We start from the raw sequence: 93,969 nt of genomic DNA, 5'->3' as shown, positions 1-93,969 counted from the left end.
GTCAGGGGCGGAGAGGGCGAAGAAGCCTACGGCTCAGCCACATCCGACCGGTCGGATACGCCCATTGGGGCGCCCCCGCCCCCCCCCCCCCCCCCCCCCGCGCCCCCCCACCGGGGCCCCCGGGGCCGCGCCCCCCCCCCCCCCCCGACGGGTCGTCAGGCCGTCAGTCCGTCAGGCGATGCGCCGTGGCGCGTCGGTGACCGGGCGGTAGTCCACCGCGGGGAAGTAGTCCTCGGCGGTTCCTTCGCGGTGGGTGTCCCAGGTGGCGCAGTGCAGGGAGCCGCCGTATTCGAAGACGTCGCGGAACGGGATGGGGAACACCTCGAAGCCGAGCCGGTCGAGGAGGTCCTGCAGGGGCTTCTCCTGTTCCTCGCACACCACCTTGGTCGGCGAGATGCTCAGCACGTTCATCGACAGCCACTTCGACGACTGGCAGTACCGGGGCATCTCGTCGTTGCCCGAGGTCGGCTCGGGCGCGTCGACCAACTGCCAGTCGTTGCGCAGGAACAGCTGCTCCTCGCCGTGGCGCAGCGGCCGGTCGGGGTTGGTGAGCACCAGGCCCGGGCGCAGCGGGACGAAGGTGCAGTCGATGTGGGAGGGGAAGAAGTCCAGCGGGAAGTGGACCGGGTGGACCCGGAACCCGCGTGGTTCCAGGTGCCGTTTGAGCCAGCGGATGCCGGGCCGGTTGGTGGTCATCGACTCCTGTACGACGATGTCGCGGCCGAACCGGCTGATGTCGGCGGCGTCGAAGACGACCTCGTCCTGGGTGACGCAGAACTCCGCGGCGTGCATCTCGCGGTGCCGCTTCTCCAGCGGCCAGTCCCAGAACTCCTCGCGGTACATCGCGTCGGCCATCGACGGCTTCGGCGCCGTCGTCCACACCATGGCGGGGTCGGCGTTCCAGTACGCGTAGACGAGGTCGCGGTACGCCTGGTACTCGAAGTACCGGGCGCGGCGCGACATCGGGGCTTCCAGGATCTCGTTGCCGAGCGTGATCATCACGTCGCGCGGACAGACCACGCAGTACTGGTTTTCCACCTCGAACGCTGGTGTGCGCAGGGATTGCGCGAGGTCGGGTGCTTGGGGGCGGTGGACGGTGACGCCTTGCGACTCGAGCAGCGAGACCAGGCCGTCCAGCTGTTCGTTGGCGCGGTCGATCATCTCTGCTGGCTTGGGTCCGGTGGGAAAGGGTGCCGGGGAGCCGTCGGCGGTGCGCACCTGCGGCCGGTGTCCGGGCTCGCTCGGCTCGAAGCAGGCGTGGTCGGCGACGCCGACGACGATCTCCTTCAACGGGTCCCATTCATTCCAGGAGTTGACCAGGTTGGTCGGTCGGCTCATGGACGTACGCCTCATTTCTTCTGCCGTGCTCACTTCTTCTGCCGTGCTCACTTGTCGGGGTGCGGGGGCGGGTTCAGGGGGAACGAGGTCAGGTCCGGTGCGCCCAGGTGGGCGGCGAGGGCCGCGCAGGCCGGGCCTGCCCGGTGGTGCGGGGCGGCCGGTGTGATCGCGGTCAGTGACGCGGCGCCGTGGCGCAGCCGGTAGTCGATGAGTGATCCGCCGGCGGCCAGCGACCGGCGACCGGTGCTGCCGAACACCCGGGCGGCGCGGCGCACCGGGACGGCGAGTGAGTACGACGGTGCCGCCGCCACCGCTCGGCGCACCGTCCGCTCCAGTGCGGCACTGGTGAGGTCGTCGAGGCCGGGCAGGTCTTCTTGTACCGCGCGGTTGTACAGATAGAGCGGGAAGTCCGGCAGCGCGGCCCGCAGGCCGAGGCCGGAGGCGTGGCGGGGGTTGAGTTCGGTGGCCCGGAAGCCGTCCGGTGTGAGCAGCCCGTCGACGCTGAAGAGCCCCCGGTAGCCGATGGAGCGGGCCAGTTGCGTGCCGGCGCGGCGGGCCGCGTCGCGGATGTCGTGCTCCGCCTCCTCCCCCGGGCGCCAGTGGGTGGAGGAGCCGCAGAAGAGCAGCCGGCCGCTCGCCGGGGCACCGAGGGTGACGATTTCTATCGGCGAGAACACGGCCACCCCGTCGGGCAGGGCCAGGCCCAGGACGCTGCAGGGGACCCCGTCGGCGAAGCGGGCGATGCGGGCGCGGTCGGTGCGCCCGGCGAGGTCCCGCGCCACCGCGGGGAATCGGTCGAGGTCGGGCACCCAGCGCAGGCCCCGTGCGTCGCCCACGTGGCCGCGGGTGGCATCGGCGGCGACCACCACGCCCGCGGAACCGCTGAGCTCCGCCAAGTCGGCCGGGCCGCGCAGCAGTTCATCGGCGCCGACCACGCGGTGGGGCGGCGCGGCCACCCCGGCCTCCGCCCACAGCCGGTCGATGGTGGTCTTGTCCTCGACGGCGGCCCACTGCGGGCGTCGCCACCCGTGCACGGCGCGGCCGCAGAACTCCTCGACTCCGGTACGGGGTGTGCCGAGGACCACCCACTGCCGCCCCGGGTCGAGGTCGTCCAGCCAGGCGGCCACATCGGCGGACGGTCTGTGCAGCCATGCCTCGAACTCGGGCGCGGTGAAGTGCCGTCCGGCGTCGCTGCAGTGCCAGCTCCGCTCGATCTGCGCCGCACCGGGGGCCGGTCCGGTGCGCGCGACGACGGCACCGATCCGCGCACCGCACGCGCGTAGTTCGTCGACGAACGCGGTGGCCCGGCGGTCGAACTCGTCGAGCAGCAGCAGCGCGTGGCGCCCGGTCCAGAACTGGCGCAGGGCGCGCAGGACGACGGCGGTGATGTGCTCGGCGGCCTGGCCGTGTGCGAGCTTGTCCTGTTCTGCTGTCATGGTCGTGTCCGTCCCTTCCGGCCGGCCGGGGCGCGGCTGTACGACGTCGGTTTCTGTGGGGCATGTGCGGTCCGGGCGAGCCTGAGGTAGACGGCGGCGCCGCCGAGCAGCGCGGCCGCCATCGCGATCCACGGCGCGCTGCCCGAGACCGAGAACAGCAGCGTGTGGATGCCGGGGCCGAGTGCTCCCGACAGCCCCCAGGCGAGCTGGTAGAAGGCGCTGTAGCGGCCGGCGTCCGTGGGCGTGGCGTACGACAGGACGACCGTCATGGCGACCGCGCCGAAGATCGCCTCGCCCAGGCTGAACACCAGGACGAGGAGGCCGATGAGCGCCGTGGCCCCGGCCGGGCCCAGGGGGCCGAGGGTCGCGAGGCCGCCCAGGGCCACCGCGACGAGCACCGCCGCGAGGGCCATCAGCCGCATCGCGTGCCGGTCCCGGCCCAGGCGCAGCGCCAGCGGCTGGAAGGCCGGGATGGCCACGCAGGACAGGACGTAGACCACGGGTGGCAGCCACAGCGGCAGGTCAAGGGAGCGGAGGTAGACCGGCAGGATCGAGTCGAAGGCGACGCTGGACAGCGTGAGGGTGAGCGTGGCGCCGGTGAAGACGACGAACGGGCGGTTGGCCAGGACGCCACGGTAGGAGACGGCTCGCCGGCCCGGCTCCGGGGCGGCCACCGGCCGCGCGTTCCGGCCGACGCGGTGGAACAGCAGCCCGGCGACCGCGAAACTGCCCGCGTTGACCAGGGGGATGGAGTTCCACAGAGGCGCGCCTGCGCTCTCCTCGAGCCAGGCGCCGAGGGCCACCGTCAGCGCGCCCAGGCCGAGGCCGACGTTGCGGAGGCTGTTGAGCAGGGCGAACAGCGAGCGCCGCGCCTGCTCCCCGGAGGTGACGCTCTCGACCAGGCCGCCGTGGGCCGCCCAGTAGAGGCGGTCGCCGAAGCTCACCGCGAAGGCGATGACGGCGACGGTGGCCGGGCGGTCCGCGAACAGATAGCACGGGAAGGCCACGGCCCGGATCGCGCAGCTGAGGGTGGCGGCCCGGAAGGGGCCCATGCGGTCGGTGAGCACGCCCACGGCGAGGCCGCCGAGGACCAGTGCCGTCAGCGCGCCGGTGCTGAGGGCGGCGCCTGCCGCGGTCAGCGCCAGGCCCTGCCCGTACGTGAAGTACAGCAGGGAGAAGGTGATCCAGACCCCGCTGCCCAGCGCGTCCACGACCATGGCCGTCATGAAGCGGCCGCCGTGCGCCATGGCCCGGGTCATCGGGACGCGGCCCGGTCGGTGCGGGCCGGGCTCACCCGTCGTCCCAACGGGCCCCGGACGCCCACCAGTTGTCGACCGCGCGCAGGGTGTCCTCGACATCCCCGGCGTCCGGGAGGCGGTAGACGAGTTCCGCGACGCGGTCCGAACTGGACGTCGGGCCCTCGGAGTACGAGCCGACGGCGCCGTGGGCGGTGAAGCGGACCGTGCCCGACAGGGGGCAGGAGGACGGCAGCCGCACCAGCGTGCCGCGCCGCGGCGGGAACCAGCCCCAGCCGTGGCGCGGCCGCTCCCCTTCGACAGCCGCGGGCGTGGGCAGTCCGGCCTGGCCGCGCAGGTGCGCGGCGTACAGGTTGATGCCCGTCGACAGCTCGAACGCCTCGACGATGCCGCAGCCTCCGGGACGGCAGGCGATCTCGCAGAGCACGACGTCGTCGTCCGGCGTGTGGAAGAACTCGGCGTGCAGCGCGGTCACTTCCTCGACCGCGGGCAGGGCGGCCACCACCGCGGCGGTCGCGTCGAGCAGTCGCACGGCCAGCGGGTCGTCGTCCGCCAGCATGGCGCTGATGTTCGGCGCACCGTGCGTCGCCGTGTCCAGGTTTCCGTACAGATAGCGGGACGCCGCCCCGAACAGCACCCTGCCCCCGGCCATCAGCCCGTCCACGTGGCACACGGTTCCGTCGACGAACCGCTCGGCCAGCAGGCCACCGGCTCCTCCGAGCTCCAGTCGCTCGGCCTCGCGCCGGTCGCGCAGCAGGCGGACCCCCACCGATGCCACCCCGTCGTGCGGCTTGACCACGACGGGAAGCCCGTGGGTGTCCATGAACGACAGGACGTCGGCCGTGTCGCGCACCGGGGCCATCGGCGGAACCGCGACTCCGTGCCCCGCGGCCAGGCGTTTCATCACGTGCTTGTCGCGGTAGGCCACGGCGCTCGCGACGGACTGGCCGGGCAGGCCGTGCCGAGCGCGCGCCCGTGCCGCGCGCACCACGTCGAACTCTGCGGTGCTGAGCAGCCGTTCGACGTCGTGGCGTGCGCACAGCGCGTCGATGAGTCGGTCGACCTCGCCCGATTCATAGACGAGGTCGTCCACGACCTCGATGCGGTGGAACCTCCGGGCCAGCCGGTCGGGGATCGGTTCCGCCAGCGCGGATCTCGCGGTGACCAGGACCAGGGACTCGCCGGGCAGCCAGTCGGGCAGGTCCGGCAGGATGGACCTGCGGTTGAGCAGCAGCAACGCCATGTCTGACCTTTCGGGAACTCGACCATCACCACGTCACCGCTGGACGATCAGCTGCCTCAGCGCGGTCGTGGCGTAGCAGCCGGCGGGCAGCTGGAAGCCGACCTCCACCGCGTGCCGGCCGGGGAACGCGTCGTCCGGGCCGTGGTCGCCGACGGTCAGCTGCGCCTGCACGACCGTCGGCCGCACGGTGGGGAGTTCGACGGGGCCGCCGCGGTAGGCGTAGCGCATGTACGGCAGTTCGTGGCGGGCGGCGAGGAGGGCGGCCACGCCCGCGGCCGTGGTGGGAAACCGGTAGGGCAGGCCGTCCACGCGGACGTCGTCGGTGTCGGTGGGGCAGGTGGTGGCGATCAGTTCGCGCACCCTCGCGTTCCAGCCGTACGAGGAGTGCGCGGCCAGGTAGAAGGCCACGGCCCGTGGGTCGAGCCCGGCGAAGAAGTCCTGGTCGGCCCCGGCCCACCGGCGGGCCGCCGCGCTCTCGGGTGCGTTGAGCCCCGCCAGCTCCATGCGGGCGCGGGCCCAGTCCTGGTTCAGGAGCGCGGCGCCGACCAGGTGGGTGCGCTTGGGTCCGCCGGGGACGCCGAAGCGCTGTGTGTCGTAGTAGTTGACGAAGAGCAGGTTGATCCGGCGCCGGTCGCCGATCCGTGCGGCGGTGGCCTCGTCCAGATTGCGCAGCACCACCCGGAAGCCGTTGCCGTTGAGCCGGCCGACCGTCAACGGCTCGGTGCCGTACCCGTAGTGGCTCAGCCGCAGCAGCCGTCCGGCATCCACCGTCTCCAGGAACTCCGCCGTCAGCAGCTCGTGTGCGGCGTGCCGTGCCGTCAGGGGAAGGGACAGGAGCTGCTCGGTCACCCCGTCCTCGTCCTTGAGCCCGGCGTACCCGATGTCCTGGCTGGGCACGCCGAGCCGTTCGGCGATCAGCCGGACCGTCTCCATCGTGGTGTAGCCCCGCTTGTGCAGCAGGACGTAGTGCTGATCGGCGCCCGCCTGGTCGGTCAGCGGGACGAGCACGTTCTCGCGTACGCGAAAGTCCTCCGGGCGGTGCTTGAGAACGAAGGTGTCGGTCATGGTGTGCTCCGCTTCGCCGTCGGTGCGGTCCGGTGGTCGTCGTGGCCCTGGTCCGGCCAGGCGGCGGCGCGTTCGCCGATCATGATCGAGACGAGGTTGGTGTTCACGCGCACCGGCACCGGGATGACCGAGGCGTCGGCCACGCGCAGCTGCTCGGTTCCGTGGACGCGGCACTGGGGGTCCACCACCGCGTACCGGTCGTCCGCCGGGCCGATTCTGGCCGTGCCCATGGGGTGGTGTGCCGTGCGTGCGGCGCGCCGGACGAAGGCGGTCAACTCGGCTGGTGAGCGCGCCGTTCGGGCGTCCATGTCGATGATGTCCTTGGTCAGCGCGGTGAAGGCGGGCTGCTGGAGCAGTTCCCAGCACAGGGCGACGCCGTCCCGCTGGCGGCGCACGTCCGCTGCGTGGCTGCCGTAGTCGATGCGGATGCGCGGGGGTACGGCGGGATCGCGGGACACCGCAGCGACGCTTCCCCGGCCCTGCGGCGCCATGAGGTTGGAGGTCAGCATGAAGGCCCGGCCGTCGGGCACACGCGAGGCCAAGTGCGGTGCGTATACGTCGAGTTCGACGTGGTTGAGGGCATAGAGCTGCAGGTCGTCGGCGATGTCGGAGTCCGGTGCGGTGTGGCGCAGGACGACTTGCGCACAGGGGTCGGCCGGGTCGCACAGCCCGGGGCGCGGGATGACGCCGATCGCGACCTGGGAGTGGTCCGCGAGGTTGGCGCCGACGCCGGGCAGGTCGGCCACCACGTCGACACCGAGCTCGCGCAGCAGTGCGGCCGGGCCGACTCCGGAGCGGTGCAGGAGGGCGGGCGTTCCGTAGGCGCCCGCGCACAGGGTGACACGGGCGCCGCGCAGTTCGGTGGCATGGCTGCCCGTACCGACCACGACCCCGGTCGCCCTGGTGCCCTCGAAGAGGACCCGGTCCACCAGGGTGTCCGGGAGGACGATGAGGTTCGGGCGGTCGCGCACCGGATCGAGGTAGGCGGCCGCGGTGGAGATCCGCCGCCCGCCGCGCGCGAGGTTCAGCGGCAGCGGGCCCACGCCGGTGGCGCCGGGCGCGTTGTGGTCCCCCACCAGGGGGTGCCCGGCGGCGGTCGCGGTGTCGACCAGGGCCGCCGACAGGGGCGTGTAGTCGGCCCGGGCGGGCCGCCGTATGCGCAGCGGTCCGTCGGTGCCGTGGTGGTCGCCGGTGAAGTCCTCGTCGGTTTCGAGGCGGACGAAGAAGGGCCGTACGTCGTTCCAGGACCAGCCGGTGGCTCCCGCCCGCTCCCACCGGGCGAAGTCGTCCGGTTCGGGGCGCAGGGCCAGGCAGGTGTTCACCGCGGAGGATCCGCCGACGACCTTGCCGCGTGGCAGCGGCAGGTGCGTGCCGTCGTCGCGCACGGCGGTCAGCGACCAGTCGTGGTCGACCATGGAAGGGGTGTTGCCGTTGCGCAGGTCCTCGGGGAGCCGGGTCCGGTCGAGGTAGTCGGGTCCCGCCTCGATCAGCAGGACGCGCCGCGCGGGGTCGGCGGAGAGGCGGGCCGCGAGTACGGTCCCCGCGGAGCCCGCGCCGACCACGATGTCGTCGAACTCACAGCGCATGGTTGCTCCTCTGTCTCCTCTGCTGTTTCTGCTGCGGTGGGCACCGGTCGGGCGAGGTGGGCCCGTCGGACGGGGTGGAGCCGTCTGGCCGGGTGGACCCGTCGAGCGTCCTGGCCAGGTCGATCAGCCAGCGGGACAGGTCCGCGGGGCGGGTGAAGCGCAGCAGGTGCAGCCGCTCCTCGGGGTCTTCGGCGGTCAGCCTCCGCAGCTCGGTCCGGGTCGTGTGCCGGGCCGTCCAGCCGTGGCGGAGGATGTGGTCGGGGTCGGTGAACACCGAGCGCAACGGCGGCTCCTGGTTGCCGCTCCACAGCACTTCGCGGTGCATCGAGCGCAGCAGGGTCCGCAGAGCCAGGCTGGTCAGGGTGATGCGGGCCGGGTAGTCCAGCCACAGCAGCAGGTCGGCTCGGCGGGCGAGCAGGGAGTTGACCTCCGGGTAGTGCCACTCGGTGATCCAGCGGCGCCGCTCGGTGGCGCGTGCGACGTCGGCGGCGAACTCCGGGCTCACCTCCCAGCCGGGCCGGTAGTAGAGCGCGTCCAGTTCGATGCGGGGCAGCCCGAGCAGCGTGCCGAGCTTGCCCGCGACGGTGGTCTTGCCGGCGCCGCTGCCGCCCGCGACCAGGACCCGGTCCGGTCTGCGCGCCAGGGCCGCCGCCGGGTTCAGTACGTGCACCATCACCGCCGACGCCCCTCTCCCCACTGCCGTTGCCTGAACCGCCGCAGCGGCTCCAGCCATGATCGCCAGAATCGGGATGAAGGGGACCCTCACACCTGTACGGGTGCACATCGGGCCCCCGTCGCTGCAGGATCACCGTCATGTCGCCTACCAACACTCAGCACAGCGGCGTCGCCGCCACGGTCGATGACGGGCAGGTCCGCGAGCGCGACCGGCGCTTCGTGTGGCACCCGTGGTCCCCGGTCGGAGAGTCGGGGGCGGACCGCCCGATCCTGGTCTCCGGGGACGGGTACCGGGTGCGGGACACGACGGGCCGGGAGTATCTCGACGCGGTGGCGTCGGCGATGAACTCCAGCTGCGGTTACGCCCACCCGGCCCTCATCGCCGCCGCCGAGCGGCAGCTGTCGCTGCTGCCGAACTTCGATCTGAGCGCGGGCTCGCACGTGCCGGCCGGGCAGATCGCCGAGCGGCTCGCCGCGCTGCTGCCCGACGGTCTCGACCGGACCCTGCTCCTCAACAGCGGCTCCGAGGCGACCGAGGCCGCGGTGCGGATCGCGCACGACCACTGGCGCAACGTGGGGCGGCCGCGCAGCCGGATCGTCACCTTCGCCGCCGGGTACCACGGCAGCACGCTGGTCGCCCAGCACCTGTCGGGGCTGCCCACCAACGCGATCTACGGTGCCGAGCCGTTCCCGGTGACCAGGGTGGATCTGCCGGTGGCGGCGGGCGAGGTGCGCGCACCTCGGTCCCTGCCGCTGCTGCTCGAGGCGTTCGAGCGGGCCGTGCTCGACGGTCCGCCGCCCGCGGCGGTGTTCGTGGAGTCGCTGCTCAATGTGGGCGGCGGAGTGGTGCTGCCCGAGGGGTTCCTGCGGGGGCTGCGGGAGTTGTGCGACCGGAGCGGGGCGCTGCTCGTCCTGGACGAGGTGTTCTGCGGGTTCGGCCGGACGGGCCGGATGTTCGGCTTCGAGCACGACGGCGTCACCCCGGACCTGGTCACCATGAGCAAGGGGCTGAGCGGCGGCTATGTGCCCCTCGCCGCCCTGAGCACCACCGAGGCCGTCTACCAGTCCTTCGTGGCCGACCCGCTGCTCGGCGGTCTGCGGTACGGCCACACGACCGGCGGGCACGCGGTGGCCTGCGCGGTCGCGGTCGCCGTACTCGACGTCATCGAGGAGCAGCAGCTGGTCGCGGCGAGCGCGAGCCTCGGCCGGGAGCTCCTGGCCGGGCTGCTTCCGCTGCTCGACCACCCCGAGGTCAGTGACGTGCGGGGCCTGGGGCTGGTCGCCACGGTCGAATGCCACCGCAGCGAGTTCGCCGCGGAACTGGTCGCCGCGGCCCGCCGACGGGGCGTTCTGCTGCGCGCACAGGGCCGGTCGGCGATGGCGATTCCTCCCCTGGTCATCGATCAGGGGGGCATCGTCGAGCTGGCCCTGACGATAGGTCAGGCGCTGGCGGACTGCTGAGCCGGCGTCGGCGCGGGAGGAGCGCCAGATGGTGCTCGTCGACCAGGCCGGAGCGCAGGGCCATCGCCACGATCGCCTCGCGTTTCCAGTAGGAGCGCTTCCCGTTGCCGCCCGCCCAGGTGCCGACCCGCAGCTTCTGCGTCGCCAGGTAGTTGATGTGGTGGTTCACCGCGGCACGGCTCATCACGGGCTCGCCGTCCCGGATCCGGGCGATGACGTCGGCGAGGGTGGGGACGGCGCCCGGCGGACAGCCGCGCAGCTGGGGTTCGCACAGGGCGACGAGGACGCGGAAGTACGCGGCTCCCTCGTCGAGTTGGGGCCAGCTGGTCCCGGACCGCGAAGCCGCATCCGCGGCGAGGTAGCGGGGCTCGGGTCCGAAGATGTCGACCAGGCCGGCTCCGCGCGCCACGGGCAGCACCAGCCGCGCCAGCTCGAAGGGGATGGGAAGGTCCCGTCGGCGCGGGGCCACCTTCACGAACTCACCGCCGCCTTCCATGTTCTCCACGAAGCAGGTGTCCTCGGCGTGCAGATTGGTCAGGCACCAGTGGTCCGCGTGGGCGGTGATCAGTGCGGTCGCGCCCTGCGGGAGAGCGGCGGCGGGAGCGAAACCTAAGGAGTCGGTTTCCCGGTCGTACGCAAGGGCGGTCGTGTCCCCCACTGTGAGCGCGCATCGATTGCGGCCCACGGGGACAGCGGGATCCTCGGCACGCCACCCGGCGAACACAAGCGTCACGGACTCCGCCGTGGAGCGCGCACGGTCCGAAGAATGCTGCAGGGAGTAGGAATTCACTGGCTCGCCGACCAACTTCTCTCTGGATCACGAAGATTCACCCCCCCGTATCTCTATAGAAGAACATCACGGCCCGGCCTTCCAGGGAATTCACGAGAGACCAAGGACACATTCATGTCGCTTTCCATGTCACTGAACGCCGAGTTGCAGCCGGTCACCACGCGGGGCGCCCAAGTCGTGTCGGTGATCGAGGAGCAGCACGACTTCCTGGCCGAGCGGGCCGGGGCCACGGATCAGGAGGGCCGGTTCGCCCGGGACAGCGTCGATGCCCTGGTCACCGCGGGGGTGTTCGCGGCGCCGGTGCCCGTGGACCTGGGCGGCTCCGGGGTCGAGCGGCTGCACGACCTCACGGTGATCACCGCACGGCTCGCCCGCGCGGACGCCTCGGTCGCGGTCGCCCACTACATGCACACAGCGCTGGCCTGGTACTTCGCCCGCATCGTGCGGTTCGGCGCCGATGGCGAGCCCGGTTATCTGCCCCGGCAGGAGTGGCTCAGGGCCATCGGCCGCCGTCGCATGCTGCTGTGCTCCGCGGTCGCCGAGAGAGGGGCCGACTACTGGAACCTCACGACCACTGCGTCCCCCTCGTACAACGGGTGGCTGGTCAGCGGCCGCAAGGTCCTCGCCTCGCTGTCCCCCGCCGCGACGCACTTCTACTGCCGGCTCCGCGCCCAGCGCGGCGAAGGGCGCCACCTGGCCAGCGCGATGATTCCCGCCGACGCTCCGGGCGTGCACGTCGAGGACAACTGGCAGGGGCTCGGCCTGCGCGGATCCGGCAGCGGAGACGTCGTGTTCAGGGAGTGCGCCATCCCCGACGAGGCACTGCTGGTGCGCGGCCCCTGGGGTGCACGGGACCCGGGCATGCTGGAAGGCCGCGCCGTCAGCGGCCTGGGCCTCAACGGGGTGTATCTGGGCCTGGCCGAAGCCGCCCGTGACCACGCGCTGCGGTGCTTGGCCGAGCCCAACTCGGGCCGGACCCGAGCGCGTTCGGCGGGCGCCAGAAGCGCCCTGGCCGAGATGGAGATCGCGCTGACGGCCGCCCGGGGCACACTCGGCACGGCGCTGCGGGACTTCGACTCCTGCCTGCAGCGGAACAGGCCGCAGTCGATCACCGACGAGACGGGCCGCGGCATGATGAAGGCGTGCCAGAGCGTGAGCCTGGTCGTCGAGCGCGCGGCCGTCCAGGTCGTGGATCTGGCCATGCGCCTGACCGGAGGCGCCAGTTATCACGCACGGCATCCGCTGGCCCGCGCCTACCGCGATGTGCGGGCGGCGGCCTTCATGCCTCCCTATTCGCCGCCGGAGGAGGCGCTGGACTTCATCGCCGACACGGCGCTGGAGGAGAACTAGCCGGATGGCCGTTGCAATCAACCAGTGACGCGTTTTCCGTACGGGTATTGGCATGCACCATCGAGCACGCATCCGTTGATGCACTCAATTCCCTTGACTGGCACGCGAATTCCATAGGGAGAACAAAGTGAACGTCCGCACAAAAATCCTGGCCACAACAACAGGACTCATCGCCGTTGCGGCCACCGTCTCGGCCGTCGCACCCACCAGCGCGGCACCCGCCCCCACGGCGTCCCGGACCGGAGGCAGGGCACAGGTCGAACAGGTGCCGTTGACGGACACCGCCGGCAGGCGCACCGACGAGCTGTCGGCGCAGACGCAACGGAAGAGAGCGTCGCCCACGACGCAGACGTTCTCCACGGAGCAGCTGACCGGCAAGAGCTTCTCCACGCTCGGCCTGAGCTGGAAGAAGGACTCCTCCATGGCGCCGGGCACGACGGCCGGCGCGCGCTTCCACAAGAACGGCAAGTGGGGCACCTGGCAGGACGTGCCCCTTGAGTTGGGGGAGTCGGTGAACGAGGCCGCGCAGCGAGCGGGGGCACCGAGCTTCTACTCCGGCGACGCGGACGGCGTCCAGCTCAGGGTCACCACGCCCGGCGGCGCTCTGCCGAAGGACCTCCGCCTGGCCCTGGTCGACCCCAAGAACTCCTCGGTCGACCCCAAGACCCCCTCACCCGCAGCGAAGTCCGCCCCCGGCCAGCATCCCCCGCGGCCCGGCCGGCCGGTCGTCAACTCCCGCGCCGACTGGGGTGCGGACGAGTCCATAGCCGACCCGGGCTACAAGCTGCAGCCGTCCCTCAAGGCGGCACTCACCCACCACACGGTCACGGGGAACAACTCCTACACCCGCGCCCAGGTCCCCCAGATCATCAACGGCATCTACGTCAACCTCATTGAGAACCAAGGGTACGGAGACTTCCCGTACCACTTCGTGGTGGACCGCTTCGGTGGCATCTGGGAGGGCCGCAAGGGGTCGGCCGAGATGCGGCCGGGCAGCGACATCCCCGGCATCCTCGGCGGCCACGCCCAGGGGTTCAACACCAACACCTTCGGGGTGGCCGCCCTCGGCAACTTCGAGCCCGACAACAGCGAGGGCGGCGAGAACACCGGCCCCCACCCCAAGCCGAGCAAGGCCCTGCGCAACAGCCTCGCCGACCTCCTCGCGTGGAAGCTCGGCCAGTACGGCCTCGACCCCAAGGGCGACGTGGACCTCACCTCCGCGGGCGGCGGCGGCACCAACCCCCACCCGCCGGGCACCGTCGTCCCCGTGGATGTCATCACGAGCCACCGCGACGTCAACGTGACGGCGTGCCCCGGCCAGAAGCTGTACGACTACCTGCCGAAGCTGCGCAAGGACGTCGCCAAGCGGATGCGCTAGAAGGGAGTTCCGTGTTCACGCCTCAAACCACGTCGAGGGCCCAGGATCCGCACACGCAGCGGACGAAGATGCTGCTCCGTCAGAAGAACGGGGACCTGACGGGTATACGCGAGCTGGAGCCCCGACACGATGCAGTCGAGCTGAAGGAGGAGATCACCAAGGCCAAGTGCTTCGAAGCCGGGGTCAGCCTTGCCATTCTCGACAACCCGGGCCAGGTGGGCAGAGCCTTCGACAAGAAGGCGGAACCGCTGAAGGGGGTACTGGAGGCGGTGTATCGGAGCCCCTTGGGAGAACAGACCGTACATTTCCAGGGGAAGCCCCGGTCGCTCCGGGAGGTGTTCGACTCGACGCTGCTCGATCCGCTCTCCCCCACCTCGGACCAGATCGGCCGCTGGCCGGCCCCGCAAAAGGCCGATCAGTTCAAGCAGCAGGCGGACAAGTCGTTCCTGCGGACGGAGGTGCTCGACTGGGTGCTCACCGAGCTGGGCAGGCCGTCGGTGACAGGCAGCGATGCCGTGAACGCGCCCGGATACCGGTACTCCGATCTGCTGACCAAGGTACGTGCCGTCAGCGCCTTCGGGACAACCATGTGGCAGCTCCTCAGCGACAAGGACACGGCCCGGGAGAACCTGCCCCGCGTGGCTGAATTACTGAGTGCGGTGAACTCCCGTGTCGGTACCGTCGATTCGCTGCGGAAGCGGTTCGGCGAGTTCCAGAGGAGGACGCGGAATCACACCTTCGACAATCCACTGCTGCGGGCCCGGCGGGAGCGGATCCCGGAACTTCCTGACCATCAGGAGCTCAAGGGCTGGACGTACGAGAGTGCCGCCCTGTACGGCCTCGGGTTCGGGCAGGTGATCCAGCCCGGTGGCGTGCAGGACGAGGGATCCCGGGCCGCGCTGGAGAAGGCTCTTGTCGAGTCCGGTGGCGTGAACGGCATCAGACGACAGGGCGCCCCGATCGGCGATCCGGGCCGTCTCATGGTGCTCTCTGACGATGAATTCGCCGAAATGCCTGACGCGTTCAAGAAGTGCGGCCTGCAACAGTCCCTGAAAGAACATCGATTCGATCACGGCACCGGAGTGAATCGCTGGGAACCCTATGGAGTGTTCGCAGCGGAGAGCGCCGACCAGGGTTTTCCCTCGGCCGGTGCCCAGTCGGGCGGCACCTGCGACATCCTGCTGGCGGCCGGTCTCCTGAGTGCGGACAGTCTGTACGGCCGCCGCGAAACTGTCCTGCCACTGACGCTCGGTATCGTCGCTTTCATGAATTCCGGGGCCTATCACACTGCTGTCGAGATATTTCGGAACGGCAGGGCGATGGCGAGGGGAGTCCCGGCCTATGTCCCGCACGTCGACCGTAGGCACAGGGGTCTGTACGACGACATCATGGCCGCCCTGCGGGAATTCGGAGCCCGTGCGGCATATGACCGGGCAGCTGCCTACAAGAGGGCCTTCGACGCCGCATCGTCAAAGAGCAGCGTACGCCCGGACGATGTGACGACCTACTTCCATCTCTCCGATCGTCAGCAGCGGGACCTCGACTTCTGGGCAACCGGAGCATGAGCCGCGGAGGGCTTTCGCGGTGACGCCTTCCGCTGGGACGACGGAGACGTTCGCCACGCCCGTCCCAGCGGAAGGCACGTGTCCGGGTCAGCCGCCCACGGCGTCGTCGAGGGCCCCGTCGGGCACCGACTGCTTGGTGGACGCGGTGGAGCACTGCGGGACATTCGCGTCGTCCGCGACCTTCGTGTAGATGCCGGCGATCCAGCCGGGTACTTCCGGACGGCCGTCGGACCGCGAGGTGTCGAGCTTGTACCAGGTGCGCGACTTCTCGCCGTCGCGGACGATCTCCTTGCCGTCATCGATCTTGCACTTGAGCACGACCTTGGTCTGGGACACCATCTGCCCAAGGTTTTCGGCCTCATCGTAGGGAGTCGAGCGAACGATGAGCGGCGCGGCATTGGTATCGACCGCGCCGATCACCGGAGAGGTGGTCGGGGCCTCGGGCGCCGCCACCGCGGGTCCCGTACTGAAAAGCATGGCGCCCAGAGCCACCGCGGCGGCTCCGCCGACCACGACGGTGAAACGGGAACGGCGAGACTTCTTGTCAGACATGGGGAGTTCCTTATTGCTGGCGCGAAAAGGTCGCGCTGGATGGGAATTTCAGATGCAGCCCCGGCCGAGACCAAGGGCCTGACACTCATCACTTCCACAGTGTCACCCCCAAGATGTTTCATAATTTGAACTCGGTCCAGTCCTCGATGGTTGACAGTTCCGTATTCCCAGGGGCACGTTCCACTCCGTGAAACACCCGATGGACCCTGCCGCACTTCTGCGCCTAAATTCCCTTTCTGTGCACAGCCGTTCATCGGTTGGGCGTCGTTGAGACATCACCCACCTCACCGTCGAATGACACATGTGATGCCCCTGCAGCGGCCCCTTCCGAGCGGCGCGGAGCCTCGCGCGCTTCGTGCCGGAGCTCTCGTGGAGCTGGGACGGCAGCCCTCGTCGGCTTCGACGCCGTGTCCGCGTCGGCTGCCGTCGGCGGGGGTTTCGCGAAGGGGGAGCACTGCCCGGCTGCCCCGCGGGTGCGGTGGAGGTCCTGGGGCACGGGACTTCCACCGCATCACCGACCATGACGGCCACGGCCGTCGGCTCAGCCGTGAGCGAGGGGGCGCAGTTGCCGGGAGATGTCGGCGGCCGCGCGCCGGACCTGGCGGGCGGTGGCCAGCGGCTGCGGTCGGCGGATGGCACTGATCACCGTGATGGCGGCCATCGCGTGGTCCAGCGGATCCAGGATCGGGGCGGAGACGGCAATCGTCGACTGATGGTCCGTCAGGATCACGTAAGGAAGCCCCGGTTCGCTCAGCACCCGGGCCGCCGCGCTGTCGCACAGCGAGCGGTGTTTGTCGCGCGAGACGGCGGCAGCGGTCGGCCGCGGCGCGCAGACGCTGTCGAGGTGCGTCACGTTCACACCGTCCGGCATGGACAGCTGGGCGCTGCCGCGCGTCGCCTCGTGCAGACTTTCCAGATACGGCAGAACGATCCTGCGCAGGTGCCGTTGCAACGGGGCACGGGAGCCGAGCGTGAACAGCAAGTGGCCCAGCCTCAGCCCCTGTCGGCCGCGTTCCAGATAGCCGCGGTCCACAAGTTCCGCGATGAGCCGGTGCACGGTGGGCTTCGGCAGCCCCGTGCGTCGGGCGAGCTCCGAGAGCGTCACTTCGCTCTCGCCCGACCGAAATGCGTTCAGCACGGCCAAGCCCCGCGAGAGCTTCGAGCGGCTCGCGCCGCCGCTGTCCGGCCTCGGCGTCCTCGGCGTTGCGCGGGCGTCCACGTCAGCGGTCCGCGTGCCGCAGGTCCGCGGGGGTGTGCCCCACCGCCCGGTCGCGGTCGTCGAGGATGCGGCCGACGCGTTTGACGGAGCGCAGGATCAGCTTGCGGTCGCGGATGACCAGGCGGTAGTGCCCTTGCGTGATGTGCTTCTCGAACTGCTGCAGATGCTCCAGGGAGCTCACCCAGACCACGAAGCCCAGGTTGCTGGGGCCCACCGGGGAGAACACGGCCCGCACTTCGAGCCGGCGCATGAGCAGACCCGCGATGTACTCCAGCTGCCCCACCGCGGCGTCCGCGTAGAAGACCGCGTGCACGGGAGTCGCCGTGGCCGAGCGGGCCACCTCGGTGCGCAGCGTCAACTGGCCATTGCCCAGCAGGCGTTCGAGACGGCGCCGGGTCGTCGACTCGTTCATGCCGGTGACTTCGGAGAGCCGCGCGATGGAGGCTCGGCCGTCCCGGCCCAGCTCCAGCGCCATCTCCCAGTCGGCGTCGGTCAGTTCGGTCCACGGCGCCGACTCTCCCTTGGGGAAGGTGCGGCGGATCAGGCCCTGCTGCGAGCTGTCCAGCGCCCCGAGCCGCCATCGGCTGGCGTTGGTGAAGGTCCGTACGGCCATGTGCGTGCGGACCGCCCGGACGTGCCGGAGACGCTGGAATCGCCCCAGCGCGTAGGCCGCCAAGGCTTCGTAGGAGCGCGCGGCCACAATGACCAACAGATCCGCGGTTCCACTGGCCACATCGACGGTGTAGGCGCAGGGGTCCGAGCAGAGCTCCTGGGCGACCTCTTCCGCCTTGCCGTACTCACAGTCGATCTCGATCATTCCGAACCGGGTCTCGGGTTCCCTCGGCGGATGACACGTGACCCAGGCGATCCCCTCCTCCTCCAGCCGGCGCCACCGGCGCGCGGCCGTCGTGGCGCCGATGGAGAGGGCCTTGCCCACCCCGGACCAGCTCCCACGGGGCGCCAGCTGCAGCGCATGAAGGATCTTCAGGTCGATCTCATCAGAGATGCCTGAATCAGCCAGTTCCTCGCTCATAGCCTCATAAATTACGCAACTGTCCGCCTCTATGAAGTCACCCAGCACGAAGGGGCCCTCCGAACGGTCGCACGGGGATGGTGCCGTCGCGCCTCTTCCCGCCCTATGCGGCAGCGCGGGCCGCGTCGACGAAGGCGGCGATCAGAGCCGGGTCCTTGACGCCCCGGGCCCGCTCCACCCCGCTGGAGACGTCCACTCCCCACGGCTCGGTGCAGCGGACGGCCTCTCTCACGTTCTCCGGGGTGAGTCCGCCGGCCAGGAGCCAGCGCCCCTCGGGCGGAGTGAAGTCGGGGGCCGCCCAGTCCCAGGCCCGTCCGGTGCCGGGCGCGGGGGCGTCGAGCAGCAGCAGGTCCTCGTCGAGCTCGCCGCGGCGTGCGCGGCGCCCCTGCGCGGCGACGGCACGGATGAGCGTGCGGTGCGGCTGCGCCAGGGCCGTGTAGTACTCGCTGCCTTCGTCACCGTGGAGCTGGACGCCCCGGACGCCACTGGCCTCCGTCAGGGCGCGCACCTCGGCCAGCGGCTGCCGCCGGAAGACGCCCACGGTCAGGACGTGCTCGGGAACCGCCCGCGCCAGGTCCCGTGCGGTGGCGGCGTCGACGCGGCGAGGGCTCTCGGCGAACACGAAGCCGATCGCGTCGGCTCCGGCCCGGACCGCGGCCGCCACGTCGGCTTCCGTCCGCAGTCCGCAGATCTTGATGAACAGGGCCGCGCTCATGAGGCGCTCGGTCCCTCGCTCGGCCCCTCGCCCGCGCCCTTGTCCCGACCGTCTCGTCCGCCCTTGCCCGCCGCGACCAGGGCGCTGACCGCTGTGCCCGCGTCCGAGCCGGTGACCACGGCTTCGCCCACCAGCACCGCGTCCGCGCCCGCTTGCGCGTATGCGATCACGTCGCGTGCGTCGCGCACTCCGGACTCGGCCACCTTCAGGGCCGTGCCGGGCAGCAGGGGCGCCACGCGGGCGAAGGTGTCGCGGTCGACCTCGAGCGTCTTGAGGTTGCGGGCGTTCACCCCGATCAGCCCCGCGCCGAGGGCAGCAGCCCGTGCGGCCTCCTCCTCGTCGTGGACCTCCACGAGGGCCGTCATGCCGAGTTCCGTGACGAGTGCGTGGAGGGCGGTGAGCCGGGCGTCGTCCAGCGCCGCCACGATCAGCAGGACCAGGTCGGCGCCGCATGCCCGGGCCTCCCACACCTGGTACTCGGAGACGATGAAGTCCTTGCGCAGTACGGGCACGTGCACGGCGTCGCGCACGGCGGACAGGTCGTCCAGCGAACCGAGGAACCGCCGTTCCTCCGTGAGCACGCTGATCGCCGCCGCTCCGCCGCGTGCGTACTGGGCGGCGAGGTTCGCGGGCGCGGGAATGTCGGCGAGCCGCCCCTTCGACGGGCTGGCGCGCTTCACCTCGCAGATCACGGCCACGTCGGGGCCCGCCCACTCGGTGCGGACGTCGCGGGGCGCGGGGCGTCTGTCGGCGCTCTCCCGCACCGCGGCGAGCGGTGTGGCCGCCTGCCGCCGCCGGCAGTCCTCCGTAGCCCCGGCCACCAGGTCATCGAGCCATGTCACCGACTACCACCCCAACTAGGAATATGAGACCTACACCCATGCGACGGCCGGTCCATCGAGAACAGCAGGAACCGCGCACGCGACAGTCATTCTGAAAACTTCTTCGTACTTCGAAAGATCGCCTCGGCCCTCGTGCTGCGGCTCTCCATCGACGGAATATCCAAGCCGACCGAGGGTGACATCCTTCTTGCTCCGACCCATCACCCAGGGCGCGTAGCAGTGCTTCGTTTTTGTGTAGTGCACCCGGACGGACACCTCGAGCGGCACCTCATAGTGATGCACGCCCGGACCGTAACGAACGGTGCCTGAATTCTGATAGCTGGATTCGTTTCCGGACACGGCACCCTTCTTCGCGGACCAAGTGGCGTTGGGGGCGACATTGCTGGGGTTGGGAATCGGATTGATTCCATAGGCGCCCGACAGGCCGAGCGACAGGCCCTGCTCGCTGCTGCGCCCCTGGGACCGGCTCCCGGAATCGCAGTACGCGGCTTCGACGGAACCCTCCGGATCGGTGACACGGCGCTTGCCGGGAACAGGGCGCAGCGCGTACGCCAGGTATCCGGAATAGTTCCAGAACGCACTGCTCCCCTTGAGCCGGATCTGCTCCTCGTCACCCACGCAGAGAGTTCCTGCCTTCGCCATGACGTCGTGCTTGATCAAGGAAGCGATGTCCCCCGGGGCGAGCTCCCCCTTCAATCCGTCGGGGATCGCGTCGTATACCGCGGCCCCCATGCCGGGCGAGAATTTGACTTCCGTCACCTTCGACCTCGACGGAAGTACGCTCTCTCCGGTTCCCGCCCCGGAGACGGCTTGAAGAACCGCCCCGGTGCGCGTTCGGCGGTGCTTTTCCCGCAGTCGGTTCGTGGCCCATTCCTTGAGCCCTCTCGCCCGTTCACGCTGCGGGGCCGCGGGCCCCTGCGCCGAAGCGGTCGACGTTCTCCGCGCCGGAGCCTGCGGGCCCGCCGCCGGTTGCTGTGGCCTCGAAGCCAGGACGGGAGTAGTCATGCGCCCACCTCTTCGCATCCGCAGTGTGTCAACGACTGTCTCCTCCACCGGAGTTGGAGGAGGCGGAGGTGCTCCAGACACTGGTGCCGGGCCGGGCCGACGGCTCGGGGACACAAGGCGTCGGCCCGGCCCGGACCCGGGCGCAGGAACCTCACAGATGGCCCCTGCGCCGTGCTGGACGGCCCGGCACCTGCCGACACCAGGCCGCACACGAACGGTAGGAGCCGCGCCGCGGCCCGCGGTCGAGCCGGAAGTGGACTCCGGCCGCCATAGGTGCACTCCCCCACCTGCCGTAGGTGCACTCCGCCTGCCACTTCCGGCTCGTCCCCGCCCTGCGGCACCCTCGCGGCGGCGCGGGAGGGGCGCAGGATCCTGTGCCTCGCGCGGGGCCGATTGACGGAATCGCGCGTATCGCCGCCCACTCCGCACGTGATCCTGCACAGACACCAGCCGACATAGCGGGACAACGCAGGATCATTTGACGGGACCCGGGGATCCGGTGCCCGAACCAATTCCGGGACATCCCGAGCGGCGGAGAATGAGGCTTCTTGCACTGAAGACGCTATCGGGCCGACGTCACGCCGTCGGTGCGCTGAAGCATGCACAGCGGGCCCGCCTGGTCGACGTCGCCACGTGCGTCCTCGCCTGCGGGGTGTCCCTGCTGGCCCTGGACAACGCGCACTCCAGCGGGCTGACCCCCGCCTACTGGAGCTCGGTCCTGGTGACGGCCATGGCGTCCACCGTGCTCCTCATCCGCCGGACATCGCCGCACCTGGCCGTGGCTGTGGCGCTGCTGAGCACCCTCGCCTCCGACGACCTGACGCTTCTCCTCTTCGCCTCGTACGCCCTGGGGGCGTACGGCGGGCGGTTCCGCTGGGCCGCGATCGTGGTCGCGGGTCTGTTCTACGTCGCCACGCGCGCGTGGGTGGGCACCGTGCTGACGGATCTGTCGTCGGTGGCGTACTACACCGTGACCGAGGTCTGGTTCCCCGCGGCGGTGGGCGATCTGATGCGCAGGCGGCGCCAGGTCACGGGGCTGCTGCGCCAACGCCTCGTGGCGGTCGAGCGCGCCGTCGACCAGGCGGCCGACCTGGCCGTGCTGGAAGAGCGCACGAGGCTGGCCTTCGACATTCACGACAGCCTCGGCTATCACGCCACGGTGCTCACCCTCCAGGCGTCCGCGCTGCGCACCTGCCCGGACCTTCCCCCAGAGGCGGAACATCGGGTGACCACCATGGAGGAGGCCGCGCGTGGAGTCGTGCGGGACCTCCGCGAGACGCTCGACGTCCTGCGCGGCGATGCCGATCACGCACGGAAGGAGGGCCCGGCGTATGCGCAGTTCGCGGCGGCTCTCGTGGCGAATCTGAACGCCGCCGGTGTCGACGTCTCCTTCCATCAGAGCGGCCGGGCCCGGCCACTTCCCCACAGCGTCGACGAGGCGCTGCGCCACTGCGGCCGGGAGTCGCTGACCAACGCGGTGAAGCACGGGGGCGGCGCACCCATCAGTCTCCAGCTGCGTTTCCTCACGGACGAGGTGGAGCTGGAAGTCCTCAACCGGGTCAGCACCGCCGCGTCGGCGGCCCGGGACGCGGGCGGCATCGGGCTCACCAGCTTGCGGACCCGGGCGGCCGACGTGGGCGGACGGCTGGAGACGGGCGTCACTTCGGAGGGCACCTTTCGGGTGTGCGTGGCCGTGCCCGTCCCCGCGCAGCCGCCGCCCCCGTGACGGTCTCGACACCACGTACGCCCTTCAGTCCTCCGGCAGGGGCATGCGCGCGCTCAGCAGGAATCCGCCCGCGGCCGTGGAGCACGACTCGAAGCGGCCGCCGAGCAGGTGTACGCGGGTGCGCAGATTCCGCAGCCCGGCTCCGGTGCCTCCCAGCGCGGGGCCCGCATCGGTACGCGGCCCGTTGCGCACGGAGATGTCGACCCACTCCTGATCGAACGTCAGGGTGATGTCGATGTCCGCCCCGGGCGCGTGCTTGACGGCGTTGGTGAGACCTTCCTGGCCGATGCGGTAGAGGGTCGACTGGATCTGCTGCGGCAGCGGAACGGGCGTGCCCTCGACCGAGCAGGCGGCCTGCACTCCGATCGCCCGCATGTTCCGCACCAACGATTCGAGGAACACCTGATATCCCACGTCCACCAGGCGGGCGGGCGGCGACAGTTCGCCCGGGGCCTTGCGCAGGATGTCGAGGATCTCCCGCAGCTCCGCCATGACGGCCCGGGCGGCCTCCTCGATCACCTCGGCGCCCTCCCGCACCTTGTCGGGCCGCTCGGCGTGCACCTTGACCGCGGCGGCCTGCAGGGAGACGACAGCCACCTGATGGCCGACGCCGTCGTGCATGTCGAAGGCGAGCCTCGTCCGTTCTTCGAGCACCGCGTAGCGCGTCGCCTGGTCCACGCCGCCCCGCACCCTGCGCATCTGCCGGCGGAACAGGGAGTTGAGCCGCTCCTGTCTGCGCAGCACCTGGGCCGCCGCGGCGATCAGCACGACGTGGACGCCCAGTTGGTGGAGGACGGTGGTGGAGACGAGGGGCTGACCGAGCAGCGGCCGCGTCAGGACGTACGCCAGCGCGAGAGCTGTCACCGAGACCAGCCGCGCCCGGCCCCCGAAGCGCACCAGGGCCCAGGTGCTGAAGATCAACGGGGTGGGGTCGTCGGTCACGAGCGTGGCCGCGACGCCGGTGACCGCGGCCAGCTCCGGGATCCGTCGGCGCAAGAGGAGAGTCGCCGCGTACGCCGTGGCCATGGCCACGGACCCGGCCGGGCCGGAGACGATCCCGGTGCGGTACCGGGTGGAGACCGCCAGCAGTGTGAGCGCCAGCGCCACCGAGGCCGTCGCCAGATCCCACAGCCGTGCGTCGGCCGCACGCGGCCGGATGCGGCGGGGCGGCCATGCCCGATCGAGTCCCCAGCGGCGGAGCGTGGCGTCGAGCAGGGGGTGGGAGCACACAGTCAGGCACAACTTCCTTGGGTCCTTGGCGTGCCTTCAGTATTCAAACCAGTCCGGTGCCCCACGACCGCGTTCCGGCTGCGAACACCATCGCAAGTTGATGGGAAGCGCGCAGAAGTTGACACCACCGGCGACGGCACCCGCACCTGGTCTCCGCGGCCGCTCGCCCCTCTCTCCGATACGGGGCGTCGGGCGACCCGCATTGTCATCTTCAGGATCTCCGGGTCGACCATCGGCGGCCCCCGGGCACGGCGCACACGCATAGCAAGGACCTGGGCCCGGGAGGCCGGGCCAGCCGTCCTCGACTCCGGCCGCGTCCACGCCGTCGAAGGTGGAGGCCGGTGCCGTGCCGTCGACCGTATCCGCGAAGAAGGACTCCGCTCCGTCGGGCAGCCCCTCTCCCGAAGGCGATCTCGCCATCACGGGGAGTTCCGTGGCGCTCTACGCGGGGCTCGGCGTGACACTCCTGACCGTGGGCGCGCTCGCGGTCGTGCGGGGAGTGCGGCGGCGCGGACTGTCGGGCTGAACGCCCAGTTCTGGTCGGCTCGTCGAACTGTCAACTTTCGGCGCGCATACTCGCTCAACGCCGACACCTTCGCGCTCACCAACTCCGGATGATCGAGCTCCAGTTGAAAATCCGCAGGAGGGGGTTCGCGGGTGGCCGCGACGCAGTTGACACGTACACACCGCATACTGCTCGGCCTGGTCGTCGCGGGCACGGTGGTCATCGCGGCGATCGGCTTCGCCGGTTCGTACACGGCGGTACGCGAACTCGCCGAGCGGAAGGGCTTCGGGGACTTCTCCCTGGTCTTCCCCCTCGGCATCGACGCCGGCATCTGCGTCCTGCTCGCCCTGGACCTCCTGCTGACCTGGCTGCACATCCCCTTCCCGCTGCTGCGTCAGACAGCCTGGCTGCTGACCGCCGCCACCGTCGCCTTCAACGGCGCCGCCGCCTGGCCCGATCCCCTCGGCGTCGGCATGCACGCCGTCATCCCCGTCCTGTTCGTCGTCGCCGTCGAGGCCGCGCGCCACGCCGTGGGCCGCATCGCCGACATCACCGCCGACAAGCACATGGAGGGCGTGCGCCTGGCCCGCTGGCTGCTCTCGCCTTTTCCCACCTTCCGGCTCTGGCGGCGCATGAAGCTGTGGGAGCTGCGCTCGTACGAGCAGGTCGTCAAGCTCGAACAGGAGCGGCTCATCTACCAGGCCCGCCTGCGGTCCCGCTACGGCCGCGGCTGGCGGCGCCGGGCGCCCGTCGAGGCGCTGATGCCTCTGCGCCTGGCCCGGTACGGGGTCCCGCTGGCCGAGACCGCCCCCGCCGGGCTCGCCGCCGCGGGAGTTGATCCGGTGCTGCTGCCCTCCGCCCCCAAGCCCGAGGCGACGGGGGCTCACGCTCAGCCGCCGGAACCGACCACCGAGACGGTGCCGGAGATCGAAACGGAAGAACCTGACGTCCACGTCGATCCGGAGCCAACTCCGGCCTCCGCCAGGCGAGAAGAACCGGCGAGCACCGTGGAGTCGGACGACCAGCCGAGTCCTCGTCCCGAGCCGTTTCCCGGCATCGAGGCCCACAAGTTGCCCGCGTCGCCCCCGCTGCCGCCCGAGGTCTCCAGTGAATCCCCTTCGGGACACGGCGAGTTGGCCAGTCGTGAGCTGACCACGGCGGATCGCTACTACCTGGGGTGGGACGCCTTCGTCGTACGGCACGGCCGGGAGCCGCACGCCGACGAGCTCGCCGACTTCCTGGGTGACCGGCCGGGCAGCGCGCCCGCCGGGTCAGGGGTGCTGCACCGCCACCTTCGGGACTTCCAGCTCTACCGGGTCTGGGCGCGGTTGTACGAGGAGGGGGGCGAGGAACCGGCGCCCGCGGCCGTCGTGCGGGAGGCGTCCCGGAGCGGGGTCGGCAGGCGGCACGGCACGCCGGTCACGGTCGCGGCGGTCCATCAGCATCTCGCCGAGTTCCGGCGGCGACACCGCCTGCTCGGCACTGCGGACGCACAGCCGACCGCGCGCTGAACCGCTCGGCCCGGACCGGTGCCCGGACCACCGTCAGCGGATCAGGGTCACTTGCGCGGTGGGCGCGGACGCTCGGCGCCGACCAGGCCCGCCTCGTACGCGAGGATCGCCGCCTGGGTGCGGTTGTCCAGGCCGAGGCGGGCGAGCATGCGCGAGGCGTACGTCTTGACGCTGGCCAGGGAGAGGTGGAGCGCCTCGGCGATCTTCTGGTTGGTGTAGCCGGCGCCGATGAGGGTGAGGACCTCGCGTTCGCTGTCCGTGAGGGAATCGATCTTCTCCCGCAGCCCGTTGGAGCCGACCGGCATACGGGCGTGCGCCCGGCTCACCAGCTTCGTCATGATCTCGGGGGACATGACGGTGCCGCCCGCCGCGACCGTGCGGACCGCGGCGACGAGCTCTTCCGTCCGCAGGTCCTTGAGGAGGAACCCCGCCGCGCCCGCTTGGAGCGCCTCGATCACGAGGTCGTCGGTGTTGAAGGTGGTGAGCACCAGGACGCGTGGGACTTCTTCGAGGCGCATGAGCTGGAGGGTGGCCTCGACTCCGCCGATGTGGGGCATGTGGAGGTCCATGATGACCACTTGGGGCCGGTGTTCGCGGGTGGCGCTGACGGCCTCCGCCCCGTCGGCGGCCTCTGCGACCACGACGATCTCGTCGTCGGCCTCGAGGACCGACCGCAGACCTGAGCGGATGAGGCTCTGGTCATCAACAATCAGAACGCGGATTGCCACTGCTGCTTCCTCACTGCGACAGGTGCCCGGATATGCGGCGCAGGCACGAGGAAACAATAGGCCATGTCTCTGTCCGGCCCCTGTCCGGGAAATCGGCCGGCCCGGCCGATGACAGGATCCGGGCCGGGCCGACAGCGACACGAGAGGCCCTCGGGGGAAAGGGATGACTGGGTTCAGCAGTGGAACTCATCTTCAGTCGCCTCTGTGCCGATTCTCATTCTGCCCCGGCAGGCAGCGCCCCGGGCCCGTCAAAGGTTGACTCAGTGGGCGCCGAAAGTCGATGGAAGTGCAATTCCCCGGGCTGCTTACTGGGCCTTTCTGATAGCCAGGGGGCGACACCACATCGATGAATTGAAGGAAGCACCATCTCTCATGGGCCACAGCCAGCGGGACGCACCGGAATTCAGCACCCATCGACGGCGCTCCCCGCTGCGACGGCCGCCGGTCCTCGCCGCGCTGGGAGCGGTCGCCATCCCCTGCGTCGTCGTCGCCGGCATCCAGGGGATCGAACGCTCCAAGAGCCACGCCGCGCCACCCTCGCGGGACGGCTTGCCCGCCTCGTGGGCTCCCTCGGACGGGACGGGGCGGCCGACGGGCGGAAGCGGCGGGCCGAGCGCGTCCCCCTCGGGCGGTGCGACGTCCGACAGCGCCGGGGCCACCAAGGGGGCGGGACGCGGCAAGAGTTCCCGGCCGAGCTCGGACGGGGCGCGCGGCGACGCTCGGGACCCTGCGCGGGACCGGGCCTCGCACCGGGCCGGGGCCTCGGGTGACACCGGACGTGCGCCCGCCCCGCCCTCCTCGCGCGGGCCTGCCCGGCCGACTCCCTCGCACCCGGCCCCGTCCGCCTCCTCGTCCTCGCCCGCCTCCGCGTCACCGACGCTGAAGCGGGGCGACCGGGGAGCCGCGGTGGAAGCCATGCAGCGGCAGCTCTACTCGATCGGCTTCTACCACGGCCACCGGTACGGGGAGTTCGACGCCGACACGGAGAAGTCCGTGCGGAGATTCCAGAGTTGGGACGCGGTGGCGGACCAGGTCGCGTCCGATGTTCCGGGAACGTACGGGCCCGCCACCAAGGCGGCGCTCGACCGCTGGGCCTCTTGAGCGGACGCGCGAGGACGTCGGCGACATTCCAGCGTCCCAGTCGGCCGCACCGCTCGTAAGCGGGAGAAAGTAGACGGCGGACGACGGAAGTTGATGCGCCCGAGATTTAGAACAATCCTTGGTGGACATTCCGGCGAAGTCCCTGGATTCATTTGACAGGTCCAAAACGGACTGACGATGATCCGACCAGATCAGCCGCACACCCTCACGGGTCGCCAACATGCCTTGTGCAGAGCCGATATGACGCCGTGACACATAGCGCGAGCGCGCTGCCTGATCGCCCTCTCAGTCGCACTTCAGAAAAGGACAGCTGGATGCCGAACTACTTGTCTCCGGGCGTGTTCATGGAGGAGGTGGCGGGCGGCTCCCGTCCGGTGGACGGCGTGGGCACCGCGATCGCCGCCTTCGTCGGCTTCGCCGAACAGGGCCCGCTCAACGAGCCCGTCCGGATCACGAATTGGAGCCAGTACGTCAAGACGTTCGGTGAGTTCGGCGACGGCTCCTACCTCGGGCATTCCGTCTACGGGTTCTTCGCGAACGGCGGCGGCACCTGTTATGTCGTCCGCGTCGGCGGTCAGTCCACGGCCACCGCCGGAACCGGGACTGCGGCCGTCAATGCCGCCGGTCCTCTGGAGCTCGGCGGCTTCCGTGTCGCGGCGCTCCCCGCCGCGGCCGGACGGGACGTCTCGCTCGACGTCCGGCGCAAGGCCCCCGACACCGACTCCTCCGGCAAGCCGCGCCGCCCGGCGGGTGAGAAGCCCAAGACAGGCGGCAAGGACGGCGACTCCGGTGCCTCCGGTGCCTCCGGTGCCTCCGACACATACACCCTCACGGTGAAGGTGGACGGCGCCCCGGTGGAGACCTTCGAGGTGAGCGGGGACAAGTCATCGCCGCAGTACGTGGTCACGCAGGTCAAGGAGCGTTCCCAGTACGTCCTGTTCGAGGAGCCCCCGGCCACGGCGACGAGCACCGCGCTCGCCCTGCCGGAGAAGACCTCGCTCTCCCTGACGCAGCAGGCGGCCCAGGCGGCCGACAACGCCGGTGCCACGGATGCGACGGACGCGACAGACGCGACGGGTGCCAAGGACGTGGTCGGCGGATACGTCGGCGACGTCAGCCGACGCTCCGGTCTGTCCGGCCTGGAGGCGATCGACGACGTGACGATGGTCGTCGCTCCCGACCTGATGGCCGCCTATCAGCGCGGCGCGCTCGACCGCGAGCAGGTCAAGGCCATCCAGATGGCGATGGTCAACCACTGCGAGAACATGGCCAACCGCATGGCCATCCTCGACCCGCTGCCGGACATGACGCCCACCGACGTCTATGAGTGGCGGCAGAACGAGGCCGGCTTCGACTCGAAGTTCGCGGCCCTGTACTACCCCTGGATCAGGGTCGCCGACCCCACCAGCGGCAAGGGGTTCCTGATGCCGCCCTCGGGGCACGTCGCGGGACTGTGGGCCCGCAGCGACGAGGCGCGCGGGGTCCACAAGGCCCCGGCGAACGAGGTCCTGCGCGGCGTGCTCGACCTGGGCATGCAGGTGACCAAGGGCGAGCAGGAACAGCTCAACCCCGCGGGCATCAACTGCATCCGCAGCTTCCCGGGCCGGGGCATCCGGGTGTGGGGCGCCCGCACCCTCTCCAGCGACGCCGCCTGGCGCTACCTGAACGTGCGCCGGCTCTTCAACTACCTGGAGGAGTCCATCTACCAGGGCTCCCAGTGGGTCGTCTTCGAGCCGAACGACGAGCGGCTGTGGGCCACGATCCGGCGCAACGTCTCCGCTTTCCTGATCGGCGAGTGGCGTCAGGGCGCGCTGTTCGGCAGCACGCCGGAGGAGGCGTTCTACGTCAAGTGCGACGCGGAGACCAACCCGCCGGACGTCATCGAGTCCGGCCAGGTCGTCTGCGAGGTCGGCGTCGCTCCGGTGAAGCCCGCGGAGTTCGTCGTCTTCCGGCTCTCGCAGGAGTCGCTGTCCGGCGCCTCGGGCGGCGGCGCCTAGCCCGACGAGACCGTCTGACCGTTCCACTTCCCCTTCGGAATAAGGAGATTCGATGCCGGACCAGGCAGATCAGTTCATCGTTCACACCTTCGGCCTCCAGATCGACGGTGTGCAGGTCGAACTGCTGAAGACCATCAGCGGGATCAGCCTCGAGCAAGAGGCCGTGACCACCCATCACACGACCAAGGACGGCAAGCAGGTCATCCTGAAGCAGCCGGGGAAGAAGACCGTTCCCAGCATCACGATCACGCGCGGCATGGACAAGAGCAAGGCGCTCACCGACTGGATCAAGATCATCCAGGACGAGGGCGACGTCCCCAAAGCGCGGAAGAACGTGACCATCGAGATGAAGGACAACAAGGGCACGACCATGCGGCGTGTGACGTTGGAACGCGCCTGGGTGAGCAAGTGGGTCAGTGCTGACCTCAACGCGGATCAGAGCAGCGCGATGGACGAGACCGTCACCATCGAGTGCGAGAACCTGAAGGTCGAGGACTGATGCGGCGGGGGCGTGTGACCGAGGGCCCCGCCGCCACCGCGGCACCCCCGCCCGCACCGGTCCCCGCGCCCTCGCCCGCCGCGGGGGCCGCAGGATCACCGACCGAACCTGCGGCCCTCCGTACGGAGTTCCCCTTCACGCTGCCGCGCGGCTACGTCGACTCCCGGGGGACGGTGCACCGCGAGGGCGTGATGCGGCTCGCGACCGCGCGCGACGAACTCGTCCCGCTCACCGACACACGGGTCCGCGACAACCCCGCGTATCTGTCCGTGGTGCTCATCAGCAGGCTGATCACCCGGCTCGGCGGCCTGACGGACGTGCACGTGGGAATCGTGGAGGAGATGTTCGCGGCGGACCTCGGCTACCTCCAGAGGTTCTACGAGAAGATCAACACGGATGGCTCCTCCCTCGCCGCCACGGTGTGCCCCGAGTGCGGTCACGGCTTCGACATCGACCTCGGGAGCCGCCTGGGGGAATGACGACGTACGCGGCCGACGACCTCCACTCCGAGATCGCGTACCTCGCCCATCACCTCCACTGGCCACTCCATGAGCTCCTCGATCTGGAGCATGTGCGGCGCGGTCGATTCCTGCGCCACGCCAAGGACTTCGACCACCGATCACGGGACAGGAACTAGGACCATGCTGCGCTGGATACGCGGGAAGTGCAGGCGCCGTCGCACTGCTTCCGCCACGCGGGAAGCGGGGCCGGAGGTGGTGCGCCGCACCGCCGTCGTACTGCCGCGCCCCCTGCGCCTGTGCTGCGGCGGCCTGCGCCCGGTGACCGAACCGGGGCGCATGCGGCCCCGGTTGGCGGCCTGGCGGGATCACCGGCTGACCGGTGCCCCGGCCACCGCCGTCGCGCCTGACGCTCCGCTGATCCTCGGCCCGTCGGCGCGGCCGATGGGAGCAGCAGCCGGGGCTTCCCCGCGCCGCAACGTCGGGCCGCTGTGCTGGCCGGTCGACGGGGACGCGGCGGCGCGGCGCGGGCCGCTCGTCGAGGAAGGGGGATGAGCCGTGCCTGAGAGCTCCACGCAGACCACAGCCGCGCACCGGTTCTCGTTGACCATCGACGGGAAGCGGTTCGAGTTCTTCACGCGGTGCACCGGGCTCGCCCTGTCGGTGGACCTGGACGAGTTCGTCGAAGGCGGCATCAGCGACTCCGTCGTCCAACTGCCCCGCCACATCACGTACTCGCCGCTGGTGCTGGCCAGGCCCGTCACCCGGCTGACCATGGAGACGTGCCGCTGGGTCCAGGAGTCGGTACGCCGTCCCACGCGGCGGACCGCGCGGATCGCCTGCCTGAACGCCGCGGACGCCGAGGTCGCCCGGTGGGACCTGCTGAATGTCATGCCCGTGGCGTGGCGCGGTCCCGCGCTCGACGCCGAGGGCACACACCTGGCCATGGAGGAGATCGAACTCGTCCATGAGGGCTTCCTCCCTCTCGCCTGAGCCACCCCGAGAGCCTGAAAGGAGGCGGCGTGCCGAACGACTGCCACGACAAGATGGTCAAGGCCGTCTTGATGATCTACGCGCCGCCCAGTGCGGGCGGCGCCGACCCCGGCCCCTTCCTGGAAGAGATCTCCTTCCAGTTCAACCCGGCCGAGATCGCCCTCGTCAAGGAGGTCTCGTGGGCCCGCCACCCTGCACGCTCGGCGGAGCAGGCGGGCATCCCCGAGTTCATCGGCAGCCGCCCGCGCGTCCTGACGATGACCGTGATGCTCGACGAGAAGGACCAGCAGGGGCAGTCGGTGGACCGGCGCGTGAAGCGGCTGATGGAGCACTGCGTGCCGACCGAGGGCAGCCGGGGCAACGAGCTGCCGTCGCCGCCCTGGGTCAGGTTCCGCTGGGGCACCTTCGAGTCGGTGTCCTTCCTCGCCTTCCTCAGCAGGGTCAAGGCGACGTACACCCGGTTCTCGCCCCAGGGCGACCCGCTGCGGGCGCTCTGCGACGTCACGCTGGAGGAGGTCGGCACGGCGGTCAAGGGGCAGAACCCGACGTCGGGTTCGCCCGCCTCACGGGACTCGTACACCTTCGTCCAGGGCGACTCCCTGCAGTCCGTCGCCACGCGCCAGAGCGGCCGCCCCGGGGACTGGCGCGCCATCGCGGCGCTCAACGGGATCGACGACCCGTCGAGGGTCCGCCCCGGCCACGAGCTGCTGCTGCCCAGCAGTACGGGCCAGTGACCCACCGGCTCCGCACCTGCCCCCCCCACCTACACACCGCCGACAACTCACCCAAGGAGACCGGGACATGACGATGACTCACACATCGTCGCTCATCGTGTGGGCCGACGGGAGCAGGCTGTCCGCACCTCACAGCGCGGCCCTGGCGTGGGCGACCGTCGAGGAGAGCGGGCACGCCTCCGCCTGCGTGGAGATCGGGTTCCGTGATCCGTCCCGGGCCTCTCTGCTCGCCTCGACGGGGATCGAACTGGGCAGCGCCCTGCGGCTGGAGGCCGTCACGCCCGAGGGCAGCCACGACCTCTTCGAGGGCGAGGTCACCGGCTGCGAGGCGCGGGCGGCCGACGACGAGGGCCTCTTCACCGTGATCCGCGCGGAGGACGGCGCCCATCGGCTGAAGCGGGGCCGCAGGACCGTCGCCTACCACCAGAAGTCGGCGGACCAGATCGCCCGGAAGCTCGCCGAGGGGGCGGGGCTGCGGACCGGGCAGATCGACGCCACCTCGGTGGTGTACGAGTTCCTCACCCAACCGGCCGTCTCCGACTGGGAGTTCCTCCGGCATCTGGCGCGCGAGAACGGCCGTGACCTCTTCGTCCGGTCGGGCGCGCTGCACTTCGCGGAGCCCGCCAAGGCGTCGGACGCCCCGGCCAAGGGCTCGCCCGCGCGGCAGAGCCCCTTCGCCCTCGAGTACGGGCAGAACGTGGTGGAGGTGTCGTCGGTGGCGACGCTGCGCGAGCAGGTGACGGGCGTGTCGGTGCGGGGCTGGGACCCCGAGCAGAAGGAGCCGGTCGCCGCGCACCGCTCCCCCGCCGCGCCGCCCACCCGCGACGTGAACTGGACAGCCGGACCGGGCGTCGTACGCGGAGAGCCCCTGCTGCTCGCGGGGCTGCCGCGCCCGACCCAGAACGAGGTCGAGCGGGTGGCCGAGGCCATGGCGCAGGAGGTCGCGGCCGGACTCACCGAACTCCGCGTCGTGGTCCGGGGAGAGCCCCGGCTTCGACTGCGCTCCGCCGTCTCCCTGACGGGACTCGGCACGCGCTTCGAGGGCCGCTACGCCGTCACCGCGGTGCGCCACACCTACCGCGCGGATTCCGGCTACCGCACGGAGCTGACCGTGCGCGAGGGCGCCGACCGCGCGGTCGCCGGGCGCGTCGGCGACGGCGAGGCGGGGCTTCGCCGCTTCTACGGGCTCGTGCCGGGCCGGGTCGTCAACATCAAGGACCCCCGTAACCAGGGCAGGGTCAAGGTGGAGCTGCCGTGGCTGTCGGAGTCGTACGAGAGCAACTGGGCCCGCACCGTCCAGCTCGGCGGCGGCCGCCGGCACGGAGTCGTCCTGCCCGAGCTGAGGGACGAGGTCCTCGTGGGCTTCGAGCAGGGCTGCCTGGACCGCCCGTACATACTGGGCGGGCTCTTCAACGGCGTCGACAAGCCCGAACCCCGGCAGAGCGGCCTGGAGTTGTACGACGGGACGAAGGGCACCGTCAACCGGCGCTCGTTCGCGTCCAGGGAGGGGCACCGACTCGAACTCCTCGACGCGGGCGCCCACGGCATGGGCGCGGTCCTGGTCAGCGGCGACGACAAGCTGCAGATCAAGCTCGACCAGCACGACACGCTCATCACCGTGCACAGCAAGGGGACCGTGGAGATCTCCGCCGCCTGGGGCATCACGATCGATGCCGGTGACGGGCCGCTGGAGCTCAAGGGCCAGGACATCACCCTGTCCGGGAAGAACGTCGACATCGCCGCGAGCGTCGACGCCAAGGTGTCCGGCGGACAGGCCGTCGCGGTCAAGGGCGGCATGCAGGCGAACCTCACCGCGGCCCTCGTGAAGATCAACTGATGCGCCCCGGACCCCCGGACCCACGGACCGACGCCCCTAACGAAGCCCTGCCCGACCACAAAGTCCCCGCCCGACCACAAGGAGACAACGACCGTGCCTGCCGCCGTGCGCATCGGTGACGCCACCTCCCACGTGCCCAACCCGACCCCCGCGCCCGTCCCCGCGGGCACGGGCGCGGTGACCGGGCCGCCGTTCGCGGCGACGGTCCTCATCGGCGGTCAACCCGCCGCCGTGGGCGGCGCGTTGGCGGCCTGCGCGTTTCCGGGGCACATACCGCCGCTGCCGCCCATGCCGCTGATCTCCGTGCCCAGGCCGGGCAAGACCGTGCTGATCGCCGGACAGCCCGCCGCCGTGATGGGCGACAAACTGCCCTGCGGCGCCGCGGTGGTCGGCGGCTGCCCCACCGTCACGATCGGCGGCTGAGCATGTCCGAGCACTTCGTCGGCCGGGGCTGGGCGTTCCCGATGGGCGTCAGCGCGTCCGGCGGCATCGCGATGGCGGAGGGGCGCTTCGACGTCGAGCAGTCCATCCGGCTCATCCTGAGCACGGAGCCGGGCGAGCGGCCCATGCGCCCGGAGTTCGGCTGCGCCGTCCGCGACAAGGTCTTCGGCTCCTTCGACGCGTCCACGAGCGGCGCGATCGCCCACGAGGTGCGGCGTGCCCTGGAGCGCTGGGAGCCGCGCATCGTCGTCGACGACGTGGATGTCTCCCAGGACGGCGAGCAGCAGGAAGTCCTGCTCATCCACATCGACTACCACCTGGCGCGCACGAACAGCCGCCGCAATCTGGTCTGTCCGTTCTATGTGATCCCCGCCCGTGAGGGCGGCCCCGACTGGGGCGGGAGCTCCCGGAATGAAGCCGATGTCACTGCCTAGTCCCGATCTCGACGACCGCCGTTTCCAGGACCTCGTCGACGACGCCAAGCGGTTCATCCAGCGACGCTGCCCGGAGTGGACCGACCACAACGTCTCCGACCCCGGTGTCGCCCTGGTCGAGGCATTCGCGCAGATGGTGGACCAGCTCTCGTACCGCCTGAACCGGGTGCCCGACAAGATCCATCTGGAGTTCCTCGACCTCCTCGGGGTGCAGCTGATGGCCCCTCAGGCGGCGCGCGGCGAGCTGACGTTCTGGCTGTCCGCACCGCAGGCGGCGACCGTGACCGTCCCGGTCGGCGCGGAGGTCGCCACTCCCCGTGCCGGGAACGCCGATGCCTGTGTGTTCACCGTCGAGCAGGCGCTGGACATCCCGCCCGCCTCGTTCCGGCAGCTCGGCACCGCGACGGCGGGGCAGGCACCGGCCCTGATCACCGAACGCTTCCTCGCCGGGGAGCCGGTGGTCTGCTTCGCGCAGCCGCCCGCCGTGGACGACAGCCTGCTCGTCGGCCTGTCGCAGGCCGTGCCCCGCTGCGCGGTGGCCCTGCGCATCGACTGCTCGCTGGACGGCGTGGGCGTCGATCCGCGTCGCCCGCCCCGGGTCTGGGAGGCGTGGTGCGGGGAGTCGTGGGTGGCCTGTGAGATCGCCGATGACGGCACGGGCGGGCTGAACCGCCCGGGAGAGGTGGTGCTGCACGTCCCGGCGGGGCACACGGCCTCGCTGATCGGTCGCCGCCGGGCGGGCTGGCTGCGCTGCCGCGTGGTCGACTCCGCCCCGGGCCAGCCCGCCTACTCCGCCTCCCCCCGGGTCAGCGCCCTGGAGGCTTACACGATCGGCGGCACCACCGGCGCGGTGCACGGCGAGCCGGTCGCCCACGACGAACTCGGCATCTCGGACGGCACTCCCGGCCAGTCGTTCACGGTTCAGCACACCCCCACCGTCGGCTCCCTGCGCTCGGTCGTCGTCGAGACCCGGGCGGGCGGCGCGCAGACCTGGGACGCGGTCGCGACGTTCGCGGACTCCGGCCCCGACGACCGCCACGTGACGGTCGACGAGGTCTCGGGCACCGTCCGGTTCGGTCCCGCCGTGCGCCAACCAGGCGGTGGGGTACGCCAGTTCGGCGCCGTGCCGACCGTCGGCGCCCGCATCACCGCCGGCACCTACCGGCGGGGCGGCGGCCGCGAGGGCAACGTGGCGGCACACACCCTCACCGTCCTGCGCACCCCGATCTCGCTGGTCGCGAGCGTGGAGAACCGGGCGGGCGCGGTCGGCGGCGTGGACGCAGAGACGCTCGACAACGTACGCCTGCGAGCCGGGCACTGGCTGCGCACCCAGGACCGGGCGGTGACGGCGCGGGACTACGAGGCGATCGCGGCCGCCGCCTGCCGCGAGGCGGGCCGGATCGAATGCGTCGCCGACCCCTCGGGGCCGGACGGCCCCGGTCTGGTGCGCGTATTGCTCGTGCCGCGCGTGCGGGACGTCCGTGAGGAGGACAGCTGGCGTGAACTGGTGCCCACCCAAAGGATGTTGGAGTCGGCGGCGCGTGCCGTCGAGGCCGCCCGCCCGCTGGGCGTACGCGTGTCCGTCAGCGGGCCCGCCTACCAGGGCGTCACGGTCGTCGCCGGGGTGGAGGCGGTCAAGGGCGCGGACCGGCAGCAGGTGGAGGAGCGCGTGCTGCGCGCCCTGTACGAGTGCCTGAGCCCGCTGCCCGCGGCGGACGGCACCCGGCCGGGCTGGCCGCTGGGGCGCGCCCTGCGCCTGAGCGATCTGTACACCGTGGCCGCGGGCTGTCAGGGCGTCGAGTCGGTGAGCAAGCTCCAGATGTATCCGGCGGACCTGAGCACGGGTGAACGACAGGCGCCCACCGAACGCCTCCACGTCGGCCCGGCCACGCTGTTCCTCTCCTACCGCCACCAGGTCGCCGTCAAGAAGGCCCGCTAGGGGGACCCATGGACGTCCAGCACACGCACCCGCTGGTGCCCGGGAGCCGCTCGCTGCGGGCGCTCCTGCCCGAGAGCTACCGGCAGGGGGACTTCGCCGACCGGTTCATCGCCGGGTTCGACGACACCCTCGCACCGCTGATCACCGCGCTCGACTGCCTGGACGCCCATCTCGGCGCCCGGACCGCGCCGGACGACTTCGTGACGTGGATGCTCCGCTGGAGCGGCACCGAACTGCCGGCCTGCGTCGGCACGATCGGACGCCGCAACGCGCTGCTCCTCGGCCGCCGTCTGCACGGCCTGCGGGGCACCCGCCCCGGTCTGGAGCTGCTCGTACGAGAGGTGCTCGGCGGCAGGCTCGAGGTGGCCGAGACGGGCACCACGCACTGCTCGCCCGGCCCCGAGGAACACCCCGCGCCCGAGGGCGGCGCGTGGGTGCGCGTCCGTGTCCTGCTCCCCTACGGCACCGCAGCCCGCGCCGGGGTGGCCGAGGACGTCGAGGACCTGGTCCGCGAGTGGATTCCGGTCCACGTCAACGCGTCCGTCGCCGTGCTCGACGACAGAGATCCGCTGTCGCCGACACCATCCGGAAGCGGGCGGTAGATGGCCTCGAACGATTACGGGGGTCACGGCGGTTCCGGGGGCGCCGGGGGTCCTGGGGGGCCTGGGGGTCCTGGGGGTCCTGGGCAGAACGGCTTGGGAGGGCGGGGGATCTGTGCCACTTGTGGCACCCCTGCCTATCGCGGGGAGATGTTCTGCGTGTCCTGCGGCGGCTATCAGGGGTGGGACGTCACGGGCGGGCAGACGGTGCTGCGTCCCGGCACGGAGGGACCCGTTCCGGGCTCGGATCCCCGGACCCCTGCCTCACCCTCCCCACCGCCCACGCCGCCCACGCCGCCCGGACAGGAACAGTACGCGCGGGGCAACTCCGCCATGCCTGGCTGGACTTGGGCCCCGGAGGCGGCCGGGCCCGGACACCCATCGGCGTCCGCCGAGCCCCTGGTCATCAGGGGCGAAGTCCTGGCCGGGCAGCCGATGCCAGAGCCGGGACCGGACCCGGTGCCGACCCCGGGGCCACAGCCCGTACCGGCTGAGCCGGAGACAATGTACGCCGACGTGCCCCGGCTGCTGCTGTGCCCCCACTGCCACAGCGGCAACCCCGAGACGCGCGCGTACTGCCATCCCTGCGGAGCCCTGTTGCGCCCCGCCCCCGTCGCGGCGGAACCCCCCGAGCAGACGTTCCGCGAGCGGCTGCGCGCCAAGTACTGCGAGCGGCCCGAGGTATGGCACTGGGACCGGCGCTGGCTGACGGTCATGGCCGCCGTGCCGCTGTTCTTCACGGCGGGCATCGGGGCGGGCGCGGGCGTGGTCGCCGCCGGCGAGGCTCTGCCCGGGATCAAGGACCGGTTCGCGGGGCAGAACAGCATCGCGCCGGACGCGGTGGAAGCCTCCAGCGCGGCCAAGGGGTTCGGCGCGCAGCTCGCCGCGGACGGCGTGGACAACCGCGCGTGGGCGCCCGAGGAGCGGGGCCAGGAAGCGGTCGGCCAGACCTGGACGGCCACGTTCAAGGAGCCCTTCCGGCTCACCACTCTGGCGCTCATCAGCGGCGGCTCACCCAGGCCGAAGGAGTTCCTGCGCAACGGGCGGCCCGCCAAGGTCACCGTCACGGTCATCACAGCGGGCGGCGGAAAGGCCACCCGCACCCTCACCCTCTTCGACCAGCCGGGCCCCCAGCGCTTCTCGTTCGGCATCGACGCGGTGGTGTCCGTGGAGATACGGATCGACGCGGTGCGGGCCGGGCTGCGGCCCAAGTCACCGATCGCGCTGGCGGAAGTGCAGTTCTTCACCAGGCGAACCTCATGACCGTGAGAGCCGAACTGGTCGTGCCCGAGGAGCCGGTGCCGCCCGGTGAGAGCCTCACCGTCCATCTGCACGTGTGGAACGAGGGCCGGATCGTCGACGCGTACGACCTGGAACTGCTCGGCCCCCCGGCCGAGTGGGACAAGGACGGGGGCTCGCTGGGCCAGCTGCCGGTGTATCCCGGCAACCACGAGAAGATCAACATTCCGCTCGCGGTGCCGCGCGACGGCGAACTCCGCCCGGGAGCCCTGCCGTTCGCCGTCCGGGTGGCGTCGACGGAGAACCCGGAGGTGGTGGCGGTCCCGGAAGCAGCCGTCATCGTGGGCGAGTTCCGCGACGTCGAGCTCGAACCGGTCCGCTCCCGCACGACGGGAGCACTGTGGGCGAACAACCTGGTCGTCCTGCGCAACACCGGCAACGTCGCACTGACGCTCCGCCTCAAGTCGGCCCCGGAACAGCCCGACGCCCCCCTGCGCACTCGCCTGCGCCGCTCCCGGCTCGCCCTCGCTCCCGGCGACAAGGCCAGGGTGGCCCTCGCCGTGCGGGTGCGCCCGCCGGTGTGGGTGGGTGCACCCGCTCAGTGGAGGGTGACGACGAGCGCCGCTTGGGGGGAGGGAGATCAGGCGCACTCCACGGACTTCGTGCACCGGCAGCGCGCCCTGCTGTCCAAGGCCGCCTTCAAGGCACTGACGGCCCTGACCGCTCTCCTCATCGCGGCCGCCGTCCTGTGGTTCTCCCCCATCGGCAAGAAGACGCCGACGGCCAAGACCGAGTCGGCGCCGGGGCTTTCGCAGGCAGACGCGGTGGAGCAGAAGGAGAAGAAGGCCGCGGCGCAGGAGAAGAAGCAGAAGGAGAAGGCCGAGCGGGAGGAAGAGGAGGAAGGAGCACCGCGCAAAAAGACCCTCCAGAAGGCCCTGTTCGTCGACTCCAAGAGCAAGGCGCTCACCGACCGGTACCAGGTCCCCAAGGGCTATCGGCTGGTGTTCAAGACCGCGCAGATCACCGCTTCCGGCACCGAGACCAGCACCCTGCTGCTGAAGGCCGCGGGCAAACCGCTGGCCAGCATGAGCACGCAGAAGGCCGAGGACGTGACTCCCAAGAGCCCCGTCGTCGTCAAAGCGGGGGACACGGTCACGCTGGCCCTGGACTGCAAGGCCCCGCCTCCTCCGGCGGACGGCGAGAGGCCCGGCGACAACGGGGCGGGGAGCGGTGGGGCCGGCAGTGGTGAGAAGGAATCGGGGCGGCCCGGACCGGCGGACCCCGCGGCCTGCACAGCGACCGCTCTGCTCAGCGGGGAGCTCGTCCCCCTCGACGGGCCCTTCTCCGAGCCCGACCCGACCCGACCGTCCGGTTCCTGACGCCATGTCAGTCACAACCGCCCACGCCCCGGAGATCACCTGGTGAGCCTGGTCCAGCACGTCGACGAACTCCTCGCGGAGCACCTGCGCGAAGGCCCGCTGCTCGGTGTCAACGCTCAGGTCGTCTTCGACACACCCAATGCCGACTGGGCCGCGCGCCGCTCGGGCCCCTGCGTCAACGTCTACCTGTACGGCATCGACGAGGACCCGGCCCGTCGGCAGTCGGGCGAGACCAGCATCATCGACGAGGACGGCAAGGTCGTCGGCTACGGCCACCCCCTGCGCTACTTCCGGATGAGCTACGCCCTCACCGTCTGGGCCCAGTCCGTGCAGGACGAACACCGCATGCTGGGCACGCTGTTGGAGTGGTGCGTGGCCACCGACACCCTGACCCCGCTCTCCTCCCGGCACCCCCGGGAGCCGCTGTCGCTGCGGCTGCGCGACAGCAAGGAGGGGGTGGAGAGCCCGCTCTCACGCATCTGGACCGGCCTGAACTGCGCGGTCCGCCCGGCCCTCGACCTCCTGGTGACCGCACCGGTCCGCCGCCCCGACAGCGGTGCGCGGACCCCGCCGACGGAAGGGATGACGCTCAGGGCACGCCGCACCGACCCTCCGCCCGGCGAGGCACCGGGCGGGACCCCCGCGCCGGATTCACCGTCCGGCCCCCACGAGCCCCCGCGCCCCCGGCGGCGTGTGGAGGAGATCGCATGACCGAGTCCGCCCACGAAGACCACGCTGCACCTCCATCGGGGTCCCTCTTCGAGGACCGCATGGCCGAACTGGAGGACCGGCTGCGGCACTTGTACGTGAACCGCTCCTCGGACCTGCCGCCCGAGGCGGCCCCGTCCGGGCCCGGAGAGGGCGCCTGGGAGCCGGACCTCTCGGCGTACGGCCCCGACGATCCCCTGACCGCGCTGTGCCACGAGTTCGGTCTGCGCGCCGACGAGGCCGACCTGCTGGTCGCCGCCGCGCTGCCCGAGGTGAACGGCAACTGTGCGGCCGCCTATCGCGCGCTCGGCCCCTTCGCGCGCCCGACGGCCGCCGTCGCCCTGGAACTTCTCGGCCTCTCCCTCACGGAAGGTGTGGTCAGAGGGTTGCTGCACGAGGGCTCCGCGCTGCTGTCCGGTGGGCTCGTCGTCTTCGAGAACCCGCGCGACCCGTTCGCCGAGCGCTGCCTGCGCGTGCCGGACCGGGTCGTCGGCCACCTCCTGTCGGGGGCCGGGCACGGGGCCGGGCACGGACCACTCACTCCAGCTGTTTCGGGCGACCGGCGGCTGAGCCCCGTACCACCGCTGCCGCACACGCCGGACGAGGAGTCGCTCGCCGCCCTGACCGCGCAGCTGCGCGCGGACGCCGCGGGCACGCTGTACCTGCGGGAAGACATCACCGGCGCGGCGCTGCCCCTGGCGTGCGACGCGCTCCGCGCCATGGGTCGGACCCCGTTGCTGCTCGATCCGTTCGACCTGGAGCACGCCGACGCCGAACTCCTGGACTCCGTACGCCTGGAGGGACGCCTGGTCGGCGGTGGCATCGTGATTCCGGTGTACGCGGAGGAGGGCGACCCCGTGGTGCCCGCCCTGAGCCGGCTGATCTCGGGCCTCGCACGCAGCCCCCTGCCCGTGCTCCTGTACGGCAGCGAGGTGTGGCGGGAGAAGGTGTGGCGGACCGTGCCCCGGGCCACGTTCGACGTGCGGGGCGGCGGCAGCCGGAGCCGGCCGCTGCCCACCGCGGCGGGTGCGGTCATCGACATCGCCCGCCGCGACGCCGCGCTGCGGGGCGCGACGCTGCCGGTCGGGACCGCGCGCCGCATCGCCCACGTACAGGCCGCCCGCAGCCTCGAACAACTCGCCCGGCACGTCGAGCCGCAGGTCGCACGGGACGACCTGGTGCTGCCCGCACGCGTACGGGAACAGCTGGACATGCTGGTGTTCCGCATCGAGCGGCGTGAGGAGGTCCTCGGCACGCACGGGCTGCGGCGCGGCGGCGGCCGTGGCTGGGGCGCGACGGCGCTGTTCACCGGGGAGTCCGGCACCGGCAAGACGATGGCGGCGGAGGCGGTCGCGGGGCGCCTCGGCCTGGACCTGTACATCGTCAGCCTGCCGTCCGTCGTGTCGAAGTACATCGGCGAGACGGAGAAGAACCTGGAGCGGATCTTCAGCGCGGCGGAGGCGCTGGACTGCGTGGTCCTGTTCGACGAGGCCGACACGCTCTTCGCCAAGCGCGGGGCGGTCAAGGACTCCAACGACCGGCACGGCAACCTGCAGATCGGCTACATGCTCCAACGACTGGAGCAGTTCGACGGGTTGGCGATCCTGACCACCAACCTGCGGGCCAACATGGACGGCGCCTTCACCCGCCGGTTCGACGAGATCGTCGAGTTCGGGAGCCCGACGGCGACGGTGCGGGCGGAGCTGTGGCGCCGCTACCTCGCCGAGAGCCCGGACGCGGCGTGCGACGTCGACGGGATCGCGCAGGACTACTCGCTGGCGGGCGGCAACATCCGCGCGGCCGTGGAGACCGCCGTGTTCCGGGCGGCCGCGGGCGGGCGGCCGGTGGCGGCGGAGGACGTGCTCAAGGGGATCGAGACGGAGTACGGGAAGCTCGGGCGGCTGTTCCAGCGCCCCGGCCCGGCTCTGGGCCCGTAGCCGGAACAGGTCGCCGGGGCATGGCGCCACTGCTGGATGTCGGCCGGTCGCACGGCACCCTCGGAGGTGAACTCTTCCATCAACCAGCCGACTTGGTGCTCCGCGGCGACCGGTGCAGGCGGTGCGACTGGTGCGTTCACAGGAACGTGGGTCTCAGTCATCGGCTCGGCCTCTCTTCTCCCTCGGTCCGCCGTACCGTGCTCTCCGGTGGCCGCTGCGGCTGCTGTTCGCGCAGCGTCGCCCGGGGCGCGCGACGCGGAAGGCCGCCTGGCGCGGGACGCTGTACGGCGGGCATGGCCCGGGTCTCTTCTACGGGTCCCTGGGCCGGGGCCGATGAAGTCGGTGCCGGCGTGGGCGGCGGGGTCTGTGGACGCGGAGTCGACGTCGGCGGTGCTGGCGACGCGGTGGCGAGCACCTCGTGCGGGAGGACCACCGAGGCCGTGGCGCCCTTGCCCGTCGAGCCGATCCGCACCCGGATCCCGTGGGCGGAGGCCAGCCTGCTGACCACGTAGAGCCCGATCCGCTGGGTGGTCGAGGCGTCGACGCCCGGGGGCTCGCGCAACGCGGCGTTGAGCTGGACCAGTTGGGCGGGCCCGATCCCCACTCCGCTGTCCTCGACGGTGATCAGCACATCGCCTCCGGCGGCGGCCCGGCCGACCGCCATGACGCGGCTGGCCGGGCTCGAGTACTGCGTGGCGTTCTCCATGAGCTCGGCCAGGAGATGGGTGAGGTCGTGGACCACGGGAGCCGCCACCCACACCTCGGCGCCGCCGACCACCTGGATGCGGGTGAACTGCTCCACCTCGGCGGCGGCCGCCCGCAGCACGTCGACGAGCGGGGCCGCAGTCCCGTACAGCCGGCCGGGGCTCTGACCGGCGAGCACGAGGAGGTTCTCGCCGTGCCTGCGCATGCGCGTCGCCAGGTGGTCGATGCGGAACAGCTCCTCCAGCCGGGCCGGATCGGCCTCCGCGCGTTCGAGGCGGGTGACGACGGCCAGTTGGCGGTGGACGAGGACCTGGCCCCGCCGGGCCAGGGAGGCCAGCATGTCGTTGACGCTGCCGCGCAGCTCGGCCTGTTCGGCGGTCTGCTTGAGTGCTTCGGCGAAGACCTGCTCGAAGGCGCGCGACACGTCGCCGATCTCATCGCGCGTGCCCAGGTCCAGCACCACGGGCCGGTCCGGAGCATCCATCGGGCCACCCTCCGGCATCGCGGCCACCAAGGCGGGCAGTTCCTGGCGCGCGGCCCGCAGCGCGGTGCGCCGCAGCCTGCTGAGCTGGCGCACCGTGGCCTGCACGATCCAGGTGGCGAGCAGGAGGGCGAGGAGCAGCGCGAGTCCCACGGCGCCGCCGCTCCACCACGCCTGCGCCTGCGCCTCGTAGCGTTCGCGCGCGACGCTGTCGGTGATGCGCTGGGCGATCCGGGTCTCGATGCGATTCAGGTCGTCGATGACGCGGGTCGCGGAGGTGTTCCACTCCTTGACCAGGGCGGCGTCCAGTTCGGACGGCTTGGCGTTCGCAGCCTTGCTCACCATGGCAGCCACGTACGCCGCGTCGTAGGCCCGCCGGAACCGCTCGGCGTCCCCCTTCTCCGCGGCGACCAGGAACTCGCGGAACACGACCTTCTGCAGCCCGCGGTGCGAGGCCGCCTCGGCCCATTCGGCCTTCTCCACCTTGCCCCGCGAGAAGCCCGCGTTGAGCAGGGCCCGCTGGCTGGACAGCGATGCCTTGCCGATGGAGAGCGAGCTGAGCGCCCAGGTGTCGGCGGCGGCGGAGCCTTCGCCACGCCCCGCTTCGATGGCGAGGCCGAGCAGCGGGGTGATCATGTCGGCGTACGCGAGGTCGGTGGCCACCGCGTCGAGGGCCTTGGAGTACGCCTTCGTCCGGAGCTCCGCCAGTCCTTGGAGCGCCGCTTCGGTGTCCGCCACGCGCTCCGCGATCCCGGGCCTGCCCGGGTCGGCCGAGGCGCGCCGGGAGTAGTCGGCGAGCCGCTCGTCGGTTTCCTTCCGGAACGGGACGATGGCGACCTTCGCGTTCTTCTGCAGGGCGGCGAAGTCCCGTTCGTCGGCGAGGGCGTGGGCGAGCTGGGTGGCCGAGAGGACGAGAGCGGCCGACTCCTCCATGGCCTTCATCCGCTCGGCCCGGGCGAGCGAGCCGCGGATCTCCGACGTCGCGAGCCCCAGGGCCAGCAGGGTGGGACAGAGCAGGGCGACCGCCATGCGGGTCGAGATCTTCCAGTGCTGGGGCGACAGCACACTCCGGAACGTGGCCTTGTGCCCAGCCGTGTCCTGCGGGCTCTTCTTCGTTTTCATCGGCGGCGCTGGACCTCTGGGTACGCGAACTCTTCGCCCCAGCAGCGGCGTGGGACCCGGCGATGTTATGAACCGGCGAAGTCGCTCATGAAAGGCGGAAGTTTATACATCGCGGCAGATGATGATGGATGGTCCGGGCATACGGGCCGCCTGGAGTTCACCAAAGAAGCACACCGATCAATCCGAGGTCACATGCGTCGAACTTCGCCCACCGTGAAACCAGCACCCCTCGGCCTAAACTCCCTCCCTCGCGGCCCGGTGGTCCCGCGGCCGCGCTGGTGAAGCGACCGCATTTCCGAAAGGCTGTCATGCCGCCCAGATACTCCGATCCACGTCAGGCTCACCGCAGGGCGCAGCAACAGTCGATGAAGCACGTGCGCGAAGAAGTCGCGGCACGACAGCAGCACACGCACCCCGGTACCCCTGGAACCGGCCGTGACTTCCGAACGATGACACCGGTGCAGATGGCCACGTGGGCCCTGTATCTCAGCAGCGTCGTCGGCCCATTGCCCCAACGGCCTGACCGGCTCCCCGCCCTGCCCGGGCCACACGGGCCCGAGGCACAACCTCAGGAGCAGCCTCCCGGGCCCGAACCCCGGACCGAGGGCCCCACGAGCACGAACTCGTCCAGCACTGAGCACACACCCAGACCCGCAGACACCGACGCCGCAGGCACCGCAGGCACCGAAGGCACCGAAGGCACCGGCGGACTCCTGACCACCCTGGACACTTGGGCCCGCGCCCCCCTGCCGGGCGGCTGGGACCCGCTCCCCCTGCTGCCCGCCGCCCAGGCCCGCGCCCTGCCGCAGCCACCCCCGGTCGTCGACTTCGAATTCCCGGCGGACCCGCCGGAGTTCCTGGCCCGGCCCGAGTACGCCCGCAGAAGCCGGAACGGCACAGTTCCGGTCCACTCGCCGCACGCCGCTGCCGACGCCGACGGGTCGTTCGCGCCGGCGCCGTGGGACACGGTGGAGAGGTTCTGGCGTCGCCTCCGGATCCTGCACCCCAAGCACCTGTGCGCGGTGCACTGGCCGCAGGGCGACATCACCCGGCTCCGGGTGAAGTGCGACATGCCGCGCACCGCGGACAGCCGATTCCTCAACTACGCGCATCTCCGCATCCACTTCAAGCGTGACTGGCCCGACCTCGAGGCGATCTTTCCGGCCGACGGCGAGTGGCGGAACTCCACGTCCCTCATCTCCCCCGATTTCCTGCGGGGCAAGTGGCGGATGTCCTCGGGGGTGACGGTCAGCCTCCTGAGCCGGGACGAGGTGGACAGCACGCATTGGGGAACCCGGATCACGTCGCCCCCGCTCGCTCCGGCCACTCCCGTCATGGAGACCGGACTCCCCACGCTCGGGCGGCAGGAGGCGCGGATTCAGGGCGTCCCGAACCATTCGCCCGCCGAGTTCTCCGTATATGAAGAGCACTTTCTCCCCTTCGGCATGACCACCCAGTACGTGCCCCTGTCCGTGAACGGCGGAAACGGCCGCGGGGTGGGCTGGGAGCACCTCAAGGGCACTCCCGGGCTCCGGACCGTACGGCCGGAAGGGAGTACCTTCGCGCCGAGCTTCGTCTTCGACAAGGAGGACGGATACAACTTCACCCTCTGGTTGACGGCACAGTTCCCGAAGAGCCCTCATTACGACACGGTCGAGATCTGGGTGACTCCGGCCCGGGGCAATCCGGTCAAGGTGGATGACATCGCCGCCGACGGGCAGCGGGCCAGAAACCACGAGGTGACGTTTCCCCGCCCCATCATCGGCGTCTCCGCCAAGCCCAGGCAGCCCGCGGACGGCTCCTGGTCCGTGCCGGCCACCATGACGCTGCACGGGCGCACCGACGCGTTCCCGGCGACCCCGGCCCGGCCGGATCCCCGACTCGAACCCACCGATGGCTACACGGAGTACCTCCGGCAGCAGGGCGTCGTGATGGAGACCCGGCCCCGGGAAGACGGGGTCAGCCTGACCAAGCCGGCCGCGGTCCGGGCCGCGTACAGCCCTGGCTCCTTCTTCCGGGGCGGGGGCTGGACGATCACCGTGCCCGAGGGCCAGGCGTACGACGCCGTGTACGTCTCGGGCAGCCGCGCATTGCACCCCCGTCATGACGCGCTCATCGTGTGGGCCGGCGCCCCCAGGGAGGTCACTCTCCCGGAGAACTCCCGGGTTTCGCTCACCCCGCTGCTTCCGGGGAGGTACCCGGTGGGACCGGTGCGGGCGTTTCCCACCGCTGAAGTGCCCGCGGGCAAGCAGCCGTTGGCATCCGGTGACGGCTGGACCCGCCGCATCTCCGACGCCCACGTCATCGACGAGCGCAACGGCGCCCAGGCGGCGCCGGAGCGGCTCTGGTTCCCTGACTACGTCGTGAGCAAGGGCGAGAGTTTCGCGCGTTGGCCGCAGATCTGCGACGTGTTCCTGGACTCCGCCCAGCCGGGGTGGCTCTTCGTCGGGTGCGATCGCACCGGTGCCTACGAGGAGGTCCAGGTAGTCGTCACGGACGGCGGCTCGTCCCGGGTGTACGAGACGCTGCCCGCCGACGGGAACACGTACGCGATCCTGCTCCCGGGATTCACGGAGGAGTCGTACGAGACCTTCACGCTCACCGTGACCGGCTTCCGCAGGAAGGGCGCGGCGCAGGACGTCGGGTTCCCGCTGCCGGTGAAGGAGGTCAAGGACCAGCAGGTCGCGGGCTCAGGGTCGTTCGGCGGTGTGTCCGGTGCGACCGGGCGTGCCCTCGACGCGAGCACCACCACCGCGGGCCGCAAGAACCTGCTGTACGCCGCCACGTCGTGGACCGGCACGATCGTGCAGCTGACGAGCCCTGATCCCGCGGTCGGGGACACGCTGGTCTCGCTGGGCAACTCCGGCGTCGTGACGATGAACGCGGCCGAGTACACGCTCGGCAAGTTCGGGGTGTGGCACGCGGACAAGCTGGGCAAGGCCGCGCCGTACGTGTCGGTCGTGGTGAACATCGGCTCGCTGGTCAACAGCATCCAGAAGGACGACGGGTTGGCGATCGCCCTGGACGTCATCGCGATCACGGGTGACCTGGTCGTCATCGGACTGGCCTTCGCGGGTGTCGGCGCGGCGCCGCTCGCACTGATCGGCCTCGCTTTCGGACTGCCTGCGATCATGCTCAGCGGCTCGGCCTCGTCGAACCCGCTCGCGGATCCGGAGACGTTCGCCCAGCTCCTCGCCGGTGACACGATCGCGCTGGTCAAGTCGGCCCTCGCCAAGGTGGAGGAGGAGGCGTTCACCAAGTTCACGCAAAACACCCAGAACGCCCAGGGCGACTTCACCAAGGAAGAGACCCTGGACGCCTTCTACCAGGGCTGGAAGGTGGCCGCTGAGCGGATCACGCTGCAGATCCTGGAGCAGCGGGAAGCGAGTTGGCTGCAGCGGATCGACGATCTGAAGCCCTATCCCTACCAGTCGAACCACGATCCGTCCGGCCGGGGGCCGCATGGGGACACCCTGCGCAAGAACCTCCAGAAGCACGGACTCGACGGCTGGACGCAGTCCCGTGATGAGAAGCCACTGCTCAAGGAGGTGGTGCGCAGCTCGTTCCAGCAGATCCGGCAGAACGCCGATGTGCTCGCCAAGGGGCAGCCGTTCTCGTCGGACCACATTCGGATGCCCAACCTCGCCGCGTTCGTGCGCTGACCGAGGACCTCATACGATCAAGGCATCCAGTCCTACACATGAGGAGTTCTCTTGTCTTCGGTCACTTTCCAGGGCAACCCGGTCGACGTGGCGGGCACGTTCCCGCAGAAGGGCAGCAAGGCCCCTGACTTCAGCCTGGTCGCCAAGGACCTGTCGGACGTGTCCCCGGCCGACTTCGCCGGGAAGCGGAAGGTCCTGAACATCTTCCCCAGCGTGGACACGGGCGTCTGCGCCGCTTCGGTGCGCACCTTCAACAAGCTGGCCGCCGACCTTCCGGACACGGTGGTCCTGTGTGTCTCGGCCGACCTGCCGTTCGCCCAGGCCCGCTTCTGCGGAGCCGAGGACCTGGACAACGTCGTGACGCTGTCCACCCTCCGCGGCCGTTCGTTCCTCTCCGACTACGGCGTCGCCATCGAGTCCGGTCCGCTCGCCGGGCTGGCCACCCGGGCCGTGGTCGTGCTGGACGCCGACAACACGGTCCTGTACACGGAGCTGGTCCCGGAGATCACCACCGAGCCGGACTACGCCGAGGCTCTCGCCGCTCTCAAGTAGTCCGCCCAGCACGTCTGTCGACCCGGTGGTTCACCCGCCGGGTCACAGGCGTGCCCTCTGTCTGATCAGCCCATGCCCCCCTGCTTGATCAGCCACAGAACGGCAAGCCCGTCGAGCCGCACCCGTCCGGCGGCGGGACCTGGCTCCCCAGCCTCGCGGCCGCCAGGGCCGTGAGGCGGCACCCTCCACCGGGTCCCGCCACGCCTTCTCTGCTTGTCCGTCACGGCCGTCACCGCCCGAGACTCGGCACCGCTGCTGCCGTCCACGACCGGCGGCCGACGTCCCGGCCCGCACGCGAAGCCTGCTCGGCCACGGGGCGGCAGCGGCTTCTTTGATAAGAGGCCGCCCCAACAAAACTCACTCTGACCTGCGGTGATTCTCTTCACCACGTCGAACCCGACCGACATTCGGCCTGATTCGATGTCCCCAGGACCCCGACACAAACACCTCGTACTTGATGTCGGCCGCAAGAAGCGCGGGCTTTCAACGCGACGCTGGGGAAATGTCGTTGACCGCAGACATCAACTTGCTGTGAGCCGCAAGTCAACTTTCGCTCGCCCGCAAGATCGCACCTGTATGCCAGCGTGGTCGACATCGTCTTGCGGAGAACAGCAAGCCGCATGCACGACGCCAACATGTCCGCCACGTCCGCCCGTCGACGCAGTAAGGGAGGTGCAGTGCCGTCCCCCGAGGCCGTTCCCTCAACGGCGGCATGGGACCGGCCCCGCTACGGTCCGCGTAGCGAGCCCGAGTTCGAGAGTCTGGTGGAATCGGTCGCCGACGAGCTGTCCACCGCCTCGACGCGACTCCCACGCCCTCGCCCTGTCGAGGAAATCAGCATTCGCTACAGGGCGCCTCGCAGAGCCCATGACATGGCCGGCCAGGACGGGTACTCCCTCACGTCCAACTGGTTTCTGGCCAAGATTCTGGCCCGCTGCATCGTTGCCCACAAGATCAGCCCCACACAGACAGCCGTCCTGCTGTATTTGGCGGGCTGCCAGGAAGACAGCTACGTCAACCAGACCCAGCAGCAGATGGCCGACGGCATCGGCATTCCGCGCACCTCGGCCAACGCGGCTCTCAAAAGGCTCTGCACGCTCAATTACGTCAGAAAAGTCCGCAATGGCTGCTGGCAGGTCAACCCCCGACTGTGCTTCCGCGGAAACGGGGACAGACAGAACCGCATCGTCACCTTGACCATGTCAGAGGTCCTGGACAGTGGTTTCCCGGACGAGATCGGTCCGGCAGAGTTCGCTGACGCGCTGTAAGGAGAAGGAATCACAGTGGAAGTCATGTCACCCAAGCTGATGGGCATGCTTGACCGGCTCCGTCTCACGCCCAACGCCCTTGCCGTGCTGGGTCTGTTGACCCGGCTGCAGGACTTCGGCGGCAAGGTCCACATCACCCAGGCGGACATCGGCCACCAATTGGGGCTGCACGAGTCGTCGGTGAGCCGCGCCATGCAGCTGCTGACGGCACGCAATCTCGTGCTTCCGCTGGGGAGGGGACGGGGACATCAACTGCACCCCCTCATCGCGAAGTACGAATCGGAGGACCGCATGCGCAACGCGTTCCTGCACGCGCAGAGCGACATCTCCGCCAATTGCCTGCCCGACATCAAGGTTCCCCGGTACACGAAGAAGCCGCCGCGCCGCACGGTGACCAAGGCTCATCTCGTACCCGTGGCCAGCTGACGGGCGCCGGCCCATGGCGCTGATTCCCGCCGAAGCGACGCACGCGAAGAAGACGTCGAGCTCCGCTGCACGGGACAGATCCGCATGCCCCGGCGTCGCCCCATCGATCCCCCGTTCCGTGCAAGCCATCGCCCGGCTCGACAGCTGGAGCCGCCAGGGCGGCCACGGCGAAGCCCTGGAGCTGCTCGGCCAGGTGGACCACGACTGGGTGACCGCGAAGAAGACGTATGTGGGGCGCCCAGGCCGGCCCATGCGCACATTGGCCGCCTTCCGTGAGGCATACGTGAACGCCGTCCTCGGCGCCATCCTCGCAAGCTACGAGGGCGCCTCCATGAGCGCCGTGGGAAGCCAGAACGAGACGTCCGACTACGACGTCACATTGTTCGGCGGCAAGCAGACGTGGTCCGCCATGAAGGAGTTCAACGACACCTTCCGCAGCGTCTGGGGCAAGGAATCCGGCGTCGTCTTCGACACCAACATCTACGTGGACGCGACCGTACCGCCGACGATGCGGCACAGTCCGGACTCCTGGCTGATGAAGGACGGCCCACCCGGCGCGTCAAAGGAATGGCAGTACGTCCAGGAGGCCGCGTCCTTGGCGAAGATGCGGCGCTTCATGGAACGGGGCGAATGGGAGGACCATGTCGCCGAGGTCGCCGACGGCGTCATGAGCGGGGCTCCCGGCGCGCCACGCGGAGCCGGCTCCCGTTTCGCCCGGACCACCCATGCACGCGGCGCGTTCCGCGTGGCCGACGCCCTGTATGACTCCTACGTCCGCAGCGTGGCACGGAATCTTGCGGCCGCAGGATTCTCCGCCCCGCCCATCGAGAGCGACGACGACTTCGTACGGTCCATGGAGCACCACGAAGAGAACGCCGTGATGCGGTCCCGGAACATTCTCTACGCCCTGTTCATCCGAGGCGCCCAGCACACCGAACGCTCCTTCCTCAAGCACGGTGTGTCAGGCGGGGATCAGGGCCCCTGGCGTTCCAAGGCGAGCATCAGCGAACTCAATTCCCGCGCACTCCTTTGCGCGATGGAGGCGTACCACTCCGCCGGCGCGGTCTTCGACGTGGTGTTCCGCCAGCAGGCCGGGCTGCTCGCCCCCTCCGACCTCGTCTTCTCCGACTACGTCCAGTCCTTCAACGAACAGGTCGGAGACGCCCTCAAGGATCTGCGTCACTACGCCGACGACCCGGGCACGGCGTTCTGCCAAAGCGCCAAATACGTACGCCGCATGACCATCGCGGCGGACGCGCTGCTCCAGCACTGCGAGGGATCCCTGCCCGCCGACGCGGCCGGGCTGCTGGGCGCCTTCCGCACGCTCAGCGACAAGAACGGCGTCCTGCTGCGGCTGCGCGGCGGCGCCGATCCGGCCTTCGCCGGCTTCACCGACCGGCAGAAGTCCAGCGCCGCTTCCGAGCGCACCCGGGAAGTCCTGGGCACCGACGCCCTCCCCGAATTCAAGGACAAGCTGCTGCAGCTGGCCAGGGCCGTGCATGTCCTGCGCTACTCCCAGACAGGGGAGTCCACGGCCGCTGCGGGCGCGTCACCGATGGCCTGAGAGCGTGGCCGTGCCAGCACCCGTGAGTAATCTTCCTCGGGCCGTTCTGAGTCATCCTTCGGCCACTGCGCTGTCCGGCCACGGACCTAGCCTGTGAAACATGAGAGTGAAAGGGCTGATAAGGCCGGACCGCCCGCTGCTCGTACTGGCCCTCGAGGAAGAAGCGGCGCATCTTGAAGGCGACCTCCCGGTTCTGCTCACAGGTCTGGGAAAGGTCAACGCCGCCGCCGGACTCGCGGCCGCCCTCAGCCATGGCCAGCGGCCCTCCACCGTGGTCAATCTCGGAACCGCGGGTGCCCTGCGCCCCGGTTGGCAGGGCACCCACGAGGTGAGCCGCGTGATCCAGCACGATCTGAACACCGCGTTTCTCTACCTCGTCACCGGTCACACGACAGGAGTTCCCGAGGAGCTCTCCGATGGGGGCCCCACCCTGGCCACGGGAGACGTCTTCGTCTCCGACCACGCCGACCGGGCTCGCCTCGCCGCGCACGCGGACCTGGTCGACATGGAGGGCTACGCCGTGGCTTCCGTGGCGCGCAGGTTCGATGTCCCCGTCCGGATCGTCAAGCACATCAGCGACGACGCCGGGCAGGGGGCAGCACAGACATGGAGCGAGGCGGTCGACAACTGTGCCAGGAACCTGGCGTCCTGGACGAGGGGCAACCTCTAGCACGTGTCCGGGAGGGCCGTCGCGCTCCACGGCGACCCCGCCGACGAGGCGCTCGGCGCTCGCTCCCTCATCCCGCGTGCAGCGCGAGCGTCGGCGACAGGCGTGCCGCCCGGACCGCCGGGTAGAGACCGGCCACCGTGCCGATGGCCAGGGTGGCCACGAAGCCGCCCGCCATGGCCGTCGGCGGTACCACCCAGGGCATGCCGCCGGTCGTCGCGTACACCCAGGTGGCCACGGAGCCGAGGAGTACGCCCGCGATGCCGCCGAGCCCCGAGAGCATCAGGGATTCGGTGACGAACTGGAGCCTGATCTGGCCCCGGGTGGCGCCCAGCGAACGGCGCAGGCCGATCTCGTGGCGTCGTTCGAGCACAGAAATGATCATGGTGTTGGCGACTCCGACACCACCGACGAGCAGGGCGACGCCGCCGAGTCCGAGCAGCAGCTTGGTGAAGGCGCCCTCGGATGCGGCCTTGGCCGCCAGCGCGTCGGACGGGTTGGAGACCGTGACCTCGTGCGGAGCCTGCGGGTTGGCCGTGCGCTGGAGCCGGTCGCGTACGTCCTCGACCTTGTCGTCCGCGGAGCGTTCGTAGATGGATGTCGGATGGCCGTCGAAGCCGAGCAGCTTCTGCGCCGCGTCCCAGCCGATCAGGGCCGAGGTCCTGATCTCCTCGGCGAGCGGGAGCGGGCCGAGGATGCCGACGACGGTGAAGTACCGGCCGTCGATGTAGACCTGCTGCCCCGGTGCGGTGACGCCGAGTCGGCTCGCGGCGTGGTCTCCGAGGACGACGGCCGGGTACGTGGAGTTGGCCGCGTTCAGCCACCTGCCCGAGGCCATGGAGCCGCGCAGGGTCTCCAGCAGGCTCTCGGAGGCGGCCTGCACGGACAGGCCGCTGGTCTGGGTGGCCGGGGTGTGTTCGGAGCGGTAGATGTTGGCGTCCACCGTGCCCACGGCTCCCACGTCCTCGACTCCGTCGATCTGCCCGATCATCTGCGGTGCCTTCTCGGGCAGTTGGGCGCTCTTCCCGGAGAGCATGTCCTGGCCCGGGGTGATCACCAGCATGTTGGTGCCGAGCTTGTCGAGGTCCTGCATCAGCTTGGCCTTGGACGAGGACGAGATGCCGACCACGGCGATCATCGTGGCGATGCCGATCGCGATGCCGAGGGCGGAGAGCACCACACGCATCGGGCGGCCGCGCAGCCCCGCCGATCCGACCTGGGCCACGTCGCGTGCGGTCAGCCGGGCCGGGACCAGGTTCCTGCCGTTGCGGCTCATCGCGCACCGGCCGTTCCCGCGTGTGGAGCGGCTTCCGCGCGCGTGTCGGCGACGATCTGCCCGTCGCGCAGCCGCACTTGCCGGGGCAGGGAGGCGGCCAGCTCCATGTCATGGGTGATCACGGCGATGGTGGCGCCGTCCGCGTTCAGCTCGCGCAGCAGGTCCATCACCGCCTCGCCGGAGGCCGAGTCGAGGGCGCCGGTCGGCTCGTCCGCGAGCAGGACGTCGGGCTCGCCCGCCACGGCACGGGCGATCGCGACGCGCTGCTTCTGTCCGCCGGACAGTTCGTGGGGCCGGTGCTCCATGCGGTCGCCGAGGCCGACGCGCTCCAGGGCCTCGGCAGCCCTGCGCCGCCGCTCGCCGTGGGAAAGGCCCGAGTAGCGCAGTCCTTCCACCACATTGGCCAGGGCCGTCGCTCCGGGCACCAGGTGGAATGCCTGGAAGACGAAGCCGACGTGCTGGGCGCGCAGCGCCGAAAGGCGGCGGTCCGACAGCCGGCTCACCTGGTGTCCGGCGAGGGCGACGGTGCCGCTCGACGGTCCGTCGAGGGTGCCGACGATGTGCAGCAGGGTGGACTTGCCCGAGCCCGAAGGACCGACGATGGCGATGAGTTCGCTCCTGCCGATCTCCAGGTCCACTTCGCGCAGGGCGGTGACGCCGCCGGAGTACTTCTTGGTGACGCCGCTGAGGGAGACGACGGCGTCCGTCTCGTACGCCTCGGTCTCGCGCCGCTCGTGGGACTCGTCGATCACTTCGGCACACCGACCTTCATGCCCTCGCGGATTCCGCCCCCGGACACCTCGACCCGTCCGTTCGCGAACAGGCCGAGCTCGACCGGGACTTCGCGCGCCGTGCCGTTCTCGACGACCTGCACCCCGAATCCGCGGCCCGGCAGTGCGACCAGTGCCTCGACCGGGACGGAGAGCACGTCCTTGCGGCTCTCGCCCGACAGCGACACGGTGACCGGCGCCTGGTCGATGCCCTTGATGCGGTCCGGCCGGTCGAACTCCACCGTCACCTTGACCTTGGGTGTCTGATCGTCACCACCACCGCCCTGGCCGTCCGGCGTCGCCCCCTCGGCCGACTTCCCGATCGAGGAGATCTTCCCGGACGCCTCGGTGCCGTCGGGCAGCTTGACCCTCACCTTGTCCCCCGCCTTGTGCCCGCCGGACTCGGCCACCTTCAGGTCGAACGTCACGACGCGTCCGGCGCCGGTGGCCGAGAACACCGGTTTGCCCGGCGCCAGCCGGTCGCCCACCGTGGCCTCGGGCTTCTGCACCCGCAGCGAACCCGGCGCGAACACGATCCGGTCGGGGCCGATCCGGCCGGTCTGCCTCAGCCCCTCGGCCTTCTGCCATGCCTTGACGGCCTGTGCGGTGCCGGGCGTGAACGTGTTGTCGTCGGCCAGTTGAGGACCGTATCCCAGGGCTTTGAGGTTCTGCTTCAACTGCCGTACGTCCGCGCCCTTGTCCCCCGTCTTCAGCTCTCGGTACATGGGGCGCTCACCGAACATGAGGTAGACGGACTTCTCGTTGACGTCGTAAAGCTTCTCGCCGCGCCCGATGGTGGCTCCGCTCTTCGGCAGCCAGGCGAGGACGCCCTCCGCCCCGGCGCTGATCTTTCGTCCGGCGGAGTAGCCGAGCTTGCCCGGGACCTGCACGGCAGAGGTGAGATCGCCGCGGGAGACCTCGCCGGTGGCTTGGGGAAGGGCACCGTCCTGCTCCTTGGCTCCGCCGGCCTGCGCGTCGCCCATGGTGTTCGCGGCGACCCCGCCCGCCGTCGCGACCAGCGCCGTGGCCGCGACGGCGAGAAGCGCTTTCCTGCGGCGCATCAGAAGTCGGCCTTCTTGGCGCAAACCTTGTCGGCCTTGGCGTACTTCTCCCGGTCGGGCTGCTCGGGCCCCACGCCGCTCTCCACCCGGCCGTCGACGAACTTGGGGTCGGGTATGTCGATGCCTTCCTCGCGCATGCACTTGGCGTACGCGAGGTACTTGTCCTTCTCCGCCTGGCTGAGCTCCTGCCCGCCGGAGCCGCCGGAGCCCGAGCCGTCCTGGACGCCGCATTCCTTGAGGGCCTTCTGCATTTCCTCCGTGGACAGGTCACCCGGCGATATCGCGTCCTTCTGGCCGTCCTTGCCCTTCTGGATCTTCAAGCCCTTGCTGCGCAGGCAGTCCGTCTGCTTCGCCTCGTCGGCGCCCGCGTCCTGCGATGTGCTCGAACCGCTGTCCTCGGCGCCGCCGCCGGATGTGCAGGCCGCGGTGAACAGGGCGAGCGCGGAGAGTCCGGCGGCCGTGGCCAGCTGCATACGGTGCTTCTTCATGGGGGCCTCCCCAGGTCGGTGCTGTTGCTCCATAGGCTGTGGGGACGGGCCGTGTCGGTTCTCTAACAACGCCTGTTACGCCAGTGAAAGACGAGGCTCCGGTACACAGGGCGGTATGCGTGTACTGGTGGTGGAGGACGAGGCTTTTCTCGCCAAGATGATCGCCGACGGACTCCGGCGCGACGCCCTGGCCGTGGATGTGGCGGCCGACGGCCCGCAGGCCATGGAGAAGCTGCGCTTCGGGGCGTACGACGTGATGATCCTCGACCGCGATCTGCCGGGGCTGCACGGCGACGAGGTGTGCCGCCGGGCCGTCGCCCAGGGACTGCTCACCCGCATCCTGATGCTCACCGCCGCCGACTCGCTCGCCGAGAAGGTCTCCGGCCTCGGCCTCGGCGCCGACGACTACCTGGGCAAACCCTTCGCGTACGAGGAACTCCTCGCCCGCGTCCTGGCCCTCGGCCGCCGCAGCAGGCCCGCGCTGCCACCGGTCCTCGAACGGTGCGGAATCCGCCTGGACACCACGGCCCGCAAAGCCTCGCGCGAGGGCCGCCCGCTGCCGCTCTCGCTCAAGGAGTTCGCGGTCCTGGAAACCCTGATGCGCGCCGCGGGCGGCGTCGTCAGCCGCGAGGACCTGATCGAGGAGGTCTGGCAGGAGGACATCGGCTACGGCAGCAATGCCACCCGGGTCACCCTCAGCCGCCTGCGCACCAAACTGGGCGATCCACCGGTGATCGAAACGGTGCCCGGCGCGGGATACCGGATGGTCGCGGACGACGAGGCATCGGCATGACGCGTGCGGGCCGGGCGGAGCCGGGACCCGGAAAGGACGGCACCGCACTCCTCCACCCCCCGCGCCCACGCAGACTTCCCTGGCCGCGCGCCGGTGAGCGGCTGCGCCTGACCGCCCTCTACGCCGGTCTGATCCTGCTCGCGGGCGGCGGGCTCATCGCCCTGGTGTACCTCCTGCTGAGGGACAGCTTGTACGGGAGCATCAGCGATGTGGTGCGGCGCGCCCCGGTCTCCCACGATCAGGCTGTCACCACCGATCCCGTCGTGGGCTGCGCGGTCACGCCCCGACGTGACAGCTCCGACGCCACCTTCACCGCCGACCTCGAACAGACTGCGCTCAGCCGCGTGCTCACCGTCTGCCTGATCGCGCTCGCCGTCTTCGCCGTCCTGTCCATCGTGCTCGCCTGGTGGATGGCGGGCCGGGTGCTGCGCCCGGTGGGCGTGATCACCGACAAGGCCCGGCATCTCTCGGAGGCCACCCTGCACGAGCGCATCGCCCTCGACGCGCCGCCCGGTGAACTCAAACGCCTGGCCGACACCTTCGACGACATGCTCGGCCGGATGGAACAACTGGTCGGCGCGCAACGCAGGTTCGCCGCGAACGCCGCCCACGAGCTGCGCACCCCCCTCGCCCTGCAACGGGCCGCCGCCGAGATCGGTCTGGCCGGCGAGCCCGACCAGGAGCAGGTCGCCTATATCCGCAGCGAGCTCATCGGCATCTCCGAACACAGCCAGCGCCTGATCGAGGGTCTGCTGCTGCTCGCCACGACGGAACGCGGCCTGGAGCGCCGCGAGCCGGTGCCGATCGACGAACTCGCCGCCACGGTCAAGGCCACGCTCGCCCCGGACGCCGCATCAGGCGACGTCACCCTCGACCTCGACGCCGGACCCCTCGAAGTGGAAGGCGACCCGGTGCTTCTCCACCGCCTGATCCACAACCTCCTGGGCAACGCCGTCCGCTACAACCACCCCGGCGGCCACGTCACCGTCCGCACCGGCCCCGAGGGTCTGCTCGTCTCCAACACCGGCCCGGTCGTCCCCGCCGAGACCGTCCCGCACCTCTTCGAGCCGTTCCACCGCCTCGCCGAACGCCGTCAGGCCCCCGGCGAAGGGGTGGGCCTCGGGCTGTCCATCGTGGCCGCCATCGCCCGGGCCCACGGGGCGCGGGTGCGCGCCGAGCCCAACCCTGGCGGCGGCCTCACGGTCCGGGTGAGCTTCGACAAGGACTGACGCATCGCCGCCCGTCGCCCGTCACTCCCCTTCCGTGGCCGGGTTCCACGACGTGCCGGTCTCGCGTTCGAAGACCGGCCGGACGTCGACGGTGTCGTACACGATGCGCAGCGTGGCGATCCTGCCGTCCTCGGCGAGCTCAGCCAGATCCACCACGTCGAACGGGGCGGCGGCACCCGACGGCAGCCGCCAGTCGAAATGGAACCAGAAGGAGACCAAGGCGGCCCCGTCCCGGCCGCGGCCCTCCATCACACCGAGCAGCGTCAGACGTGAGCGGCTCGTGTCGGCGAACAGCTCCGGATAGAACTCCGTGGCCGGCTTGGGCCCGTACAGCGGCGAATGCACCACGGCCCCGGGCGCGAACAGCTCCAACACCGCCTCGGCATCAGCGCGTTCGAGGCCGGCCAGGTAGGCGGACACGAGTTCGCCAGCAGTCACGATCACTCACCTTCCGAACGGCGCGGCGTGTACGTGAGCATCACGTCTGTGATTCCCGCACGCCAAGGGCCGAAAGTCACTTACCGGCGACGAAAGTTGAACGATATCCAGAAGCAATCAATTCATGATGGACATTGAACTTGGACATGGGCATCAGGGTGCTGCTTTTCTCGGGGCACGTGCCATCAGCTCACTGAGCTGCTCCGGCGACCGACCCCGTCACATGAAGGCGAGCGACCGACGAAATGAGTCGAGCAGAAGAGCGGCGGGCCCGGCGGCGCGGGTCGCGCCAGAGCCGGGGGAAGGCCAAAAGGACGGGCATACGCCGGTTCTTCACCTGGAAGAAGATCCTCGGCACTCTCTTCGGTCTCTGCCTGCTCACGATGGGCGCCCTTTACCTGCTCTATCTCATGGTGCCGATCCCCGACGCGAACGCCACCGCGAAGCTGCAGAGCAATGTCTACAAGTACGCGGACGGAACACATCTGGCGCGCACCGGAGAGGTCAATCGGGCCAACGTCGGCCTCGACCGCATACCGAAAAAGGTCCAGATGGGCTTTGTCGCCGCCGAGAACGCGTCTTTCTACAAGGACAACGGCGTCGACCTCAAGGGCAGCATTCGCGGCGCCTGGAACACCCTCTCGGGCCAGGGCAAGCAAGCCGGTTCGACCATCACCCAGCAGTACGTGAAGAACTACTACCTCAACCAGGAGCAGACGGTCACTCGCAAGCTCAAGGAATTGGTGATCTCCCTCAAGGTCGACCAGCGCCACAGCAAGGACGAGATCCTCGCCGGCTATCTCAACACCAGCTATTTCGGGCGCGGCGCCTACGGCATCCAGGCCGCGGCACAGGCGTACTACGGAGTCGATTCCCATCAACTGACCGTCCAGCAGGGCGCCTATCTCGCCGCGCTGCTCCAGGCGCCCACCCAGTACGACTGGGCGCTGGCCTCGGACACCGGCAAGCGGCTGGCCACCCACCGCTGGAACTACGTACTCGACCAGCTGGTCAAGATGAAGGAACTGGACGCCGCGCAGCGCTCCGTGATGACGTTCCCGACCCCCGTCGCGCCCAAGCCCGCCCCCGGCATGCAGGGCCAGACCGGTTACCTCGTCCAGGCCGCCAACGCCGAAATGCGCCGACAGGGTGTCAGCGACGCGGAGTTGCAGCAGGGCGGCTGGACCATCACGCTCAGCATCGACCGCAAGAAGCAGAAGCTCCTGGAAGCCGCCGTCCGCAAAGAGCTCACCGACAGACTCGACGCGAGGAAGAAGGCCGACCAGGACGTCCAGGCCGGTTCCGTCTCGGTGGATCCGCAGAGCGGCGCGGTCCTCGCGCTCTACGGGGGCAGGGAATTCCTCAAGCACCAGCTGAGCAACGCCACCACCGACACCTACCAGCCCGCGTCCACCTTCAAGCCGCTGATCCTGGCCGCCGCGCTCGACAACAAGGCCACCACCCAGGACGGCAGACCCATCGGGGCGAACACCCTCTACAACGGCGACACGCGGCGCCCCGTACGGGGCCTGAGTGGCGACGGTTACGCCCCGCCGAACCTGGACGAGGCCAGCTACGGCGACATCCGGGTCCAGGAAGCGATGAACAAGTCCGTCAACACGGCCTTCGCGCAGATGGGCGCGGACGTCGGCCTCGACGCGGTGAAGGAGACGGCCGTGCGGCTCGGCCTTGACGGCATGCGCGAGGTGACGGCCCGGCCCGCGATGACGCTCGGTGCCTACGGCGCCAGCCCGATGCAGATGGCCGCCGCGTACGCCACGCTCGCCAACCACGGCAAGAAGGTCACCCCGTCGATCGTGAAGTCCGCCGGGCACAAGGACCGTACGTACGACCCGGCGGATCCGATCGGCGAGCAGGTACTCACCCGGGAGACGGCGGACACCGTCACCAAGGTGCTCACCGGTGTGGTCGACGACGGGACGGCCCGCGCCTCGGTGCGCGAGGCACCCGGCCGCGCCGGCCGGCCGGTCGCCGGGAAGACCGGCACCTCGGACAACAACAAGTCGGCGTGGTTCGTCGGCTACACCCCCAAGCTGGTCACCGCGGTGGGCCTGTGGGGCGAGGCCGCCTCACCGCGCCGGGCCACGCTGGACGGCAGGACGACCACCGTCCCCAAGGGCGGGCAGACCAGCATCGCGAACGCCGCGGGAACCGACGGACGTGTCAACGGCGGCGCCCTCCCCGCCCGGATCTGGTCCGCCTATGCCTTTGCCGCGGTGGGCGACGACACCAGCGAGTTCGACCTGCGATCGGGCCAGGAAACGGATGACAAGCCGTCCCCGACCGCGAGCGGCACCCCGTCGGACGTCCCGCCGCCTCCCCCGTCCTCCTCCGCCCCGTCCTCCTCAGCCCCGCCGTCCAGCGCCCCGCCCCCGAACGCGCCGCCCACGGTGCCGGACACCCCGACAGCTCCCCCGCCCTCACCGACCCCGTCGGACAGGCCGTCCACCTCCCCGCCTCCGAGCGGTCCTTCCCGACCGGGCGATCCGCAGGACGAGGGGTCCCAGTAGTGCCCCCATGGGTCATTTGCTCAGCGCGAAGCCGCCTCACGACGCGCTTAGTGTGAGGACATGGCCTACGACGAGGTGCTGGTGGAGCGGGTCCGGGAGCGGCTGGGGGCGGCGGATCTGGATGCCGTGGAGAAGAAGATGTTCGGGTCGGTGTGTTTCCTGGACCGGGGGAACACGGTGGCGGGGGTGGACGGGGACGATCTGTTCGTGCGGGTCGATCCGGACGACCTGAGCGATGCGCTGGCCCAGCCCGGTGCGCGGCCCTTCGAGTCCCGTGGGCGGACGGCGGGCGGCTGGGTGTACGTGGCGGGCGAGGTTCTGGACGACGAGGTCCTGGACGAGTGGCTGCGGGCGGCCTGGGACGCCACGGCGGGGCTGCCTCCCAAGTAGGAGGTCAGGGGCTGTCTCCGGTGAGGGCGCGGGCGGCGCGGAGCAGCAGCTGTGCCGACTCCTCCAGCTGGGCGGCGAGTTCGACCGCGGATTCTGCGGATACTGCGCTCTCCCGGGCCTGTTCGAAGGTGCTGGTGGGGTCCAGGCGCAGGAGCTGGGCGGCGAGTTGGTGGGGGGAGTCGGCAGCCAGCTCGATGGCGCTGGTGCGGTCGTCGACGGGGTGGACGCGGTCGGGCAGGGACCAGGTGCGGGCGTATTCGGCGGCGGCGTCGGCGGGGACGGTGGCACGCAGGGTGTAGCGGGTGGGGGCGGCGGCGATGCGCTGGGCGAGGTAGGTGGCCGGGTCCGGGGCGGGGAGTTCGCGCGGGGCGGTGCGGCGGCCGGTGGGGGCGGGTTCGGTGAGGCGGTCGATGCGGAAGGTGCGCCATTCGGTGCGGTCGGTGTCGTAGGCGATCAGGTACCAGTAGCCGGCGGCTGTCACCAGGGCGTGCGGTTCGGCGCGGCGCGGGCCGGTCGTCCCGTCGTGGGTGGTGTAGGTGAAGGTGACCGTCTCGTGGTCGCGGCAGGCGGTGGCCAGCGTGGCGAGGACGGCCGGGTCGGCGCGTGCGCCGGTGGTCCAGGAGACGGGGGTGGTGGCGTTCTGCAGGGCGTCGACCTGATGGCGCAGTCGGGCGGGCAGGACGTGGCGGAGCTTGGCCAGGGCGCGTACGGCGGAGTCCTCGACGCCGGTCAGGCCGGTGCCGTACGCGGTGGCGGTGGCCAGCACGACGGCCATGGCGACGGCCTCTTCGTCGTCCAGGAGCAGGGGAGGCAGGTCGGCGCCGGCGGCCAGGCGGTAGCCGCCGTGATGGCCGGTGGTGGCCTCGACCGGGTAGCCCAGGTCGCGCAGCCGGTCGATGTCGCGGCGGATGGTGCGCAGGGTGACACCAAGACGCTCGGAGAGTTCGGCGCCGGTCCACTCGCGCCGGGTCTGCAGCAGGGAGAGCAGGCGCAGCATCCGGCCGGGCAGGTCCTGGGGCATGGCACGTCCTCGATGGGTCCCTTGGGAGGTTCGTTTCAGATTGCCAGGCTTTGGTGCCGCGAGATGTCCTAAAAGGCTCCTAGCGTGGATCTTGTCGGTGGTCATGAACCACCCCGGCGCTTCGGCACCCGGCCACGGCCGGTGCGCGCCCGGCGGCGGGCCCCCTCCCGAGCGGTCCCCTCCGCCCTCATCCCCTGCCAGCCCTTCTTGAAAGGACAGCGCCATGAGCACCCCCGCTGGCGGCAGTGTCATCTGGATCGAGATCGACACCGCCGACGTCACGGCTGTGAAGGACTTCTACGGCTCCCTCTTCGGCTGGAGCTTCCCCGGCATGCCCACCCCCGACGGCGGTACGTACCACCTCATCCAGCCCGCCGGTGCCCCCTTCCCCATGGGCGGCATCCTCGAAAGCGGCTCCGGGGAACGGGAGGGCATCGTCCTCAGTGCCGTCTCGATGGACGTGGCCGGTGATGCGGCCCGGCTCAAGGGCCTGGGGGCGACGGTGGTCGTGCCGCCGAGCAAGGCGGCCGACGGCGGCGACTACGCCCGCCTGACCGACCCGCGCGGCAACCTCTTCGCCATCTGGACCCCGCCGGGCCCGCCCCCGGGCGTGGACCCCTCGCAGCTGGACGCGAGCGCGTTCGAGCCGAAGCCCGGCTCCCTGGGCTGGTTCGAGATCGGTACCCGTGACCTCGATGTCACCCGGACCTTCTACGCCCAGGCGCTCGGCTGGAGCTATGAGCCGGACCCCGGCGTGCCCGGCGAGACCTACGAGGGCGTCCGCGCGGGCACGGCGCAGCCCAGCGGCGGCCTGCGCGAACTGGGCCAGGCCAAGGGCCAGGCCAGGGGCGTTGCGGACTACACCATGCCGCTGTTCCTGACCGAGGAGGTGCCTGCGACGGCCGACCGCGCCGTCGCCCTCGGCGCGCGCGTCGACGACGCCCCCACCGTCACCACCTACGGCCTCACCTTCGCCCGCCTGACCGATCCGCGCGGCAACCGCTTCGGCCTCTTCGCTCCGCCCAAGGGCTGACCCGCCACCGGGCCCGGCCCCCTCGGTCGGGCCCGCCCCGCCCCCTGTGGCGTGGCCTCGGCGGAGCCGTCCACACACACCACAGACCAGGAGAAGACCATGAAGATCGCTGTTCTGGGCACCGGCGGCGGTGCCCGCGCCCACATCGCCAAGCTCACCGAACTGGGCCACGAGGTGCACGTCGGTACCCGCGACCCGAAGGCCACGCTGGCCCGCACCGAGCCCGACATGATGGGCACCCCGCCGCTCGGCCCCTGGCTCGCCGAGCACCCCAACATCGAGCTGCACACCTTCGCCGACGCCGCCGCCCACGGCGACCTGGCCATCAATGGCATCGACGGCCGCAACGCGGTGGCCGCCCTGTCCGCCGCCGCCGAGCAACTGGCGGGCAAGACCCTCGTCGACTACGCCGTGCCCTACGTCTACAACCCCGACATCGAGCGCCCCTGGCCCACCCCGTGGGGCGTCAACCCGATCCTCGACCCCTGCGACAGCGACAGCCTCGGCGAACAGATCCAGCGGGCCCTGCCCGACACCAAGGTCGTCAAGGCGTTCGTCACCCAGGAACAGGAGACCGTCGTCAACCCGAAGGCCATCGGCGGCGGTGCCCACACCATGTTCCTCGCCGGAGAGGACGCCGGCGCCAAGCAGCAGGTCACCGATCTGCTCAAGTCATATGGCTGGAGCGACATCCTCGACCTCGGCCCCCTGGTCGCCGCTCGCGGCATGGAGATGTACGCCCACATGCACGGCGCCGTCGGCTTCGCCCTCGGCTTCGGCACCCACTTCGGCATCAAAGTCGTCCGCTGAACCGCACGCGAGGAACCAGAACCATGACTCGTCACAGCCACGAACCCCTGCCCGGCAAGGTGATGTGCCACGCCCTGTGGGCGCCGAACGGCCGACGGCTCGCCGACTTCTACGCCACCGCACTGGGCGCCGAGGTGTCGGAGAGCTACCCCGACGAGAACGGCGACGAGACCGCCTTCGCCTTCCACGCGAACGGGGCGATGTACCTGTTCTACACCTCCGCCGCCTTCACGGCCCCCGACTGGCCCCGGCAGGAGCTGCCCTTCCACCTGGACCTCATGTTCGACGATGCGACGGCCGCGCAGGCGCAGCTTCTGAGCATGGGTGCCACCAAGCCCGCCCACCAGCCCGGAGGGAAGAACTGGACTGTCCTCCTCGACCCCTCCGGCCAGCCCTTCTGTGTCCACGGCACCAGCTGACGCCCCCGTATCCCCAGGTGCACGGGAGCGGATCCGACCCCGCGCGTGCGGCTCCCCCGAGGCCAGCAATGGCACCGAGGGCGAGCCGTAGGTAAGCCATCGCCCCGGCAGGCGGGGCGTCCGGTCACGGGCCGGGCGCGAGCCGTCTCCCGCCGGAGACTTCGTGGGCCGGGAGATCCATGCCGACGGGGTCCATGCCGACAGGCTCCATGCGTTCGGCCGACACCGCCCGGCGCACCTGCTCCATCCGCACCGGCATCGGCTCCCACCCGCGCTGACCGGCCATCACCCAGTTCAGCGCCGTCATCCCCCGCGCGAATGCCTGGGTGAGTCCCTGGGGGCGCAGGGTGATCCCGGGCGGGCCCGCCTTCGTCGGCACCAGGGTCACCCACAGGCCGGGGCGGCCACCGGTGAGCGGCCCTGTCGCGAGCAGGTGCGCACGTGCCTCGAGCCACCGCCGGACCGCGGCGCGTGAACCTTCCCGCAGCGCGTACCACTCGACGTCCGGGAGCGGTTCAAGGTCCGCCTGTGCTGCGAGGATCCGCTGGCGGGTGGCCTCGGACACCTGGTGGTGGCGGCCCCACAGCACCGCGCGGGCCGAGGAGGGGTGGACCTCGGCCAGCGCGGCGATCTCGTCGGCGCGGTTGGGCGGTGCCTTCTGCTGGCGGCGGCGTACGGCCACGGCCTCTTCGCCGGGCGCGAGATCCGTCACCTGCAGCGCGGCCAACTCCCCTGAGCGCGGCGCGGCATCGAGCACGATCGCGACCATGGCGAGCAGCCGCGTGCGGTCCTGGTGGGACAGGGACAGTCCGTCCCGCTCCAGGGGCCCCGTGGCGGCCAGGTCCGCGAGCCGACGGTACGCCGTCGCCAGTGAGTCCGGCCGCACCGTCGACTTGGGCTCGGGCTGCGGCACGGACGGCAACCGGATCGGCGTGCCCTGCGGCAGCACCAGCGCGGCCATGATCCGCAGGCAGTCGCGCACGATCCGCAGCGTGGCGGGCGGCAACGCCGCTTCCCTGCCCCGCTCCTGCTGCAGTGCCCGCAGCTCCCCCGCCTGCGCCAGATCCCAGAAGGTCCGCAGTCCCGCCGGGGTGAACAGCTGCGCCGCCGTACGCCGCCTGCGGCCCGGCCAGTCCTCGCGCGCCAGGGCGCGCTCCCACATACCGACGACCATCCACAGCTGGCGGGCCCGCGCCTGAGAGACCTTCACCGTCGGCCCACCCGTCCCGGCGACCGCTTCCCGTTCCGGCCAGGCCGTTGCGGAACGCGGCGCCACACGGGCGACCGCGGCGGCGAGCTCCTCCGCCGCCGGGGCCCTACGCGTGCGTCCCGCCACGATCCTCCACCGCCCTGCCCTGTCCTGCCTCGGGGTTCCACGCGGAAGCGAGGGGCAGGCATCGCCCCGAACGTGGTCCTGCACAGAGCATAGGAAATTGGAGCGGCGGCTCTCCTACCGCCCCGAGCCCTCCCGAGTGGTTCGTCGCGGAGCGGCGGAGCGGTCTGTCTGCGGAGCAGACCTTGTGCCGGAACGCGGAGCGTTCCCTGACATCCGCCGCGTAGCGGCGGCGCGACGTGTCTGCGGAGCGGACCGCGCGCACAGAACACTTCCCTGTCCGGGCGCCGTCACCTTGCAGGGGTGCCCAGCAGGATCACGTTATTTACAGTGCGATATTCACAGTGCGACGCCCGAGGGCGAAGAGGAACGGTGACGCCCCAAACGGTGACGCCTCAAGCGGGCACTCAGGCCAACCCCACGCACGCAACCGCCACCGGTCTCATCGACCACCGACCGGTGGCGGTTGCCACACCAACATGGCTGGGTCCGGGCCGACTTGCCGGTGCACACCGATCGCCTACCCCCGCCCCGGCAACAGATGCCCCCGAAGGTCGCGGCGCCCGCGGGTCAGACCAGTGACCTGGCCAGGCGCGGCACGAGCGCGGCGGCGTTGCGGTGGGCGAGGTCGGCGAGGGGCAGGGGGAGTTCCGCGGTGACCAGAGCCTGCGCCAGTCCGGCGGCGGCTTCGCCCGGAGTGAAGGGGTGGTCGCTGCCGTAGACGATGCGGTCGGCCGGGACCAGTTGGGTCAGCGCCGGCAGCGCCCTTGGCAGCGGAACGCCCGCGACGTCGTAGTAGAGGCGACGCAGTTCGGCGAGGACGTCGACCTGCGGGGCGTCCGGGGCGGCGAGTGCCGGGCCGAGTGCGGCGACCCGGTCGGCGATCGCCGAGAGTGCGCCTCCGGTGTGCGGGATCACCCAGCGGATCCGGGGGTAGGCGGTCGGCACGCCCAACAGGATCAGGTTGACGACGGCGCGGGTGGTGGCGAGGGGGACGCGCTCGTCAACAACGCCGGGGCCATGCTCCTTGGCCGCATCGTCGACCAGCCCGTCGAGGAGTGGGACCGGATGATCGACCTGAACATCAAGGGGGTGCTGGACGGCATCCGCGCGGTGCTTCCGGGCATGGTCGAGCGCGGCGCAGGCACGATCATCAACGTCAGCTCCGTCGCGGGCCGCAAGACCTTCCCGAACCACACCGCGTACGTCGGTACGAAGTTCGCGGTGCACGCCATGTCGGAGAACCTCCGCGAGGAGGTGGCGCCCTCGCGCCGCAGGTGGTGGCCGACGCGATCGCCTACGCCTACCAGCAGCCCCGCGACGTCACGATCCGCGAGATCGTGCTGGCGGCGACCGGCCAGGAGGGCTGACACGTAGGGGTCCTCCCTCGGAGGAGGGTGCTCTCCCCCACAGAGCGGAGACGGTCCGCCGTAGCGGACGACGCGGGGGTGCCGGGTACGGGACCAGCATGGACGCATGACGACAGCTCATGCTCCCCGCGTCTCCCCCGCCCCCGCTTCCGCTCCCGCTCCCGCTCCCGCTCCGGAGCTGGCACCGGCACCTGCACCTGTGTGGGCCCGCCGAGCCGCCCACGCCATCGCTCTGTGCGCGCTCCCGTCCGGTCTGTGGCGCATCGCCATGGCCTCCGGTGTCTACGTGGGCTACAGCGACCAGGTGCTGCGCGACGTCTTCGACATCCCGGGCTGGGGCATCGTCTACGTCGCGGGCCTCGCCGTCCTCGCGGAGCTGGCCGCCCTGTTTCCGCTGCTGCTCGTCAGCGACACCTGGCGACCTCTGCGCCCTCGGACCCTCACCGCACTGTCGTGGACCGCCTCGGGCGTCCTGGTCCTGGTCGCGCTGTGGCAACTCGTGGTCGCCTTCACCGTCGAGAGCCAGACGTACATGGCGAGCGATACGGCACAGGCCGTGTGGGCCTTCGTCTTCGCCCCCTTGTTCGCCATCCCTGCGCTGTTGACCGCGGTGACCTGGTCGTACGCCAGGCGCCACCGGGCCCGAGGGCAGGCATGACCCGCCTCTCCTGAACGGCTGCGGCGCAGAAACTCGCTGGGCGGCATCTGCCCCATAGGGGATCCTGCACGCATGATCGAGCGCGAGGCCGCAGTTCGTATCGTTGAGGAAGAGCTCGCCCGCGAGTACCAGAAGTGGGCGGCTCTCGGCGTGGACTCGATGCGCACGACTGTGCTGTGCGTGGAGGAACACGAACTGGTCTGGAAGGTCTACTGGCAATCCGAGGAATACGCCCGCACCCGGAACCTCGCCGCCATGTTCGTCGGCCACGGCCCCTACCTCGTCGACCGACTCGACGGCGGACTGCACAGCATCGGGGCTGCCGCCGAGGTGGACGGGGCCTGGGAAGTCGACTACCGCGTCCGCATCCGCGGGCTGACCGTCCGCACTGCCGTGGACGAACTCCACGATGAGATACGCGAAGCCGCCGCCGCGCACGGACGCATGCGAGCGCTCCGCACGGTCCGGCTAGCGCATACCTCCGGACCGTGCAGGCGGGGCGGCGCGAGCCTCCTACGTGGCCGGCCCCACCGCCGCCCGCGCCGGGCCTCCGCGCCGGTAACGCCCCGGGGGTACGCCGAGTTCGCGGGAGAAGGCGCGGGAGAAGGCGAACTCCGAGGTGTAGCCCACGGCTTCGGCGATGTCAGAGACGAGGCGGTCGGTCTCGCGCAGCAGGCGGGCGGCCAGGTCGATGCGGAGCCGGGAGAGGTAGGCGAGCGGGGTGGCGCCGACGAGGGTCTTGAACTGGCGGGCGAAGGCCGGGCGGGACATCGCCACGTCGCGGGCGAGGGTCTCCACCGTCCAGGGCCGGTGCGGGGCCTCGTGCATCAGGGACAGCGCGGCTCCGATGCGGGGGTCGCGCAGGGCGGTGAGCCAGGACCGCTGCCCGGTGTCGTCGGCTCCGGTTCTGTCCAGCCAGGCGCGGATGACCTGGACGAAGAGTACGTCGGTGAGGCGGGTCGCCACCGCTTGGGCGCCGGGGCGCTCCTGGGAGGTCTCGGCCGCCAACAGACGTACGACGCCCTGGAGTTCCGGGTCGGCGGACATGCCGGGGACGTGGATGACTTCGGGCAGCGCGGACAGCACGGGGTGCCGGGACGTGTCGCCGTGGTACTGGAACTTGCCGCAGACGACCCGCACCACCGGTCCGGAGCCGCCCAGTTCGACGACGTTGTCGCGGCCCGGCGGGTGGGCGGCGGCCAACTCGGTGTAGGGAACGGCCTGTTGTTCCGGGTCGCCGGTCAGCTGGTGTGGCACGCCGCGCGGCAGCAGTGCCACGTCCCCGGAGACGAGCTGGAGCGGCGGCGCGTCCGCGGTCCGCAGCCAGCAGGTGCCCTCCGCGATCAGGTGGAATCCGGCCGTGTCCAGCCGGTCGAGTCCGCAGCCCCATTCGGAGCCGTGTGAGCGCAGTTGGGCGAGCAGCACGCCACTGAAGCCCGTCGTCGTCAGTACGTCCGCGAGTACGTCCATACCCTGAACCCTAGCCCCCCGACACCACACTTCTCATCGGCGACCGAGACGATCAGGCAAGTTCTGGAGCGTATCTGTCATGGATCGTATAGCTCGGCCTTCCTACCGTTTACGTCATAGGAACTGGCGCCCAGGAGTCGGCATCCGCTCCTCCACCTGCAATCCGCAAGAGATCGACCGATCAAGAGACAGTGAGAGTGAAGAACACCATGAGCAAGAACAAGGTCTGGTTCGTCACCGGTTCCTCCCGTGGCTTCGGGCGCCGCTTCGTCGAGGCCGCCCTGTCCCGCGGGGACCGGGTCGCCGCGACCGCCCGGGACGTCGCGGCCTTGGACGATCTGGTCGCCACGTACGGCGACGCGGTGCTGCCGCTGCGCCTCGATGTGACCGACAAGGAGGCCGTGTTCACGGCCGTCGACCGGGCTAAGGCGCACTTCGGACGGCTCGACGTGATCGTGAACAACGCCGGACACGGCCTGTTCGGCACCGTCGAGGAGCTCACCGAGGAGGCGCTGCGCGCGCAGTTCGAGGCCAACGTCTTCGGCGCCGTCTGGGTCACCCAGGCCGCCCTGCCCCACCTGCGCGAGCAGGGCAGCGGTCACATCGTCCAGGTGTCCTCGACCGGCGGCCTCGTCGGCTGGCCGGTGGTGGGCGGTTACAACGCCTCGAAGTGGGCGTTGGAGGGGCTCAGCGAGTCCCTGGCGCAGGAGGTCGCGCACCTCGGCATCAAGGTCACCCTCGTGGAGCCGGGCGCCTACGCCACCGACTGGGCCGGCGCCTCCGCGGTCCAGATGGATGCCAACCCCGCCTACGACGTGGTGCGCGAGGGCCTCGCCGCCTTCATGTCCACGCTCGACCTCGGTGACCCGGCCGCGGCCGGTGCGGCGCTGTTGAAGGTCGTCGACTCCGACAACCCGCCGCTGCGGGTCTTCTTCGGCACCCAGGGCAACGAGTTGCTCCCGCAGATCTACGCGGACCGCCTCAAGACCTGGGCCGACTGGGAGGACGTCTCGGTGCAGGCCCAGGGCTGACCTGCCGTCAGCCGACGGCAGCCGACGTCAGCCGAAGGTCTCTACGACGGGACTCCGCGCATCGTACGGAGACCAGCCCGGGTCCCCCGTGCGCGCGAACGCGGCCCAGGCGCCGTGCACTTGGGCCGCGAGTCCCGCGGGGGCGGGGTCGGGGCCGAGCAGGCGGGCGTCACCGTGCAGCCAGGGCTGGTCGGCGACGTCGAACACGAAGGGCAGCTCGACGGTGTGGGCGGCGCCCAGCCTCCCGCCCAGGGCCGTCGAGCGGTACCCGAACGCGTAGCGGTATGTGCGGCCGTCGCCCGACATCCGCGCGTGGGCCTGCGCCATGCACGTCGTCCCGGCCTCGAAAAGGGTCTGCGCGAGGACGGCGGAGCGCAGCTCGCCCGGTGTGCCGTCCGGCCGCGCCGCACGGTGCGCGGCGAGGGCGGCCTCCGGGTGCGCATGCGTCCGCGCCGCGAGGGCGAGGAGGTCGGCTTCGGTGGTGGACTCCACGTCGCCCTGCGGTACGACGTAGAGGTGGCCCTCTTCGGTGTTGGTCCCGATGAGCAGGTCGACATCTGCGGCCGGTCCGTCGGCGAGAGCGTCGGCGGGCTGGACCGGCAGGACCAGGCTGAACGGGCTGAGGCCGGCCAGCGGGTCCGTGGCCGTACCGGTGCGGAGGTCGAGGCCGGCCAGGGCGGGCAGGATCGCCAGGAGGCGCTCGTCCGGGATCGCGGCGAACGCCTCGGCGGTCGGTTCGACGCCCAGCGCGGCGGCCGCCGCGGCGGTGACCCGCCGGGCCTGCTCCGGGGTGAACGCGCCGGTGCCGTTGCCGCTTTGGACGATCGCCCGCCGGAACAGGCCCTTGGCCTCCGGCGTCGCGAGCAGCCCGCCGACGAGCGTGGCGCCGGCGGACTGGCCGAAGACCGTGACGTTGTCGGGGTCGCCGCCGAAGCACGCTGCCGTATCGCGCACCCAGGCCAGTGCGGCGACCACGTCGAGCAGCCCGCGGTTGGCCGGAGCACCCGCCAGGTCGAGGAACCCGGGGATGCCGAGCCGGTAGTTGACCGTCACGAGGACGACGCCGTCGCGGGCGAACGCGCTGCCGTCATAGAGCGCGGCCCGGTTGGAGCCGGTGACGAATCCGCCCCCGTGCACGAAGACCATGACGGGGCGGCTGCCGCTTCCGTCTGCGGCGGGCGTGTGGATGTCGACCGTCAGGTACTCCTCGCCGGGCACCCAGCCCGGCCCGAAGTAGGGGCTCATGTCGAGTCGGCCGAAGTCGCGGGCCGGCTGGGGAGCTGTGGGCGAGGGCCGCGTGCCGTCACGGACACCGGGCCAGCCCGGGTGCGGCACCGGCCGGGCGAACCGGCCCGCGCCGGTCGGTGCCGCCGCGTACGGGAGGCCGCGGTAGCGCTCGCCGGAGGCGTCACGGATGCCGCGGACGGCGCCCGCCGGGGTTCCGACGAGCGGAACTGCCTGTCGGGACACGGGACATGCTTCCTCTCTGAGCATCAGGAAAACTCTGCGCAGCAGGAAAACGCTGGGCATCAGGAGATACGGGAGAAGCCCGCCCACTCCTTGATCGCGAACTTCGACCCGCTGCGCGCGATCTCCGCGGCGCCGTGGCCGCCGAAGTGCGCCGGGAACACAAGGGCGTTGTTCTCGGCGGCGCGGCCCAGCAGCCGGTGCCGGGTGGCGCGGGACTCCGCCGGGTCCTCGCAGAAGCAGGAGTTGACCTCCGGCTCTGCGATCTGCAGCGCGGTGTGCACCAGGTCCCCGACGAACAACGCCTGTTCGCCGCCCGATTCGAGGGTGAGCACGGACGAGCCGGGAGTGTGCCCCGGAGCGAGATCGAGACGCAGGTTCCTGTCGATCCGGTACGTCCCCTCCCACAACCGTGCCTGCCCCGCCTCGTGTACCGGCGCGACGCTGTCCTCGAAGACGTTCTGGTTCCCGGGCCCGAGCACGCTCTTGTGGCCCTTGGCCGGGTCCCAGAACTCGAAGTCCCGGCCGGTCATGAGGTACGTGGCGTTGGGGAAGGTCGGCACCCACGTCGTACCGTCGAGGCGGGTGTTCCAGCCGACGTGGTCGATGTGCAGGTGGGTGTTGACCACGATGTCGACGTCCTCGGGCCGCACTCCGGCGGCGGCGAGATTGTCGAGGTAGTCGGTGTCCAGTCGGCTCCACACCGGCACGTAGGGCCGGTCCTTGTGGTTGCCCACGCCGGTGTCGACGAGGATCGTGCGGCCCTCGCTGCGCAGCAGCCAGGACTGGATCGCCGTACGGCACTCGTCCGTCCCGGGATTCCAGAAGTCGGGCGCCAGCCAGTCGCGGTGCTCGTCCCACGAGCCGTCGGGGCTGTCCGGGAAGAACTGGCGCGGCGCCAACCCCACCGAGCCGTAGAACTCTTTGATCCGGGTGACGGTGACATCGCCGAGGGTGATCTGCTGCGGATTCTGATCCATGCGGTCTACGGAGTCTGCGGGGTCCATGGGGTTCATGCGGTCCGTCCTGAGGTCGTCTGGTGCACGCGTACGAACGACACCGAGCCTGGCCGCCCGATCGGGCAAGAACCACTCCCCCGTTGTCCTGCTCCCCGCAGGGTGTGGCCGGGGCCGGGCCGCCCGTCGAATACTGGTGCCATGAACGGACCCGGCCCCCTGGGCGCCTTCCTCCAGGCCCGACGCACACAGCTGAAGCCGGACGACGTCGGCCTGCGCGACTTCGGGCCGCGCAGGCGGGTGGCCGGGCTCCGGCGTGAGGAACTGGCTCAGTTGGCGGGTGTCAGCGTCTCGTACTACGCGCGGCTCGAACAGGGTCTGTCGCGCGGCGCCTCGACCGAGGTGCTCGACGCGATCGCCCGCGCGCTCCTGCTCGACGACCACGAGCGCGCGCACCTCGGCCGCCTCGCCGACGCCTCCCGCCACGCGCCCCGGCTGCGCCGCCCGCGGCCCGAGAGGCTCGCCGACGAGACACGCGACCTGCTGCGCGCCGTCGACGGCGTCCCGGCGATCGTCCTCGGCCGCCGTACGGACGTTCTGGCCTGGAACACGCTCGGACACGCCCTGCTGGCCGGTCACCTGGACTTCGACGCCCCGCAGGATCCGGCGCGGCGCCCGAACATGAGCCGGATGCTGTTCCTGGACCTGCACTGCCGGGAGCTGTACGCGGACTGGAGGCGCAAGGCGCGCGCGGTGGTCGGCAACCTGCGCGTCGCCGTCGGCAGGCACCCGGAGGACGCGCTGCTCGCGGAGCTGATCGGCGAACTGACCATGAACAGCCCGGAGTTCGTCGCCCTGTGGGGAGACCACCGGGTGGCGCCGTGCGATGCCGCGTCCTACGACCTGCGCCATCCCGTCGTCGGCTCGGTGACGGTGACCCAGCAGACGCTGTCGATCGCCCGCTCGCCGGACCAGTCGCTCATCGTGTGCACCACGCCTGCCGGGTCCTCCTCCGAGGAGGCGCTGGCACTCCTGGGGCAGGCGGGCGGCAGCCGGGCGGGGGACATCGAGAAGGCAGGCGCCGTCGAAACGTGAGCGGTGGTGCCCCGTGTTGCCATGCGGGACACCACCGTCGGCGGACCGAGCTCTCGTCAGGTGATGTGGCGGCGCCTATAGCGTCGCGCAGCCCAGATCCCCACGACGAGGCCAGGAACAAGGCAATTGAGGAGATTGATGGTCCCTCCGCCCCCTTCCAGGGCCCATATGCCCAAGGCCAGGAGCAGCGCGGTGCAGGCCAGCGTGACCAGCACTCCGATCGCTATTTCGGTCCACCAATTCCGAGAGCTGTAATCCATACCCGCGATCACCGCCTACTTGGTGATGAAGTGGCACTGCACTGCTTTGCGCTTTCCATTCACGAAGAATTGGGCGCATGACTTGCCGTGCTTGGGGATCGTGTGGGCACCGAGTTTGTAGGTGGGGAAGGACCCCGTGTGACATGTCTTCCGCAGCGGCCCACGCTTGATCTGGTACGTCTTTCCTGACGTGTCGGCGTAGTGGAATTCCAGGCGCGAGTTGCAGAAGCGCGAGCCGAGAGCCGCGACGCCCACACAGTCGATACCGGCTATCTGGCTGTTCACCTTCTTCCCCGACCCCTTGATCGCGTGCGTCAGGAAGCAGCCCGACGGCACCTTGATCGTCACGCCGCCGTGCGAGTACGAGAAGACGCCGAGGGCCGCGGACCCCGTCGCCGACGCGGGCATGCCCGGCGTGTAGTCCGGGGCCTTGACCTCCTCCTCTTCCTCGGGCGTGACCTCTTCACCGGGCACATCCTCGATGACCACGTCGTCGGCGAGGACTTCGCCGGAGTAGTCGGACGGGACATCCTCGGACGCCTGGGCCGTCGAGGCACCGACAGCCAGCAGAGCAGCCGTGGACACACCAGCCATCACGACAGCAGAAAATTTGCGCATTTCAAACCCCCCAAGGTTTGTGCTGAACGAATCGGAAAAGACCGTATCCAGGTTCTACACGCTTGTCGAACCGCAGAGTTCAACACCACGAAATATTCAACAGCATTGAATATGTCGCACGTTCAGGCCGAGAGATGACTCAACCTGCCCACTATCAGAGGAACTTGAAACTCCTCACGCTTTGACCATTGCTTTACCTGGCGAGTCTGCGTGTGGGCGATACGTCACGGCTCTGTGATCGATGACACGCGCCGACGCGTCGCGTCATCGGTCGGGTCCGGCCGGAGCCAGTGCCCGTCCGTGCTCCAGCCCAACAGGCGCCGTGCGGCGCCCCGTTCGGCCGTGCCGTCCGCGTCGAAGCTGCGGCCCGAGGCGATCAGGCGCAGGCCGGTCAGCGCGGGTGCCAGGCGCGCGGCGACGTGGGCGGGGTGGCGGGCCGCTTCCTCGTCCAGCCAGGTCAGTACGCGGGCTTGTGCGTCGGCGTCGCACAGCGAGAGGTGGAACAGCAGCTGCCGCCAGGCGTAGGCCGCGTCCTTGATGGTGGCCAGCGGCCGGGGGTTGTGGTGGACCCGGGCGGTGAGCCGGCACACCGTACCGAAGCAGCGGCGGGCCAGGTCCTCCCAGCCGGGCTGCGGGGCGATGCCGACGCGGGCGACGAGCGTGGCGAGGTTGTGCGTGGTGAGAATCTGGGCCTGCTCGATGACCTTGCCGCCCGCCGCCACCGACCACAGGTCGCCGCCACCGGCCCGCTCGGCGCACAGCTTCGCGAAGCCCGGCGTGGTACGGGCCCCGTAGGAGCGGTTGAGGGCCGCGGCCGACTCCGAGATCGCGAGGTTGCGGACCGCCTTGTAGTCGATGCCGTAGTAGCGCTCGTACAGCGAGCCCGCGAGCAGCTCGGCGGCGACGCGTGCCGCCGCCAGGAACTTGGGGCTGAAGGTGCCCATGAAGATGTCCGCCGCCAGCTCTTCGACCAGCGGCGCGCCCAGGTCGGCCTGGCGGGCCAGGACGCCGAGTTCGCGGATGAGCGGGTTGGGCAGGATCGTGCCGGGGAAGCCCTGGACGGCCAGCTCGCCGAGTTGGCGCAGGGCCTCGGCGGCAGGTTCCTGACCGGCACCGGTGTCGGCGTGGGCTGTCACCGCGCGGGCCCAGGGCAGTTCGTCGACGCGCACCTGCCGTTCCAGGTTGAGCAGCAGCAGGGAGCGCCGGTTGCGGAAGGCGCGGTAGTTCGCGGCCATCAGGCGGCGCAGCGGCTCGTCACGGTACGTCTGCGCGGTGGTGACGGCCACCAACTGCGGGATCAGCTCGGCCAGCACCTCGGCCGACGGCACCACACCGCGTTCGACGAGGGTGCCGAGCGGAGCGCTCAGCGCCGCCTCGACGACCTTGCGGATCGCGGGCGGAATCTGCGCGCCGGACGGGAGTCCGGTCTCTTCCTGTTCATGCACCCCGACCGGCGCGACGAGGGGCGCCACGTCGGCCGCGCCCACCTCCTGCGGCAGGCCGGCCAGGCGGCGCAGGACCAGTTGGGCCAGGGCATGGTGTGAGGGGAGCGCCGCCTGCCGCGCCTGTGCGTGGCGCAGGGCGGTGTGCTGGGCGGAGTCCGGCAGGCCGCGCTTGCGCACCATGGATGTGATGGCGTGCCGCAGCATGCCTGCGCGGCGGGCGTCCAACGGGCGCCCTGCGACCACTTCTTCGAGCGCGCCGCGCAGGATGCCCAGGTTCTCCTTCGGGCTGCGGTGCTTGGTGCAGAGGGTGTGCCGGGCGGCCAGCTCGCGGTAGCGGGTGAGCAGTGCCGCGGCGCGGCGCAGCCAGGCAGGGTCCGGGGCGTCGGTGAGGTCACGGCCCTCAGCCGTGAACTCCAGCCACAGCACGAGCAGTTCGTCTGCGAAGGGCTGCCAGACGGCGAGCGCCTCACGCTGGGTCTCGACGGCCGTGTTGGGCCGCCGCCGGGCCAGGGTCTTGCCGGTCTCGGCCACGGTGCGGCGGTGGACGGCGGCCACGTCCGGGGCGGCGTGCCGCGCGGGCCGGGGCAGGAACCGCAGCCGGTCGGCGAACGGCTCCAGGACATCCACCAGGTGGACCGCCTGCTCCAGTTCGCCCCGGCGCACCAGCCAGGCCAGCGTGAGGAGGGACGCCTCCTCGGGCAGGTCGACCCGGTAGCGGCCGCTGTCCAGCAGCGCGCACAGCCAGGCGAGGCCGGGCTCGGTGAGGCAGTACGCGAACAGTGCGTGCCGCGTCGCCGGGACCCCGAACTCCTGCGCGGCGCGCACCTCGTAGGGCTCGAGAGGGCCCTCGGCGCCCGCCGTGCCCGTGACGAATCCGCCGCGTACGACCTCGGGGGTCACCCAGGACGGGAGGTCCGCCACCGGAGCCCGCGAACCGATCGTGAGCTTCCCCTCGGCCATGCCGGCGAGCACCGCGCGCCAGCGCTTCGTGCGGTCCTCGGCGCGGTGGCGGGTGCTCGCGTCCTCGTGCGTCAGGGCGGTCACGAAGGCCCTGCTCAGTTGGTCCAGCGCGTAGCCGGAGGAGGCGACGGGGGGCTGCTGCTCAGCGTTCTCATCCATGGCCGACGCGGCAGGTTCTGCCCCTGCGCCCTCCGGGTCCCGAGCCCGGTGCTCTGCTGCTGAGCTACGCGTCGTTCGACTGCGAGGCTAAGCGGTGGCCCCGGCGCCGCACCAGCGGATTTATGCCGCGTGACCGTGTGACCTCAGCGCCGGTGCATGGTGGCCAGCGCCTCGACGAGCACCTTCGGGTCGTGGCCGCCCTTGTAGACGGGCGGGGGCTGCTTGTCGAGGTGCAGGAGCCGGGCGACGGCGGTCCAGGCGGTGCGCACCGAGTACTCGACGGTGAAGACGACGTCGTCGGGGACTTCGGCGTACTGGCCGATGAAGGCGAGGTTGGCGGAGCCCTCGGGGACGACCTGGGGCCGGTCGCCGTGGCTGCGCACGAGGAACTGGCTGGTGATGTACGGCATCAGGGCCGGGATCACGGTCGAGGAGTTGAGGATCTCGCGGCTCTCCTCGAACCGCAGGTGGTGCAGGACCTCGTCGAGGATCTCCCGGCCTGTGCACTCGCGCATCGGCTTCTTCACGAAGTCGCCGGCCTTGTCGGGGAACAGGGCGTAGCCCCACCACACGTAGGTGTCCTCGGGCTGGTCGCGGAAGTGGGGCTGGTGGTTGAGGACGATGGTCAGCAGCCAGCCGGAGTCCTTGAAGGTGATCAGGCCGCCCTTGCCCGCCTCGCTGCCGGAGAACTTCTCCATCAGCTCGAAGAAGGTGGGGTCCTTCGTGGTGACGGTGAACGACTCCCAGGTGGAGTCGTCGGTCGAGGAGTCGAAGACGCGGGGGTTGCCGAAGCCGTCCCGCTTGGCGGCCAGGGTCTCCCACAGCTTCCAGGCGCCGCTGGAGTCGGAGGTGGCCGGCGGGGCCGCGGCGTCGGTGGCGCCGAGCGTGGAGTCGGCGGTCATGGAGCCGTTGGTGACGAGGACGAGGTCGCCCTCGCCGACGGGGACCTCCTCGCTCGCGCCGTCGCGCGTCCACGTCAGGCTCTCCACGCGGAAGGAGTCCCCGGATTCGGTGATGCCCAAGTCCGTTACCTGGGTGCCGAGTTGGACGGTGACGCCCTGGTCGGTGAGCCACTTCATCAGGGGCCGCACGATCGAGTCGTACTGGTTGAAGCGGGTCCGGTAGATGCCCGACATGGAGTCGAAGGTCTTGAACAGGTGGATGAACCGGTTGAGGTAGCGGCGGAACTCGATCGCGCTGTGCCACGGCTCGAAGGCGAAGGTGGTGCACCACATCCACCAGAAGTTGGTGTGGAAGAACTCCTGGCTGAAGCAGTCCACGATGCGTTTGCCGTCCAGCATCCGCTCCGGGGTGCCCACGCACTTGACCAGCTCCAGGCGGTCCCGCTCGGAGAAGCCCATCGAGTGGGCGTCGACGACATGGCCGTTCGCGTCGACGAGGCGGGCGTGGTCGTCCCAGGCGAAGTCCTCGTGGAAGGCGAAGGTGTCCTCGGTGACCGACTTGGACGGGTCGTCCAGAGAGGGGATGGAGCCCAGCAAGTCATACGTGCACTCGAAGTGGATCTCGAACATGCGGCCGCCGCGCATGGTGTAGCCCGTCTCCGGTGAGCCCGCCGCGTCCAGGCTGCCGCCCTCGCGGTCCTGCTCCTCCAGGACCACGATGTCCGACCCGGCGAACTTGCCCTCGCGGATCAGGAACGCCGCCGCCGACAGGGACGCGATGCCGCTTCCCACCAGATACGCCTTCGCCATGCTCGTGCTCCCTCGGTCGATTCCTGCGGGGGTTGCTGGGGTTCCCTGTGGTCGCTGCGTCTCCGATCGTTCCCCAGCCGTGTCCGTATCGCAGGAGTACATGGCTGAATGGGTGGCTATGGCATGTTCCGGCCCTCCGCGGCGGGGGCTCAGTCCTCCCGCGTCCACGAGCCGAGCACCATCAGCGTGCGGGTGCCGATGACCTTGCCCGATCCGCGGAGGCGGTCGATGACCACCTGCAGATGCTCGATGTCGCGCACCCGTACGCGGACCAGGGCGTCGAGGTCGCCGGCGATGGTGAACACGGCCTGCACCTCGGGGGTGCCGGTGGTGCTGTGGAGGATGTCCTGGATGCTGGTGGTGCCCGCGTAGCGCAGTTCGGTGAACGCCTCGACACCCCAGCCGAGTTTGGCGTGGTCGACCTGGACCGTGAAGCCGGTGATGACACCGGACTCCCGCATGCGGTCGACGCGGCGCTTGACCGCGGCGACGGAGAGCCCGACTTCGGGGGCCATGTCCGAGAACGTGCGCCGGCCGTCCGCCTGGAGCAGGCGCAGCAGTTGGTGGTCGATCTCGTCCAGTTCGGCACTCGCCATGGCCGCTCCTTCGCCTTGACACATCTGTGACACAACTACGCAATGAAATCACGCGAGTTGAGCCTTCGACTTGAGTTCTTTGCGTCTTGGAGGCAATCAGTCAGACAGGTCTTGCGTGGCGGAGTGGCCGGTTGTGTGCTGTGTCCCTCGCCACTGTCCGAACTCCCGCCGTGTGGAGGACCTCGTGAGTGCCCCCATCCGCATCCCGTCGCTCGACGACAAGTACACGGCCGCCAAGGGGCCTGCCCTGATGTCGGGGGTGCAGGCGCTGGTGCGGCTGGCTCTGGAGCAGGGGCGTCTGGACCGGGCACGGGGGCTGGACACCCGGGTCTTCGTCTCCGGGTATCAGGGTTCGCCGCTGGGCGGTGTGGATCTGGAGATGGGGCGTGCCGCCGGGTTCCTGGACGAGGCCGGTGTGGTGTTCAAGGCCGGGCTGAACGAGGAGTTGGCGGCGACCGCGGTCGGTGGCACGCAGTTGCTGGGCCGGTTGCCGGGCCGCCGCCACGAGGGGGTCACCGGGTTCTGGTACGGCAAGAATCCGGGTCTGGACCGGGCGGCCGATGCGATCCGGCACGCGACGATGGCCGGCACGGCGCCGCTGGGCGGGGCGGTGGCCTGGATCGGGGACGACCCGGACTGCAAGTCGTCCACGGTGCCCAGCTCATGCGAGGTGATGTGCCAGAGCCTGTGCCTGCCGCTGTTCGCGCCGGGTTCGGTGCGCGAGCTCATCGAGTACGGGCTGCACGCGGTCGCGCTGTCCCGGGCCGCGGGGCTGTGGACGGCGCTGAAGGTCGTCTCCGATGTCGCGGACTCCTCGGCCACCGTGGATCTCACCGGCGTCGGCGAGGACATTCCCGCACCGGAGCGCCGGGCGGAGGGGGCGGCGCCGGTGCTGGTCGGGCCGAGCGCGCTGGACGCCGAGCAGGACCTGGTGACCCGCCGCCTGGACATCGCCCGCGGCTACGCACGGCAGCACGGCCTCAACCGCGTGGTCGCCTCGGCCCGGCAGGCGCGGCTCGGGGTGGTGGCCTCGGGCACGTCCTTCGCGGTGGTGCGCCGGGCATTGAGCGACCTGGGTATCCACGAGGAGGAGTTGGAGCGGCTCGGTATCCGGCTCATCGCGCTGGGCATGCCCTTCCCTCTGGACGGCGCGCACCTGGCCGAGCTGACCGAGGGCCTGGACCGGGTGCTTGTGGTGGAGGACAAGGGCGACTTCCTCGAAGGCCACCTGAAGCAGGCCCTGTACCGGCGTTCCGACGCACCGGTCCTGCTGGGCCGCCGGGACGAGTCGGGCCGCCCGCTGCTGCCGGTGCGCGGCGCCCTCAAGGCCGAGGACGTCGCACGGGCGCTGACCGGGCTCGTCGGCGCCGAGCGGCTGCCCGCCCAGGCGTCGGCCCTCGCAGGGAAGCCGCGGCCGTCGGGGCCGCGGCTGCTGCCACTCGTGGCCGCCCGTACTCCGTTCTTCTGCTCGGGCTGCCCGCACAACCTCTCCACCCGGACCGCCCCGGACACCCTCGTCGGCGTGGGCATCGGGTGTCACGCGATGGTCGCCCTCGACGACAGCGACCTGCGCGGCAACCAGATCGGCATCACGCAGATGGGCGGCGAGGGCGCGCAGTGGTTCGGCCTGGCTCCCTTCACCGACGACCGGCACTTCGTGCAGAACCTCGGCGACGGCACCTTCCACCACTCCGGCTCGCTCGCCGTCCGTGCCGCCGTCGCGGCCGGGGTGACCATGACGTACAAGCTCCTCTACAACGAGGCCGTCGCCATGACCGGCGGACAGCGTGTGGAGGGCGGCCTGGACGTCGCCGCGCTGACCCGGCTGCTGGCGCTCGAAGGTGTGCGCCGCATCGTCGTCACCACGGCCGAGCCGCGCTCCTACCGGCGCATCCGCCTGGATGTGCGGGCCAGCGTGCGCCACCGCGACGATCTCGCCGACGTGGAGCGCGAGTTGGCCGCGGTCGAGGGGGTCACCGTGCTGATCCACGACGACCGCTGTGCGGCCGAGGAGCGGCGGATGCGCAAGCGCGGCCTGCTGCCCGCTCCTGCCGCGAAGGTCGTCGTCAACGAGCGGGTCTGCGAGGGCTGCGGTGACTGCGCGGTGCAGTCCACGTGCCTGTCGGTGCAGCCCGTCGAGACCGAGTTCGGCAGCAAGACCCGCATCCACCAGCCGTCCTGCAACTCCGATCTCAGCTGCCTCAAGGGCGACTGCCCCTCCTTCCTCCTGGTCGAACCGGGCTCCTCCCCCGCTTCCTCCCCCGCCACCGTCCCCGCCGCCGTCCCCGTCCGCCTGCCCGAACCGCCGGGCCCCCTGCCCGAACCGGAAGCCCGCTTCACCGGCCGCGAAGTCGTGCTGCGCATGCCCGGCATCGGCGGCACCGGTGTCGTCACCGTCTCGCAGATCCTGCAGATGGCCGCCCACCTGGACGGGCTGCACGCCGCGGGCCTGGACCAGACCGGTCTCGCCCAGAAGGGCGGACCCGTCGTCAGCGACGTCCGTATCGGCAAGGACCCCGTCAGCGGAGCGGTGCGCGCCTCCGCGGCCGGCGTCGACGCGCTCATCGGCTTCGATGTGCTTGGCGCCGCCGCCGACTCCACGCTGGCCGCCTGCGCTCCCGGGCGGACGGTCGCGGTCGTCAACACCGCCGTCGTGCCCACCGCCGCGATGATCACCCGCCAGGTCGCGGTGCCCGGCGGCTCCGAGGACGCCCTGGCGAAGATCGCCTCTGCGACCCGCGACACGACGCTGCTCCCCCTGGACGCCCAGGGGCTGGCCGAGCAGCTCTTCGGCGACCACATGCCGGCCAACATGCTGCTGCTCGGGGCCGCCTACCAGCACGGCTGTCTGCCGGTCAGCGCGGCGGCAGTGGAAAGCGCCGTCGAACTCAACGGCGCGGCCGTGGCGAAGAACCTGGCCGCCTTCCGCTGGGGGCGGGCCGCGGCGCACGACGCCGAGGCGGTACGAAGGGCTCTGGCCCCGCCGCGGCAGACCGCCCCCAGCGGCTCCCACACCCCCAACACCCCCAGCGCTCCCAGCACTCCCAGCGCGACGCTGGAGGAAGCGGTCGATCTCCGCGTCGCCGACCTGACCGAATACCAGAGCAGCGACTACGCCGAGCGCTATCGGCGGGCGGTGCAGGCGGTCGCCGCGATCGCCGCCGAGCGTGCGGGAGAGGCGGACGGACGGCGCATCACCCGTGCCTTCGCCACGTCCCTGCACCAGCTGATGGCGTACAAGGACGAGTACGAGGTGGCCCGCCTGCACCTGGACCCGGCCGAACAGGCCCGGATCCGCGCGGAGTTCGGCGCGGACGCCACCGTGTCGGTCCTGCTGCACCCGCCGGTCCTGCGGGCGCTCGGCATGAACCGGAAGCTGCGCCTGCAGCGCACCATCGGCCCCGCCTTCCGCGCCCTTCGGGCCGCGCGCCGCCTGCGCGGCACCCCGCTGGACCCCTTCGCCCACTCCGCCGTACGCCGCACGGAGCGCGCCCTGGTGACGGAGTACCAGCAGCTGATGCGCCAGGCCCTGGACCACCTCACCCCGGACAACGCCGAGGCGGTGGTGCGGATCGCGGAGCTGCCCCGGACGATCCGCGGCTACGAGCACATCAAGATGGCGCGCGTCGAGGAGTACCGCGTGCGGGCTCAGACGGCGTTGGACGACTTGGCGCGCTGATCCGGGCGGCCGAGGAACGCCAGGAGCCGCACATGAGCCGGTGCGTCGGCCGGGGCCGGGAGCCGCGGACCGAACAGGCCGGGGCCTCGGTAGGCGTCCATGTCGACCGTCGACATGTGCGTGAGCAGGAGCTCGCACAGGTGCTGGTCGACGAGGTCCTCCCGTCCTGCGGCAAGGGCCAGGTCCACGCCGTGGACGAGCACTTCGGTCAGGTGGATCAGCGCCGCCCGCGGCCCCGGGACCGGGCCGAAGGAGAGGCGCACCGTCACCTCGTCCAGGGCGGCGTCGGTGGGGGCCGCGTGCTGCCAGGCCGCACGGTCGGCGTCGGCAGCGGCCGCGTAGGCACCCTGCGGGTCGGTGCCGAGCCAGTCGTCGTGGTGCTTGCCGCCGGGATCCGTGCCGGTCAGCTCAGCGGCGTGGATCCGCATGCCGCCGACGAGGTGGTTGAGCGTCGTGTGCGCATCCCACTCGTCGCAGGGAGTGGGGGCCGACCACCCGTCGTCGGGGATCGCGTGCACCACGGCGCCGGTCATCGTCAGCGCCCGGCTGATGGCGCCTGCGAGCACGGGGCGACGGACCAGCACCCGGTCCAGCCAGTCGAAGATCCGCGCGCACGCCAGCCGCTGCGCCCCGGACTGGCAGTGCGCGTCGGCACCCTCGCCCTCGGTGAACGTCATGAGGGTCTTCTCGCACGTCAGGTGGTCGTACAGCTTCTCCGGCTGCCCCTTGAAGAAGCCGTCGTCCTCTCCTGAGCAGACCAGGACCGGGCAGGCGATCCGCTCGGCGATGCCGTCGCGCAGGTGGTAGTCGAGGTAGGCGGCGCAGAACGCACGCGGGGTGTCGACGCCCATCGCGAACATGCCGTGCTCGACCGCCCACTTGAGGGTGGGTGCGACGGCCATCCCGGCCGCCAGCTCCGCGTCCAGCTCAGGGTCGTGAGCGGCCCGCAGCCGGCGCTCGGCCTCGTCGCGGGGCGACCCGAGCGAGGCGGTGCTGATGTCGCCGAGGTCGTAGACGCCGTCGAGCGCGACGACGGCGACCACCCGGCGGTCGAAGGCGGCCGCGCGGGGCGCCAGGACGCCGCCCATGCTCAGGCCGAGCAGGGCGATCCGCTCCGGGTCGACCCCCGGGAGCGTGACGGCGTGGTCGAGCACCGGCGTGACGACGTTCTCCCAGTCCGGCCGGAACGTCAGCCCTTGGCGGTGGCGGGTGCCCGGCTGCCCGGGGCCGTCGAAGACCAGGACGGTGTATCCGCGCTCGACGGCCGCGGCCGCGCCGAAGAAGTGCATCTCCTCCGCGGTGCCGTCGAAGCCGTTGAACATCACCACGGTCGGGCGGGGCGCGCCGGAGTCGTCGGGGCGGTAGAGGTAGCCGGGCAGCGTCGTGTCCTCGTAGGGGATCTCGACCGGTTCGACGGCGGGGGTGAACAGCGCGGCGGCCTGCCGGAAGCAGCGCACGGAGGCGTCGTAGGCGTGGCGGATGCGCGGGTCGGCGGCGTTGCCGTGCAGGAAGAACTCCGCGGAGCGGTAGTAGTTCGAGGCGCGCAGGAACCCGTCGCGGGCGCTGACGCGGTGACCTCCGTCCAGCGCCGCCTCGGCCTCGCCGGAGATCCGGTCGGCCGTGGCCAGCCACTGGTCGTGCCAGCTGTCGTAGTCGCCGACGGTGATGCGCTGGGCGGTCATGGCGACCTCGCCGAAGTCGGCTCCGCCGTAAGGGATGTGACCGAGCGTCCGCAGGGTCTCGTACCAGAAGGAGGGGTGGTCGGGGAAGAAGATCGGCTTCATCACGGAACTCCTAACGCAGTTGAAGACTGCTTTAGTGCGACCTTAGGTCGAGGGCACCACAAACGCAAGCGGTCACTGCGTTAATGTGGGTGCGTGAATGAGACCCCCTCGTCAACCCCCTCGTCGGCCGCCCAGCCGACGCCACCTCCCGCCGGCGCCGCCAAATCCGCCAAGCCCGCCAAGGCCGCCAAGCCCGTCGAGCGCCGCCCGGGGGGCCGCAGCGCACGGGTCCGCAGCGCCGTCCACCAGGCCGTCACCGACCTGATCGCGGAACGCGGTTACGGCACCTTCGCGGTGGGCGAGGTCGCGGCGCGCGCGGGTGTGGCCGACAGCAGCATCTACCGCCGCTGGGGAACCCTGGAGGCGCTGCTGATGGACGTGGTCGTCAGCCGCCTCACCGAGGACTCCCCCATGCCCGACACCGGCAGCCTTTCCGGGGACCTGAGCGCCCTCGCGGCCAAGGCCGCCGAGGACGTCTCCGGACCGGACGGCCTGGCCCTGCTGCGCACCGTCGTCACGGCGCTGGCCGCCGGCCCCGACGGCGAGGCGGCGCGCGACCACTACCTCGCCGCCCGCTCCGAACAGCTCCAGGCCATGCTCGACCGGGCCCGCGCCCGGGGCGAGGCGGCCCCCGACGTCCTGGACGTCCTGGATGCCGTCCTGGCGCCGATCTACATCCGGGTGCTGTTCGGCGTCGTTCCGCTGACCCCGGATTACGTCGACGGCCTGGTCGGCCACCTGCTCGCCCGCCGCCCGGAGTGACCCGCCCGCCACCGCCCGACACCACCGCCTCCGCCCCCGGCCCCCCTCACAGGGCCGGGGGCGGAGCCGTTGCCGGACCCCCCGGGGGCCTACGACCCGTGAACCAGGACCAATGGCCGGAATTCATCTGGTTCAGCTCTGGTATACCTGACATAAGCGGCACAGGGCTTATGCCGCATTTGTGGCCCGCGCGGGACCCCGCTGTCCAGCGCGCGCCCCCGGCGACACCACACCCCCACGGAGAACGACATGAGTACGGCTACGGCCGCGCCCGCGAAGAAGCGGGGCTCGGGCCTGATGCAGGGCATGCAGAAGATCGGCCGCAGCCTGCAGCTGCCGGTCGCCGTCCTGCCCGCCGCGGCGATCCTGCTGCGCCTCGGCCAGGACGACGTCTTCGGCAAGGACGGCCTGCACTGGGGCAAGGTCGCCGAGGTCTTCGCGACCGCGGGCAACGGCGTCTTCGCGAACCTGCCGCTGCTGTTCTGCGTGGGCGTGGCGATCGGTTACGCGAAGAAGGCCGACGGCTCCACCGCGCTGGCCGCCCTGGTCGGATTCCTGGTCTACAAGAACGTGCTGACCGCGTTCCCCGTCGACGGCTCGATCACCGAGGCGCTGCCCAAGGGCACACCGCAGGACCCGGGCGTGCTCGGCGGCATCGTCATCGGTCTGGTCAGCGCGATCGTGTGGCAGCGCTTCCACCGGACCAAGCTGGTGGACTGGCTCGGCTTCTTCAACGGCCGCCGCCTCGTCCCGATCCTGATGGCCTTCATAGGCACCGCCTTCGGTGTCTTCTTCGGGCTCGCCTGGGGGCCGGTCGGCAAGGCGCTCGGCTCGTTCAGCGAGTGGCTGATCGGCCTGGGCTCAGTGGGCTCCGGTGTCTACGGCGTGTTCAACCGCGGCCTGATCCCCGTCGGCATGCACCAGTTCCTCAACACGTTCTTCCAGCAGCAGGTCGGCTCGTTCAGCAAGCTCGACGGGTCGGTCGTGCACGGAGAGATCCCCCGCTTCTTCGCGGGCGACCCGACGGCCGGTCAGTTCATGTCCGGGTTCTTCCCCATCATGATGTTCGGCCTGCCCGCCGCCGCGCTCGCCATCGCGCACTGCGCCAAGCCGCACCGCCGCAAGGCCGTCCTCGGCATGATGATCTCGCTCGCCCTGACCTCGTTCATCACGGGCGTCACGGAACCCATCGAGTTCACCTTCATGTTCCTGGCCCCCGCCCTGTACGCGGTGCACGCGGTGCTCACGGGCCTGTCCATGGCCGTCACCTGGGGCCTGGGCGTGCACGACGGATTCGGCTTCTCCGCGGGCCTGATCGACTACTTGCTGAACTGGAAGCTCGCCACCAAGCCATGGCTGATCATTCCCATCGGCCTGTGCTTCGCCGCCGTCTACTACGTGGTCTTCCGCTTCGTCATCGTCAAGTTCGACCTGCCCACGCCGGGCCGCGAGCCGGAGGACGACGACGAGGCGGCGGAGGCCGAGAAGGTCACCGCCGGCTGACGGCGGCCACCGCCACGACCGTCCGGGCGGGGAGCGTCGGCAACCGTGGGGGTTGCCGACCGCCCTCCCCGCTCCGGACCGGGCACCCCGGCCATGGGCGGCCGGGGTGCCCCTCGTACACGAAGGGCCTATGGTCCCCCGAGGCCGGAACCAACGGCCACATAGCGCAACAATTCATCAGGTTAGCCTCACCTCATGATTACGCGTTCCTCGTCGTCCCCCCGTTTCCTCGCGACCCCTGCCCGCCGCCGTATCACCACAGGCGCTGCCGCCGCGGCCGTGATGCTGGTGGCCGCGGGCTGCTCGTCCGGAGGGAGCGACAGTGCCGGTGACGCTCCGGCCGGGGCGGTGGCCAAGGGGAGTTTCCCCGCGAAGGTCTCCACCAAGTTCGGTGACGTCACCGTCAAGAAGCAGCCCCAGCGCGTGGTCGCGCTGGGCTGGGGCGACGCGGAGACGGCGCTGGCGCTGGGTGTGCAGCCCGTGGGGGCCAGTGACTGGCTGGACTTCGGCGGCGACGGCGTGGGCCCGTGGGCCAAGGGGCTGTACGACAAGAGCCCGAAGAAGATCGGCACGCTGGAGCCCGAGTACGAGAAGATCGCGGCGCTGCAGCCGGACCTCATCCTCGACACGAAGTCGAGCGGCGACCAGAAGCGCTACGACACCCTGAGCAAGATCGCCCCGACCGTCGGTGTGCCCAAGGGCGGGGACCAGTACCTGACCGACTGGCAGGACCAGACCGCGATGGTGGCGGACGCCCTGGGGCTGCGCGGCAAGGGCCAGGAGCTCATCGAGAAGACCCGGGCCAAGTTCGCGGACGTGGCCGAGAAGCACCCCGAGTTCAAGGGCAAGTCGGTGACGTCGGGCTCGCGGACCTCGACGGGCTACGGGGCCTACGTGCGGGGCAGCGGCCGGGTGGACTTCCTGGAGCGGCTCGGCTTCAAGAACAACCCCTGGGTGGAGAAGCAGGGCGGCAAGAGCTTCTTCGTCAACGTGTCCCGCGAGAACGTGGGCGAGATGAACGCCGACCTCATGGTCGTCGAGCCCATCGGGATGTCCGCCGCCGACATCACGGGCGACCCGCTGTTCAAGAAGATCCCCGCCGCGCAGGCCGGACACGACGTGGTCTTCGCGCCCAAGTCCCCGTCCGCCAACGCCTTCGCCACCGACTCCGTGCTGTCGGTGAACTACGCCCTGGACAAGGTCGTGCCCCAGTTCGCCGAGGCCCTCAAGAAGTGAGGGCGCCTCGGCGCTGAACCGCCGCGTGGCGCCGCCTCCCGGCAGGTGGCGGCGCCGAAGGCCGCCGCCCCTTCCCTTCCGGTCTGCTGGTTGGCCGCGACGTAGGGCCGCAGCTCGGTCTCGTAGGCGGTGGATGCCGCGGCGTGATCGCCGTCGGAGGCGGCCAGGTGGCGGGCGAGGGAGCGGGCTCCGATCAGCGCCTGGGAGGTACCCATGCCCGCGGTCGGCGCGGCGCAGTACCCGGCGTCGCCGACCAGCACACCACGCGCCCGTCGGACCAGGAGTCCAGATGGACCTGGGCGCAGGAGGAGAAGGAGAGGTCGTCCGCGGCCGCCATGGCGTCCAGCAGAGGTGACCGAGGGCCTGCGCACCGTCACCGACACGCCGTGACCCACCCAGTGCCCCCCCAACTCACTTCCTAGCAGGGGCCTTTGCGTACCGAGCTGACGAAGCTGTGCAGTTCGCCGAGGCTGTCGGCGGTACGGGGTTCCTGTGCGGCGTGCAGTTGCTCCTTGCTGTAGTTGTAGTCGCCGTAGGTGCACCACAGGCTGTCGGTGTGGTTGGCGTACGACATGGCGCGGTCGTCGAAGCCCTGGGCGGCGAGGTGGGGGCTGCCGAAGCGGAACGTGGCGATGTCGCCGTTGCCGTCGTACTCGCTGAAGAGGCAGAAGTGCCCCTCGGGGCAGCGCTCGTAACCCGGCGGGGAGGCGCTCGCCGGCCCGGGGGCGAACAGCAGCACGGCGAGGGCGCCGGTGGCCAGGAGACCGTGCGTGAGAGTTCGGTTCATGGGCACAGGCATGCCCCTCGGCGTGCTCGCCATGGCCACTCATCCGGGTGAGTTCGGCTCCCGACCAGCGGAAATGAGGGGCGCCCGGGGACGCCGCCGATGCGCCGTCGGCGCAGTGAGGCTACGCCCTCGCACGCAGCGCCGCGGCCGACCAGGCGAGCGCGGCTGCCGGGCTCTGCGGCGCCTCCCAGCCGTTGATGACGGCCAGCAGGGACAGGTACTGGTCGCTGCGTGGGGCGTTCATGCGATCCAGCCGGGCGGCGAGAGTCAGGTAGTGGTCACGGAGGTCGGGAGGGGGCGGGCAGCCCGGCGTGTGCGCGGTGTCGGTCGCGAGCGCTGTGACGATGGGCTCCGCGCGCGGTGAGTCCGGTTCGATTCCGGCCTCGACGGCCGGTGTCGCATGGGTGCGGACGACCTCGGCGAGGATCCGGGGCACGGCCACGGCGCCACCCGCTGCCCGGTACCGGTCCCGTTCCGCCGCCACTTCCCGGGCCATGCCGTGCAGGGCGGCGCGGAAGTCGTCGTCCTGGCACAGCACCGCCAACTCCACCCACGCCTCGATCTGTTCGGGTGCGGGGTCGTCGGGCAGCTCGGGGGTCAGCGTGCGGATGACCGCCGCGAGCGCGGGGTGGTCGTGCAGGCCGTCGAAGACAGCGCCGAGGAACTCGGCCGTCAGGTTCTGCCGTTCGGCCTCGGACAGTCCCAGCTTGTGCATGAGATCCATCTCCTGAGGGGTCGAGCCGCGCCTGGACACCGCCGCGAGCACGGCGCGACGCTGCCGCAGCACCCGGATCTGGACGTCCAGGGCGTCGGCCTGTGTCGCGACGACCTGTGCCAGCGAGACCTCGCGCGCCATGACCCGGCGGATCGTGTCCAGGTCGATTCCCAGCTCGCGCAGGGTGCGTACGAGGTCGATGCGGGCGGCGGCGTCGGAGTCGTAGCGGCGGTAGCCGGCCGGGGTGCGGTCGGTCGGCGGCACGATGCCGGTGTCGGCGTAGAAGCGGATGGTCTTCACCGTGAGCCCCGTCCGCCGGGCCAGCTCGCCGATCGAGTAGAGCGTCTCGCCGTTCATGCCCCTCACTCTCGCGTTTCCCCCGGCGGGAGACTCAAGCGCTGTGCGCGCCGGCCGTGCGCGTCAGTCGTACCCATGGCTAGCGGATCTCCCCGGACGAGGCGGTTCAGATGCTCTTGGTGGATTCGTACGGGTTGATCACCCGGAGGCCGTGGTTGCGGCGGAGGGCGAGCACCGTGGAGCGGACTGCCCTGCCGTACTGGCGCCGGCACTTCCAAGAGCGCGTAGCCGACGAAGAAGATGCCCGCGCCGAGACCGTACGCGGCCGCGCTGACGCCGATGTCCGCCCCCCCCACGCCGCACGCCGAACGTCCGCGCCGCACGCCACACGCCGCACGTCGGCACCCCACACCCCGGGCACCGCGCCGGGAAAGTCCGCGTCACCTGCGGCGACGGTCCGTACGGTGCCGCGAAGGTCTGCACCTTCGGCCGTCAGCCGCCAACAGCCGCCCCACACAGCCCTCTTGACGTGAACACCACCGCCAGTATGGTCTAGTCCAACGAAGCGGAACCGACGGACACCCCTCCGTCCGCGCGCACCCCCCTGCGCGCTTCCGCCGCACCACGAGTGGGCGCTCCACGAGTGAGCGCTTCGGCGGTCAGCGGCCCCGTGCACAGGGCCACTCCCCGCCATCCGCACGCATTCCCCCACCATCACGCCGCCGGTCTCCGGCCTCCCCCCAGGAGTGAGCCATGCGTTCTCGCATACTCGGATTGGCCACCGCCACCGTCTCCGCAGCCGCGCTGCTGACGTTCGTCTCGCCCGCGTCGGCCGACCCCACCACCCCGGCCGCGGCCACCTCATCCCGGAGCGACTCCGTGGCGGCGGACTTCGTCGTCAGCGAGGCCCAGTTCAACCAGATGTTCCCGAACCGGAATCCCTTCTACACGTACAGCGGCCTGACGGCGGCGCTCAGCGCGTACCCCGGTTTCGCGCAGACGGGCAGCGACACCGTGCGCAAGCAGGAGGCCGCCGCCTTCCTCGCCAACGTGAGCCACGAGACGGGCGGGTTGGTCTACATCGTCGAGCAGAACACGTCGAACTATCCGCACTACTGCGACGACACCCAGCCCTACGGCTGCCCGGCGGGCCGCGACAAGTACTACGGGCGCGGGCCGATCCAGCTCAGCTGGAACTTCAACTACAAGGCGGCGGGGGACGCGTTGGGCATCGATCTGCTCAACAACCCCGACCTGGTGCAGAACGACGCGGCCGTCGCCTGGAAGACCGGGCTCTGGTACTGGAACACCCAGTCCGGGCCCGGAACCATGACCCCGCACGACGCCATGGTCAACGGCGCCGGATTCGGCGAGACCATCCGCGCCATCAACGGCAGCCTGGAGTGCAACGGCGGCAACCCCGGCCAGGTGCAGAGCCGCATCGACAACTACAAGCGCTTCACACAGATCCTCGGCGTGGACCCCGGCGGCAACCTGAGCTGCTGAACGCCCCGACTGAGTTGACCCCGACATGAAGGGCCCCGCCGCGACGGGGGAACGCGGCGGGGCCCGTTGCACCAGTACCCGTGTTCGGGCCGCCTACGCATCCGTTCCGGACGCCTTCGGTCCCGGCGGCGGTTAATGCGCTCCGATCGCGGCCTGAAGGCAGCCTTAAGCATCCGGCCCGCCACCCTGATCAGGCTTTTTGTCCGTTTCTTGATCGCTAGCGTTCCTGTCGTCCTCAAGTCCCCCCAACCCAAGGACGCGAACGTGAGCATCTCCCGCAGCACCCACCGACGCAGCAAGCACCGCCCGCTGAAGATCGCCCTGGCCGGCACCGCCGCCACCGCGGTGGTCGGCGGCGGCTTCCTCTTCGTGTCCGGCGCGATGGCGAACGGAACCGCCTCGTCCGACGCCACCGGCGCCAAGAAGGCCGCGGGCTTCGCCCCCTACGTGGACACCTCGCTCTCCCCCTCGTACGACGTCGTGGGCACCGCCAAGAAGCTCGGGGTGAAGGAGTTCAACCTGGCCTTCGTCACCGGCGGCGACGGCTGCACCCCGAAGTGGGGCGGCGTCACGGAGCTCGGCAAGGACCCGGTGGCCGCGAAGATAGGCGACATCCGGGCCGCGGGCGGCGACGTGCGGGTCTCCTTCGGCGGCGCCAACGGCAGCGAGCTCGGGGTGGCGTGCAAGTCCGCCGACCAGCTCGCCGACGCCTACGGCAAGGTCATCGACCAGTTCAAGCTGACCAAGGTCGACTTCGACATCGAGGGCGGCGCGCTCCCCGACACCGCGGCGAACGACCGCCGGGCCGAGGCGATCGCGCAGCTCCAGAAGAAGCACAAGGACCTCGACGTCTCCTTCACGCTGCCGACGATGCCCGAGGGCCTCACCCAGGACGGCGTCGGCCTGCTCAAGTCGGCCAAGGCCAAGGGCGTGCAGGTCGACGAGGTCAACATCATGGCGATGGACTACGGCCCCTCGTACTCCGGCGACATGGGCAAGTACGCCACCCAGGCGGCCACCGCCACGCAGCAGCAGGTCAAGGGCGCGCTCGGCCTGTCGGACGCGGCGGCGTGGCAGGCGGTCGCCGTGACGCCGATGATCGGCGTGAACGACGTCGCGGTGGAGAAGTTCACCCTCGCCGACGCGAAGGAGCTGGTGGCCTTCGCCGAGGAGAAGAAGCTCGGCGGGCTCCACATGTGGTCGGCCAACCGCGACAAGGCGTGCGCGGGCGGCGGCGCCGACGCGGCCCAGCCGACGTGCAGCTCGATCGAGCAGGGTGCGAACGACTTCACGAAGGCGTTCGCGGCGTTCGGCGGCTGACCGACGGTCTGCGTGTGGTGGGGGCGGCGCGCTCTTGGGC

The 93,969-nt window shown here is 70.8% G+C and carries 82 protein-coding genes, 1 tRNA gene and 2 pseudogenes; 48 read left to right on the top strand and 37 right to left on the bottom strand.

Translation table 11 applies throughout. The features are described from left to right. Positions 1 to 171: 171 nt before the first annotated feature. From ACFWYM_RS30415 to ACFWYM_RS30385, 7 genes are read right to left on the bottom strand one after another with little or no spacing between them, the layout of a single operon-like run. On the bottom strand, positions 172 to 1,338 hold the full coding sequence (locus ACFWYM_RS30415) for a glycine amidinotransferase (RefSeq protein WP_384844377.1): 1,167 nt from the start codon (positions 1,336 to 1,338) through the stop codon (positions 172 to 174). 47 nt (positions 1,339 to 1,385) lie between these two features. Beyond that, positions 1,386 to 2,774, bottom strand: a complete 1,389-nt coding sequence (locus tag ACFWYM_RS30410; protein WP_384844374.1) for a hypothetical protein — start codon at positions 2,772 to 2,774, stop codon at positions 1,386 to 1,388. Then, entirely contained in the window at positions 2,771 to 4,021 is a 1,251-nt protein-coding gene (locus tag ACFWYM_RS30405) for an MFS transporter (protein WP_384844371.1), read from the bottom strand. The genes ACFWYM_RS30410 and ACFWYM_RS30405 overlap by 4 nt, the downstream gene beginning before the upstream one ends. 43 nt (positions 4,022 to 4,064) lie before the next feature. Beyond that, positions 4,065 to 5,273 carry an acetyl-CoA carboxylase biotin carboxylase subunit family protein gene (locus tag ACFWYM_RS30400; protein ID WP_384844368.1) on the bottom strand — a complete coding sequence of 403 codons (1,209 nt, stop codon included), beginning with the start codon at positions 5,271 to 5,273 and terminating at the stop codon, positions 4,065 to 4,067. Positions 5,274 to 5,306: 33 nt separating this feature from the next. Then, positions 5,307 to 6,338, bottom strand: a complete 1,032-nt coding sequence (truD, locus tag ACFWYM_RS30395; RefSeq protein WP_384844365.1) for a tRNA pseudouridine(13) synthase TruD — start codon at positions 6,336 to 6,338, stop codon at positions 5,307 to 5,309. Next, positions 6,335 to 7,924 (bottom strand): GMC family oxidoreductase, encoded by a 1,590-nt coding sequence (locus ACFWYM_RS30390; RefSeq protein WP_384844362.1) that lies wholly within the window; start codon positions 7,922 to 7,924, stop codon positions 6,335 to 6,337. Before ACFWYM_RS30390 ends, truD begins: the two co-directional genes overlap by 4 nt. Beyond that, positions 7,914 to 8,597, bottom strand: coding sequence for an adenylate kinase (locus ACFWYM_RS30385; protein ID WP_384844359.1), 684 nt, complete (start codon positions 8,595 to 8,597; stop codon positions 7,914 to 7,916). The genes ACFWYM_RS30390 and ACFWYM_RS30385 overlap by 11 nt, the downstream gene beginning before the upstream one ends. Positions 8,598 to 8,737: 140 nt before the next feature. Here ACFWYM_RS30385 and ACFWYM_RS30380 point away from each other — a divergent pair, with 140 nt between their 5' ends. Next, on the top strand, positions 8,738 to 10,060 hold the full coding sequence (locus ACFWYM_RS30380) for an aspartate aminotransferase family protein (RefSeq protein WP_384844356.1): 1,323 nt from the start codon (positions 8,738 to 8,740) through the stop codon (positions 10,058 to 10,060). Here the strand turns inward: ACFWYM_RS30380 and ACFWYM_RS30375 are convergent. Then, positions 9,996 to 10,718: a hypothetical protein gene (locus ACFWYM_RS30375; RefSeq protein ID WP_384844353.1), complete on the bottom strand. Its 723-nt coding sequence runs from the start codon at positions 10,716 to 10,718 to the stop codon at positions 9,996 to 9,998. The genes ACFWYM_RS30380 and ACFWYM_RS30375 overlap by 65 nt on opposite strands. Positions 10,719 to 10,964: 246 nt before the next feature. Between ACFWYM_RS30375 and ACFWYM_RS30370 the strand changes: the two genes are divergently transcribed. The 3 genes from ACFWYM_RS30370 to ACFWYM_RS30360 all read left to right on the top strand — a co-directional run bounded on the left by ACFWYM_RS30370 (position 10,965) and on the right by ACFWYM_RS30360 (position 15,143). Continuing rightward, positions 10,965 to 12,200, top strand: coding sequence for an acyl-CoA dehydrogenase family protein (locus ACFWYM_RS30370; protein WP_384844350.1), 1,236 nt, complete (start codon positions 10,965 to 10,967; stop codon positions 12,198 to 12,200). Between the two features lie 127 nt (positions 12,201 to 12,327). Continuing rightward, positions 12,328 to 13,578: an N-acetylmuramoyl-L-alanine amidase gene (locus ACFWYM_RS30365; RefSeq protein WP_384844347.1), complete on the top strand. Its 1,251-nt coding sequence runs from the start codon at positions 12,328 to 12,330 to the stop codon at positions 13,576 to 13,578. An 11-nt stretch (positions 13,579 to 13,589) separates the two neighbouring features. Further along, positions 13,590 to 15,143 carry a hypothetical protein gene (locus ACFWYM_RS30360; protein ID WP_384844344.1) on the top strand — a complete coding sequence of 518 codons (1,554 nt, stop codon included), beginning with the start codon at positions 13,590 to 13,592 and terminating at the stop codon, positions 15,141 to 15,143. 87 nt (positions 15,144 to 15,230) lie between these two features. Here ACFWYM_RS30360 and ACFWYM_RS30355 read toward each other — a convergent pair whose 3' ends face one another. The 6 genes from ACFWYM_RS30355 to ACFWYM_RS30330 all read right to left on the bottom strand — a co-directional run bounded on the left by ACFWYM_RS30355 (position 15,231) and on the right by ACFWYM_RS30330 (position 20,263). Further along, the gene (locus ACFWYM_RS30355) at positions 15,231 to 15,695 is read right to left on the bottom strand and encodes a hypothetical protein (RefSeq protein ID WP_384844341.1); all 465 of its coding nucleotides are present in this window, start codon (positions 15,693 to 15,695) and stop codon (positions 15,231 to 15,233) included. 541 nt (positions 15,696 to 16,236) lie between these two features. Then, positions 16,237 to 16,839, bottom strand: a complete 603-nt coding sequence (locus tag ACFWYM_RS30350; RefSeq protein WP_384844338.1) for an IclR family transcriptional regulator — start codon at positions 16,837 to 16,839, stop codon at positions 16,237 to 16,239. 76 nt (positions 16,840 to 16,915) lie between these two features. Beyond that, on the bottom strand, positions 16,916 to 17,947 hold the full coding sequence (locus tag ACFWYM_RS30345; RefSeq protein ID WP_384844335.1) for an Lrp/AsnC family transcriptional regulator: 1,032 nt from the start codon (positions 17,945 to 17,947) through the stop codon (positions 16,916 to 16,918). Positions 17,948 to 18,050: 103 nt separating this feature from the next. After that, on the bottom strand, positions 18,051 to 18,662 hold the full coding sequence (locus ACFWYM_RS30340) for a phosphoribosylanthranilate isomerase (RefSeq protein WP_384844332.1): 612 nt from the start codon (positions 18,660 to 18,662) through the stop codon (positions 18,051 to 18,053). Then, complete coding sequence (gene trpC / locus ACFWYM_RS30335) at positions 18,659 to 19,504, bottom strand: indole-3-glycerol phosphate synthase TrpC (RefSeq protein ID WP_384844329.1); 846 nt, start codon at positions 19,502 to 19,504, stop codon at positions 18,659 to 18,661. The genes ACFWYM_RS30340 and trpC overlap by 4 nt, the downstream gene beginning before the upstream one ends. Positions 19,505 to 19,534: 30 nt before the next feature. Beyond that, a complete protein-coding gene (locus tag ACFWYM_RS30330) occupies positions 19,535 to 20,263 on the bottom strand; it encodes a hypothetical protein (protein WP_384844326.1) in 729 nt (242 codons plus the stop codon). 784 nt (positions 20,264 to 21,047) lie between these two features. Here ACFWYM_RS30330 and ACFWYM_RS30325 point away from each other — a divergent pair. After that, the gene (locus ACFWYM_RS30325; protein ID WP_384844323.1) at positions 21,048 to 22,235 is read left to right on the top strand and encodes a sensor histidine kinase; all 1,188 of its coding nucleotides are present in this window, start codon (positions 21,048 to 21,050) and stop codon (positions 22,233 to 22,235) included. Between the two features lie 24 nt (positions 22,236 to 22,259). Here ACFWYM_RS30325 and ACFWYM_RS30320 read toward each other — a convergent pair whose 3' ends face one another. Next, on the bottom strand, positions 22,260 to 23,465 hold the full coding sequence (locus ACFWYM_RS30320; RefSeq protein WP_384844320.1) for a sensor histidine kinase: 1,206 nt from the start codon (positions 23,463 to 23,465) through the stop codon (positions 22,260 to 22,262). 346 nt (positions 23,466 to 23,811) lie between these two features. Here ACFWYM_RS30320 and ACFWYM_RS30315 point away from each other — a divergent pair, with 346 nt between their 5' ends. Together ACFWYM_RS30315 and ACFWYM_RS30310 are read left to right on the top strand one after the other, a co-directional pair. Then, positions 23,812 to 23,991, top strand: a complete 180-nt coding sequence (locus ACFWYM_RS30315) for a hypothetical protein (protein ID WP_384844317.1) — start codon at positions 23,812 to 23,814, stop codon at positions 23,989 to 23,991. Between the two features lie 131 nt (positions 23,992 to 24,122). Next, a complete protein-coding gene (locus tag ACFWYM_RS30310) occupies positions 24,123 to 25,481 on the top strand; it encodes a DUF2637 domain-containing protein (protein WP_384844314.1) in 1,359 nt (452 codons plus the stop codon). 47 nt (positions 25,482 to 25,528) lie between these two features. Here ACFWYM_RS30310 and ACFWYM_RS30305 read toward each other — a convergent pair whose 3' ends face one another. Next, positions 25,529 to 26,209 (bottom strand): response regulator, encoded by a 681-nt coding sequence (locus ACFWYM_RS30305; protein ID WP_384844311.1) that lies wholly within the window; start codon positions 26,207 to 26,209, stop codon positions 25,529 to 25,531. 372 nt (positions 26,210 to 26,581) lie between these two features. On the opposite strand from ACFWYM_RS30305, the gene ACFWYM_RS30300 reads away from it, so the two are divergent. From ACFWYM_RS30300 to ACFWYM_RS30220, 17 genes are all read left to right on the top strand, one after another. Beyond that, complete coding sequence (locus ACFWYM_RS30300) at positions 26,582 to 27,310, top strand: peptidoglycan-binding protein (protein WP_384844308.1); 729 nt, start codon at positions 26,582 to 26,584, stop codon at positions 27,308 to 27,310. Between the two features lie 314 nt (positions 27,311 to 27,624). After that, positions 27,625 to 29,307, top strand: coding sequence for a phage tail sheath family protein (locus tag ACFWYM_RS30295; RefSeq protein ID WP_384844305.1), 1,683 nt, complete (start codon positions 27,625 to 27,627; stop codon positions 29,305 to 29,307). Positions 29,308 to 29,359: 52 nt separating this feature from the next. Then, on the top strand, positions 29,360 to 29,806 hold the full coding sequence (locus ACFWYM_RS30290; RefSeq protein ID WP_384844302.1) for a phage tail protein: 447 nt from the start codon (positions 29,360 to 29,362) through the stop codon (positions 29,804 to 29,806). Next, complete coding sequence (locus ACFWYM_RS30285) at positions 29,806 to 30,285, top strand: hypothetical protein (protein ID WP_384844299.1); 480 nt, start codon at positions 29,806 to 29,808, stop codon at positions 30,283 to 30,285. The genes ACFWYM_RS30290 and ACFWYM_RS30285 overlap by 1 nt, the downstream gene beginning before the upstream one ends. Further along, positions 30,282 to 30,443 (top strand): hypothetical protein, encoded by a 162-nt coding sequence (locus ACFWYM_RS30280; RefSeq protein WP_384844296.1) that lies wholly within the window; start codon positions 30,282 to 30,284, stop codon positions 30,441 to 30,443. Before ACFWYM_RS30285 ends, ACFWYM_RS30280 begins: the two co-directional genes overlap by 4 nt. Positions 30,444 to 30,447: 4 nt before the next feature. Beyond that, complete coding sequence (locus ACFWYM_RS30275) at positions 30,448 to 30,819, top strand: hypothetical protein (protein ID WP_384844293.1); 372 nt, start codon at positions 30,448 to 30,450, stop codon at positions 30,817 to 30,819. 3 nt (positions 30,820 to 30,822) lie between these two features. Beyond that, the gene (locus ACFWYM_RS30270) at positions 30,823 to 31,257 is read left to right on the top strand and encodes a phage tail protein (protein WP_384844291.1); all 435 of its coding nucleotides are present in this window, start codon (positions 30,823 to 30,825) and stop codon (positions 31,255 to 31,257) included. 29 nt (positions 31,258 to 31,286) lie between these two features. Then, on the top strand, positions 31,287 to 31,991 hold the full coding sequence (locus ACFWYM_RS30265; protein ID WP_384844288.1) for a LysM peptidoglycan-binding domain-containing protein: 705 nt from the start codon (positions 31,287 to 31,289) through the stop codon (positions 31,989 to 31,991). A gap of 67 nt (positions 31,992 to 32,058) precedes the next feature. Beyond that, entirely contained in the window at positions 32,059 to 33,828 is a 1,770-nt protein-coding gene (locus tag ACFWYM_RS30260) for a VgrG-related protein (protein ID WP_384844286.1), read from the top strand. Between the two features lie 93 nt (positions 33,829 to 33,921). Beyond that, complete coding sequence (locus ACFWYM_RS30255; RefSeq protein WP_384844283.1) at positions 33,922 to 34,251, top strand: PAAR domain-containing protein; 330 nt, start codon at positions 33,922 to 33,924, stop codon at positions 34,249 to 34,251. Positions 34,252 to 34,253: 2 nt separating this feature from the next. Then, positions 34,254 to 34,703, top strand: coding sequence for a GPW/gp25 family protein (locus ACFWYM_RS30250; RefSeq protein WP_384844280.1), 450 nt, complete (start codon positions 34,254 to 34,256; stop codon positions 34,701 to 34,703). Beyond that, positions 34,690 to 36,642, top strand: a complete 1,953-nt coding sequence (locus tag ACFWYM_RS30245) for a putative baseplate assembly protein (protein ID WP_384844277.1) — start codon at positions 34,690 to 34,692, stop codon at positions 36,640 to 36,642. Before ACFWYM_RS30250 ends, ACFWYM_RS30245 begins: the two co-directional genes overlap by 14 nt. Positions 36,643 to 36,650: 8 nt before the next feature. Further along, positions 36,651 to 37,244 carry a hypothetical protein gene (locus tag ACFWYM_RS30240; RefSeq protein ID WP_384844275.1) on the top strand — a complete coding sequence of 198 codons (594 nt, stop codon included), beginning with the start codon at positions 36,651 to 36,653 and terminating at the stop codon, positions 37,242 to 37,244. A 501-nt stretch (positions 37,245 to 37,745) separates the two neighbouring features. Continuing rightward, the gene (locus ACFWYM_RS30235; RefSeq protein ID WP_384844272.1) at positions 37,746 to 38,504 is read left to right on the top strand and encodes an NADase-type glycan-binding domain-containing protein; all 759 of its coding nucleotides are present in this window, start codon (positions 37,746 to 37,748) and stop codon (positions 38,502 to 38,504) included. Then, on the top strand, positions 38,501 to 39,859 hold the full coding sequence (locus ACFWYM_RS30230) for a hypothetical protein (protein ID WP_384844269.1): 1,359 nt from the start codon (positions 38,501 to 38,503) through the stop codon (positions 39,857 to 39,859). The genes ACFWYM_RS30235 and ACFWYM_RS30230 overlap by 4 nt, the downstream gene beginning before the upstream one ends. Positions 39,860 to 39,901: 42 nt before the next feature. Beyond that, a complete protein-coding gene (locus ACFWYM_RS30225) occupies positions 39,902 to 40,570 on the top strand; it encodes a DUF4255 domain-containing protein (protein ID WP_384844266.1) in 669 nt (222 codons plus the stop codon). Beyond that, positions 40,567 to 42,504, top strand: coding sequence for an ATP-binding protein (locus ACFWYM_RS30220; protein WP_384844263.1), 1,938 nt, complete (start codon positions 40,567 to 40,569; stop codon positions 42,502 to 42,504). The genes ACFWYM_RS30225 and ACFWYM_RS30220 overlap by 4 nt, the downstream gene beginning before the upstream one ends. Before the next feature lie 157 nt (positions 42,505 to 42,661). Here ACFWYM_RS30220 and ACFWYM_RS30215 read toward each other — a convergent pair whose 3' ends face one another. After that, complete coding sequence (locus tag ACFWYM_RS30215; RefSeq protein ID WP_384844260.1) at positions 42,662 to 44,812, bottom strand: nitrate- and nitrite sensing domain-containing protein; 2,151 nt, start codon at positions 44,810 to 44,812, stop codon at positions 42,662 to 42,664. Between the two features lie 458 nt (positions 44,813 to 45,270). Here ACFWYM_RS30215 and ACFWYM_RS30210 point away from each other — a divergent pair, with 458 nt between their 5' ends. The 6 genes from ACFWYM_RS30210 to ACFWYM_RS30185 all read left to right on the top strand — a co-directional run bounded on the left by ACFWYM_RS30210 (position 45,271) and on the right by ACFWYM_RS30185 (position 52,954). Next, positions 45,271 to 48,474: a hypothetical protein gene (locus tag ACFWYM_RS30210; RefSeq protein ID WP_384844257.1), complete on the top strand. Its 3,204-nt coding sequence runs from the start codon at positions 45,271 to 45,273 to the stop codon at positions 48,472 to 48,474. A 51-nt stretch (positions 48,475 to 48,525) separates the two neighbouring features. Further along, positions 48,526 to 49,026 (top strand): thiol peroxidase, encoded by a 501-nt coding sequence (gene tpx / locus ACFWYM_RS30205; protein WP_384844254.1) that lies wholly within the window; start codon positions 48,526 to 48,528, stop codon positions 49,024 to 49,026. Positions 49,027 to 49,898: 872 nt separating this feature from the next. Continuing rightward, positions 49,899 to 50,294 (top strand): MarR family transcriptional regulator, encoded by a 396-nt coding sequence (locus tag ACFWYM_RS30200; RefSeq protein ID WP_384844251.1) that lies wholly within the window; start codon positions 49,899 to 49,901, stop codon positions 50,292 to 50,294. Positions 50,295 to 50,318: 24 nt separating this feature from the next. Continuing rightward, the gene (locus tag ACFWYM_RS30195) at positions 50,319 to 50,720 is read left to right on the top strand and encodes a hypothetical protein (RefSeq protein ID WP_384844248.1); all 402 of its coding nucleotides are present in this window, start codon (positions 50,319 to 50,321) and stop codon (positions 50,718 to 50,720) included. A 118-nt stretch (positions 50,721 to 50,838) separates the two neighbouring features. Next, complete coding sequence (locus tag ACFWYM_RS30190) at positions 50,839 to 52,284, top strand: hypothetical protein (protein ID WP_384844245.1); 1,446 nt, start codon at positions 50,839 to 50,841, stop codon at positions 52,282 to 52,284. Between the two features lie 100 nt (positions 52,285 to 52,384). Further along, positions 52,385 to 52,954: a nucleosidase gene (locus ACFWYM_RS30185; protein ID WP_384844242.1), complete on the top strand. Its 570-nt coding sequence runs from the start codon at positions 52,385 to 52,387 to the stop codon at positions 52,952 to 52,954. Positions 52,955 to 53,021: 67 nt separating this feature from the next. Here ACFWYM_RS30185 and ACFWYM_RS30180 read toward each other — a convergent pair whose 3' ends face one another. Genes ACFWYM_RS30180 through ACFWYM_RS30165 form a run of 4 tightly spaced genes read right to left on the bottom strand, consistent with a single transcriptional unit; the run spans position 53,022 to position 56,546 of the window. Beyond that, positions 53,022 to 54,227, bottom strand: coding sequence for an ABC transporter permease (locus ACFWYM_RS30180; RefSeq protein ID WP_384844239.1), 1,206 nt, complete (start codon positions 54,225 to 54,227; stop codon positions 53,022 to 53,024). Then, a complete protein-coding gene (locus ACFWYM_RS30175) occupies positions 54,224 to 54,976 on the bottom strand; it encodes an ABC transporter ATP-binding protein (RefSeq protein ID WP_384844450.1) in 753 nt (250 codons plus the stop codon). The genes ACFWYM_RS30180 and ACFWYM_RS30175 overlap by 4 nt, the downstream gene beginning before the upstream one ends. Next, on the bottom strand, positions 54,976 to 56,058 hold the full coding sequence (locus ACFWYM_RS30170; RefSeq protein WP_384844236.1) for an efflux RND transporter periplasmic adaptor subunit: 1,083 nt from the start codon (positions 56,056 to 56,058) through the stop codon (positions 54,976 to 54,978). Before ACFWYM_RS30170 ends, ACFWYM_RS30175 begins: the two co-directional genes overlap by 1 nt. Then, on the bottom strand, positions 56,058 to 56,546 hold the full coding sequence (locus ACFWYM_RS30165; RefSeq protein WP_384844233.1) for a hypothetical protein: 489 nt from the start codon (positions 56,544 to 56,546) through the stop codon (positions 56,058 to 56,060). Before ACFWYM_RS30165 ends, ACFWYM_RS30170 begins: the two co-directional genes overlap by 1 nt. Before the next feature lie 115 nt (positions 56,547 to 56,661). On the opposite strand from ACFWYM_RS30165, the gene ACFWYM_RS30160 reads away from it, so the two are divergent. Beyond that, positions 56,662 to 57,339, top strand: a complete 678-nt coding sequence (locus tag ACFWYM_RS30160) for a response regulator transcription factor (protein ID WP_384844230.1) — start codon at positions 56,662 to 56,664, stop codon at positions 57,337 to 57,339. Continuing rightward, the gene (locus tag ACFWYM_RS30155) at positions 57,336 to 58,568 is read left to right on the top strand and encodes a sensor histidine kinase (RefSeq protein ID WP_384844227.1); all 1,233 of its coding nucleotides are present in this window, start codon (positions 57,336 to 57,338) and stop codon (positions 58,566 to 58,568) included. The genes ACFWYM_RS30160 and ACFWYM_RS30155 overlap by 4 nt, the downstream gene beginning before the upstream one ends. A gap of 21 nt (positions 58,569 to 58,589) precedes the next feature. Here the strand turns inward: ACFWYM_RS30155 and ACFWYM_RS30150 are convergent, their stop codons facing one another. Continuing rightward, on the bottom strand, positions 58,590 to 59,006 hold the full coding sequence (locus ACFWYM_RS30150; protein ID WP_384844224.1) for a nuclear transport factor 2 family protein: 417 nt from the start codon (positions 59,004 to 59,006) through the stop codon (positions 58,590 to 58,592). A gap of 245 nt (positions 59,007 to 59,251) precedes the next feature. On the opposite strand from ACFWYM_RS30150, the gene ACFWYM_RS30145 reads away from it, so the two are divergent. Together ACFWYM_RS30145 and ACFWYM_RS30140 are read left to right on the top strand one after the other, a co-directional pair. After that, the gene (locus tag ACFWYM_RS30145; RefSeq protein ID WP_384844221.1) at positions 59,252 to 61,537 is read left to right on the top strand and encodes a transglycosylase domain-containing protein; all 2,286 of its coding nucleotides are present in this window, start codon (positions 59,252 to 59,254) and stop codon (positions 61,535 to 61,537) included. Between the two features lie 60 nt (positions 61,538 to 61,597). Then, on the top strand, positions 61,598 to 61,927 hold the full coding sequence (locus tag ACFWYM_RS30140; protein ID WP_380848476.1) for a TfoX/Sxy family protein: 330 nt from the start codon (positions 61,598 to 61,600) through the stop codon (positions 61,925 to 61,927). A gap of 4 nt (positions 61,928 to 61,931) precedes the next feature. On the opposite strand, the gene ACFWYM_RS30135 is transcribed toward ACFWYM_RS30140, so the two are convergent. Continuing rightward, entirely contained in the window at positions 61,932 to 62,948 is a 1,017-nt protein-coding gene (locus ACFWYM_RS30135) for a helix-turn-helix transcriptional regulator (RefSeq protein ID WP_384844218.1), read from the bottom strand. A 223-nt stretch (positions 62,949 to 63,171) separates the two neighbouring features. Here ACFWYM_RS30135 and ACFWYM_RS30130 point away from each other — a divergent pair, with 223 nt between their 5' ends. From ACFWYM_RS30130 to ACFWYM_RS30120, 3 genes are all read left to right on the top strand, one after another. Further along, positions 63,172 to 63,981: a VOC family protein gene (locus ACFWYM_RS30130; protein WP_384844215.1), complete on the top strand. Its 810-nt coding sequence runs from the start codon at positions 63,172 to 63,174 to the stop codon at positions 63,979 to 63,981. Between the two features lie 99 nt (positions 63,982 to 64,080). Next, the gene (locus ACFWYM_RS30125; RefSeq protein ID WP_384844212.1) at positions 64,081 to 64,791 is read left to right on the top strand and encodes an NADPH-dependent F420 reductase; all 711 of its coding nucleotides are present in this window, start codon (positions 64,081 to 64,083) and stop codon (positions 64,789 to 64,791) included. 23 nt (positions 64,792 to 64,814) lie between these two features. Then, positions 64,815 to 65,210 (top strand): VOC family protein, encoded by a 396-nt coding sequence (locus ACFWYM_RS30120; protein WP_384844209.1) that lies wholly within the window; start codon positions 64,815 to 64,817, stop codon positions 65,208 to 65,210. Between the two features lie 124 nt (positions 65,211 to 65,334). Here the strand turns inward: ACFWYM_RS30120 and ACFWYM_RS30115 are convergent, their stop codons facing one another. Beyond that, positions 65,335 to 66,546, bottom strand: coding sequence for a hypothetical protein (locus ACFWYM_RS30115; RefSeq protein WP_384844206.1), 1,212 nt, complete (start codon positions 66,544 to 66,546; stop codon positions 65,335 to 65,337). 567 nt (positions 66,547 to 67,113) lie between these two features. Continuing rightward, positions 67,114 to 67,602 (bottom strand): annotated as a pseudogene (locus ACFWYM_RS30110) (amidohydrolase family protein); the annotation flags it as partial. Between ACFWYM_RS30110 and ACFWYM_RS30105 the strand changes: the two are divergent. The 3 genes and pseudogenes from ACFWYM_RS30105 to ACFWYM_RS30095 form a co-directional block, all read left to right on the top strand. After that, positions 67,564 to 67,920 (top strand): SDR family oxidoreductase, encoded by a 357-nt coding sequence (locus ACFWYM_RS30105; protein ID WP_384844203.1) that lies wholly within the window; start codon positions 67,564 to 67,566, stop codon positions 67,918 to 67,920. The pseudogene ACFWYM_RS30110 and the gene ACFWYM_RS30105 sit on opposite strands and share 39 nt — an antisense overlap. Positions 67,921 to 68,019: 99 nt before the next feature. Beyond that, positions 68,020 to 68,571 carry a hypothetical protein gene (locus ACFWYM_RS30100; protein WP_384844200.1) on the top strand — a complete coding sequence of 184 codons (552 nt, stop codon included), beginning with the start codon at positions 68,020 to 68,022 and terminating at the stop codon, positions 68,569 to 68,571. Positions 68,572 to 68,643: 72 nt separating this feature from the next. Continuing rightward, positions 68,644 to 68,904, top strand: a pseudogene (locus ACFWYM_RS30095) (YrhB domain-containing protein); the annotation flags it as partial. Positions 68,905 to 69,084: 180 nt separating this feature from the next. On the opposite strand, the gene ACFWYM_RS30090 reads toward ACFWYM_RS30095, so the two are convergent. Then, on the bottom strand, positions 69,085 to 70,041 hold the full coding sequence (locus ACFWYM_RS30090) for a cupin domain-containing protein (RefSeq protein WP_384844197.1): 957 nt from the start codon (positions 70,039 to 70,041) through the stop codon (positions 69,085 to 69,087). 209 nt (positions 70,042 to 70,250) lie between these two features. On the opposite strand from ACFWYM_RS30090, the gene ACFWYM_RS30085 reads away from it, so the two are divergent. Then, positions 70,251 to 71,072, top strand: a complete 822-nt coding sequence (locus ACFWYM_RS30085; RefSeq protein WP_384844194.1) for an SDR family NAD(P)-dependent oxidoreductase — start codon at positions 70,251 to 70,253, stop codon at positions 71,070 to 71,072. Between the two features lie 27 nt (positions 71,073 to 71,099). Here ACFWYM_RS30085 and ACFWYM_RS30080 read toward each other — a convergent pair whose 3' ends face one another. Both ACFWYM_RS30080 and ACFWYM_RS30075 read right to left on the bottom strand, forming a co-directional pair. Then, positions 71,100 to 72,542, bottom strand: coding sequence for a carboxylesterase/lipase family protein (locus tag ACFWYM_RS30080; RefSeq protein WP_384844191.1), 1,443 nt, complete (start codon positions 72,540 to 72,542; stop codon positions 71,100 to 71,102). Positions 72,543 to 72,601: 59 nt separating this feature from the next. After that, positions 72,602 to 73,519 (bottom strand): MBL fold metallo-hydrolase, encoded by a 918-nt coding sequence (locus ACFWYM_RS30075; protein ID WP_384844188.1) that lies wholly within the window; start codon positions 73,517 to 73,519, stop codon positions 72,602 to 72,604. A 177-nt stretch (positions 73,520 to 73,696) separates the two neighbouring features. Between ACFWYM_RS30075 and ACFWYM_RS30070 the strand changes: the two genes are divergently transcribed. Further along, a complete protein-coding gene (locus tag ACFWYM_RS30070) occupies positions 73,697 to 74,590 on the top strand; it encodes a helix-turn-helix domain-containing protein (RefSeq protein ID WP_384844185.1) in 894 nt (297 codons plus the stop codon). 275 nt (positions 74,591 to 74,865) lie between these two features. Here the strand turns inward: ACFWYM_RS30070 and ACFWYM_RS30065 are convergent, their stop codons facing one another. From ACFWYM_RS30065 to ACFWYM_RS30045, 5 genes are all read right to left on the bottom strand, one after another. Beyond that, entirely contained in the window at positions 74,866 to 75,444 is a 579-nt protein-coding gene (locus ACFWYM_RS30065) for a hypothetical protein (protein ID WP_384844182.1), read from the bottom strand. A 248-nt stretch (positions 75,445 to 75,692) separates the two neighbouring features. Then, the gene (locus ACFWYM_RS30060; protein ID WP_384844179.1) at positions 75,693 to 78,032 is read right to left on the bottom strand and encodes a hypothetical protein; all 2,340 of its coding nucleotides are present in this window, start codon (positions 78,030 to 78,032) and stop codon (positions 75,693 to 75,695) included. After that, positions 78,032 to 78,106: transfer RNA gene (locus ACFWYM_RS30055), tRNA-Pro, on the bottom strand. Before ACFWYM_RS30055 ends, ACFWYM_RS30060 begins: the two co-directional genes overlap by 1 nt. A 69-nt stretch (positions 78,107 to 78,175) precedes the next feature. Next, on the bottom strand, positions 78,176 to 79,744 hold the full coding sequence (locus ACFWYM_RS30050) for an oleate hydratase (protein ID WP_384844176.1): 1,569 nt from the start codon (positions 79,742 to 79,744) through the stop codon (positions 78,176 to 78,178). A 149-nt stretch (positions 79,745 to 79,893) separates the two neighbouring features. Next, positions 79,894 to 80,340 carry an Lrp/AsnC family transcriptional regulator gene (locus ACFWYM_RS30045; RefSeq protein ID WP_384844173.1) on the bottom strand — a complete coding sequence of 149 codons (447 nt, stop codon included), beginning with the start codon at positions 80,338 to 80,340 and terminating at the stop codon, positions 79,894 to 79,896. 184 nt (positions 80,341 to 80,524) lie between these two features. On the opposite strand from ACFWYM_RS30045, the gene ACFWYM_RS30040 reads away from it, so the two are divergent. Continuing rightward, positions 80,525 to 84,019 carry an indolepyruvate ferredoxin oxidoreductase family protein gene (locus tag ACFWYM_RS30040; protein WP_384844170.1) on the top strand — a complete coding sequence of 1,165 codons (3,495 nt, stop codon included), beginning with the start codon at positions 80,525 to 80,527 and terminating at the stop codon, positions 84,017 to 84,019. On the opposite strand, the gene ACFWYM_RS30035 is transcribed toward ACFWYM_RS30040, so the two are convergent. Continuing rightward, entirely contained in the window at positions 83,989 to 85,803 is a 1,815-nt protein-coding gene (locus ACFWYM_RS30035; RefSeq protein ID WP_384844167.1) for a TIGR03086 family metal-binding protein, read from the bottom strand. The genes ACFWYM_RS30040 and ACFWYM_RS30035 overlap by 31 nt on opposite strands. Before the next feature lie 93 nt (positions 85,804 to 85,896). On the opposite strand from ACFWYM_RS30035, the gene ACFWYM_RS30030 reads away from it, so the two are divergent. From ACFWYM_RS30030 to ACFWYM_RS30020, 3 genes are all read left to right on the top strand, one after another. Continuing rightward, on the top strand, positions 85,897 to 86,565 hold the full coding sequence (locus tag ACFWYM_RS30030) for a TetR/AcrR family transcriptional regulator (RefSeq protein ID WP_384844164.1): 669 nt from the start codon (positions 85,897 to 85,899) through the stop codon (positions 86,563 to 86,565). A 249-nt stretch (positions 86,566 to 86,814) separates the two neighbouring features. Then, entirely contained in the window at positions 86,815 to 88,068 is a 1,254-nt protein-coding gene (locus ACFWYM_RS30025) for a PTS transporter subunit EIIC (protein ID WP_384844160.1), read from the top strand. Positions 88,069 to 88,263: 195 nt separating this feature from the next. Beyond that, positions 88,264 to 89,304, top strand: coding sequence for an iron-siderophore ABC transporter substrate-binding protein (locus ACFWYM_RS30020; protein ID WP_384844157.1), 1,041 nt, complete (start codon positions 88,264 to 88,266; stop codon positions 89,302 to 89,304). On the opposite strand, the gene ACFWYM_RS30015 is transcribed toward ACFWYM_RS30020, so the two are convergent. From ACFWYM_RS30015 to ACFWYM_RS30005, 3 genes are all read right to left on the bottom strand, one after another. Continuing rightward, positions 89,253 to 89,564, bottom strand: coding sequence for a hypothetical protein (locus ACFWYM_RS30015; RefSeq protein ID WP_384844154.1), 312 nt, complete (start codon positions 89,562 to 89,564; stop codon positions 89,253 to 89,255). The genes ACFWYM_RS30020 and ACFWYM_RS30015 overlap by 52 nt on opposite strands. Positions 89,565 to 89,722: 158 nt before the next feature. Next, on the bottom strand, positions 89,723 to 90,091 hold the full coding sequence (locus ACFWYM_RS30010; protein WP_384844152.1) for a peptidase inhibitor family I36 protein: 369 nt from the start codon (positions 90,089 to 90,091) through the stop codon (positions 89,723 to 89,725). Positions 90,092 to 90,212: 121 nt separating this feature from the next. After that, the gene (locus tag ACFWYM_RS30005) at positions 90,213 to 91,163 is read right to left on the bottom strand and encodes a MerR family transcriptional regulator (protein WP_384844149.1); all 951 of its coding nucleotides are present in this window, start codon (positions 91,161 to 91,163) and stop codon (positions 90,213 to 90,215) included. A gap of 693 nt (positions 91,164 to 91,856) precedes the next feature. Between ACFWYM_RS30005 and ACFWYM_RS30000 the strand changes: the two genes are divergently transcribed. Then, complete coding sequence (locus tag ACFWYM_RS30000) at positions 91,857 to 92,609, top strand: chitinase (RefSeq protein WP_384844145.1); 753 nt, start codon at positions 91,857 to 91,859, stop codon at positions 92,607 to 92,609. Positions 92,610 to 92,873: 264 nt separating this feature from the next. After that, entirely contained in the window at positions 92,874 to 93,929 is a 1,056-nt protein-coding gene (locus tag ACFWYM_RS29995; RefSeq protein ID WP_384844142.1) for a chitinase, read from the top strand. The last annotated feature ends 40 nt before the right edge of the window (positions 93,930 to 93,969 follow it).

Origin of the sequence: Streptomyces sp. NPDC059009 (genome assembly GCF_042740175.1) — a bacterium.
Taxonomy (GTDB): Bacteria; Actinomycetota; Actinomycetes; order Streptomycetales; family Streptomycetaceae; genus Streptomyces.
Note: the sequence above shows the minus strand (reverse complement) of the source record. Positions and strands in the feature narration are given on the sequence as shown.

Coding starts and splice junctions, on each gene's coding strand:
- ACFWYM_RS30415 (WP_384844377.1), bottom strand. CDS start 1,338: ATGAGCCGACCGACCAACCTGGTCAACTCCTGGAATGAATGGGACCCG.
- ACFWYM_RS30410 (WP_384844374.1), bottom strand. CDS start 2,774: ATGACAGCAGAACAGGACAAGCTCGCACACGGCCAGGCCGCCGAGCAC.
- ACFWYM_RS30405 (WP_384844371.1), bottom strand. CDS start 4,021: ATGGCGCACGGCGGCCGCTTCATGACGGCCATGGTCGTGGACGCGCTG.
- ACFWYM_RS30400 (WP_384844368.1), bottom strand. CDS start 5,273: ATGGCGTTGCTGCTGCTCAACCGCAGGTCCATCCTGCCGGACCTGCCC.
- truD (WP_384844365.1), bottom strand. CDS start 6,338: ATGACCGACACCTTCGTTCTCAAGCACCGCCCGGAGGACTTTCGCGTA.
- ACFWYM_RS30390 (WP_384844362.1), bottom strand. CDS start 7,924: ATGCGCTGTGAGTTCGACGACATCGTGGTCGGCGCGGGCTCCGCGGGG.
- ACFWYM_RS30385 (WP_384844359.1), bottom strand. CDS start 8,597: ATGGTGCACGTACTGAACCCGGCGGCGGCCCTGGCGCGCAGACCGGAC.
- ACFWYM_RS30380 (WP_384844356.1), top strand. CDS start 8,738: ATGTCGCCTACCAACACTCAGCACAGCGGCGTCGCCGCCACGGTCGAT.
- ACFWYM_RS30370 (WP_384844350.1), top strand. CDS start 10,965: ATGTCGCTTTCCATGTCACTGAACGCCGAGTTGCAGCCGGTCACCACG.
- ACFWYM_RS30355 (WP_384844341.1), bottom strand. CDS start 15,695: ATGTCTGACAAGAAGTCTCGCCGTTCCCGTTTCACCGTCGTGGTCGGC.
- ACFWYM_RS30345 (WP_384844335.1), bottom strand. CDS start 17,947: ATGAGCGAGGAACTGGCTGATTCAGGCATCTCTGATGAGATCGACCTG.
- ACFWYM_RS30340 (WP_384844332.1), bottom strand. CDS start 18,662: ATGAGCGCGGCCCTGTTCATCAAGATCTGCGGACTGCGGACGGAAGCC.
- ACFWYM_RS30325 (WP_384844323.1), top strand. CDS start 21,048: ATGAGGCTTCTTGCACTGAAGACGCTATCGGGCCGACGTCACGCCGTC.
- ACFWYM_RS30300 (WP_384844308.1), top strand. CDS start 26,582: ATGGGCCACAGCCAGCGGGACGCACCGGAATTCAGCACCCATCGACGG.
- ACFWYM_RS30295 (WP_384844305.1), top strand. CDS start 27,625: ATGCCGAACTACTTGTCTCCGGGCGTGTTCATGGAGGAGGTGGCGGGC.
- ACFWYM_RS30290 (WP_384844302.1), top strand. CDS start 29,360: ATGCCGGACCAGGCAGATCAGTTCATCGTTCACACCTTCGGCCTCCAG.
- ACFWYM_RS30285 (WP_384844299.1), top strand. CDS start 29,806: ATGCGGCGGGGGCGTGTGACCGAGGGCCCCGCCGCCACCGCGGCACCC.
- ACFWYM_RS30280 (WP_384844296.1), top strand. CDS start 30,282: ATGACGACGTACGCGGCCGACGACCTCCACTCCGAGATCGCGTACCTC.
- ACFWYM_RS30275 (WP_384844293.1), top strand. CDS start 30,448: ATGCTGCGCTGGATACGCGGGAAGTGCAGGCGCCGTCGCACTGCTTCC.
- ACFWYM_RS30260 (WP_384844286.1), top strand. CDS start 32,059: ATGACGATGACTCACACATCGTCGCTCATCGTGTGGGCCGACGGGAGC.
- ACFWYM_RS30250 (WP_384844280.1), top strand. CDS start 34,254: ATGTCCGAGCACTTCGTCGGCCGGGGCTGGGCGTTCCCGATGGGCGTC.
- ACFWYM_RS30245 (WP_384844277.1), top strand. CDS start 34,690: ATGTCACTGCCTAGTCCCGATCTCGACGACCGCCGTTTCCAGGACCTC.
- ACFWYM_RS30240 (WP_384844275.1), top strand. CDS start 36,651: ATGGACGTCCAGCACACGCACCCGCTGGTGCCCGGGAGCCGCTCGCTG.
- ACFWYM_RS30235 (WP_384844272.1), top strand. CDS start 37,746: ATGTACGCCGACGTGCCCCGGCTGCTGCTGTGCCCCCACTGCCACAGC.
- ACFWYM_RS30230 (WP_384844269.1), top strand. CDS start 38,501: ATGACCGTGAGAGCCGAACTGGTCGTGCCCGAGGAGCCGGTGCCGCCC.
- ACFWYM_RS30220 (WP_384844263.1), top strand. CDS start 40,567: ATGACCGAGTCCGCCCACGAAGACCACGCTGCACCTCCATCGGGGTCC.
- ACFWYM_RS30215 (WP_384844260.1), bottom strand. CDS start 44,812: ATGAAAACGAAGAAGAGCCCGCAGGACACGGCTGGGCACAAGGCCACG.
- ACFWYM_RS30200 (WP_384844251.1), top strand. CDS start 49,899: ATGGCCGGCCAGGACGGGTACTCCCTCACGTCCAACTGGTTTCTGGCC.
- ACFWYM_RS30195 (WP_384844248.1), top strand. CDS start 50,319: ATGTCACCCAAGCTGATGGGCATGCTTGACCGGCTCCGTCTCACGCCC.
- ACFWYM_RS30185 (WP_384844242.1), top strand. CDS start 52,385: ATGAGAGTGAAAGGGCTGATAAGGCCGGACCGCCCGCTGCTCGTACTG.
- ACFWYM_RS30180 (WP_384844239.1), bottom strand. CDS start 54,227: ATGAGCCGCAACGGCAGGAACCTGGTCCCGGCCCGGCTGACCGCACGC.
- ACFWYM_RS30170 (WP_384844236.1), bottom strand. CDS start 56,058: ATGCGCCGCAGGAAAGCGCTTCTCGCCGTCGCGGCCACGGCGCTGGTC.
- ACFWYM_RS30165 (WP_384844233.1), bottom strand. CDS start 56,546: ATGAAGAAGCACCGTATGCAGCTGGCCACGGCCGCCGGACTCTCCGCG.
- ACFWYM_RS30160 (WP_384844230.1), top strand. CDS start 56,662: ATGCGTGTACTGGTGGTGGAGGACGAGGCTTTTCTCGCCAAGATGATC.
- ACFWYM_RS30155 (WP_384844227.1), top strand. CDS start 57,336: ATGACGCGTGCGGGCCGGGCGGAGCCGGGACCCGGAAAGGACGGCACC.
- ACFWYM_RS30145 (WP_384844221.1), top strand. CDS start 59,252: ATGAGTCGAGCAGAAGAGCGGCGGGCCCGGCGGCGCGGGTCGCGCCAG.
- ACFWYM_RS30140 (WP_380848476.1), top strand. CDS start 61,598: ATGGCCTACGACGAGGTGCTGGTGGAGCGGGTCCGGGAGCGGCTGGGG.
- ACFWYM_RS30135 (WP_384844218.1), bottom strand. CDS start 62,948: ATGCCCCAGGACCTGCCCGGCCGGATGCTGCGCCTGCTCTCCCTGCTG.
- ACFWYM_RS30130 (WP_384844215.1), top strand. CDS start 63,172: ATGAGCACCCCCGCTGGCGGCAGTGTCATCTGGATCGAGATCGACACC.
- ACFWYM_RS30125 (WP_384844212.1), top strand. CDS start 64,081: ATGAAGATCGCTGTTCTGGGCACCGGCGGCGGTGCCCGCGCCCACATC.
- ACFWYM_RS30120 (WP_384844209.1), top strand. CDS start 64,815: ATGACTCGTCACAGCCACGAACCCCTGCCCGGCAAGGTGATGTGCCAC.
- ACFWYM_RS30105 (WP_384844203.1), top strand. CDS start 67,564: ATGCTCCTTGGCCGCATCGTCGACCAGCCCGTCGAGGAGTGGGACCGG.
- ACFWYM_RS30100 (WP_384844200.1), top strand. CDS start 68,020: ATGACGACAGCTCATGCTCCCCGCGTCTCCCCCGCCCCCGCTTCCGCT.
- ACFWYM_RS30090 (WP_384844197.1), bottom strand. CDS start 70,041: ATGGACGTACTCGCGGACGTACTGACGACGACGGGCTTCAGTGGCGTG.
- ACFWYM_RS30085 (WP_384844194.1), top strand. CDS start 70,251: ATGAGCAAGAACAAGGTCTGGTTCGTCACCGGTTCCTCCCGTGGCTTC.
- ACFWYM_RS30075 (WP_384844188.1), bottom strand. CDS start 73,519: ATGGATCAGAATCCGCAGCAGATCACCCTCGGCGATGTCACCGTCACC.
- ACFWYM_RS30070 (WP_384844185.1), top strand. CDS start 73,697: ATGAACGGACCCGGCCCCCTGGGCGCCTTCCTCCAGGCCCGACGCACA.
- ACFWYM_RS30065 (WP_384844182.1), bottom strand. CDS start 75,444: ATGGCTGGTGTGTCCACGGCTGCTCTGCTGGCTGTCGGTGCCTCGACG.
- ACFWYM_RS30060 (WP_384844179.1), bottom strand. CDS start 78,032: ATGGATGAGAACGCTGAGCAGCAGCCCCCCGTCGCCTCCTCCGGCTAC.
- ACFWYM_RS30050 (WP_384844176.1), bottom strand. CDS start 79,744: ATGGCGAAGGCGTATCTGGTGGGAAGCGGCATCGCGTCCCTGTCGGCG.
- ACFWYM_RS30045 (WP_384844173.1), bottom strand. CDS start 80,340: ATGGCGAGTGCCGAACTGGACGAGATCGACCACCAACTGCTGCGCCTG.
- ACFWYM_RS30035 (WP_384844167.1), bottom strand. CDS start 85,803: ATGAAGCCGATCTTCTTCCCCGACCACCCCTCCTTCTGGTACGAGACC.
- ACFWYM_RS30025 (WP_384844160.1), top strand. CDS start 86,815: ATGAGTACGGCTACGGCCGCGCCCGCGAAGAAGCGGGGCTCGGGCCTG.
- ACFWYM_RS30020 (WP_384844157.1), top strand. CDS start 88,264: ATGATTACGCGTTCCTCGTCGTCCCCCCGTTTCCTCGCGACCCCTGCC.
- ACFWYM_RS30010 (WP_384844152.1), bottom strand. CDS start 90,091: ATGAACCGAACTCTCACGCACGGTCTCCTGGCCACCGGCGCCCTCGCC.
- ACFWYM_RS30005 (WP_384844149.1), bottom strand. CDS start 91,163: ATGAACGGCGAGACGCTCTACTCGATCGGCGAGCTGGCCCGGCGGACG.
- ACFWYM_RS30000 (WP_384844145.1), top strand. CDS start 91,857: ATGCGTTCTCGCATACTCGGATTGGCCACCGCCACCGTCTCCGCAGCC.